The organism is Rhodobacterales bacterium HKCCA1288 (assembly GCA_015693905.1).
In the GTDB taxonomy this organism is placed as follows: Bacteria; Pseudomonadota; Alphaproteobacteria; order Rhodobacterales; family Rhodobacteraceae; genus M30B80.
Genome location: CP065161.1, coordinates 170,952 through 286,294 on the forward strand (window position 1 = coordinate 170,952; position 115,343 = coordinate 286,294).

Here is a 115,343-nt window from a genome sequence, read left to right on the forward strand (position 1 = left end):
GCGTCTTGATCGGGATCAGCGCCTGATCATGATAGGCGCAGATGGCCACATCATACCGCGCGCGCGCCGCAGGGTGGAACATCGTATCTGCGGAGAGCGGCCCCGCGATCTGATAACCTTCGCCGCGCAGCCCCTCCAGACAGGGGATCATCCATGCGATTTCCTCGCGCCCCATGGCGCCATTTTCGCCCGCATGGGGGTTCAGGCCCGCCACGGCAAAACGTGGGGACTGCAGACCGAAATCACGCTGCATTGCGTCCGAGGTCACGCGGATCACATCGCGCAATAGATCGGGGGTATAGGCCGCAGGAACCGCGCTGAGGGGGATGTGGATGGTGGCAGGCACAACGCGTAATTCTGCGCAGGCCAACATCATCACCACCTTCACCCCGCCCGCCAAGGCCGCGAGATATTCGGTATGGCCTGGATAGGCAAAACCCGCGCCTTGTTGCAGGGCGTGTTTATGGATGGGCAGGGTGCAAATTGCGCGCGCCGCACCCGATTGGGCAAGCTCTACCGCCTCCGCGATTGCGTCAATAACCCCTTGCGCATGGGCGGCTTGGGGGTGGCCTGCCACACGGGCGGGGCCAAAGTCGCGATGCAGAACTGGCAACCCATCGCCAAAGGCCGCAAAGGCGGCACTTGCCTGGGATATTTTGACAATAGGTGCGCCATGCCCGTTGAAATGATCCGCATCCCCAATGACAAAAAAAGGAACCGCGCCCCGCAATTCATGCCACGCTTTCGCGGCAATCTCGGGGCCAATCCCCGCAGGCTCCCCACTGCTGAGCGCAATGGGGCCGGTCGTGCCCGCACCCATGGGATCAGTCCAAATCACGGATGATGGCGTCCGCGCGCAATTCCTCAAGATAGCCAGAGGCATAAGTCTCAAGGCGCTGCGAGAACAAGGCTTGGCGAATTTCCTCACGCGCGCCATCTTCAAGCTCGACTGTGCGATTGCAAAGCCAAACCATCAGAAGGTCGGCGCCATTGTTGCGGCGCAGGGCGGTCGAGCTTTCATTCGGGTCAAGCTTAGCAAGCTCTGCCGCAATATCTGCGGGCACTTCGGCGCGCGGGGCGCTGATCCGTTCAAACTGACCTTCTAGAGTGCCGTAAAGATCATCGCAGCGGTCATTTTGCGCGGCGATCTCAGCGGCGCGCGCGGCGGCATCTGGCCCTGAAAGCAGAATGGTCGCGTAATCATAACTGCTCGGCGTTGGGAATTGATATCCCGCCTCTTCAAAGCCCAGCATTTGAAAAATCCCAATCCCAGGCCCCAAAGGGACGGGTTCGGTGACGTCACCAACATCCAAGGTGATCAACATGGCACTCAGGCCTTGGGGCAGAGATGACAGGGGACGCCAATCCAACGCACCACCATCCACCGCGGTGGGGGCGGCTGAACGGGCGCGGGCGGCATCGGCAAAAGCCGTCAGATTTCCATCCACATCTTCGGCAATCGCCAGCAATTCCGCGCGCAGCGTGTCAATATCGTTGCCTTCAATCGGCAGGATCAATTCCGCCAAACGAATTTGCGCCCCGCCCCCGCTGGAGCCGAGCGCAAGTGCGCGGTCAATCTCGGCCTCAGAGACTTGGGCGCGTGCCCCAAACCGACTGCGCAATATCTCGCGCCACAAAAGGCCTGCATTGATAAAATCGCGCAGGGTCTCATAGGTGACCCCCTCGTTCTCAAGCGCATCAATCAACCCTTGGCCGTCCAAATTCGCGCGGGCGGCAAATTCGTCAATTCCGATCATCAACTGGTCTTGGGTGATTGTGATCCCCGCTGCTTGGGCAGCGGCCATTTGCAGGCGTTCCTCCACCAAAACCTCGCGCGCGCGGGCCTGTAGGTCACCTGGTGCATTCAAGATGCCCAAAAATGTGGCGCGTTGATCCACCTCATATTGCGTGATCACGGTATCATTAACCGCAATCACAGGCGTGAAATCGAGCGATTGCGCGCGCATTTGTGCAGGGGTAAGCGCCAAGGCGCATCCCATGATCACACCAAAACACAGGTTGCGCGCGGCGCGCGCGCCCAAGAATTTACCCAAGATTGGGGAAGATACGTGATGTGAACTCATCTTGTCCTTCTTCGGTCACTCTTGCGAGGGGCGGCGTCAGAGCGCCCGTTGATATTTGTGCCAAGCCTACAAGAGGCGAGCAAGCGAAGCGAGGGGAAATTCATGCCCCCCTCATGTCTTGGGCCGATCCATCACTGTCTTAGCCATCTTCCATATGCAAAATCACCCCAAGCGCCAAAAGCGACCCCGCAAGGGGCGGTGTCCATGCAACGATAAAGGCGGAAAGCTGACCATTCTCACCCAAAACTTGGGCAAAGCTGCGCAGAAAATAGAGGCCAAAGCCCAACAAAATCGCGGCGAGCACTAAAGGCCCCGTGCGGCCAAAACGGGTGTGACGCATCGTAAGGCTTGCACCGATCAAGACCATGCTCATCAGCATCAAGGGGTTTGCCAACTGCATCTGGAACCAGACCCGATGCGACAGGCCCGCAAATCCCGCATCCTGCAACTGCGTAATGAAATCGGGAAGGGCGTAGATCGAGATATTGCTCGGATCCCCAAAGGAATCGAGAATTTGTTCCCGCGTCAGCGTTGAAGGAACGGCATAGCTTTCAAAACTTTCTGCACTGGCCTCGGGGTTGGTTTGGGTTAAGTCCCAGATCTTGGCGCGGGTAAGATCCCATGATTGCAGTCCAAGGCGCGCTTCATCGGCGTCAATGCGCTGTTCAATTCGGCCAAATGTATCGAAATTATAGAAGGTGACGTCAAATAACTGCGTGCCATCGCTATTGGCGCGCAGCGCGTTGATGACGGTTTGCTGATCGCGCGTGCCTTGGCGCAGCCAAAGCCCTTCTTGCGTGATGGCCAAGGTGCGTTCCTGTGCGCCACGCACCTGTGCCAACTTACGCTCATGCGCGATCTGTGTGTCGGCCACGATTGGGTTGATCACCAAAAGACCGATGATCCCGATGAGGGCGGCCACGCCAATTGGGGCCATCGTGGCCCGCAAAGCCGAGCGCCCCGATGCCCGCACCACCACCAATTCCGAACTGCGTGCCAGTGACAAGAAAAAGACCAAGGTCGCCAGCATGACAACCAGTGGAAAGAGGGAATAAAGCGCTGACGGCATATTGAGCAGCGCAAGCGTGAGCGCATCGCCCAAATCCCCGCCGTTGAGCGCGATTTTTCGCATCTGTTCGGTCAAATCCACGACCATGTGGATCACCGCAAAGATCGCCAACACGGTGAGGAAGTTTTTGAAATAGCGCTGCGCGAGGTAAAGTTGCAGGATCATGCGCCGCCCTCAACCAGATCAGGCTGCCGCATCGGGCGCCAATGTGCGGTTTTATATACCGCCAACAGCACCGCCCCGAACACCACGGCGCAGAGCAGTGGCTGCACATAGGCCAATGGTGCCAAATGCGGCGCGTTGGTCACCTGAGCGCTCAAAAGGTTCTTGCTCATCTGCAACGGGATCACCAACCCTACGGCCAGCATGATCTGCGCCCATAACCCAAGCCGCGAAAAATTGCGCAGCATCAGGCAACTGGCCGCAATCAAAGGCACAAAAAACGCGAACATCGCCTGCGCGAAACGATAATGCAGTTCCCATTTGATACGATCTAGGGGAATGCCCGCGCGGTTGGCAAGATCTTGATCCGCCGCAATCAGCGCAGGCGTGGACATCGCGCGCTCGTTCTCGGGCAGAACTTCGCCCTCTTCGTCACTGCCTGATGCAGTCGGGCTTTGTGCCTGTGTGATATCATAGTTCAATCGCTCAAAGCTGAGATTGCTCAGGCGGTTTGTGACCCGATCCAAGGTGATACTGCGCCCTGATACCAAGATCATCCGCGCGTTTTCCGCATCGCGCAAAAGATACCCGCGATCCGCGCGATAGGTCACTTCGCGGGTCTCGCTGCGGCGGTCATGAATGAACAGACCCTGCAACTCACCTTCGGGTGAAATATCGCTGATGTAAATCGTGATGCCCGAGATCGGGGATTGGAACACGCCCGCGCGCAGCAACTGCGCGACCAGATCATTGCCCAAGATGTTTGATCTTTCGCGAAATTGTGCTTCGGCCTGCGGGGCCAAACCATTGCTAAGGCCCGCAACCAAAAACGCCATAATCGCCCCGAAATAGAAAACGGGCCGTAACAGGCGCAGCGGCGAGATGCCGGCGGTCTGCAAAATCACCAATTCACTATCGGTGATCAGGCGGTTGAACACATAAAGGGTCGCCACAAACCCCGCCACCGGCAGCACCATCATGATAATCGGCGGCAGCGCCAATGTGGTCAGTTCGAGGAAGGCCAAAATGGTTTGGCCGTCCGAGATCAATTGATCGAACAAATCAACCCCTTGGTTGATCCAATAAACGGACACCAAAACAAGCGCGAAGAAGCCAAAGAAACTGAGGCACATGAGCAAGATATAACGATCATATCGTGTCAAATTGGCAGCCTTTGTAAATTTGGCCCCATATCTTTGGGGTGCAAGCGGGCCTGATTGCCCACAAGGTCTTTTGGTTTTGGGGGTTTTTGGGGCTTAATGCAAGGCTTCCGCGCGAAGGGCACGGGTTCGTGCAATCGCCCATCTGGTCAAGCCGCAGTTTGCGCCCTAGTGTTGCCGTGAAATGACGCTTTCAACCAATGTGAGGATCTTCATGACCCGTCCATCCGCGACACAGTTTTGCGAAATTGATCTTGATGCGCTTAAGGGGCTTTCGGGAAAGATTGCCTGTTTGGCCACGCCAGAGGGTGGTTTGGATGCAGCGGGGCGGCGGTTGAACCGCCTGAGCAAAGGCGCGGTGGATCGGGCCCTTGGCAGCCCTGCATGGGAGGGATTAAACGCGGGCGATGTCATGGTCTTGGCCTATCCTGCGGGCATGGCGGCAGAGGCCGTGTTGCTCCTCAAAACAGAGCGCCGCGTCACCGCACAAGCGGCACGCCGCGCGGGCGCTAAATTGCGGGTCGCGGCGGGCAAATCAGAGTTGCATATCTGTGCGGGCAATTTCGCACGCAGCGCGGATTTGGCGCTTGGGGTGGTCTTGCGGGGCTATGAATTTGGCGATCACAAATCCAAAGCCCCCGAAAGCTATGGCAGCGTCACGCTCTATTGCAGCAAACCTAATGAGATTGCCGCAAAGGCCGCGCCGCTTTTGGCGGTGGCGGAAGGGGTGTTTTTCACCCGTGATCTGGTCAACGCCCCAGCCAATGTTCTGACGACCACCAGTTTTGCCGAACAGCTCAGCGATTTGGCCGCGCTTGGCGTCAAGGTCGAGGTTCTTGATGAACCCGCGCTCGAAAAATTGGGAATGCGCGCCCTTTTGGGGGTTGGGCAAGGCTCGGAAAGCCCGTCCAAGGTTGTGGTGATGGAATGGATGGGCGCAGGTGATGCGCAGCCCTTTGCTCTCGTGGGCAAGGGGGTTGTGTTTGACACAGGCGGCATCAGCCTAAAACCCGCCGCAGGCATGGAAGATATGACCATGGATATGGGCGGCGCAGGTGTTGTTGCAGGGGTGATGAAAGGCCTTGCCTTACGCAAGGCGCGCGCCAACGTGGTTGGTCTGGTTGGCTTGGTTGAAAACATGCCCGATGGTCGCGCGCAGCGTCCTGGCGATGTTGTGGTCTCAATGAAAGGGGACACAATCGAGGTCATCAATACCGATGCCGAAGGGCGCCTCGTTCTGGCGGATGTGCTGTGGTATGCGCAAGAACGCTTTGCCCCACGCGCGATGATAAATTTGGCCACGCTGACAGGCGCAATTATCATTGGTCTGGGCCATGACAATGCAGGCGTTTTTGCAAATGATGATGCGCTTTGCGCAGCCTTCCTAAAGGCCGCGAAAGCCGAAGATGAAGGCGCATGGCCGATGCCATTGGATGACAGCTATGATGACCTGATCAAAAGCCGCATAGCCGATATTAAAAACTCAGGCGGGCGGCCTGCGGGCTCGATCACAGCGGCCAAATTCCTGCAGCGTTTTGTCAAGAAAGACATGCCTTGGATCCACCTTGATATTGCGGGTGTTGCTTCGATTGCAAAGGACAGCAAATACGCCCCCGCAGGGGCAACAGGTTGGGGCGTTTTGGCACTGGATCGGTTGATCCAAGATATGTTTGACGAAGGCTGATGTCCGAACTGTGGTTCTACCATCTGACCCGCTCGCGGCTTGAGCAAGTTTTGCCCATGCTGATTGAGCGCGCTTTGGCGCAAGGGTGGCGCGTGGCCTTGCGCGCGCCCGATGCGCAAAGCGTGGCGCGGATGGATGACCTTTTATGGGCCGCGCATCCGCCCGAGCGTTTTCTGCCCCACGGGGTCGAGGGCGGGGCGGATGCCGAACTTCAACCCATTCTCATTGGCACAGGCGATCTGCGCGCCAATCGCCCCGATTATCTGGTGGCGATTGGCGGGGCCACGATCACACCTGAGGATTGCGCAGGCCTGACCCGCGCTGTTTTGGTTTTTGACGGCCGAGATGAGGCATCCGTCACCCATGCGCGCACCCATTGGCGCAGTTTTGCCGAGGCGGGCCTGCGTCTTCAATATTGGTCGCAGGCCTCAGGCGCGTGGAAAATGGAACGCGAACATCCACAACCTTCGACAAAAGATTGATGTTTCGATGAAAAACCAAATTGCTTTGACGAATTATTAGGATTCCATCCTCTACAACCCTCGTCACCTTGGGCCATGATTGCGCGCCCATCAGTCGTTGAGGAGAGGGTCTGGCCCATGGTTGCCTATGAATTTGATCAACATCTGCCCGAATTCAATTTGGTCGGGGACGACCTAAACCTATTGGCCAATGTGGGCACGCTTATTGTGCCCGAGATTGATGCCGTTCTCTCGGAATTCTACGCCCATGCCTTGAACGATGCCGATTTGGCCAAATATTTCAAAACAGAGGCTTCGGTTGATCATGCGCGCATGGAGCAAAAGGCGCATTGGATCAATCTGTTTTCTGGGCGTTTTGATGCGGATTATTTCGCCTCGGTGCAGCGCGTGGGGGCGATCCATGCCAAGATTGATCTGCCCCTTTTTGCCTATGTTTCCGCCTATTCCAAGGCAACAGGACGGTTGCTTGAGGCGCTGACGCGCAAGGCGCAAGTGCCGCCAAAACGGTTTCGGGGGGTGCGCGAAGCGGATGACCGCTTGGGGCCGATGTTATCGGTTCTCAGTCGCGCCTTTGCCTTTGATATGCAATGCGTGGTGGAGGTGACCATTGGCATATGGCGTGACGAACAGCAGCGCCTTTTTGATCATATGGAGGTCGCAGTTGGCGCCTTGGCCGAAGGAAATCTGGGTCATGTGATCCCTGACCCAGATTATAGCGATTTTCCAAGACGCTATGACCCGATGCGGAGGGATTTCAACGCAACTGTCGCCCGTTTGGCTGCGATTGTGCGCGACATCGGGGCCTCAATGGAAAAGTTGATGTATGAAACCGAATCCGTGACCCGCGCCGCACAGGATTTGTCGGGGCGCACCGCCTCGCAGGCGGCCTCGCTGGAGCAGACCGCAGCCGCGATGGAGGAGTTGACTGTCTCCGTCCAAGGCTCGGCCCAAAACACCCGCGCCGCAGCCGATGTTGCGCGCGAAGCCCGCCAAGAGGTGACCCGCGGGGCAGGGGTTGTGTCCGATGCCGCAAAGGCGATGGAAATGATCAAGCAATCTTCGGATCGCATTTCCCAGATCACTGGTGTGATTAATGATATTTCCTTCCAAACCAATCTTTTGGCTCTGAACGCTGGGGTCGAGGCGGCCCGCGCGGGGGATGCAGGGCGCGGTTTTGCGGTGGTGGCCCAAGAGGTGCGCGCCTTGGCCGCCAAATCCAGCCAAGCGGCGCGTGAGATTGATCAATTGATCAGTGAAAGCGCCGCGCATGTCTCCTCAGGTGTCGGTCTGATGGATGAGGCAGGCAGCACCCTAGAAGGGATCGTGGTCAGTTTCGAAAGGGTATCGGTTTTGGCGGGCGAAATTGCATCGGCGGCGCAAGAACAGTCCCAAGGTTTGGGCGAGGTCAACCTCTCGGTTGGTCAAATGGACGAGATTACACAGAAGAACGCGCAAATGGTGGAGCAGACCAATGACGCGCTTCATAAGCTTAGCCTGCAAGCCAAAGATGTTCAGCGTCTTTTGGGCAGTTTGCAAATCGAACCCAATTCATCCGCCTCAACGGGGACAGGGCGTGGCCCTTCGGCCCGTGGGATTGCGGCATAAAGGATGAAAGCGCGCGGGGTGAGCGGATTGGCCCGCGCGTTAGCGTTCCAAAATCATTTCGCCGTTTTCAATCACGATCCTGCGAAAGCCGTTTAAAAATTCCATCCCAAGTAGGCTGTGATCCATCTCGCCGCCATTGATGACGGCAGCGATGTTTTGCGCAGTGGTTGTGCCCAGGCCAAGCCGCGCTATGCGCACAGGCGCGGTGGAAATGCGCCCGTTGGCCGTATTGGCGCGCCCTGAGAAAACGATGCCTTCAAGATTGAAGCCTGCGCGTGTCGCATCTTGGCGTGATAACACAATTTGGCTTGCGCCCGTATCAATCATGAACAGCACGGGCACATCATTGACCTGCAAGGTCAGATAATAATGCCCATCCATCGCGCGGGACAAAATGATATCCCTGCCAGTGTCGCGCATTTGCGCCAAGCCGCTGGACGCACTGCGAAAATCATTCCAAAGGCCAATGCCTGCGACTGTCCCAATGATAATAAAGAACCACAGCGCGCTATGGCGCAGAAGTCGGCCCAAATTCCGCCGATGTGCTGCAATCGCATAGCCCAGAACCGCGACAAAAATAGCGCCAAGGTAGAAAAGCTGCGGGATATCTTGCAGATCAAAAGCCCCCATCTTGCCCCTCATAACACCTGTAAATCGCGCATCCCATCAATCACGAATTGCACGGAAAGCGCGGCCAAAAGCATGCCCAACAATCGTGTGACCACGTTGATCCCCGTCGGCCCCAAGGCGCGCTCTAACGGGGTGGAGAGCAAAAACAGCGAAAAGACACAGATCAAAACCGCCGCCATCACGCCATGCACCGCCAAAACCCATGTGATGTCGCCGTCCATCTGGCCCGTCAAAAGGATCATGGTCGCCAAGGCACCAGGGCCTGCGATCAGGGGGGTGGCGAGTGGAAAGACGCTTGGGTCGTCCTTATGGGGTTGATCCGCCTGTCCCTGTCGGCGGGCGCTGCGCCGCTCAAACAGCATATCAAGCGCGGTCAAAAACAATAAAATCCCGCCCGCGATGCGAAAGGCTGGCATGGAAATACCAAGGAAGTTCAAAACGGCCTCACCCGCCACGCCAAATAGCGTTAACAGGACAAAGGCGATCAGGGTCGCCCGCAGCGCAATCTTCCGCCTTTCGGCCATGCCCATGCCGCGGGTCAGCGCGACAAAGAGCGGCGCCAAACCGATGGGATCAATAATGACAAAAAGCGCCACAAAAACGGGGATGAGGGTTGCGAATTCCATGCCCTATCCCTGACCTTTGAGGGGGCAAAGGTCAAATGAAATCGGGGGAGGGGGCTATTCTTGCAACGCCGCGTCAAGCCGCGCCTGTGCTGCGACCCAAAGCGCCTCGGCGCGCGCTAATCCTTCTTCGACTTCAGTGAACTTCGCCTGCCATTGCGCCAATTCAGATGCTTTGGCAGCCTCATAGAGCGCAGGATCAGCCAGTTTCACCGAAAGTTTCTCATGCATCTCCATAATCTTTTCGACCCGCGCTTCGGCACGGCGCAATTCGGCGCGTATCTCTTTGATCTCGTCATGGCTTGGGCGGGGCGCAGTTGGTGCGGGCTTGTCTTTGCTGGGTTTGTCTGGCCGCGCCCCCAAGAGGGTGGCGCGATAACTGTCCAAATCGCCCTCATAGGGGGCAACCCGCCCATTTGCGACCAGCCACAACCGATCGGCCACTAGCCCCAAAAGGTGCATATCATGGCTGACCAAGATCACCGCCCCCGAATAGGCCGAAAGTGCCTCGACCAAGGCCTCGCGACTTTCGATATCCAGATGGTTGGTCGGCTCGTCCAAGATGAGCATATGCGGCGCGTCCAAAGTCGCGAGCAACAAGGATAAGCGCGCCTTTTGCCCGCCCGATAATTGGCCAACTTTGGTTTCGGCCTGCGCCGCCGCCAGACCAAACCCCGCAAGTCGTGCGCGGTGGCGTGTTGGCGCCTCCTCGGGGCGCGCGCGGCGCAGGTGGTCAAGCGGGGTTTCGTCCAAATGCAATTCGTCAACCTGATGCTGCGCGAAATACCCGACCCGCAACTTGGAGGAGGCGGTGACACTGCCTGCCATTGCCGCCAATTTGCCTGCAATCAATTTGGACAGGGTCGATTTGCCCTCGCCGTTGCGCCCAAGCAGAGCGATGCGGTCATCTTGGTCAATGCGCAAATCCAGCTTTGACAGCACCGCACGCCCCTCATAGCCAACACTTGCCCCGTCCAGCCGCAAAATAGGCGGCGAGAGCGTCTCGGGTTCGGGGAAGGTGAAGACAGTGCGCGCCGCGTCTTCGGGGGCGCGGATGGGTTCCATCCGTTCCAGCATCTTAAGCCGTGCCTGTGCCTGCTTTGCTTTCGAGGCTTTGGCGCGGAAGCGATCCACGAAACTTTGCAAATGCGCGCGCCGCGCCTCTTGTTTTTTGGCTTCTGCCGATTGCAGCGCCCGCTGCGCCGTGCGGGTTTTGATGAAATCATCATAGCCGCCCGCATAAAGGGTCAATTTTTGATCACTTAAATGCAAGATATGCCCCACCGCGCGATTGAGCAGTCCGCGATCATGGCTGATGACAAGGACAGTGTGCGGATATTTGGCCAGATAAGCCTCAAGCCAGAGCGCCCCCTCAAGGTCGAGATAGTTGGTGGGTTCGTCCAAGAGCAGGAAATCAGGTTGCGAGAAAAGAACGGCGGCCAAGGCCACGCGCATCCGCCACCCGCCCGAAAAATCGGAACAGGGGCGGGCGGTTTCCGCATCTGTAAAGCCCAAACCCCGCAGGATCGTAGCGGCGCGCGCCTCGGCCGACCAAGCATCAATATCGGCAAGCCGTGTTTGCACCTCGGCCATGCGTTCGCCCGTTGCGGTTTCCGCCTCGGCCATGAGGGCGGCGCGCTCTGTATCGGCGGCCAAGACAGTGTCGAGCAGCGACACCGCGCTGCCAGGCACTTCTTGGCTGACGCCGCCGATGCGCGCGCGCGCGGGGATCTCAATCCCCCCCCCATCAAGCGATAATTCCCCCTTGATCAGACGAAACAGCGTGGTCTTGCCCGCGCCATTGCGCCCGACAATGCCCACCTTATGCCCCGTGGGGATGGTCGCGCTGGCCCCATCAAACAGGGGACGACCCGCCATAGAAAAAGAGAGATCAGATATGCGCAACATGCGCGGCTCATGCACGGCTTGGCGCGTGCTGTCAATCGCGGCTTCCCTATTCTGATCCCTCATGTTATGGCCGCGCCAAATTCACCTTCCCATGGAGAGACCAATGGCCGTGCAACGCACATTTTCCATCATTAAACCCGATGCAACCAAGCGCAACTTGACGGGTGCAATCAACGCAAAGATCGAAGCAGCGGGCCTGCGCATCATCGCGCAAAAGCGCATTCACCTGACCCCCGCGCAGGCAGGCGTGTTCTATGCCGTGCATAAAGAGCGCCCTTTCTACGGCGAGCTGTGCGAATTCATGGCGTCTGAGCCTGTTGTTGTGCAGGTTCTGGAAGGCGAAAACGCGATTGCGAAATATCGCGAAGTCATGGGCGCCACTGATCCTGCCGAAGCGGCAGAGGGCACAATCCGCAAAGATTTCGCGCTGTCTAAGGGCGAAAACTCCGTTCACGGGTCAGATGCCCCTGAAACTGCTGCGGAAGAGATTGCCTATTTCTTTGCAGGCCTAGAATTGGTCGGCTAAGCCGATCACCATAGTCCTTGAATGAGGGCCGCATAGCCAATCGGCTGTGCGGCTTTTATTTTGCGCGTAAGCCGAGAATATCCATTTGGCGTTCAAATTCGCTGCGGTCTGGATCGTAGTGGTCATTGCAAATCTGATCAAAACTTGCGCGCAATTGGACTTTTTCAGCCCCTTTGCAATCGTTCCAAGCGCGACCTTGAAGTGCCATATGCAGAACGTAATACATGATAAAATGGGGTGATACCCCTGAGCGTAACAGCGCGATATAGGCCTGATCTGCCCCCAGTTCGCGCAAATCTGAGGCGGTTTTGATCCCAGCCTTACGCAGGCTTTGTGCCATGGCAGGGCCAATATTGCGCAAGGATTGCAGATCATCGGGATCGGATTTTGGCATCTTGATATCCTCGGGGGCGGCCATATGACGTGGCCTATATTATTCATTTCGTGCCACGAAACATGGCGAAACGCGCGAATATCCGCCGATTTTGGCGCGAAAAGTTCCATTTTTGCAAAATGACATGAAAATTTAATATGATTCTTGTATGCGATTCGCGCTGTTGCTGCTATGCGGGGTGCGATTTTGGCCTAGGGGTAGGTCAAACGTCAAAACCCTTGGGGGGCAACTCTGTGGGGAAAACGACCAATTACGATGGTGCCTGCCAGATCGAAAAGGATTGGGCAAACAGATTTGGTGGCATCAAGAGGGGAATAAGATGGGGTTGGATTTTAAAACGACAACAAAACCAAAGAAACGGTTTCGTTTATTGGTCATTTTGGTTGCGATTGCGGCGATCCCAAGCCAATTGGCGGTGGCGGATGTCGGCCATGGTGATCCGCGCGGTGTTGGGTATTCCGCGCAATCGATGTTGTCAGTCGTTGCCGCCCGCTAACGCAGCAGATGTGCGAAGCGCCGTTTGACCTCTCGGGTGCGGCGCCGCGATACAGGAATGTCTTGCCCGTTTACCAAATTCAGCACAATCAAACCATTTTCTGCGCGGGTCATGCCGCGCACTGCGTGATCTGCGATCCAAAATGACCGATGCACTTGCATTCCCTGCAATGGGGCAAGCGTGATCACAGCCTCGGTGAATTTATGCCGCGTCAGAAACGTGTCTGTTTCCGTTACAATCCGCACATAATGTTCCTCGGCCCCAATCATCAGCAGGTGCTGCGCCGCAAGGGTGATCGCGCCGATTTGGATGTCGAGTTCGGCGGTTTGGGAGGGGCCCGTGGTCTGCGGGGCGGTTAGAACTTTGCTCTGCTGCTGAGGTGGCTCATCCAAGGCAGGCAGTGTGGCCCAGATCATTATGTATTCCCCAAGAACCCCGCAGACCATCGCCACGGAAATCTGCCACCAAAGGGGGCTGTCAGTTGGCATGATCAGCGCCCCAAGCGCCGCGCCGATCCCCAGTGATGTCGCAATAATCAGGGTCAGCGGCACGGGGCGTGCAGGGGCAATGCGGGCCAAGCCAAAGCAGATCGCGCAGAGTGCGGGAAAGTAAAGGATCGCCGCCATGCCCCCCAAAAACAGGGTTTGCCCATCTCCCTGTGGCCCAAGATGGAACAGGGTTGCAAGGATCACGTAGCAGGCGATCACCTTTGGTTGTTGCAAGTAGCGCAACAGCGCGGCGGGGGTTGTGCTGATAATCGCGCCTGTAATGAGCCGAAATTGGGCAGGCCTGCGGGCATTTTGAGCCTGATCAAGGACGCGGGATGTCTCGTCCGAGTGCAGCAACCTATCTAAAGAAATCGATTCGGATATTTCGCGCATCTTGATCCCTGGTTTGGAAACAGTTTCCCGAAAATTTAGTAATTATATTCGTATATAAATTATTTATTAAATTGACCTTGAGTGTGCTCACGTCATGAACGGTCATTTTGACGGTCATTTTCGACCATTCACGACAATTTGGGCAAAACTAAGGCAGATGCCTTCTGAAACCGATGCACCCGTTCTGGCGAAACCCGTATCCTGCAAGCGGGGGTTAACTATTTGGGCATATGCCGTGCTGGCACATGTCCAAATGGCTGCGAAGGTGCTGTGATGGACAAGGTGTTTGCGCGGTTTTTTGCGCTTTGCGATGCGGCTGGGGACATGTGCCGCAACAGATCGCGCCGTAAATTGCCCGTCATTGTGGCGGGCGTAGGGCAGGACGCCCTTATTGATGCCCCATTGGTTGGATACGCCTTGGCAACAAAGCATGCCCCGTTGGCTGGTCTTGCGCGCAAGTCCACCAGTCCCGCGGGGCCCGTGCGGGCCGCACAGCCCGTTGTATCTGTAATTCGAGTTGGGAACTGGTGAGATGATGATGGCCCTTAAGACGGATGATTTGAACGCGCATCTGCGCCTTGATTGGCAGGCGGCGCGGTGCGGGGCCGCAATGCGGACCTTGGGGGCCATATCGCCGTCCGTCATTCATGCGGGTTGCGCCGCAGGCATCATCGCAGGCGTAACGCCATGCACCATCCGCCCAAATCGCGCGTCCGAGGAATAAAATTATGGCTCTCCTTAACTTCATCTATGTTGGCAAGTTCCAGGATCTCGATCCGATTGAGGGCGCAGGCAACATTAACGCTGAAAACCAGCAGCTCCTGACGGGTCAGGTTTTCGCGCCGTTGCAGATCACCACATTGGACGCGACCGATCTTGGCACAGGGCAATTGTCGATTGAGGGGCCTGCCACGGGTTTTGGCGCAAGACCACAGCAAACTGTGACCTATGATACAGGCTCGGGCACAGTCACCGAGCGCTTGGACGCTAACGTTGGCGCGGTCGATGTCGAAGTGACGCTCGCGGATGGCTCAACCGTTTTGACCCGCGCTTCCTTTGCGCAGATGACCAATGGCGATTTGTTCGTGGCCGATTGGCAGGGCGATGGCTCGATTTCCAATCTGGGTGAGATCACCTCTATTAGGGTCGTCAATGTCCTCAGCACAGTGCATGACGAGATTTGGTTCTACCAATCTGTCGAAGGGACATCTGTCGCATCCGCCCCGCCGCCACCGCCGCCTTCGGGCAATACGCCGCCTGCCTTTACCAATTTGGTCAACGGACAGGTCATCAACATCACCGAAAACACGAGTTTTGTCGTTGATGCAAATGCCACTGATGTGAATGGCGATGTCCTGACCTATTCGATTTCGGGCGGTGCGGATGCCGCGCGTTTTACAATCGACCCCGCCACAGGCGTTTTGCGCTTCGTCACGCCCCCGGATTTTGAGGGGCAGAACAGCGCCGTTGGGAATGACGACATTTACGATGTCACCATTCGCGTATCCGATGGTCAGGGCGGGTCGCAGGATTTGTCCCTATTGGTCAATGTTCTGGATGTTGCTGAAGGCCCCGTGTTAGGGGATGGCACGGTCAATGGCACATCCGCCCGCGATATCATGACACCAGGATATGTTGACGCGCAGGGCGATGTGATTGATGGCGCCGATGGTCTGGATGACCGCATTTTCGGCGGCGCTGGTCTCGATAGCATCGATGGCGGTGCTGGCGATGACTTCATCGATGGCGGTGACAACACCGGTGCGGACAGGCCATCGCCGGTGGAGGCAGCCTACGAGGTGCTTATTGGCGGTGACGGAAACGACACCATCGTCGTCGGGCCCGAGGACTCGGGCTTTGGCGGTTCCGGCATGGATATGTTCATCGTCGACCGCACGCAGCTTGCCAGTTATGGCGGCCCATTGGGCGGCATCTTCGTTGTCGGTGGTGAAACGGGCGACGATTTCGACACGCTGGATCTGCGCAACGCGGGCAACTGGCGGTTCAGCCAGCTGACCACGAACGGCAACGGGCAGCCTGGCTTCAACGGGGTCATCGACCTATTGGATGAAAATGGCAACGACACGGGCCAGAACATCCAGTTCTTCGAGATCGAGAACTTCCTCGGCACGCCGTTCTCGGGCACGACGCCCCCGCCACCATCCCCCACGGGCGATGGTGTCGTGGATGGCACCGCCGCGCGGGATATCATGAACCCCGGCTTCGTCGATGCCCAAGGGGACCAGATCGACGGCACGGATGGTGTGAACGACACGATCTTTGGCGGTGGCGGCCTTGACAGCATCAATGGCGGTGCGGGCAACGATTTCATTGATGGTGGCGACAACACCGGCGGGGACAGGCCCTCCCCGCTCGAGGCCCCGTACGAGGTGCTGGACGGCGGGTTCGGCGATGACACCTTGGTCGTGGGTGCCGAAGACGCCGCCTATGGCGGTGACGGTGCTGATACATTCATCATCGACCGCGCGCAGTTGGACAGCTTTGGCGGCACAACTGGCGGGATGCTTGTCGTTGGTGGCGAAACGGGCAACGATTTCGACACGCTGGATCTGCGCAACGCAGGGAATTGGCGGATCAGCCAGCTGACCACGAACGGCAATGGTCAACCAGGGTTTAACGGGGTCATCAACCTTTTGGACGAGTTCGGCAACGACACGGGCCAAAACATCCAGTTCTTCGAGATCGAGAACATCCTCGGGACCGAGTTCGGCACCAATGCCGCGCCTGTTTTCACCAATTTGGTCAATGGCCAGACCATCAATGTGGCCGAAAACACGAGTTTTGTCGTGGATGCCGATGCCACCGATCCCGATGGCGATGCCCTGACCTATATGATCGTGGGCGGCGAAGACCAAACACGCTTTATCATTGATGCCAATACGGGCGTGCTGAGCTTTATCTCGCCCCCTGATTTCGAAGGCCAAAACAGTGCCAGCGGCGATGACATTTACCAAGTGACCATCCGCGTCATGGATGGGCGCGGGGGACAACAGGATCTGTCCCTTAACGTCAATGTCACCGATGTGAATGAGGTGACACCTGATGGCACGGTGAACGGCACGGCGGGCAATGATTTCATGCCCATCGGCTTTACCGATGCGCAGGGCGATCAGATTGACGGCGCTGACGGCCTGAACGACCGCATCGAGGCGGGCGCGGGTGATGATACGATCCAATATGGCGCGGGCAATGACACGGTCTTTGGCGGTGACGGCAATGACGTCATCGATGACGCGCCTGGTTTTGGGGCTGATAATGGCAGCAACCTGATCTTCGGCGGCGCGGGCAATGATGTTGTCTTTGACAGCACGGGCAATGACACTGTCTTTGGCGGCGATGGCAATGATTTCATCGGCCTCGAAAGCGGTGGCAACGATTCCGCCGATGGCGGTGCGGGCAATGACCGCATCGAAGGCGGCGCGGGCAATGACACGCTGACCGTTGGGGCGGGGGATTCCATCTTTGGTCAGGATGATGCCGATACCTTTGTCGTGGATCGCACGCAGCTGGATGCGAATGGCCTGACGGCGGCGAATATGACCGCCGATGGTGGCGCGGGTGGTTTGGATGCTGACGTTCTTGATCTGCGCAACGCAGGCAATTGGCGCATCATCAACCAAGTGCCAGATTCAGATGGCAATGGCACCAATGGCACGGTCGAATATCTGGACGGGGCGGGCAATCCCACGGGTCAGGTTCTGAATTTCACCAACATTGAAACCATTTTGGGCTCGCCCTTTACGGCGCCGAACCAAGCGCCAACCTTCACCAATGTTTCGAATAACCAGACGATCAGCATCCCTGAGAACACGAGTTTTGTGGTTGATGCTGATGCCACAGACCCTGATGGCGATGCGCTGACCTATTCGATTGTCGGAGGTGAAGATCAAGCACGGTTTGCGATTGATCCCACGACAGGCGCGCTAAGTTTCACAAGCGCCCCCGATTTCGAGGGTCAGAACAGCGTCAGCGGCGATGATGTGTATCAGGTCACAATCCGCGTTGCAGATGGGCGCGGCGGGGCGCAGGACGTTACGCTGAACGTCAACGTCACCGATGTGCCCGAGGGGCCAGGCCCTGACGGCACGGTGAACGGCACCGCGGGCAATGACAACATGCCTGTGACCTTTGTCGATGCGCAAGGTGACCAGATTGATGGCACCGATGGGCTCAATGATCTGATCGATGCGGGCGCGGGCAATGACACGGTCAATGCGGGCGTAGGCAATGACACGGTCGATGGCGGGATTGGCGATGATCAGCTGACAGGTGGCGATGGCAATGACCGTTTGATCGGCAATGACGGCAATGACACGCTGCTTGGTAATTTCGGCGAAGATACCTTGCTCGGCGGTCAGGGCGATGACTTCATCGGAGGGCTGGGTGGATTTGGCAATGACACGCTGACGGGCGGCGCAGGCAATGACACCTTGTCGGGCGATTTCGGCAATGACACGTTGACAGTGGGTGCAGGCGATAGCGTCTTGGGCGGCGATGATGCCGATACCATTATCGTGGATCGTCTTCAGCCCGATGCCAATGGCCTGACGGCGGCGAATATGACCGCCGATGGTGGTTCGGGCGGTTTGGATGCTGACGTTCTTGATCTGCGCAACGCAGGCAATTGGCGCATCATCAACCAAGTGCCTGACACCGATGGCAATGGCACCAATGGCACGGTTGAATATCTCGATGGTTCAGGCACGCCCACGGGGCAGGTGCTGACCTTCACCAATATCGAAACCATTTTGGGCTCACCCTTTGTGCCCACGAACCAAGCGCCTTTGTTCACCAATGTAGCGAATAACCAGACAATCAGTATCCCTGAGAACACGAGTTTTGTGGTTGATGCTGATGCGTTCGATCCCGATGGCGATGCGCTGACCTATTCGATTGTTGGCGGTGAAGATCAGGCACGATTTGCGATTGACCCTACGACAGGCGTGCTGAGTTTCACAAGCGCCCCCGATTTCGAGGGGCAAAACAGTGCCAGTGGGGATGATATCTATCAGGTGACGATCCGCGTTGCTGATGGCAATGGCGGCCAGCAGGATGTCACGTTGAACGTCAATGTCACTGATGTGGTCGAGGCCAATGGCACGATTGATGGTCTGAACACGGGCGAGGCTATGCCTGTTGGCTATGCGGATGCGGATGGGGATGTGATCACCGAAGGCGCAGATAGCATTTTGGCCAATGGCGGTGATGACACGGTCAGTGCGGGTGGCGGTAACGACACCGTTGATGGCGGCACAGGCAATGATGTGATTGATGGCGGCGCGGGGGATGACAGTCTCTCGGGCGGCGATGGAAATGACACGCTTGGCGGCGGTCTAGGTAATGACAGCCTTGTGGGTGGTCTTGGCAATGACGTTCTTGGCGGTGGTGTGGGCGCGGATACGCTTGAGGGCGGTTTGGGCAATGACCGTCTTGAGGTTGGCGGTCTGGACCAGGCGCTTGGCGGCGATGGGGATGATGTCTTTGCGCTGGACGTGATTGACCTTGCTGGCGATGTCGCAGCCACGGTGACGGGCGGCGAGACGGGCGAGGTTTTGGGCGACACGCTGGATCTCTCGAACAGCTTGGAGCCTGTCTCTGTGACCTTCGGGACGAACCCTGACTCTGGCACGGTGAATGGCATCGATGTTGATGCGGGTGTGGATATCACCTTCTCTGAGATTGAGAAGGTTGTGACCACAGATGGCAATGACACGCTGGACGGGGGTGCCGCGACAGGGCCACTGAACATTGATGCGGGCACGGGGGATGACAGTGTCACAGGCGGCGCAGGCAATGACACGGTTGCGGCGGGCGTTGGCAATGATGTGGTTGCTGCGGGGGGCGGCAATGACAGTGTTGATGGCGGCGCAGGCAATGATGTGCTTGACGGCGGCGCGGGGGATGACACGCTTGATGGCGGTCTAGGCAATGACAGCCTTGCGGGCGGTCTTGGCAATGACGTGCTTGCTGGGGGTGAAGGGTCTGACACGCTTGTGGGTGGCGCAGGGGATGACGCGCTGATCGGCGGCGCGGGGGATGATCTGTTGCTCCTTGGCGCGGGCGATCTGGCGCAGGGCGGTGATGGCGATGACATTTTCCGCATCGACCCAAGCCTGCCTGGCACAGGGCCGATCCTGATTGTGGGCGGCGAGGGGGCCGAGGATCTGAGCGATCCGACAAATGGCGGGTCAGGCGATGTGCTTGATCTGCGCGGCCTTGGCGCTGTGACGATCACCCCCGATGCACCCGGGGCCGAGTCTGGCACCGTGACCTATACCAATGCAGCAGGCGATCCCGTCACGATCTCTTATTCAGAGATCGAGACAATCCTCACCGATGCCAATGGCACGATTGATGGTCTGGACACGGGCGAGGCTATGCCTGTTGGCTATGCAGATGCGGATGGGGATGTGATCACCGAAGACGCAGATAGCATCTTGGCCAATGGTGGCAATGACACGGTCAGCGCGGGTGGCGGTAACGACACCGTTGATGGTGGCACAGGCGATGATGTCATTGACGGCGGCGCGGGCGATGACAGTCTCTCAGGCGGCGATGGCAATGACACGCTTTTCGGGGGAGACGGGTCTGACACGCTGATTGGCGGTTTAGGGGCCGATACGCTTTCTGGCGGAGCAGGCGATGATGCCATCGGGGTCGGTGGTCAGGATGTTGCCCTTGGCGATGCGGGCGATGACCGCTTTTTCTTGGATATTACCGATCTTACGGGCGATGTGTCTCTGACGGTTTCGGGCAGCTCGCTTGGCGAAGATCTGACGGATACGACCAATGGCGGCGCGGGCGATATCCTTGATCTGTCGCTTGCCCCAAATGCTGTGCGCATCACGCTGCAAAGCAACCCAGAAAACGGCAACGTTGATGGGCTTGATGCCGACACCCTGGCCGATATCGGCTTTAGTGATATTGAAAATATCTTCGCCACCGATTTCGCTGATACGATTGACGGCGCGGTTGCGACAGGGGGGATTACAATCGACACCCGCGCAGGCGATGATGTGATCACCACAGGCGGTGGTTCAGATCGGGTGACCGCGGGGGATGGCAATGACATCGTCATTGCAGGCGGCGGCAATGACACAGTCTTTGGTGGCACAGGTAATGACGTTTTGGCCGGTGACGCAGGCCGCGACACGCTAGAGGGCGGTGCAGGCAATGACAGTCTGCAAGGCGGTGACGATGCCGATCAATTGGCAGGTGGCCTTGGCGCAGATACGCTTGAGGGTGGCGCGGGCGATGATCTGGTCTTTGTCGGTGGGTTAGATCAGGCTTTTGGCGGCGCGGGCGATGATATCTTTCACCTTGATGTCATTGATTTGGGCGGCGATGTTGCGGTTACCCTCACGGGGGGGGAAGCGGGCGAAGACCTCAGCGACCCCACCAATGGCGGCAGTGGCGATGTGCTTGACCTCTCGCTCAGCCTTGATCCTGTTGAGGTGATTTTCGGCAGCACCGCCGAAACAGGCACCGTCAACGGGATTGATGTCGATGGCACGCCAGACATCTTCTTTTCCGAGATTGAAAAGGTCATCACCACAGATCTGGACGACACGATTGATGGAAGTGCGGCAACGGCCGCCATCCATGTCGAAACAGGCGCGGGCAATGACACGATCACGGGCGGCGCGGGCAATGACACCCTGATTGCGGGCGCAGGCAATGACCTGTTGAATGTTGGGGCTGGCGATGCGGCTTTTGGCGGCGATGGCGATGATCGCTTCTTTATTGATGCCGCTCTCTCTGGCACGGACAGCTTAACCATCACAGGCGGCGAAGGCGGCGAGATCGGCTTGGGCGATATTCTCGATCTGTCGGGGCTGAACCCCGCCGATGTGAACATCACCTTCAGCGATCCCGCCAGTCAAAGCGGCACGCTGACCTATCTCAATTCCTTTGGCCAAAGCGTGACCGTCACGTTCTCCGAGATTGAGCGCATCATCTGCTTTTGTCCCGATACCCTGATTGATACCCAAGATGGCCCGCGCGCGGTGCAGGATTTGACCATCGGCACCAAGGTTTGGACGCAGGATCATGGCTATCAACCTCTGCGGTGGATTGCACAGCGCCGCATCCCGCAAAAGGTGGCGCTGCAGCATCCCAATCTGTGGCCCATTCGCATCAAGGCAGGCGCGATGGGGCAGGGTTTGCCGACACGCGATTTGATGGTCTCACCCCAGCATCGCGTTTTGCTGCGCTCGCGCGTGGCGCAACGGATGTTTGACTGTGACGAAGTTTTATTGGCCGCCAAGCATTTGACCGCCCATGCGGGCATTGATCAAATTCGCCCCGAGGCAGGCATCGAATATCGGCATTTCATGTTCGACAACCACGAATTGGTCGCATCAAACGGGCTGCTGACCGAGTCGCTCTTTACAGGCCCCGAGGCGGTCAAAGCCATCCCCGCAGAGGCACGGGACGAGCTGTTCACCCTCTTCCCCGATTTGCGTCATATCGAAGACTGCCCCGCAGAGCACAAAGCCCCCGTGCGCCCCGTGCCACGCGGCGCAGCCGGCCGACGCTTGGTCGAACGCCACATCCGCAATCAAAAAGAATTGGTCATGCGCGCATAAACTAGGCCACGCCTTTAGAACGCCGCGCTGCAACGGGTCTGCCAATTTAAATTTCAGGAAAATTGGCTCCGGCGGTAGGGATCGAACCTACGACCAATTGATTAACAGTCAACTGCTCTACCGCTGAGCTACGCCGGAACACGTTGGGCCGTATAGCAAGACGATTTTTGCGCGTCCAGTGCTTTGGGGCGAAAAAATCGTTCTTTGGATCAAATTCTGGAAAAACCTGCCTCGGCGCTGAGGGGGCTATCTGGTTTTGCTTGGTTTTCTTCAATCAATCCAATGAGATGCGCCAAAATGTTGCGCTCAGCCATCGGGTGCAGCAGGGGCTGAAGATCGGGGTAGATTTCCGCACGCAGGCTGCTGAGGCTGCGCGGGTTTGCTGTGAGGGCAGAAAGAATCTGGCCGTGTCGCATCGCGCGATGGGCGCGCAACTCGGCACAGCGCGCGCGGGGGTTCGCAATCGCGGCCCCATGGGCGGGCAAAAGCCGTTTTGGCCCGCGCGCCTCGATCGCGGCGAGCGAGGTCAAATAGGCCCCCAAATGACCATCAGGCGGGGAAATCAAGGTGCTTGACCAATCCATGACGATATCGCCGCAAAATTCGACATCTTGCCATGCGACATTCATATGATTGCCCATATGTCCGGGGCTGTGATGGGCAGTGATGCGCCAGTCTTCTGTCTCGATCACGGCCCCATCGGGCAGGGCAATGTCGGGGATGAAGCCGTGATCCACCCCCTCGCCACCGCCCAGATCAGGCAGCGTGCTGCGCCCCATATCCCATGGGCCTGCCGCCAAAATGGGCGCCTGTGTCGCCGCGGCCAAAGGGCGGGCGAGGGCGCTGTGATCTAAATGGGCATGGGTGACAAAAATATGGGTGATCCGCCCGCCCTGCGGCACGGCCGCGAGGATAGCAGCCAAATGCTGGTCTGATGCAGGCCCGGGGTCAATCACGGCGATAGAGCTTTCCCCCAGCATATAGGTCAATGTGCCTTCTGCCGTCATGGGCGAAGGGTTTGGGGCGCAGATGCTGCGCAAAAGTGAGCCATGCTCGGTCATCATCGGGCGTGTTTTTCCTTTGGCGCTTTGCGCGGGCCGCGGCTATAGATGGCCTATGTTGACGCGATTGATCAAGAAAATGCTGCCACGCGGCCTTTATGGGCGGGCTGCGCTGATCATGCTTGTGCCAATTTTGACGATCCAGCTTGTGGTTTCTGCGGCGTTTTTGCAGCGCCATTTTGACGGGGTGACGCGTCAGATGATGGAGGGGTTGGCGGTTGAGCTGCGCTTTATCATCCAAGAGATTGAGCGCGGCGGGATTTGGGCAGGTCGCAGTGTGGCCGCCCCGCTTGAGATCAGCCTTTTTGAGGGTGGGGACAAGCCATTTGAGGGCGGTGGACTGGAGGCGCGCGCCTTTTATGACCTCTCAGGGCGCAGTGTGATTGAGGTTTTGCGCCGTGCGGTGCCTGAGGTGACATGGATTGATCTGATCACCGATGATCGCAAAGTGATGATCGGGCTGCGTCTTGCCGATGGCACGCGCGTGGATGCCGAGATTGCACGGCGGCGTGTATCGGCCTCGAACCCGCATCAATTGTTGGTCTTGATGGTGTTTACGGGCATTTTGATGACTACTGTGGCGTTTCTCTTTCTACGCAACCAACTGCGCCCCATTCGCCGCTTGGCGCGGGCGGCAGAGGATTTCGGCAAAGGCCGCATCGTGGATTACAGCCCCGCAGGGGCATTGGAGGTGCGCAGTGCGGGCCGCGCCTTCCTCGATATGCGCAATCGTATTGAAAACCAGATCGAGCAGCGCACCATGATGCTCTCAGGTGTCAGTCATGATTTGCGCACCCCGCTGACGCGGATGAAATTGGGTCTCAGTGTCATGGAGGAAAGCGAAGATGTGACGGCCCTGCGCCGTGATGTCGAGGAGATGGAAACCCTGCTCGAGGCGTTTCTTGATTTCGCGCGTGGCGATGCATTGGATGATTTGGCGGAATTGGATATTGATAAATTCCTGCGCGAGATTGTCTCGGATGCCACGCGGTCAGGGGCGCAGATCAACTTTGCCCATTCTTCGAACAGTGGGATGCTTCAGGATTATACGGCCACATTCCGACCTGCGGCGCTGCGCCGTGCGCTTGGCAATTTGATTTCAAATGCGCAGCGATATGGCAGCGAGGCGCGTGTGACCTTGTCGCTTACGCCGCGCCAATGGCGCATTTCTGTGGAAGATGACGGGCCAGGCATCCCCGCAGATCAGCGCGAGGAGGCGATGCGCCCCTTCGTGCGGTTGGATGTGGCGCGAAACCAAAATCGCGGCTCGGGCGTTGGATTGGGTTTGGCGATTGCGCAAGATATTGCACGACGGCATGGCGGGCGGCTGACTTTGGGGAAAAGCGCCGATCTGGGCGGATTGAAAGCAGACATCATTCTACCGCGATAGCCGTGCTGGGGGGAGGATGGTAGGCCCGGCAGGACTTGAACCCGCAACCAAAGCGTTATGAGCGCTCTGCTCTAACCAATTGAGCTACAGGCCCCCGTAGGGCTTGGGTTACTGCGCCAATGCGAGGGGGTCAAGTATTGGATCACTCGCTTATGGACGAAGGCGGCGAAGATCGGTATCAGGGCGGAAAATCACGCCCCCTGATGAAAGGCCCGATCAATGCCCGCAGATGCGCAAGCGCCCAAAAACAGTCTCACCTATGCCCAAGCGGGTGTTGATATTGATGCGGGCAATGCGCTTGTTGATCGGATCAAACCTGCCGCTGCCGCGACTGCGCGAGCGGGGACGATGTCGGGACTGGGCGGTTTTGGGGCTTTGTTTGATCTCAAGGCTGCAGGATATCATGACCCGATTTTGGTCGCCGCCACCGATGGGGTTGGCACCAAGCTGCGCATCGCGATTGATACGGGCGCGGTGGACACCATTGGCATTGATCTGGTGGCGATGTGCGTGAATGATCTGGTCTGCCAAGGGGCGGAGCCTTTGTTCTTCCTTGACTATTTTGCCACGGGCAAATTGGCGGTAGATCAGGCTGCGCGGATCATCGAAGGGATTGCCGAGGGCTGTGCGCAATCGGGCTGTGCCTTGGTTGGGGGGGAAACCGCCGAAATGCCTGGTATGTATGACGCAGGCGATTTCGACCTTGCGGGCTTTGCCGTTGGCGCGATGGAACGTGGCGCAAGCCTGCCTGCCAATGTCACGGCGGGCGATGTGATCCTTGGCTTGGCCTCGGACGGGGTGCATTCAAACGGCTATTCCTTGGTGCGCCGCATTGTTGATGTGTCGGGTTTGGCATGGTCAGACCCCGCGCCCTTCGCCCCTGAGACAAGCCTTGGCGCCGCGCTTTTGGCCCCAACACGGCTTTATGTGAAGCCTATTCTTGAGGCGATCCGCGCAGGCGGGGTGCATGGGTTGGCCCATATCACGGGCGGTGGTTTGACCGAGAACCTGCCCCGTGTCCTGCCTCAGGGGCTTGGCGCGCGGATTGATTTGGGCGCTTGGGGTCTGCCACCCGTGTTCCAGTGGTTGGCCGAAACAGGCGGGATAGAGACGCGCGAGATGCTCAAGACCTTTAACGCAGGGATTGGGATGTGCGTGGTAGTCGATGCGGCTGAGGCCGATGCCATTGCGCGGCTCTTGGTGGCTGCGGGTGAAACCGTGACACGGCTTGGCGTGGTTGAGGCGGGCTCTGGCGTGACCCATGAGGGCGCGCTTTCGTGAAACGGGTCGCCATCCTGATTTCAGGGGGCGGTTCCAATATGGTGGAACTGCTCAAGTCAATGACGGGGGATCACCCCGCGCGGGCCTGTGTGGTTTTGTCGAATATCCCTGATGCGGGCGGTCTGGCCAAGGCAGAGGCCGCAGGCGTGCCAACAGTGGTGGTGGATCACAAACCTTTTGGGGCTGATCGCGCGGCCTTTGAGGCTGAGATGGCCAAGGCGCTTGACCAATATCAGCCTGATATCATTGCGCTTGCGGGTTTTATGCGGGTTTTGACCGCTGAATTTGTGGCCCGCTATCAGGGGCGGATGCTGAATATTCATCCCTCGCTATTGCCCAAATATCGCGGCCTGCATACCCATGCCCGCGCGATTGAGGCAGGGGATGATATCGCAGGCTGCACAGTGCATGAGGTGACCGCGGATTTGGATGATGGCCCGATCTTGGGGCAGGCACGCGTCCCTGTGGTGGCGGGGGATACGCCCGAAACCTTGGCCGCGCGGGTTTTGGTGCAGGAGCATCGCCTTTACCCTGCCGTATTACGCCGCTTTGCTGCGGGGGATCGCAGCCCGCTGATCTTTGAGGATGCTGCGCCCTGATCTAGAGGGGGGCTTTCCTTTTCCTGCGCCTTTTCGTAAACCCGTGTATCGCGGAAAAATTGAAGAAGTAACGCCCTTGCCGAAGACGCTGACAACCACATCCGAATTGGCCGAATTTTGCGAGGCCGCCGCACAGCACCCTTATGTGACCGTTGACACTGAATTCCTGCGCGAGCGCACCTATTATGCGCAGCTGTGTCTTGTTCAATTGGCGATGCCGGGCACGGATGACAGTGGTGCGGTTTTGGTTGACCCGCTGGCCGAAGGCATGTCGCTTGAGCCGCTTTATGAGCTGTTCCGCAATCCTGATGTGGTCAAGGTGTTCCATGCTGCGCGGCAGGATCTCGAGATCTTTCATGTGGAGGGCGGGCTCGTGCCTGCGCCTCTCTTTGATACGCAAGTGGCCGCAATGGTCTGCGGATTTGGCGATCAAGTGGGATATGAAACTTTGGTGCGCAAAATTGCCAAGGCCGCGCTTGATAAATCCTCACGCTTTACCGATTGGTCGCGGCGTCCTCTATCTGATGCGCAAAAAACCTATGCCTTGGCCGATGTCACGCATCTGCGCCAGATTTATGAATATCTGTCCGCGCAACTGGCCCGATCTGGGCGCAGTGCATGGATGGAGGAAGAATTGGCGCAGCTGACCAATGCAGACAGCTATATCGTAAATCCAGATCACGCGTGGATGCGGATCAAAATGCGCTCAAGCTCGGGAAGGCTTTTGGCGGTTGTGCGTGAATTGGCCACATTCCGCGAGGCCTATGCGCAGGAACGTAACATCCCGCGCTCGCGCGTCTTCAAGGATGATGCCTTGATGGAATTGGCCTCGACCAAGCCGCGCTCTTTGGCGGATTTGTCGAAATCGCGCCTATTGCTGCGCGAGGCGCGGCGGGGCGATATTGCGGAAGGCATTATTGCGGCGGTCAATCGCGGCATGGACACGCCGCCCGAAAAATTCCCCAAATTGCCAAATGGGCCAGATCGCAGCGACCTTAACCCTGCCTTGGCGGATTTGCTGCGTGTCTTGCTCAAGGCCAAGGCCGATGAAGCGGGCGTTGCACAAAAGCTGATCGCGTCCAGCGCGGATTTGGACAATATCGCGTCTGGCCATTTGGATGGCCTGTGGCGCAAAGGTTGGCGCGGTAAGGTCTTTGGCGAGGACGCATTGCGCCTTGTTCAAGGCGATGTGGGCCTTGGTGTCAAAGGCAGCAAAGTAGTTTTGTTCGAACTTTAACGCGACACCGTGCGGCGATTATTGGCCCCTTGCACGCTGATCCGTGTGACACCGCGCAGTTCATTCGCGCTGCGGAACGTGCCGACCAGAATTTCGCGAGTGCGCGGCGCACCTTCTGCCGTGTCATCCCGCGGGGGAACCACGCGGAATTCGAACAGCATGAGCCCGTCCTCATTGGAAATCTCGACCAGTTCGGCCTCCCAATAACCTTGACGTTCTGCGCGTCCTACGGCGCGGATGATGGCGCCGCCGTCAACCTGATCCGCCTCAAGCGAGATGACATCTGCGACAAGCGGGCGTGGATCGACAAATTCCTCGACCTGCACAACCTCGATCCGCTGCTCTTGGCGGTCATTTCCGAACCAGTTGAAGGGGTTCAGCCGCGTGGAACAGCCCGCAAGCCCCAAGATCATCGCAGCAAAAATGGCAGTGCGCAGCATATTGGCCCCTCTTGGCAAAGCATTACCCTTTGAGTGCTACCCTATCAGGGCGGTTTTGAAAAGCGCCTCTGGACGAATGGGGGGCTGCGCTTTAGGTCAGGGGGAGGTGACAGAAGAATGAGGGAAGAATGGCCAGCGAACGCTTTGAGGAAATCGCAGAAACATTCGAATTTCTGGACGATTGGGAAGACCGCTATCGCCATGTGATCGAATTGGGCAAAGCGATGGAGCCCTTGCCCGAGGCGATGCGCGTTCCCGCCACCAAGGTGGATGGTTGCGCCTCGCAGGTCTGGATCATGCCGCGGATCGAAGGGCAGGGGCCAGAAGCGCGGTTCGACTTTCAAGGTGAAAGTGACGCGATGATTGTGCGGGGCTTGATTGCGGTCTTGCACGCGCTTTATGCGGGCCTGAGCATTGCCGAGGTTTTGGCGGTTGATCCACGGGCAGAATTGGCGCGGTTGGGGTTGAATGACCACCTCTCTGCGCAGCGCTCAAACGGGTTGCGGGCCATGGTCGAACGCATCCACCTATTGGCGGCAGAAGCGCGGGGTTAATCCGCCCATTTTTTCAGGGCCGTTTCAAGATCACCATAGCCCGTAAAGCGGCGTTCAAAAGCAAGGCCGAGAAAATCGGCACAGGCTTTGGCTTTTTCGGTTAGGGCGGCGTCATCTGTCTGCGCCTGATAAACCAGCTTTTCGTAATTGCCAAAATAGATATCCCGCAATTCGGGGTGTTTATCGAGGCCAAGAGGGCGGGTAACAAAAGCGTCAAATTGACGGGTAAGGAAATCCGTCAGGTAAAAGGCAGTGACCTCGCCCAAGTCTTCAAAGCGGGCATTGCCCTCGAAAAAGCTGTAGCAATGTGGGCCTTCGAGCATGTCAACGCCAAGCGCGGCACAGCGCGCGGCCAAAGCCCCGCCTGTGCCGCAATCGGCATAAAGCACATAGATACTGTCGTAATCCCCACGCGCCCGCGTGACCGCCGCTTCAACCGCGTCAGGGATCAATTCGGGGCGATTGTGTAGAATGGCGGGCAGGCATTGCAGGTCGAGATGGTCAAACCCATTGGCCGCTTTGATCGCCAAAACTTCATGCGCCAAGGCCCCGCAGGCCAAAAGCAAAACCCGCCCCCTGCCAGATGCTGAAACGCCGCTATCGCGTAACGTGTCGTCATCTGGCAGATGCAGGGCGGGCTTTGTCATAATCGCTTAATGCGCGGCCATTTGGTTGTGTTTGCGCAGAACGAACTCCTTGGCGGTTTCCACGGCCACGGCCGCGTCACGGCAATAGGCGTCTGCGCCAATCGCGCGGCCAAATTCTTCGTTCAAGGGCGCGCCGCCGACCAACACGATGTAATCATCGCGGATGCCTTGCTCTTTCATCGTGTCGATCACGACCTTCATATAGGGCATGGTCGTTGTCAAAAGTGCGGACATCCCCAGAATGTCGGGGGTCTCTTTTTCCAAGGCTTCAAGATAGGCTTCGACCGCGTTATTGATACCAAGGTCAACCACTTCAAAACCTGCGCCTTCCATCATCATGGTGACAAGGTTCTTGCCGATATCATGGATATCGCCCTTTACCGTGCCAATCACCATTTTGCCGATACGGGGGGCGCCTGTTTCTGCCAAAAGCGGCTTAAGGATGGCCATGCCACCCTTCATCGCATTGGCCGCCATCAGAACCTCGGGCACGAACAAGATGCCATCACGGAAATCGTGACCCACAATGGTCATACCACCCACCAGGGCCTTGGTCAGGATGTCGTAGGGGGCCCATCCGCGCTCAAGCAGAATGTTAACCGCCTCTTCGATTTCTTCTTTTAGACCATCGTAGAGGTCATCGAACATTTGTTGGACAAGTTCGTCATCGTCCAGTTCTGAGAGGATGATTTCATCATTTTCGTCAGACATCTCAAGCGTCTCCTGAAGCGGCACTCAGCCGATAGCGTTTGAACGATTACCTAAGCTCTTCGCGCCACCAGACGCGCAAATTTACGACATCACGACCGCCGCAGGCGACCTTTGCCCATGCGATTGCATACCAAATTAGCTGCGGCGGCGGCCTGTGCGCTCGCGGCGCTGCGGGCCATTGCCATCCGTGCCATCCGATCCTGAGGAAAAGCCGCCCAACTCTTCGGCGATCTGTTCAAGGCTTGGAACGGCGCCGCGCGGGGTTTCTTCCAGCGCCTTGCGCATTGCCGCAAGATGGACAGGTTGGGTGCCGCAACAGCCCCCGATGATCTTGGCCCCTGCATCGCGGGCTAGAACGGCGTAACGGGCCATCAACTCGGGGGTGCCATCGTAATGGATATGGCCATCAACGTATTTGGGGATGCCTGCATTGCCCTTGGCAATCACGGGGCGCTCGTTGCCCGAGGCGCGAAAGCCCAGAACCGTGCGCATCAAATCCGAGGCCCCAACACCGCAATTTGCACCATAGGCCAAAGGTTTGTGATCCAGTTTCTCAACCAAATCCGACATCGCGGCGGAGGTGACACCCATCATCGTGCGCCCTGCCGTGTCAAAGCTCATGGTGCCGCACCATGGCATACCTGCTAGTTTGCACGCTTCGGCTGCGGCGGCGTATTCTTCGGGGGCTGAGATTGTCTCGACCCAACATACATCCGCACCGCCTGCCTTAAGCCCTTCGGCCTGTTCATGGAACATCTCCACGGCGGCCTCGTGGGTCAAAGGCCCCATTGGCACCATGATCTCACCCGTTGGCCCCATGGACCCTGCAACGACCACCTCGCGGCCAGAGGCATCAGCGACTTCGCGGCCGATCTCTGCGGCAATTCGATTTAGGTCAAAGGCGCGATCTTGGGCATCATGCAATTTCAGCCGTGCGCGCGTGCCACCAAAGGAATTGGTCAAGAAGATATCGGATCCCGCATTGACGGCCCCGCGATAGAGTTCGGCAATGCGATCAGGGTGATCTTCGTTCCACAATTCTGGCGCATCGCCCGATTGCAGCCCCATGTTAAAGAGGGTCGTGCCCGTTGCGCCATCGGCCATCAGCCAATCGCGGGTTTCCAAAAGGGTCTGCAAACGGTTCGACATAATGAAATTCCTTGTGTCACATCAGCTGCGACATGGCCCCTCTGGGGCAATGATGCAAGCCCGAAAATCCACATGATCTTTATGAAAAATCTGCGAGGTCAAAAAAGAAACACCCCGCGCAACAGATGCACGGGGTGCGCAGAATTGGGGCAGGGGTGGTGATTAATTCTCGTTCACCAATTGGGTCTTGGCCTCGATCAAGAGCGCTTCAAATTTTGCGCGCAGCTCATCTTCCGAAACTTTATCGCCCAAATCCGCCTTCAGCTTGCCGATGACATCCTCGTGGCCTGCTTCTTCGAAATCAGCGCGGATCACCTCTTTGGCATAGGCCTCGGCCTCATCGCCCGTTTTGCCCAAGATTTCGGCGGCCCATAGGCCCACCAGTTTATTGCGGCGCGCTTCAAGCTTGAATTTCATTTCTTCATCATGCGCGAATTTTGCTTCGAACGCGTGTTCACGGTCGTCAAATGTGCTCATTAATCTGTCTCCTTGGGCGGTGAGCTTGCGGTTTATCCCTGTGATAGCCTTAGCAGGGTTTTGGCCGCAAGCGGTGATTGGCAATCCAACTTGCGACACAGCGCGCTTTGGTCTATTGCGCGAGCAAGAGAGAACGGGGCGCAGCATTGGTTTGGGCCAGATGCGGCGTTGCAGCACGCCCTCGATCTCAGACCACCACCTGCCTCCCGCAGATCAGGGATTGGAGACATCATGGCACGGCGCAAAAAAATCTACGAAGGCAAGGCGAAAATCCTATATGAAGGCCCCGAGCCAGGCACATTGGTGCAATATTTCAAGGATGACGCGACCGCCTTTAACGCGGAAAAGCGCGCCACGATTGACGGCAAAGGCGTGTTGAACAATCGCCTGTCCGAATTTTTCATGTCGGGTCTGAATGCAATTGGCGTTCCAACCCATTTCATTCGCCGCCTCAATATGCGCGAGCAGTTAATCCGCAGCGTTGAGATCATCCCGCTTGAGGTGGTGATCCGCAATGTCGCCGCGGGTTCGATTTCCAAGCGATTGGGGATTGAGGAGGGCACAGCCCTGCCGCGCCCGATTGTTGAATTTTACTACAAGGATGACGCGCTGGGTGATCCTTTGGTGGCCGAAGAACATGTCATTGCCTTTGGCTGGGCTAGTCAGCAAGATTTGGACGATATGGTCGCCTTGGGCTTGCGGGTGAATGATTTCCTGTCTGGCCTGATGATGGGTGTCGGCATCAAATTGGTGGATTTCAAAATCGAAATTGGCCGCATTTGGGAGGGCGATTATATGCGCCTGATCGTGGCCGATGAAATCAGCCCCGATAGCTGCCGCCTGTGGGATATGAAAACGGGCCAGAAGTTGGACAAAGACGTCTTCCGCCGTGATTTGGGCGATTTAGCAGATGCCTATACCGAGGTGGCCAAGCGCCTTGGCGTTTTGCCTGATCAGGGCACGGTGTCAGGCCCGACATTGGTGAATTAAGCGAAGCCCCGCTTCGCAGATAGAACGTAGACAGAAAGGCAAAAGCAATGCGCGCAACCGTGACCGTGATGTTGAAGCAGGGGGTTCTTGATCCACAAGGCGAGGCGGTGCGCCATGCGCTGGGCGCTTTGGGCTTTGAGGGTGTTTCGGGTGTGCGGCAGGGTAAAGTGATCGAACTTGATCTGGCCGATGGCACCACCGAAGACCAAATCCGCGAGATGTGCGAAAAGCTTTTGGCCAATACTGTGATCGAAAGCTACCAAATCGCGATCAGCTAAAGGGGTCTGTCGATGCGTGCTGCCATCCTGCGTGAATATAACAAAGACCTGTCGATTGAGACTGTGTCAGACCCTGAATGCCCCGAAGACGGGGTGATCCTCAAAGTTCTGGCTTGTGGTGTTTGTCGCTCTGACTGGCATGGTTGGGTGGGGGAACACCCACGCATCAAACCCGGTCAAATCGGCGGGCATGAATATTGCGGCGAAGTGATCGAAGCAGGACCGCGCGCCACCTACAAAAAGGGGGATCGTTTGGTTGCCCCCTTTATTCTCTCCTGCGGCTCTTGCCCGACCTGTCAATCTGGCGCGGGTCATACCTGCCCCAATCAACGCTTGCCGGGCTTTACTGAGCCGGGCGCCTTTGCCGAATATGTCGCCGTTCCTTTTGATCATAATCTTGCGCGCTTGCCCGAAACGCTGTCACCGACTGTTGCGGCGGGGCTAGGGTGTCGTGTGACAACATCATGGCACGCGCTGACGGGGCGCGCGGCCGTGCAGGCGGGGGAATGGGTCGCGGTGCATGGCACGGGCGGCATTGGCCTTTCTGCCGCGATTTTGGCCAAGGCGCTTGGGGCTTTTGTGGTTGTCGTAGATGTCGTGCAGGAAAAGATCGACCATGCCCTGTCTTTGGGTATTGATGCAGGGGTGAACGCCCGTGATGGCGATGTCGCGGCCAAGATCATCGAAATCACCAAGGGCGGCGCACATGTCGGCATCGAGGCCCTCGGGATCGAGGCCACGGTTGCAGGCTCTATTGGATGTTTGCGCCCCTTGGGGCGTCATGTCCAGGTGGGCATGCCCGTAGGGCATACAGCCCAGATGCAGATTGATATGAACACGGTCTATATGCGCAATCTGGCCCTTTACGGCACGCGTGGCATGCCCTCTTGGCGGTATCCAAGTCTCTTGGGTCTGATCGAGGCAGGGCGGGTGGATATGTCCCCCCTGATTGCGCGGGAAATCCCGCTTTCGCAAACAGGGGCCGAGCTTGCCGCATTTAATGGCCCAACACCGCCCGGTGTGGCGGTCATCACTGATTTTACGTCCTGACGAAAGGAACCCCCAAAGATGAAAGCCGCCGTTCTTGTGTTTCCCGGATCGAATTGTGACCGCGATCTGAAGCGCGCCTTTGAACAGGCGGGCTTTTCCGTGGATATGGTCTGGCACAAGGACACCAAACTGCCTGAAGGGGTGGATTTGGTCGGTGTTCCGGGCGGGTTTTCTTATGGCGATTATTTGCGTTGCGGCGCGATTGCCGCGCAATCGCCCATTTCAGGCGCGTTAAAATCCCATGCGGATCGGGGCGGGTATGTGTTTGGGGTTTGCAACGGGTTCCAAATCTTGACGGAGACCAAATTGCTGCCCGGTGCGCTGCTGCAAAATATGTCGACCCGCTATATTTGCGAAACGGTTGGGTTGCGCGTGGAAAACACGCAAAGCGCCTTCACCACCGCCTATGAACAGGGCGCTGTGATCGAGGTGCCAATCGCGCATCATGAGGGAAATTATCAAGCCGATGCAGAGACGCTTGCGCGCTTGAACGGCGAGGGCCAGGTGGCATTTCGCTATATCGAAAACCCCAATGGCGCGGTCGAGGATATTGCAGGCATCTTGTCAGAAAACCGCCGCGTTTTGGGGATGATGCCGCATCCCGAGCGCGCCTGCGAGCCATTGCATGGCGGCACGGATGGTGCAGGCGTTTTTGCTGGTTTGGCACAGGCCTTGGTTGCGGCCTAGCGCGGCTCTGCCATCGGCAAGACATCGCGCAAGCGTGATCTAATCTTCTTGTCTGGCCTGCAGGGCGCGCGTAGGTTTGCGCCATGAGCCTAAACACACGCCCCACTCTTGAACCCCGCCGCTTGCGTGCCTTACCACGCCTCAGTGGCGTTTGGGTTTTACGCCTTTTCTTGGCGCTGTTCTTGGTGGGCTTTATCGTCACCATCTGGGCGGCCAACCTGTTTTTGACCGAGCGCCTGACCGAAAGCACCCGCAACCGCGCAGAAATTCGATTGGCGCTCTATTCTGGCACGATCATGTCAGAGCTACAGCGCAGCTCTGTCGTGCCGCTGTTGTTATCGCGCGACCCTGTCCTCATCACCGCGCTGCGCGAGGGGGAATTTACGGCCACCTCACAACGCCTGATTTCTTATTTGGATGAAATCGGGGCGGCCTCTTTTGTGCTTCTAAACCGCTCGGGCCGTGTTGTTGCTGCGACAGACCGCGCGCGGCTTGGGGAATTGCGCGCAAGCGAGCCCTTTTTTGTGCAAGCGGTGCGCAGCGCAGATACGGTCTTTACCTCAAACGAACCTGCCACTGGGCGGTATGACTTTACCTTTTCGCGCCATATCACTGATAACAATCAGCTTTTAGGCGTGATCATGGTCGAGGTGAACTTGGCCCGTGTGGTCGAACAATGGCGCGGGGCATCCGAGGCTGTGTTCATCACCCAAGGGTCAGGCGAGATCATTTTGGCAACCGAACCCCGTTGGCGTGGCTTGATTGAGGCGGATGCCTTGGCCCGCCAAGATGCCCCATCGGCCATTCGCCGCGCCATTGAGAATGCGGGCGATTGGGCCTTTGGCGAGGAGGGGTATGTGTTTGGCGATGACACGCTGCGCCTTGCCCAAGATATGCCCTTTCGCGGGTGGGAAATCGTGTCCTACACTGCCTATGCCTCGGTGCGTGAGCGGGTGAACGGGGTATTGGCCCTTTTGACAATGGGCTTTGCCCTTGTGCTTGCTGGCGCGTTTTACCTGTTGTCGCGCCGCGCGCGGTTGCAAACGGCCGTGTTTCAACGCGAAAGTGCGGAATTGCGCCGCCTCAATGACCGCCTCAGCCGCGAGATTGCCGAGCGCGAAAAAGCGCAGCGCGATTTGGAGCAGGCCGAATTATCGCTAGCGCAGAGCCAGAAATTGGCCGCTTTGGGGGAAATGTCCGCTGCTGTCAGCCATGAGTTGAACCAACCGCTTGCGGCCATGAAAACCTATCTGGCAGGGGCGAAATTGCTGTTGCAGCGCCGCCGCCCTGATGAGGCGATGTCCTCCTTTCAGCGCATTGACGATCTGATTGAACGCATGGGGGCGATCACGCGGCAGCTCAAATCCTATGCCCGCAAGGGCGGCGACAGTTTTGCCCCCGTTGATCTGCGCGATGCGATCACAGGCGCGATGACCATGATGGAGCCGCAAATGCGGCAGATGAAGGTGGAAATTGCACAAATCATCCCCAATCAGCCTGTGATGATCTTGGGCGATATCGTGCGGTTGGAACAGGTGATAATCAATCTGTTGCGCAACGCCCTTGATGCGATGAAAGGCCAAGAGACGCGGCGCATTGAAATCCTTTTGGCCGAAGGGGATGAGGCGGTTCTCTCGGTGCGTGACAACGGGGCAGGGATCGAAGATTTAGATCAACTCTTCGAGCCGTTTTACACCACCAAGAAGCCTGGTGAAGGGGTGGGGCTTGGCCTTGCGATTTCTTCGGGCATTGTCACTGATTTTGGGGGCCGTTTGCGCGCACGCAACAGCGACACAGGCGGCGCGGTATTTGAAATCAGGCTGCCGCGTCATCAGATAAAGGGGGCCGCAGAATAGGCGGCGAAAGGATCGGGTTGGAATGAAAGTTGTGATTGTCGATGACGAGCAGGATATGCGCCAATCGATCAGCCAATGGTTGGCCCTTTCTGGGTTTGAAACCGAAACCTATGGCAGCGCAGAAGAGGCGCTCAAAGAGATCACATCCGATTTCGCGGGCATTGTTATCAGTGACATTCGTATGCCCGGCATGGATGGGATGGCCTTTCTCAAACGGCTGAATTCTATCGATCACAGCCTGCCAGTGATCATGATCACGGGCCATGGCGATGTGCCAATGGCGGTCGAGGCGATGCGCATCGGCGCTTTTGATTTTCTCGAAAAACCCTTTGATCCCGAAAAGATGAGCAGCCTTGCCAAACGCGCGATCCAAGCGCGGCGTTTGACCCTTGATAATCGCTCGCTCAGGCGGGAACTCAGCGATGGCACAGGGATCATGCGCCGCTTGGTGGGCACAAGCCCCGCGATGGAACGGCTGCGCGAGGATATTCTCGACCTTGGCCAAGCCGATGGTCACGTTCTGATCACAGGCGAGACGGGCACGGGCAAAACCCTTGTCGCCCATGCCCTGCACGCGGTCGGCCCCCGCGCGGGCAAACCCTTTGTCACCGTCACCTGTGGCGCGCAGGACGAGGCGCAGTTGCGCAGCCTGATCTTTGGCGCAGAAGAAAACGATCTGGCCCGTCCCGCCCTAGAGGCCGCACGCGGCGGCACATTGGTGCTTGAGGATGTCGAAACCCTCAGCGATGCGCTGCAGGCGCGGCTGCTCTCGGCCTTGGACGAGGCGCAAAGCGCGGGCCGCGATCTGCGCATCATTGCCATTTGTAACGGGGCCGAAGGGGCCGCGGGCTGCGAGGCGGCGCTCAGGCCCGATCTGTTTTTCCGCTTGGCCGCGATGCGCATCGCGCTGCCCCCCTTGCGGCAGCGCGGCGAGGATGTGCTGACACTGTTCGCACAATTCGCTGAAAATTACGCCGAAGAATACGGCACCGACCCGATCCACCCCAATGCCCAAGAGACCGCGCAGATGTTGCAGGCCCCATGGCCGGGAAACCTGCGTCAATTGCTGAACTTGGCTGAACGCGCCACGCTGCAAGCCCGCCGTGGCGCGGCCTCGATCACGGCGCTGTTGATGAACGACACGACCGAGGTGGTGCCGCAGGATATGGGCGAGGGCAAACCCCTCAAAGAATATGTCGAGGCGTTCGAGCGGATGCTGATCGACAACACCATGCGCCGCCACCGCGGCTCCATCGCTGCCGTGATGGAGGAACTCAGCCTACCACGGCGCACCCTGAACGAGAAAATGGCGAAATACGGGTTGAGCAGGTCGGATTATTTGTGAGGGGGGGGCGATATGGGCGGGAAGTGGAAGTTCGCTGCACAGGCGAAAGTGTTAAGGCCAGTTGGTCAAAGCAGGCATTTGCTTGGAGCTTCACAATACTCTCGGAACCGCGCCCAAGGACGAGTTCCCCCGATCCATAGATGCAGTATTCTAAAGTATTATGATGAATCCATTTTTTAGATTTACCATGGTGGTAACGTGCAAAAAGAACCGAGAACTGAGCGCGAGATATTTGAAGACCTTGTAAAACTTTGCACGCGCCCAGGTTATGTGCATGCCATTGCTTACCTTTGCTTCCGAGACAATGTCATCCGCTACACAAAGGATGTTTCGGGAAAAGACTTTGCAAAAGTGCGACCGTTCGAGCGGCTGATCCGCAACGAAATCAATGCCCTCATCGGCTGCATGGTCAAAGCAGACCTTGATTGGTCACTCCCAGAACCGGCGACAATGAACGAGTTGATCGAGTCATCGGATAGTCTTCTTGCCGAATACCACGACAGAATGAGGGCAGATGCTTATGCGGGCATGTCAGCTGAAGCAGTTCAATCTGGGTTTGACCCAACTTCCACTGGTGAAGCGCTTAGGGAAGCGGTCTTCTATGCAGCGGAGTCTGCATATGTTTTTCAGTTTCGAGACATGGCGTGCTAGCGGTATGGACAAGACAGTGACTGGCTCGTAGAGCAAAAAGGATATTCGCCTATTGACGCGCGCGAAATCTGCCGAGCCCTGTTTACTTCGCAAAATCAGATAATCACCACCACCCTAAACGGATTGAGGAATAAGCCACCTTCGGAGTGGACTGTTTTGGAGGGTTTTCGGCTCGATATTGATGACATTGCTGATCGATGTGGCAAGACAAAGGAGACTGTTTCCAAGTTCCTTTCAGCCTTCACATACCAAATGGAGAATGGTCATAAAGGTTACTCGCAGATTGATGATTTCAATGAGGTGGCTGTAGCACCTATACTGCAAGCTCCGGACGGTGCTCGGTACCTGTTTCAATATTATCCACTTGTGGAGGCTGTCTATGACAGCCCCTTCTATTGGTTCTTGGAGGACGAACAGTATTTTCCTGCCGCCTTGAGGAATCGCGGTGAATTCACTGAGAAATTTCTGACTGAGCGCCTCATTTCGATATTTGGAAAAGAGGCTGTCTTTGCCAACGTAGATGTCTACGATGGGAAGAACCGAGTAGGTGAAATGGATTGTTTGGTCGTGTTTGGCGAGTACGCAATCATCTTTCAGGCGAAATCTCAGCGTCTCACCCATCCAGCCAGAAAGGGAAAGCTTGAAAAGCTGAAAGAAGATTTTGGACGTGCTGTCCAGAATGCGTACGATCAAGCAGTCGCATGTGCGAGGACGATCCCGAAGGAAGGCGTCCGTTACGTATGTCAAGATGGACGGGAACCTGACCTTTCGCAAATTGAGCGCGTCTACCCAGTCTGCGTCTTGGCGGATCATTATCCGGCATTGGCTATGCAGGCGAGATCGTTTCTCAAATCCACGACTGACAGCCTGATTGGAGCGCCACTGGTTTGCGATCTCTTCCTGATCGACGTGGCCACTGAAATGTTGCCGTCCCCACTGCGTTTCCTCAGCTACATCACATTGAGGGCGCAGTTTGGAGAAAAGATCCTGGTTACAAACGAATTGGCTACGTTTGGTTACTATCTGCGACAGAGCCTATGGGTTGATGACGCTTACAACATGTTGTTGCTGGACGACAGTGTAGCAAGTGATCTTGATGCGGCGATGACCGTGCGAAGGGACGGTTTACCAGGCAACGACACGCCCAAAGGCATACTTACGAAACTCCAAAACACCCGCCTTGGCAAAATAGTTGCGGAGGTTGAACATGATCCCAATCAATTCTGTGTCGGTATGGGCTTATCCATATTGGAGATGGGTGAAGATTCCTTTCGAAAAATGAGCTCCGCACTTGATGTCATGATCAGGGATGCTGGCCGTACTGGCAGGCAGCATGACCTGACTATCCCATTAGAGCACCGAGACGCTGGTCTGAGCATACATGTGAATGCTGATCCAGATCAGGGAGCTTCTGATAAGCTGCGTTCTCACATGCTATATCGCAAGTATGCCCAGCGTGCGGGAAAGTGGTTTGGGCTTTTACTTGAACCGACGACGGGGAAACCACGTTTTGGTGCCAAGGTTCGCTCGCTACACACATTCGACTTTGAACTTGAGGCAATCACGTCCAAAGCAGCGCCTCTCCAAAAGTTAGATGAACTGCCTTCCCAATTCGCAAACCGGAATACTGGACGAAACGATCCATGTCCTTGCGGCAGTGGGAAAAAGTTCAAGCGTTGCTGTCTCGAATAGCAACAATTGTGGGTTCTTTAGAACTGGTCTGATGAGTATCCGCTTTGGAGAAGCTGCGCTACGGAATCGTTTATGGCGGCGAATGTCTCCTAAGGGCCGATCGCCGACCAAAATGATTTCATCTTTATACATCGTTGCCCCCCCCCCAAAAAAAAAACCCATTGCCCTCTTCCCCGCTCTGCCTCTATGGTGATTGGGATGATCTGGCGGTTTGAGCCAGCTGGACATCTGCAAAGTTTATCTGCCCCCTTCTTGAAGCGCGTCCGAAAACCCGCGCGGGAGAGAGGGCAGGATGCCAAAGCCTGACCGCCGCCCTTGTGCTGCCCTCAGGCCCATCTAACCCCCCGCGCAAGCGGGACATAATGGGAGAGGCGCGGGCGAGTGCACGCGCAGCTTCGGAGATAAATCGCGATGAAACGCGTGCAGATCAGCCAAGTGAGTGACGGGGCGGCCCATGCCGCGCCCGCCCATCCTGCTGTCCGCGTCATCGCCCTTTCAGGACAATATCCCCCTCTCACGCGACCCTCTGGGGTGCGCGCAGCGCGGGGATGTGCAAGGAACCCATGGCAAAGAAAATGCTTATCGATGCCACCCACGCGGAGGAAACCCGCGTTGTTGTGGCAGATGGAAACAAGGTCGAGGAATTCGATTTCGAGTCGCTGAATAAGCGGCAACTGGCAGGAAATATCTATTTGGCAAAGGTGACGCGGGTTGAGCCCTCGTTGCAGGCGGCCTTTGTGGATTATGGCGGCAATCGTCACGGTTTCTTGGCTTTTTCCGAAATTCACCCCGATTATTATCAAATCCCCAAAGCGGATCGTGAGGCGCTTTTGGCCGAGGAGCGGGAATTGGCCGCCGAGGCCGAAGCCGATGAGGAGGAGAAATCCGCCCCCAAACGCCGCCGCTCGCGCCGCCGCAAATCCTCGGACACCCGTGCAGAGGCCGCCGCAGGTGATGCGATTGCCACAGGCGAGGTCAGCACGCCCTCGGGCATGGATGTGATTGATCTGGACGCGGATGCTGAGACTGAATCTGAGATGGAGGTAGATGAGGCGCTTGATGCGGCCCTGACGGACACGGCCGCCCCTGAGAGCGATGCCGATCCTGAGGTTGAGGCCGATATCGAAGATGGCGCATCTGAGGAGGACGCCACCGCCCCCGCCGAGGCCGAAACCATCGCCGATGATGATGATCATGAAGATATTCGTCCTGTGCGCAAACCGCGCGCGCGCAAATATAAAATCCAAGAAGTGATCAAAGTGCGCCAGATTATTCTGGTGCAGGTCGTCAAAGAGGAACGCGGCAATAAGGGTGCTGCCCTGACCACCTATCTCAGCCTTGCTGGGCGCTATTGTGTTTTGATGCCCAATACCGCGCGCGGTGGCGGGATCAGCCGCAAGATTACCAATATTTCGGATCGCAAAAAGCTAAAGGAAATCGCGCAATCGATGGAGGTGCCGCAGGGCGCGGGTCTGATCATCCGCACCGCGGGCAGCCAACGCACCAAGGCCGAGATCAAGCGCGATTACGAATATTTGCAGCGCCAATGGGAACAGGTGCGCGAATTGACCCTGCGCTCGATAGCGCCTGCGCCAATTTACGAGGAAGGTAATCTGATCCACCGCTCGATCCGCGATCTCTATAATCGCGATATTGACGAGGTGTTGGTTGAAGGCGAGGCGGGCTATCGCCAAGCCAAGGACTTCATGAAAATGATCATGCCGTCCCATGCCAAAAACGTGAAACATTATGCGGACAGTCTGCCGCTTTTCGCGCGCTATCAGGTCGAGGGTTACTTGGCTGATATGTTCAACCCTGTCGTGCAGCTCAAATCGGGCGGCTATATCGTCATCGGCATCACTGAGGCTTTGGTTGCGGTTGATGTGAACTCGGGGCGCGCGACCAAGGAAGGCTCTATTGAGGAAACCGCGCTTAAGACCAATCTTGAGGCTGCCGAAGAGGTGGCGCGTCAAGTGCGCCTGCGCGATTTGGCGGGTCTGATTGTGATCGACTTCATCGATATGGATGATCGGCGCAACAATCTGGCTGTGGAAAAGCGGCTGAAAGATCGCCTCAAAACCGACCGCGCGCGCATTCAGGTTGGGCGTATCTCAGGCTTTGGCCTGTTGGAAATGTCGCGCCAACGTCTGCGTCCTGGGATGTTGGAGGCCACGACACAGCCCTGCCATCACTGCCACGGCACGGGGCTTGTGCGTTCTGATGACAGTCAGGGCCTATCAATTCTGCGTCAGTTGGAAGAGGAAAGCACCCGCCGCCGCTCGCGCGAGTTATTGTTGACTGCGCCTGTGGGCATTGTGAATTTCATCATGAACCAAAAGCGCGAATACCTCGCTGATCTTGAGGCGCGCTATGGGGTTTCGATCCGTGTCGAGGCCGATCCTGCGATGATCACGCCCGATTATCGGATTGAAAAATTCAAAACAGCCACCCGCCGCATCGCCCCTGCAAGCCCTGTTGTTTCGATGGATGCAGGGCTGATGGAGGAAATCGAAGCCGCCGAAGCCGATGCTGCGGATGAGATTGATATCACCGAGGCACCTGAGGCAGACCGCCCCGAGGCACAAGGCGAAGAGGGCGAGGGCAAGAAACGCCGCCGCCGCCGCCGTGGTGGCCGTGGCCGCCGCCGCAATCGGGGCGAGGGGGACGAGGCCCGCACAACCGAAGCGGGCCCTGAGGCCCCAGAGGTTGCAGAACAGAGTGCAGGCGCGTCTGAGGCTGATGCCTCGCCCGCAGTGGAGGCAGAGGCCACGCCCGAGGTTGAGGAAAAGCCAAAGCGCCGCCGCAGTCGCAAGTCAACCAAATCTGACGCATCGGCAGAGACGGTAGCCGCGTCAGAACCATCTGATCCCGCCACAGAAGCACCTGCAGAGGCAACGGTAGAGGCAGCGGTGGAAGAGGCCCCAAAACCAAAGCGCCGTGGTCGCAAAACCAAGGCCGAGAAAGCCGCTGAAGAGGCCGCTGCGGCAACGGTGTCGGTGGCTGAGGCCGAACAGGCCCCAGAGCCCGCGGAAGAGGCGCCAAAGCCCAAGCGGGCCACGCGCAGCCGTAAAACCCCTGCGAAAAAGGCCGAACCTGTGGCCGAGGTGCCATCTGCGCCAGACGCGACTGTCGAGGCGGTGTCTGCGCCACAGGCCGCAGAACCTGCGCCTGAGGGGCCAAAGAAGCGCGGGTGGTGGTCACGCGGCTAACCGACCCGATTAAAATAAAACGGGCAGGGGAAACCCTGCCCGTTTTTCATTTTCACGCTAAGCGTTTGTTCAGTTTGCGCTGCGTTCAGCTGCAATAGCCGCCTCAATCTGGTCGCGCGGCAAGGCCCCGCGCAAGAGCCCCGTTTCCAGCACAAATGTGGGCGTGCCTGAAATATTCAGCGCACGGGCCAATTCGTAATTGAGGCTGATTGTTGCATCGATTTGCGGGTTGTTGATTTCGGCCACGATGGCCGCGTGATCAAGACCCAGCCCTTCGGCGGTGGCCTGCAATGACCCTTCGCTGACCTCGGCCCGCATCACCATCATCGCATCATGAAGCGCGCGATAGGCCTCATCCCCCAATGCGATTTTGGCCGCAATCGCATAGCGTGAGGCCAAGAGCGAGGCATCACCCAAAATCGGAAACTCTTTGACGATAAAGCGGATGTTCCCATCTGCCTCGAGCATGGCTTCGATATCGGGGAAGGCACGTTTACAATAGCCACAGCGATAATCAAGAAACTCGACTAGGGTCACATCACCCTCGGGGTTGCCGCCGACATAATCATAGGGTGAGGCGAAAATCGCGTCAGAATTGGCCGCGATAATCTGGGATTCAGCCTGCGCCTCTGCCGCGGCTTGACGCTCGTCTAGAATGTCGAAGGCCTCCATCAGCACTTCGGGATTATCCAGCAGATAGGCGCGGATTTCCGCACGAAACGCTGCGCGTTCTGTCTCGCTCATGGCATCGATGTCAAATGCGGCAGCGGGATTGAGGGCGCCAAGTGTTAGGCCAAGCGCCAAGATCAGGCTTTTCGGGGAAGGGGTCATCGCGCATCCTGTCAGTCGTTTTTCGTTTCAGCCAGACGTAACACATCTTGCGCCCGAAGCCACCCGCTTGATCCTTGGGGCAAGAGGCCTGTGGCGCGGCGGGCGTGAAGGGCGGCGGTTTCAAAATCTCCCTCCAAGGCCGCGCGTTCTGCGGTGGCCCATGCGGCCATACCATCTTGGCCATCGCGCGCATAGGCCATAGCCAAATCTCGCATAAGCCGCGCGTTGCGCCGTTCGCGGGCAAAGGCGGCCTCTAGCACCTCCAAGGCCTCGGCATTGCGCGCGGGGCTGTCGGGCGCAAGAAGGGCACGACCATATCCCGCTAAAATCAGACCTGCATCAGGGGACATCTGGATGGCCCGTTCATAGGCCACAATCGCCGCGTCATACCGGCGGTTTTCAAATAGAACCTGTGCATATAGCTCTTGGTAATAGGGGTCTGCGGGGTGGTTTAGGATCAACCGCTCTAACTCACGCAAGGCGGCATCGCCTTCGGAATTGCGGTGATAGGCCACTGCGCGGCGCATTGTTGCGATCTCTGAGGGGTCATTTCCCACCTGCGCAAATGTCCAAGAGGGTGGGTTCAGAAAGGCTGCTAATTTCCCCTTGCTGCGATCAAACCAATATTGCGCCTCGCTGTCAGGGGTTGGGGCTGTGCCGCCGTCAAAATTTGCAACCAATCGCAGACGATCACGGGTCAGCGGGTGGGTGCGCACATAGGGGTCTTGGCGGTCAGTTGAGAGTAACTCTTGCCCTGCAAAGCGATCTAGGACGCGCGCCATTGCGGTGGGGTCAACGCCTGCGCGCTCGAGATATCTCAGGGCGGCGGCATCCGCGCTCGCCTCTTCGGCGCGGGTATGTGAGAAAAAGACGCGCTGCGCGCTTGAGGCCATACCTGCCGCAACGCCCGCGCCTGCACCCGCATCCCCCGTGACGCCTGCGGCGAGCAGACCTGCCACCAAACCCAGCCGCGATGCACCGCTCATCGTGTCGGCATTCTCGGGGCGGCGGGCCAAATGCCCGTTGGCAATATGCGCGGCCTCATGGGCCAAGACGGCCTGCAATTCGGCAGGCTCGTCCAAGGCCATCATCAGCCCCGAAGTGATAAAAATCGTGCGTGCATCGCGCACAAAGGCGTTCATCTGCGGATCATTGAGCAAAATCACGCGGATAGATTGCCCCAATCCTGCCGCCTCGAGAATGGGCATAAGCAGGTTGCGTAAACCTGCCTCAATCTCGGCATCGCGGATTATGGATTGCGCCAAGGCCCCTTTGGGCGCAAGGCCAAGGCACAGGCCCAAGATCACGGCAAAAAGAAAGGATCGCATCTGTGATTGACCTTTTCGGGCAGGGCTGTTTCAAACCGATGCATCCAGTCTAGTGAGGAAGCAATGCGTTATTCAAGCCGTGGTCAGGTGGATCCCTTTATTGTGATGGACGTCATGGAGGCCGCCCGCCGTCTTGAGGAGGAGGGGCGCCACATCATCCATATGGAGGTCGGCCAACCCGGCACAGGCGCGCCACGCGCCGCGCGCGAGAGGCTCGCGCGCGCAATGGAAGAAGACACGCTAGGCTATACTGTGGCGCTCGGGCGTCCTGATCTGCGCGCGGGGATCGCAGCCCTTTATGGCGAATGGTATGATATCGACCTTGATCCTGCGCGCGTGGTGATCACCGCGGGGGCATCGGGCGGGTTTTTATTGGCATTTTCCGCGCTTTTTGATGCGGGCCAAAAGGTTGGTATGGGGCTTCCCTGTTATCCGTCTTATCGGCAAATCCTTAAGGCAATGAGTTTGGACGTTGCGGGATTGCGCACCGATGCCAGCAGTGGGTTTCAGCCGCGCCCTGACCAGATCACCGAAGATCTCGCAGGTCTGATCTTGGCAAGCCCTGCAAACCCGACAGGCACGATGATCCAAAAGCCCGCACTTGCGGAACTGGCAGCTGCCTGCGCCGCGCGGGATGTGGCCTTGATCAGTGATGAAATCTATCACGGGCTGCATTACGGGGCGCGCGCCGTCAGCGCGCTTGAGGTGACCGATCAGGCCTATATTATCAACTCCTTTTCCAAGTATTTCTCGATGACAGGATGGCGATTGGGGTGGATGGTCGTGCCCGAAGATCACCTGCGCGTGGTCGAGCGTTTGGCGCAAAATATGTTTATTTGCGCGCCACATGCGGCACAAATCGCGGCCTTAGGGGCCTTGTCGCCTGAAGGGCGTGCGGAACTGGATGAGAACCGCGCGATCTATGCCAAAAACCGCATGATCTTGTTGCAAGGGCTGCGCGCGGCGGGATTTGAGCACCTCGCGCCTGCAGATGGTGCGTTCTATGTCTATGCCGATATCAGCGCCTTTGATTGGCCTGCGCAGGATATGGCGCGCGCAATGTTGGAGGAGGCAGGGGTTGCCGTCACCCCGGGCCTTGATTTTGATCCCGAAGAGGGCACGCGCGCCTTGCGGTTCTCCTATGCCCGCAGCACGGCCGATATCGAAGAAGGGGTTGCACGCATCACGGCCTTTATGGCTGCGCACGCAAAATAGATTGTAAATCTCAATCTAAATTTTGTATCTTTCTGACGCGGATAAGAGCAGAAAGATAACCCCATGCCGCAGGTCGTGTTTCGCAGTATTTTTGCGATACTGTTTTTGTGGATTGGCCCCATGGTTTGGGCCGAAACACCCGTGCGCCTTGATCTAGGCGAAAGCTATGTCACGGATCGAGGCCAAGGGATTGAGGTGCAGCTTCGCCTTAATCGTGCCACCGCCTATGGGCTGCGTCTGCGCGACAATCCGATGCGGTTGATTGTTGATTTGGCGGGGGTAGAGGTGCAAAATCTGCCCAATGGGTTTGATCGAGCGGATCGCGCACAGGCGGTCACGCTTGGCCCCGCACCGCGTGCAGGTTGGGGGCGGTTGAGTCTGCATTTGACCGCGCCCATGGTGATTGAGCGCGCGGTGATGGATACAAGGCATTCTGACGCGGTGCGTCTCACCTTGCGGCTGCGCCCCGCAACGGCGCAAGAATTTGCAACCCATCTCACCCCCGCAAGCGCAGATGAGCCACCTCAAGCGGTGATTGCAGAACCCGCGCCGCCACTGCGCACACGGCCCTTGATTGCCCTTGATCCGGGCCATGGCGGTATTGATCCAGGCGCAGAGCGCGATGGCTATAGCGAAGCGGATTTGGTTTTGCTCTTCGCGTTAGAGTTGCGCGAGATGCTGTTGCGTGATGGACTGGTGGATGTGTTCATGACGCGCGAGCGGGATGAATTTATCCCCTTGCCCTATCGGATGTCGCGCGCGCGCATGGCGGGGGCTGATCTTTTCATTTCAATTCATGCCGATGCCTTGGCCGCAGGCGATGGCATGGCGTCTGGGGCGACAGTTTATACCTTGTCCGAGACAGGCTCTGATGCGGCCTCAGCGGCGCTTGCTGCGCAGCATGACCGCGCCGATCTATTGGCGGGCGTGGATTTGGGCCAATCCGATGATGTTGTCGCAGATTTGCTCATGGATTTGGCGCGCCTTGAAACCGATCCGCGCAGTGATGCCTTGGCCGATGCCTTGGTGACGGGCCTTGAGGGGGCAGGGGTTGAATTGCACAGCCGCCCGCGTCTTGAGGCAAATTTTACAGTGCTGCGCGCGCCTGATTACCCTTCTGTCCTCTTGGAAATCGGATTTATGTCCGAAGGTGGGGATTTGGAAAATATCCTTGACCCTGTTTGGCGGTCGCGGGCGCAAGGCGGGATTGCGCGGGCCATCGAGGCATGGTTGGCCGAAGACAATCTGCGCCGCAGCCTGATGCGGCGATAATCTTGTGTGATCTCACCATGAAGTGAAGGTTTAAGCTTTTGACGCGCGCGCGGCTGCGCCCTATAAGCGGACTCGCGCTTGGGGTAAGGCTTTTTGGGGAAGTGACACGCATGGGCCAGATCATCCGTTTTGTGATGGGTATTTTCGGCGGGCTCTTTGCCTCGGCGATCATGGCGGTTGTGTTTGGTGCCATTATTGTTGGCGGCGTGATTTGGGTTTTTGCGCGCGATTTGCCCAATTACGAAACGCTGTCGCAATATACCCCTGCCACAATTAGCCGCATCTATTCGCGCGAAGGCCGTATCATTGACGAATTCGCGCAAGAGCGCCGTGTTTTCGTGCCAGCCGAAGAAATCCCTGATCTGGTGGCTCATGCCTTTATCAGCGCCGAAGATCGCAATTTCTATCAGCATGCGGGCTATGATCCGCGCGCGATTGCATCGGCCCTTGTGGATGCGGTGCGTTCGCGCGGTCAGGATGTGCGCGGCGCCTCCACCATCACGCAGCAGGTGATGAAGAATTTCCTTCTCGATGGCAGCCGCACGATTGAGCGCAAGGTGCAGGAAATCATTTTGGCCGCACGCATTGAGCGATCCATGAGCAAGGAACGTATCCTTGAGCTGTATCTCAACGAGATTTTCCTTGGTCAGAATTCCTATGGTGTTGCCGCCGCTGCGCAGACCTATTTCAACACGGCGCTGTCCGATTTGACCCCTGCGCAAGCTGCCTATTTGGCCGCTCTGCCGCAACGGCCTGCGCGTCTGCATCCTGTGCGTGATTACGATGATGCGGTTGAGCGGCGCAATTATGTGCTGCGCGAGATGTTCGAGAATGGCTATATCACGCGCGAGGTGATGGAAGATAGCCAAGCCTCTGAACTTGAGACGGTGCAGCGGGGGGATATCGCGCCTTTCCGCTCTAGCCTGCCGCCACGGGGCTATTTTACGGATGAAATTCGCCGTCAATTGTCGACCCAGTTTGGCGAAGAAGAATTCTTCACAGGCGGGTATGCCGTGCGCGCAACGATGGATGAAAATCTTCAAATCGTGGCACAGCGCGCGTTGCGCAGCGCGCTTGAAACCTATGATCGCGGGCGCGGAGTTTGGCGGGGGGCCTTGGCGCAACTGGATGTAGCGGCCCTTGAGGATGCGGCCAGTTTGGCCGAGGCACTCTCAGCTGCGGACATCCCGCGCGATGTGGATCAGTGGCGTGTGGCTGCTGTGACGGGGTTCGAGGGCGGTGATGCCCTGATTGCCTTTGAGGATGGCGAAACGGGCCGCATCTTGGCCGATGATGTCACTTGGGCGCGCCCTTTGCGTGAAGATGGCACAACAGGCAGCGCGGCCAATTCTGCCGATGACCTGCTTGCACGCGGGGATGTGATCCATGTTCTGCCTGTGGAGGATGACACAGGGGCAGGGCATTATTCCTTGCGCCAAATCCCCGAGGTGCAAGGCGCCTTTATGGCGATGGATGTGAACACGGGCCGCGTTTTGGCGATGCAAGGCGGCTTTTCCTATCAATATTCGGTGTTTAATCGCGCCACCCAAGCCACGCGGCAGCCCGGCTCAAGCTTTAAGCCATTTGTGTATGCGGCGGCGTTGGACAGTGGCTATAGCCCCAACACCATTGTGATCGATGCGCCCATTCAGGTGGAAACGCCCGAGGGTCTTTGGCGTCCAACCAATGCTTCGGATCGGTTTTATGGCCCTGCGCCCATCCGCACAGGGATTGAACAATCGCGCAACTTGATGACCATCCGCTTGGCCCAAGATGTGGGGATGGAGACCGTTGCGCGCTATGCCGAACGCTTTGGCGTTTATGATGAGATGCAACCATTTTTGGCCAATTCCTTGGGCGCGCAAGAAAGCACGCTTTACAAAATGGTCGCGGCCTATGCGATGTTTGCCAATGGCGGTGAGCGGGTGGAGCCTACCCTTGTTGACCGTGTCCAAGATCGGTTTGGCCAAACTGTGTATCGCCATGATCAGCGTATTTGCGAAGATTGTTTGAGCGACACATTGCCCGCAGGCTTGGGACCGCGGATCGTATCCAACCGCGCCCGTGTTATGGATCCAATTACCGCCTTTCAACTCACCTCGATGCTTGAGGGGGTTGTCGAGCGCGGAACGGCGGCGCGCGCGGTGAACCTGCCCGTGCCTGCCGCAGGGAAGACGGGCACAACCAATGACGCCCGCGATGTTTGGTTTATTGGCTTTACCTCCAATATCGTGGCGGGCTGCTATATCGGCTATGACCAACCGCGGTCGCTTGGCCGCGCCTCGGGCGGTGGCACTTGTGCGCCCGTGTTCCAAGAATTTATGCAAGAGGCCGTGGCTGAATATGGCGGCGGCCCGTTCCGCGTGCCCGAGGGCGGTGTGTTCGTGCCAATTGATCGCTTCTCTGGCGAACGTCTGGCCGATGGGGAAAGCGGCGAAAACGTGGTTTATGAATATTTCCGCGCCGCCGAAGTGCCCCCTGTTGGTGCGCGTTCGGCCATTGTGGATGGTGGGTTTGCTATGGCCTCGGATTTGCCCGTCTTTGGGCCGGGTGAGGTTGATGGCGCATTGCAGGAAGAGGGCGCAGATGTGCGCACCTCGTCAGGCGAAACAGTGCGGGTTCCCACCGATACGGGCTTTGGCACGATCAGCTCAGGCGGGCTCTATTAAACCCCATCGGGGATTGCAGCCACGCCGCCGCTGGTCTAGATCACCGCGACCAGATGATTTCTTGATGCAATTGGAGCAGGTATCCGATGCGGGCCGAAACCCAATCCAATATCGACAAAATTCGCCGTTCGCTTGATTTGCTCGGGCAGCGAATGGATTTGACCACCGCCAAGCACCGCTTGGAGGAGTTCAACGCCCGTGTCGAGGATCCAGACCTGTGGAACGATCCCGAAAAGGCGCAAAAGCTGATGCGCGATCGTCAGGTTTTGCTTGATAAAATCGGCACCTATGATGCGATCAAATCGGGACTGGACGATAATATTGGACTCATCGAATTGGGCGAGGAAGAAGGTGACAGCGCCATCGTGACAGAGGCGGAAGCCGCCCTGTCTGCCTTGGTCGAGACCGCCGCCGCAAAAGAGCTTGAGGCCCTATTGAACGGCGAGGCGGACGCCAATGACAGCTTCCTTGAGATCAATGCGGGCGCAGGCGGCACAGAAAGCTGTGATTGGGCCTCCATGTTGGCACGCATGTATGTGCGTTGGGCCGAAAAACAGGGATATGAGGTTGACCTTCAATCTGTCTCTTACGGGGAAGAAACGGGGATCAAATCCGCCGTTTACAAAATCTCGGGGCATAATGCCTATGGCTGGTTGAAATCGGAATCGGGCGTGCATCGTTTGGTGCGCATCTCGCCTTATGACAGTTCCGCGCGGCGGCATACGTCCTTTTCTTCGGTTTGGGTCTATCCTGTGGTTGATGATAATATCGAAATCGAAGTGGCCCCAAATGAGATCCGCATCGACACCTATCGCTCGTCAGGGGCGGGGGGGCAGCACGTCAACACCACCGACTCAGCCGTGCGTATCACCCATATTCCCACGGGGATCGTGGTCACGAGTTCGGAAAAATCGCAGCACCAAAACCGCGATATCGCGATGAAGGCACTGAAATCGCGCCTTTATCAGATGGAGCTCGACCGCCGCAATGCCGAGATCAACGCAGCCCACGAAGCCAAAGGTGAGGCGGGTTGGGGCAATCAAATTCGCTCTTATGTTTTGCAGCCCTATCAAATGGTTAAAGACCTGCGCACAGGGTTTGAGACCTCTGACACCCAAGGTGTTTTGGATGGCGAAATTGATGGGCTGATGGCCTCGGTTTTGGCGCTGGATGTCTCTGGCAAAAGCCGTGCCGATGCACAGGCCGAAGATTGACGCCTGAGACGCAAGCACGCAGCGATGCGGCGCATTCGCGTCTTGCACTGCAGCCTTTGGTTGATTACTTCTACTGACATTCTCGGGGCGGGGTGAAATTCCCCACCGGCGGTGACAGCCCGCGAGCGCCTTGGTTTCACGACCAAGGGTCAGCAGATTTGGTGAAATTCCAAAGCCGACGGTTATAGTCCGGATGAAAGAGAATGAGCCGTGTTTCGCGGTTGCGCGGGGGCGTGTCCCTTGTGCAGGTTCGGACGCGCGTTCACGATCGCCTTGGGCACCTTGGTCTTTAGAAAGGATGACCCAAATGACGAAAACACTGAATATCGCTTTTATCAAAGCAAATTGGCACAGCGACATTGTCAACCAAGCCTTGGTTGGCTTTGAAGCGGATATGAAAGCATCAGGTCAGGCGTATAACCTGATGACCTATGATGTGCCCGGCGCGTTTGAAATGCCGCTATTGGCAAAGAAACTGGGCGCGTCTGGTAAGGTTGATGCGATTGTCTGCGCCGCATTGGTGGTGGATGGAGGCATTTACCGCCATGATTTTGTGGCCGCTGCTGTGGTTGATGGTCTGATGCAAGCACAGTTGGACACAGGCATTCCCACCTATTCCGTATCGCTGACCCCGCATCATTTCCACGAGCATGCGGTGCATCACGATTTCTATCATGATCATTTCGTGAAGAAAGGCGCAGAAGCAGCGCAAGCCTTGCGCATGGTCGCAAGTATCGAGGTTTGATCCTGATGGCGCAGGCCCTGAGCTTTGAGTTTCTCACCGCAGGTCAAATTCAATTTGGTCGCGGAAAGGTCGGGGCGGGGCTTGCGCCGCAGATTATGACTTTGGGGGTGCCCGTGATGGTGATCACGGGTGGCTCTGGTCTGCGTCACGCAGGAACGCGTGCTTTGGTTGATGCTCTTGCGCCCGTGCTGCAGGTGGCGATTGCGGCTGAACCCGATTTGAAAACCATTGAGGGTGCCGTCATGCGTGCGCGCGGGGCAGGGGTTGCCTGCGTTGTGGCGATTGGCGGGGGGGCCGTCATTGATGCAGGCAAGGCCATCGCCGCCTTGATCCCCGCACCGCATCCCGCGCTTCGTTATCTTGAGGTTGTCGGTGAGGGGCGCGCACTGGATGCCGCGCCTTTGCCTTTTGTGGCCATTCCCACCACAGCGGGCACAGGGGCCGAGGTCACCAAAAACGCGGTGATTTCTGTGCCCGAACATCAACGCAAAGTATCTTTGCGTGATGCGCGAATGTTGCCAGATTTGGCCATTATTGACCCAAGTTTATGTGACGGGACGGGGCGCGCGCAAACCATGATGAGCGGGCTTGATGCCCTGACCCAAGTGATCGAGCCTTATCTGTGCACCCGCGCCAACCCGTTCACCGATGCGCTGTGCAGGGATGCCATTCCGCGGGCCGTGTCGGGGCTGCGCCGCCTATCTGATGCCTTTGATCGGGGCGGCGATGATCCGATGGCGCGCGATGATATGGCCTTGGCATCGGTGATTGGCGGTCTTGCCTTGGCCAATGCGGGTTTGGGGGCGGTGCATGGCTTGGCGGGGCCTGCAGGCGGCTATCTGGCGCAACATGGCCTGATTTGCGCCCGTTTATTGGTGCCTGTTCTTTTGGCCAATGAGGCCCGCGCCGAAAGCCCCGCATTGCGTGGACGCTTTTCTGATCTGCGCGCTTGGATGGGCGATGCCTTTGGCGTCAGCGCCGAGATGGCCTTTGAGGCCTTGGCGCGATTTATCGAGGGGCAAAACCTGCCGCGATTGGGGCAAGCGGGTCTGCCTGCCGACAAGATCGACCAGATTGCACAAGCGGCGGCAAGCTCGTCTTCGATGAAGGCGAATCCAGTCGATTTGACCGCGTCTGATTTGACCGAAATTCTGCGCGAAGCCTTATAACCCAAGCCCCAAATTACCCGTTGCAATTGCAACAATGGCCTCGGTTTCCGCCAAAGTTCCAAAGATTTTTTCAAGAAATTATCTCATGAAATCAACGTAAAGTTGAGGCCGCTCGCATGTTTTCTGCAATGCGGCGTGTAATCCCTGTTGACGTAATTTTGCCCGAATGCAAGAAATTACAGCAAGTGTAATATTTTTCATTGCGGCGATGTATTGCCGCGCGAGGGGGGATCACGGGTTATGCCGAAGCCAAGGATGATCTTTGGGGATGCTCATGGATTATGAGGCCAGTCTCGCCATTCGGGCTGCGTGGCTGCATTACGCAGGCGGTTTGACGCAGGCGGCTGTGGCCAAGCAGCTTGGCGTGCCATCGGTAAAGGCGCACCGCTTGATCTCACGCGCGGTGCAAGAGGGTGCTGTCAAAGTGTCGATTGATGGCGATATCTCGGAATGTGTGCGCTTGGAGAGCGAGCTAAAAGCGCGCTTCAATTTGGATTTTTGCGAAATTGCCCCCGATATCGGCGAAGAAGGCTTTCCCATTCGGGCCTTGTCGATCGCGGGGGCAAGCTTTCTGCGCCGCGAAATCGAACATGGCGGCCACAGTTGCATCGGGGTTGGGCATGGGCGCACCTTGGCCGCTTCGGTGGCAGAGATGCCGCGTCTCGATGCCAAAGGGGTGCAGTTCGTGTCTCTTCTGGGGGGGCTTACGCGCAATTATTCGGCCACGCCCCATGACGTTATGACCCGCTTGGCCGAAAAAACAGGCGCAACCGCCTATGTGATGCCCGTGCCGTTTTTCGCCAACACTGTTGAGGATCGCGAAGTGCTGCTCAGTCAGCGCGGTGTTTCTAACGTGTTTGAGCTGGCCGCAGGGGCAGAATTGAAACTTGTCGGGGTCGGCACAACCGAACCTGACGCCTCCCTGGTTTCATCGGGCATGATCCAGCTCGATGAAATCCAGGAAGTCATTTCTCAAGGGGGGGTGGCCGAAATCTTGGGTCACTTTTTTGACGAGAAGGGGCAGCCGTTGGAAACAACGCTGACCGCAAGAACGCTGTCGGTCGGGCTGGAGGAGCCTCGCCGCACGCGGATTGTCGCCATCGCTGGTGGCAAGGAAAAGATCGGCGCAATCCGATCTGTTTTGATGAGCGGCTGTCTCAGCGGCCTCATCACTGATGAGCGCACAGCAATGGCGCTTGTGGTCCAAAAATCCTGATTGGTATCGGGATATAACGGGAGGATACCCTATGTACGATAAGGAAAAGCAGCTTGCCGAGGATTTTGTTGCTAAAAAAATCGGCCGCCGCGATCTGATCAAGGGAATGTCGGCTTTGGGCGTGAGCACTGCTCTTGCATCCACTTTGGTGAATGCCGCAGCGACACGCGCATTGGCGCAAAACGGGTTCAACTGGCGTGCGCATGAAGGCACGACCATCAAATTGCTGCTCAATCAGCACCCCTATACCGATGCGATGATCGCCAATATTGAAAACTTCAAATCCCTCACTGGGATGAATGTTGAATATGATGTGTTCCCCGAAGACGTCTATTTCGACAAAGTGACCGCGGCGCTGTCCTCGGGCTCCAGCGAATATGATGCCTTCATGAGCGGCGCATATATGACTTGGACATATGGCCCTGCAGGCTGGATTGACGATCTGAACGAATACATCATGGATCCCTCCAAAACCAACCCAGATTACAACTGGGAAGATGTTTTGGAAGGCGTGCGCAAATCTTGTGCGTGGAATGGTCGCCCAGGTGGTGCATTGGGCTCTGACGATGCGATGCAGTGGTGTATCCCATTGGCCTATGAGCAGAACAACCTGACCTATAACAAGCGCGTTTTTGACGCGAACGGCCTCAGCGTTCCAACCGATCTCGACAGCCTTGTTGATACCGCTGCTGCCGCAAAGGCCGCGATGGGTGATGGCTACGGCATCGGTGTGCGTGGTTCGCGGTCTTGGGCAACGATCCACCCAGGCTTCTTGTCGGGCTATGCAAACTTTGGCCAGTCTGACCTGACTGTTGGTGGCGATGGCACCTTGTCTGCGGCAATGAACACAGATGTGTCGCGCAACTTCCACAGCAAGTGGGTGGAAATGATCCAGAATTCAGGGGCGCCTGACTGGTCAACCCATACATGGTATCAGGTCGGCACAGATGTCGGCGCAGGTAAGTCTGCGATGATGTTTGACGCGGATATCTTGGGCTACTTCATGAATGGTGGCGATAATGCCGAAGCGGGTAACCTTGCCTTCTCCGCATTCAAAGCCAACCCTGCGGCCGCTGCCCCCACACCAAATATCTGGATTTGGGCAATGGCGATGTCGTCCTTCTCGACCAAGAAAGACGCGACATGGTATTTCCTTCAGTGGGTCACCGGCCCTGAGCATCAGCTGTTCGGTGCGCAGGATATGGACCTCGTGAACCCAGCCCGCAGCAGCGTTTGGGCGGATGAAATGTTCCGCAACAAGTTGTCTGCATCCTATTCTGGCTATGTGGAAATGCATGATGTCTCGGCGCCTGGTGCATCGATCAAATTCACCGCACAGCCCTTGTTCTTCGATCTGACCACAGAATGGGCGGCGATGTTGCAGCGCATGGTGGCAGGCGAGGTGCCTGTGGATGAAGGTCTCGATATGTTGGCTGAATCGGTAAACAGCCAGCTTTCTGAGGCTGGTCTGCGCTAAGAGATCACGCAGAGGTCGGGGGTGCGCTTGCATCCCCGACCTCATCCATTTTCACAATTTATTTTCTAATTCAGTGACGCCCCATGAGGTTTGCACCTTGGGGACGCCATAAGAGGGACTGAAATGTCTGACACCAGCTTTAACGCGCCACCGCGGCGCAGGTTCAAAGTCAGCCGCAAGTTTTTGCCTTATCTGCTGAGCTTGCCCGCGCTTTTAACCTGTATCGGCATTTTGATCCCATTCTTTACGGCCGTTTGGTATTCGCTCCAGCGGTATCGTTTGTCTCAACCTTGGAACCGCGGGTTCAATTGGGGTGAGAATTACCTGAATTTCATGACCGATGATGCGTTTTGGAATACCTTGCAGGTGTCCTTGACCTATGCGTTTTTCGCAGTCACAGCGCAGCTGCTCTTGGGGCTTGGGATTGCGCTGCTTTTGCAAAAGCGCAGCATGTTCAACAATTTTGTCTCGATTATGTTGCTGATGCCGCTGATGACGGCCCCTGCATTGGCTGCCCTGATGTGGAAGCTGATGACCAATCCGGGCTTCGGGATCTTAAGCTATCTGGCAAGTTTGATCGGGCTGGAAGATTTCAGATGGGCCTCTGACCCGCAGACCGCCATGCTGACCGTGGTGATTGTCGATATCTGGGTCTACACGCCCTTTATCATGATCTTGCTTTTGGCGGGTTTGCGCTCGCTGCCGCAGCAGCCCTTCGAGGCCGCAGCCCTTGATGGTGTGCCGCGCCTCTTCGTGTTCTGGCGCATCACCCTACCGATGCTGACGCCATTCCTTTTGACCGCGACCCTGTTTCGCGTGATCGAAAGCATTCAGCAATTCGACATTATCTACGCCATGACCCAAGGCGGGCCTGGTAATACGCTGACCGTGTTTCAGGTCGAGGCTTATTTGAATTTCTTCCAATCCACCAATGTGGGGCGGTCTGCAGCGCTTTTGATGATCCTTTGGGCGATCACCTATGTGCTGTCGAACATCTTTATCAAAAACTGGTTGCGCCTGCGTGAAAAGCAGCGCGGCGAAGCCTGACGCGCGGAGGGGGCATCCATGGAAAGCACAAGTTTGATTGAACGCATCCTGCGCGGCATCGCCATCACCGCAGTGATCCTTTTCTTTATGTTTCCGATTTTCTGGATTTTCTTGATGAGTCTCCAGACAAACGAAACGATTTTGCGCGTCCCACCTTCGATGGTGTTTGAGCCGACTTTTCAGAATTACCGCGCGCTCATCACGGGGCAGCTTGAGACACAGACAGGCACATTGGAAATTCGGTTCATGGGGAACCTGTTTAACTCCTTCTTCCTGTCGACCACATCTGTTGCGATTGGTTTGTTGTTGGGCGTGCCTGCGGCCTATGCCTTTGCGCGGCTGAAATTCCGCGGCTCTGAGGACATCGCCTTTACGCTGCTCTCCTTCCGCTTCGCGCCGCCTTTGTTGGTGTTGCTGCCCTTGACCATCTATTTCCAACAATTGGGTCTGGCCAATACCTATGGCGGGTTGATCTGGGTGTATCAATTGATTGTGCTGCCGCTGATCCTATGGATCGTGCGTGGCTATTTCGAGGATATCCCCGCCGATGTCGAATATGCTTATCGCATCGCGGGGCATGATTTCTGGGCGACCTTCCGCAAAATCGCGCTGCCTTTGGCGGGCCCAGGTATCGCGGCGGCAGGTCTGTTGGCCTTTATCTTTGCGTGGAACAATTTCATTTTCGCCTTGGTTTTGGCCTCAGCTGATAAGCAGCCCGTCACGGTGGGGGCCTTGGCCTTTATCACGGCATCGGGCATTCAATATGGCCAAATCGCGGCGGGGATTGTGCTGTCAATCGCACCTACATTTGCCCTCGCGCTTTATGCGCAGCGCTATCTCGTTGAGGGTCTCAGCCTTGGCGCGGTGAAAGGATAAGAACATGAGTTTGGTTCTCAATAATATCGTCAAACGCTTCAAGACTGAGACCGTTCTCGATGATGTCAGTCTCAGCGTGGACACGGGCGAGACGCTTGTGTTGTTCGGGCCATCTGGCGCAGGGAAAACCGTTTTGTTGCGTCTGATTGCGGGGGTGATCGAACCCGATGCAGGGCAGATTTCCATTCATGGCCAAGATATGGACGGGGTCGAACCCGAAGATCGCGGGATCGGGATGGCGTTTCAAAACTTTGCGCTGTTTCCCCATATGGATGCCAGTGCCAATATCGCGGCCCCTTTGACCGCGCGGCGCATGGGGCAGGGCGCAATTTCTGACACGGTCGGAAAAGTCGCTAAGATGTTGAAGATCGACCACGTTTTGCATCACAAGCCCAAGGAATTGTCGAACGGGCAAAAGCAGCGCACGGCCTTGGCCCGCGCACTTGCGGGCGCGCCATCAATCTTGTTGCTCGATGATCCGCTGCGCAATGTGGATGCCAAGTTGCGCTTTGAGATGCGTCTGGAATTGCCGCGCTTGCTGAAAGATCAGCAGGCCACAGTGATCTATGTGACCCAAGATTATAAAGAGGCGATGGCGCTTGGCGATCGCATTGCGGTGATGAGTGGCCGCGGCATTCAACAAATTGGCACGCCGCAGGATATTTATCTCAATCCCGCAAATATTGATATTGCGCGTCTTTTTGGCGACCCTGTGATCAATCTGCTGGATGTGACCCCTGAGGCGGATGGTGCGGGTGTTGTTGTCTCGCTTTCGGGTCAGCCGCTTAGTCTGGATGCGGGCTATGCCGATGCTGTCGGGCAGGACTGTGTGATCGGCATTCGCCCCGAAAGCCTGCGTTTTGTCAGCAAAGGCACCAAGGGCGCAATTCCTGTGACCATTGAAACAGAGGCGCCGTTGAACGAGAAAACAGTGACCTTGGCGCTTACGAAGAATGGCCGTGAGATCATGATCTCGCGTCCTGCAGGTCAAATCGCACCGAGCAGTGGCGAGGCCTATATTGCCGCCGATACATCACAGATTTATTTGTTTGATCGCAAAAGCGGCACGCGCATTGCGCAATCTTCGGCACAAAACAAGAAAAAAGGAGCGGCCTGATGACAGCGCAACTCAAGCTTCAGGGCGTTGATAAATTTTACGGCCCGATTGGCAAAGGCGTTCATGCCGTGCGTGATATCAATATGGATATCGAAAAAGGCGAGATTATCGCCCTTTTGGGTTCGTCTGGCTGCGGTAAAACCTCGACCTTGCGGATGGTTGCAGGGTTTGAAGAAACCAGCCGTGGCAAAATCCTAATCGCGGGGCGTGAGGTGCAAAATCTGCCTCCTGTGCGCCGCAATGTGGCCATGGCCTTTGAGGGGTATTCGCTTTATCCCACAGTGACGGTGCGCGAGAATATTGCTTTTGCCCTAAAGGCGCAGCGTGAAAGCGATGCGCAGGTGGATGCCAAGGTCAATGAAGTGGCCGAGATGTTGGAAATCACATCCATCCTCGACAAATTTCCCGCGTCCATTTCTGGCGGCCAGCAGCAGCGCGCCTCTTTGGCACGCGCCTTGGTGCGCGATGCTGATCTCTATCTTTTGGATGAACCCATGGGCCAGCTTGAGCCGCAATTGCGCACGCTTTTGCGCGGGCGGATCAAATATTACATCAAGGAGCGTGGTCTAACCGCGATCCTTGTGACCCATGACCAGACCGAGGCCAATGCCATGGCAGATCGCATCGCGGTGATGGAAGGGGGCGTTTTGCAGCAATTCGCAAGCCCCGATGAAATCAAACTGGCCCCTGCCAATCTGTTCACGGGCACATTCGTGGGCGAGCCGCCAATGAATGTGTTTCCCGCCCGTGCGTCCGAAGTGTCAGGCGATATTCAATTCCGCCTCGATGCAGGGGTGGAGCTGACCTATAACGCCGATCAATTCGCGCCTGATCTGCGCGCGGCGCTGTTGTCGCGCGGTGATGTGGTCATCGGGGTGCGCCCCTATGCCGTGCGCCGCGCCAAGGGCAAGAGTGGGGCTGCCGCGCAGGTTGTGGCCAATCAATGGTTGGGGGATCAAACCCATATCGCCGCGGCCTTTGCAGGAAGCACGGTGGTCTTGGTCGAACATGATCGCGCCGATATTTCGATGGGTGACACCATTAGCGTTGAACTGAAGCCCGAAGATTTGCATTTCTTCGACCCTGCAAGCGGGGCCGCAATCAGCCACGGGACGCAAATGGCATGAGCGCATCAGGGGCAGACATTCTGATTGGAATTGATGCAGGCACATCGGTGATCAAATCGGTGGCCTTTAGCCTTGGCGGACAGCAGATCGCCATGGCATCGGTTCCGAATGTCTACCACTCTGACGCAAGCGGGGCGGCGAGCCAGTCCTTGGCGGATACATGGGCGGGCTGTGCGCAAACGCTGCGGGATTTGGGCGAAAAAATCGAAAACCTAGGGGCGCGGGTTGCTGCGATTGCCGTCACGGGACAGGGGGACGGCACATGGTTGGTGGGGGCAGGGGGCAAGCCAGTCACTGATGCTTGGCTTTGGCTCGATGCGCGGGCTGCGAAAACCGTGGATCGCCTGCGCGCCAGCGCCGCGGACATATCGCGGTTTGCCAAAACGGGGACGGGTCTCAACACCTGTCAGATGGGCACGCAAATGGCCCATATGGATCAGCACCATCCTGAGTGGTTGGATGCTGCCGAAGTCTCGCTGCATTGTAAGGACTGGCTTTATCTTCAGCTGACAGGCATACGCGCCAGTGATCCGTCCGAGACAAGCTTTACCTTCGGCAGCTATAAATCGCGCGGCTATGAGGCGGATGTGATTGCGGCTTTGGGATTGACCCATCGCGCGCATCTTTTGCCCCCCGTGGTCGATGGGGTGCGGCAGACGCATCCTTTAAGTGCCGATGCCGCAAGCCAAACGGGCCTGCGCGCGGGAACGCCCGTTTCCCTTGGCTATGTCGATGTGGTTTGCACCGCTTTGGGGGCGGGGATTTACACGCCAAACGCCCCATCGGGTTGCACCATCCTTGGCTCAACAGGCATGCATATGCGCGCCACGGCAGAGGCGGATGTTGTCCTGAATGAGGGGCGCACAGGCTATGTCATGGTTTTGCCCGTTTCGGGAATGGTTGCGCAAATCCAATCGAATATGGCCGCGACATTGAATATTGATTGGGCGCTGAAATTGGGCGCGAAACTGATGGCTGAGTTTGGCCATGAGGTGAGCCACAAAGAGATGGTGGCCCGTATCGATGATTGGCTATCGGCCACCCGTGCGGGCCAGATTCTGTATCATCCTTATATTTCCGAAGCAGGTGAGCGCGGCCCCTTTGTTGATGCGCGCGCGCGCGCAGCCTTTACGGGGTTGGCCAGCAATCACAGCTTTGCCGATCTCATCCGCGCGGTGATAGAGGGTTTGGGATATTCGGCGCGCGATTGCTATAGCACCATGGGGGCTGTGCCCGATGAGGTTCGCCTCACGGGGGGGGCGGCGCGCTCGGGTGCGCTGCGCAAAATTATGGCCGCCGCGATTGGCACCAAGCTGCGCAGTTCGACCCGCGAAGAGGCGGGTGCGGCAGGGGCCGCGATGATGGCCGCCTGCGCCATTGGTGTCTATCCTGATATGGATGCCTGTCTGCGCGATTGGGTAGAACCTGCGCTTGGCCCGATTGAGGCCCCAGATGCCGCCCTCACAGCGCGCTATTCGGCACTGTTCCCGTCCTATCGTGCGCTGCGTGAAGCCGCGCCTGTGGCGTGGGCGGCCCTCTCTGAAACTCAATCGCAACAAGGAGAATAATAAAAATGACAACCAAAATTGCGATTATCGGTGACCTGTTCATGTTGCCTTCAGCCTTTGAGGATGCCGTGACATTGGCCTGCGCAGGCAAGGATCTAGAGATCCGCACTCGCCAAGATGCATGGCCCGATGAGCCGATGGAACATGGCTATGCGGTGGCGGGCATGGATGGCCTGAAAGAATATTTTGGCACGGCTGACGATGTGGTTGAATTTGTTGGGGATGCAGAGATTTTGATCACGCAATTAGCGCCCATGTCGCGCGGCATGTTCGAGCGCCTTCCCCATCTCAAGATGATTGCCGTCTCGCGCGGTGGCCCTGTGAATATTGATATGAAGGCGGCCAAGGATCACGGCGTCTTGGTTGTGAACACGCCTGGCCGTAATTCTTCGGCGGTGGCGGAATTCACGCTTGGGGCGATCCTGTCGGAAACCCGCCGCATTCGTGCAGGGCATGAGGCGCTGCGCGCAGGCACTTGGCGCGGGGATCTCTACCGTGCCGATGTGACGGGGCGCGAATTGTCAGAGATGACTGTGGGTGTCATCGGCTATGGGGCGATTGGCACCAAGGTCGTGCGCCTGTTGCGCGCCTTTGGAACCCGCGTTTTGGTGTGCGACCCCTATGTGCAACTCAGCCCCGAGGATGCGCGCGATGAGGGGGTCAGCCATGTCGATTTCGACACGCTTTTGGCGCAGTCGGATGTGGTCACCTTGCACAGCCGCGTCACTGATGAAACGCGGGGGATGATGAACAAGCATGCCTTCACCAAAATGAAGCCTGACGCGATTTTCGTGAACACGGCGCGCGGGCCGATGTGTGATTATGACGACCTTTACGCCGCCCTCACCACGGGCGAGATTGCAGGCGCGATGTTAGAGACCTTTGCGGTTGAACCTGTGCCAGTGGATTGGCCGCTGCTGCAATTGCCCAATGTTACAATCACCCCCCATATTGCGGGCGCGTCTGTGCGCACCGTCACCTATGCCGCCGAACAAGCCGCAGAAGAGGTGCGCCGCTATTTGGCGGGCGAGCCAGCACGGAACCCTTGCGCATGAGTGGCCCTGCATCAGAAAAGCAGCTTCGCGCTGATATTGTCGCCGCTTGTCACAAGCTAGAGGCGATGGGACTAAACCGTGGCGCTTCGGGAAACATTTCGGTGCGCTATGGTGATGCGATGCTGATCACACCTTCGGCCATTCCCTATGATGCGCTGATACCCGATATGATTGCGGTCATGGATTTGGCGGATGAAACAGGCGCATGGCAAGGGCCAAAGGCCCCTTCGTCCGAATGGCGCTTTCACCGCGATATTTTGCGCGCGCGCCCCGATATGGGGGCGGTCGTGCATACCCACGCGCCCTATTGCACGATTTTGGCTGATGCGCGCCGCCCGATCCCTGCCATTCACTATATGATCGCGGCCTTCGGCACTGTGGAAATTCCCGTGGCGGGCTATGCGCGCTATGGCACACAGAAGCTATCTCAACAGATCATCAAGGCGCTTGGCCCAGTGCAGGGCGGCAGCAAGGGCTGCCTTATGGCCAATCACGGCATGATCGTTGGAGGGGCTGACCTGACGCGGGCCTTATGGTTGGCGGGGGAATTAGAAAGCCTTGCGCATCAATATTATCACCTTCTCGCCATTGGCGGGGGGCATGTCTTGAGTGCGGCAGAGATTGAAGACACTGCGCGCGGCTTTGAAAGCTATGGCGTGCAGTCGAAAGGGGACGGTGCATCATGACGCAAACGGTTGATCTGTTTGTCATTGGCGGCGGCATCAACGGCGCAGGCATTGCGCGCGATGCGGCAGGGCGTGGCCTGTCTGTGGTCTTGGCGGAAAAAGATGATCTGGCGCAAGGCACGTCCTCACGTTCTGGCAAGCTTGTTCATGGTGGTTTGCGCTATTTGGAATATTACGAATTCCGCCTTGTGCGCGAGGCATTGATTGAACGCGAAGTTTTGTTGAACTCAGCCGCCCATATCATTTGGCCGATGCGGTTTGTCTTGCCGCATTCGCGCGATGATCGGCCTGCATGGTTGGTGCGGTTGGGTCTGTTTCTTTATGACCATTTGGGTGGGCGCAAGAAATTGCCGCCCACGCGGGTTTTGAACCTTGCCACGGCCCCCGAAGGGCGGGCGCTGAAAGACAGCTATAAAAAAGGCTTTGAATACTCTGATTGCTGGGTCGATGATGCGCGGCTTGTGGTCTTGAATGCCCTTGATGCCGCCGAACATGGGGCCAAGGTTCTCACCCGCAGCGCCTGCACCTCAGCGCGGCGCGTGGATGGGATGTGGCAGATTGAGGTGCAAGATGGGCGCACAGGCGAAAAACGTCAGTTTCGCGCCCGCGCCTTGGTGAATGCAGGCGGGCCGTGGGTGAATGACATCATTGGCCGCGTTGCAGGCAGCAACAGCCGCCGCGCGGTGCGCTTGGTCAAAGGCAGCCATATCATCACCCCAAAATTTTGGGAGGGGTCACAAGCCTATCTGGTGCAAAACCACGACAAACGCGTGATTTTCATCAACCCCTATGAGGGGGATAAGGCGCTGATTGGCACAACGGACATTCCCTATGAGGGTGCGCCTGAACGGGTCGAGGCGGATGAAGATGAAATCACCTATTTGCTCGCTGCAGTGAACCGCTATTTCAAGCGCGCGTTGACCCGTGAGGATGTGATTGAACATTTTTCAGGTGTGCGGCCCCTCTATGATGATGGCAATGGCAACCCTTCTGCGGTGACGCGGGATTATGTGTTTGATCTTGATAAAACCGCCCAAGTTCCGATGCTGAACGTGTTTGGTGGCAAGATCACCACTTTCCGCAAATTATCTGAACATGCGATGCATAATCTGCGCGAGATTTTCCCGCATATGGGCGGCGATTGGACGGCGACAGCGCCGCTGCCTGGGGGGGATATGGCTCGCGCCGATTTTGAGGGCTTTTTGCAAGAGGTCAGCGCGGCTTATCCGTTTTTGCCATTTGAATTGTGCCACCATTGGGCGCGGCTTTACGGCACGCGGATGCATCGCTTTTTGCATGGAACCAACAGCCTCGCCGATCTGGGGCGGAAATTCGGCCCGCGCCTCTATGAGGTTGAGGTGAAATATTTGCGCGACCATGAATGGGCGCTGAGTGCCGAGGATGTGCTGAAGCGGCGCACCAAAGAGCATCTCAATATGACCGATACACAAATGACCGATTTGCAGGCATGGTTTGATGATATGTTGGAGAAATCCGCATGAGCGCGCCTGCGCGCCCCGCTGATCTGGCGGCTTTGGCGGAATATTCTGCCAAAATCGGGGCCGATCCTTTGCTGATACAGGCTGCGGGTGGCAATAGTTCTGTCAAATCAGGCGATGTCATGTGGATCAAGGCCTCGGGCACGGTTTTGGCGGACGCGATGCGGCGCGATATTTTCGTGCCCTGTGATCTACCCAAGATGCGGGCCGCCCTTGCCGCGCAAAGCGCGATTGCCGATCAACCGCAGGAGTTTTTGTTGCAAGAGGGGGGGCTGCGGCCTTCGATTGAAACCTCGCTTCATGCGGTGTTTCCGCAGCCTGTGGTTGTGCATGTGCATTGCGTGCATACGCTGTGCATGGCGATCCAAGCCGACCCTTTGGCGGCTATTGGCACAGCGCTTGACCATTTTTCTTGGGGCTATGTGCCCTATGCAAAGCCTGGCGCGAATTTGGCCGCGCAGGTTGCGGGGCTTGTGGGCAGTGGCGAGGTCGATGTGATTGTCTTGGGCAATCACGGCTTGATCGTGGCCGCAGAAACTGTGGGCGAGGTTGCCTCGCTGTTGGCGGCTGTGCATGAGGCGTTGCGCCCGAAACAGGCCCCGTTGACGGGGCCCACGGAGATGCCTGATCTGCCCAAAGGGTGGCAGCCCGCACCAGACAGTTTGATCCGCCTTGGCAAATCGGCGGAGTTAACGGCAATGGCCAGTGCAGGCAGCCTTTATCCTGACCATGTGATTTTTTGCGGTGTTGCAATTCGTGCGGTTCCCTCTGTCGCGGATTTGCCAGACCCAACTGACCCCGACACGCCCCCCGCGATTTTGATCCAAGGGCAGGGCGCGGCCCTTCGGGCTGATGCAAGCGCAGGCGCGCGCGCCTTGGCGCAATGTTTGGGCGATGTTCTGGGCCGCACCGCCCCTGATGCCCGCCTGCATTATTTGAGTGCGGCGCAGAATATGGAACTATTGGATTGGGATGCCGAAAAATATCGGCAAGCGTTGAATGCCTGATCTTTACCTTGGCCTTGATATCGGCACATCGGGCGCGCGGGCGCTTGTGATGTCCGATAGAGGCACGGTTGTGGCCAGTGCAAAATCCGCCATGTCGGATCATGGGGCCAATCATCGTGACCCGATGGTGTGGTGGGCTGCGGCGCAAACGGCCTTGCAGCGGGCCTTGGCGGACTGCCCTGTGAAAAATATCCGCGCTGTGGCTGTGGATGGCACATCTGGCACAATGCTGGCCTGTGACCGCGCGCTGACGCCTCTGGGGGATGGGGTCATGTATAATGACCCTAGTAGCGATCAAGGTTTGATCGCGCGTATTGCGGCCGCTTCGCCCCCCCAAACCGCGGCGCGGGGCGCAACCAGTGCCTTGGCCCGCGCCGTTGCCTTGTATCATGCGCATCAGGGTGTGACGGGTTTGCACATCCTGCATCAGGCCGATTGGATCGCGGCAAAGCTGACGGGCATTGTCGCCAGTGACGCAAATAACGCCCTGAAAACGGGCTATGATCCTGTGGCGGGCAGTTGGCCTGATTGGGTGGCAGGGTTTTTGCCCCTCGATCTTTTGCCCAACATCCATGATGCAGGCACAGATTTGGGGGCCATTGGCGCGAATGATTTCGGTCTTTCGCCCGACACCCGACTGGTTGCAGGCACGACAGATGGCTGCGCCTCTTATTTGGCAACGGGGGCCGATCAAGCGGGGGATGGGGTCAGTGTTCTTGGCACGACCCTGACCCTTAAAATCCTGTCAGATCAGCCCATTTTTGCGCCTGAATTCGGGATATATAGCCATAAGGTTTTGGGTCTTTGGCTGGCTGGGGGGGCATCGAACACGGGCGGGGCGGTGATTTTGCAAGAATTCCCCGACCAAGATATTGCACAGCTCTCGCAGCAGATTGACCCTGCCGCACCAACAGGTCTGGACTATTACCCCCTGACCCAAAAGGGCGAGCGGTTCCCAATCAATGATCCAGAGCTGCCCCCACGCCTTGGCCCGCGCCCCGCGCAGGATTGGCGGCACCTTCAGGCGATATTCGAAGGGATTGCGGCGATTGAATGCCGTGCCTATCGCCGCTTGGCCGAATTGGGTGCGCCTGCCTTAAGCACCATTCGATCTTTGGGGGGCGGGGCGCAGGATCGGGCCTTTACGGCCATCCGCCTGAATAGATTGGGGGTTCAGCCCCGCAAGCCCCTCTCGGGCGAAGCTGCGATGGGCGCGGCGATTTTAGCGCAAAAGGGGATGCGCGGATGAGGGCCACGCTCACCACATTGCGCGATCTGGCCGATCAATATGATGCCTTTTTGATTGATCAATTTGGCGTTCTTTTGGATGGCGCTGGCGCTTATGAAAATGCCCCTCGGACCCTGTCGGAATTGGCCAAAACGGGCAAGCCCATTGTGATTTTGTCCAATTCTGGCAAACGCGCGGCCCCCAATGAGGCGCGCCTGACGCGTTTGGGCTTCGCGCGGGGGGATTATCAAACCGTGCTCTCCTCGGGCGAGGCGGCCTATCGCCTACTGTCAGAGATGGGCGATGATCGGCGGGGTGGGGCCACGCCCGTGTGGTTGCATGCCCGTGACGGCGATCAAAGCGCGATTGAGGGGCTCAATCTGCGCTCTGTCGCTTCCGCCTCTGAGGCTGATCTCTTGATCCTTGCGGGCAGCCAAGGGGATCAGCGGGCCCTTGAGTGGTATCGTGCCGAACTTACACCTGCGGCGCAGCGCGCTGTGCCCTGTTATTGCACCAATCCCGACCTCGAAATGTTGACCCCGCAAGGCAAGGCCTTTGGGGCTGGGCGGATTGCGGCGCTATACGAAGAATTGGGCGGACGCGTCACCTATATCGGCAAACCCTATCCTCAGATTTACCAAATCGCGGGGCAAATTTTGGGCCAGATCGCGCCGCGTGGGGTCTTGTGTATCGGCGACAGCCCCGCGCATGATGTTTTGGGTGGGGCGGGCGCAGGGTTTTCAACCGCGCTTGTCCGCGATACGGGGCTTCATGCGGGGGCCGATTTTGCCCATCTGCAAGAGATTTGTGAGGGTCTGGGCGCGCGGCTTGACCATGTGATACCCGCCTTCGACTGGGAGAGTTGAGATGCCACTGACCTTGTCATTGAACACCAATCCTTTGGTCAATCGCTTTGCCGAAATGGATGATCTGATCTTCACAGTCGCGCGCGATATCAAAATCCGCGACCTGCAATTGACGCATGAATTCATCAACCCTGCATGGCCTGCCCATGTGACCGCGCGGCTTACGCGCCAGATGCGGCGGGCTTTGCAGCAAACGGGTGTTCGGGTGACCTCGGGCATGACGGGGCCTTATGGGCGGCTCAACCATTTCGGCCATCCCGATGCGGATGTGCGGCGATACTATCTTGATTGGTTCAAACATTTTGCCGCGATCACTGCCGATTTGGGCGGGCGGGCCTTGGGCACGCAATTTGCCATTTTCACCTATCGCGATTTTGATGACCCTGCACGCCGCGCCGCGTTGATTGAGATTGCGCTCGACCATTGGGCGGAATTGGCTGAATATGCCAAGCCCCTTGGGATTGAGCATATTTTTTGGGAACCGATGAGCGTGGGTCGCGAATTTGGCGACACGATCGAGAACGCGATGGCGCTGCAAGATCAGATTGCCGCGCGCAAGATGGCCGTGCCTATGTTCATGATGGCAGATATTGATCACGGGGATGTCACATCGCCAAATCCCGATGATTTTGACCCTTATTCTTGGGCGCGTGCCGTGCCGCCTGTCTCGCCCATCATCCATATCAAGCAATCCTTGATGGATAAGGGGGGGCATCGTCCCTTTACCGCCAAACATAATGCGGTCGGGCGGATACAGCCCGCACCGCTTTTGGCGGCTTTTGCAGAAGGCGGGGCGGTGGATAACGAGATTTGCCTTGAGTTAAGTTTCAAAGAGCGTGAACCAGATGATCGGGCCGTGGTGGCCGATATCGCTGAAAGCGTGGCTTTCTGGGCGCCCCATATCGACACAGGCGCGTCTGATCTGCGGGTATGAAAAAAGCGGCGGGCCTATGGCGCCGCCGCTTTTCAAAATCGGTATGAACCTGCCTTAAAGAATGGTTTGGCCCGTTGCAGCCCAATCTTTTGTGAATTGCTCAAGGCCCTTATCGGTCAAGACGTGCTTGGCCAGACCCTTGATCACTGCGGGTGGAATGGTCGCCACATCTGCACCAACCATCGCGGCATCTTTCACATGGTTTGCCGTCCGAATGGACGCCGCCAGAATTTCAGTCTCAAATCCATAATTGTCGTAAATCTCGCGGATTTCTGCGATCAATTCCATGCCATCAAGGTTGAGGTCATCCAAGCGCCCGATGAAGGGGCTGATATAGGTTGCACCTGCCTTGGCCGCCAAAAGCGCCTGATTGGCCGAGAAGCACAAGGTCACATTGGTCTTAATGCCCTTATTGGTGAAATGGCGGCAGGCCTTTAGGCCATCCAAGGTCAAAGGCAGCTTGATCACGACATTATCGGCGATTTTTGCCAAATGCTCGCCCTCGGCCACCATGCCCGCAAAATCGGTTGCGGCGACTTCGGCGGATACGGGCCCATCGACCAGCGCGCAAATTTCAGCGATGACCTCTTTGAAATCGCGGCCTGATTTTGCGATCAGCGAGGGGTTCGTGGTGACCCCGTCCAACAGACCATAATCGTGCAATTCACGGATTTCATCGACCACGGCAGTATCGACAAAGAATTTCATGGATGGCTCTCCTTGATGCTTATTCGCGCGGGGCAGGCGAGGCCTGATGCGCATGGGTTGCTTGGCGCTTCGATAACCTTGCGCGACAAATTCTGCAAATCGCAATTTGCGCAAGGCCGCTTGTAAACCACCACATCAAACATCACAATTAAAAATCACAAAATCACATTTTTATATTGATTTAACTGCGCCCCCTGATAGCGTGCAGGCGTATCTAAAGGGGATCACATGAAACTTGAGACGCGGCGCGAGCAGATATTGGCATGGCTGGCCGAAGCGGGATTCGTAGGGCTGGATGATCTGGCTGCGCGGTTTGCCGTGTCAAAGATGACGATCCACCGCGATTTAGATGATCTTGAGGCAGCGGGGCTTTTGCGCAAGTTGCGTGGTGGGGCCTCGATAGAGGCGAGCGCGCAGTTTGAGGCAGATTATCGCTATCGCGCCCTGCGCCATGTCGAGGCCAAGCGCCAAATCGCCCGCGCTGCGGCTGATCGGGTCGAGACGGGCATGCGTGTGATGCTGAATGATGGCAGCACCGCCGCGCTTTTGGCCGAAGAGATTGCCCTGCGCGGTCTTGGCGTGACCATTATCACCAATAACCATGCCGCCATCCATGTGCTGCAAGAGGCTGCAAGCGTGACCCTCATCACCCTTGGTGGCCGCTATAGTCGCAAATTTCACTGTGCCACGGGGCCCATGGTGCAAGCCGAAATTGCAATGATGCGGGCTGATCTGGCCTTTATCTCAAGCCCCGCAATTGATGCGCGGGCCTGCTATCACATGGATGAGGGCGTGCGCGCGATAAAGGCTGCGATGATTGCGGCCGCCGCGCGCCCCATTTTGATGGCAGAAGGTGCGAAATTTGGGCGCGATGCGTTGTATCACCTTGCCGATCTAGACGCGTTTTCAGCACTCGTGACTTATGATTTGCCACAGGCCCATAGGGCTGTTTGGGCAGACCTAAACCTGCCTTTCATTGATGCAAAGGAAATATGAAATGTCCGAATTTTGGGTTGGCACCAGTTGGAAGATGAACAAAACCCGCGCCGAGGCACGGGCGTTTGTTGCAGGTCTGAAGGGGGCGCAGACCCCCGCCGACCCGCGCATTCAGCCTTTTGTGATCCCGCCTTTCACAGCCTTGGCTGAGGTTGCGGCTGACCTCGCGGATAGCTCGGTGATGGTGGGGGCGCAGAATATGCACTGGGCCGATCAAGGTGCATGGACGGGGGAAATTTCCCCCGTGATGCTGCGCGACTGCGGCGCGCAGATTGTCGAATTGGGCCATTCTGAGCGGCGCGCCAATTTTGGTGAGACGGATGAGACAGTCGGGCTAAAGGTTGCAGCTGCGCTGCGCCACGGCCTTGTGCCCCTTATTTGCATCGGCGAGACTTGGGCCGAGCGCGAAGCAGGGCGCGCCACCGAAGTTTTGTGCGCTCAAACCGAGGCTGCCTTGGCGCAGATTGCCTCGACTGATCGCGCCCGTGCCATTCTATTTGCCTATGAACCCGTGTGGGCGATTGGCGAGGGGGGCGTGCCTGCCACCGCTGACTATGCTGATGCGCGCCATGCCGAGATCATCGCGGTCACGAAGGCGGTGATGGGGCGCGCTTTGCCCTGTCTTTATGGCGGGTCGGTTAATCCTGAGAATTGCGCAGAATTGATCACCTGTCCGCATATTGACGGGCTGTTTATTGGCCGCTCCGCATGGAACGTGGCGGGCTATCTTGATATTTTGGCGCGGGTGTCGCGCGCTATTCAATCCCTATGATCGCAGGAGGAATGATCATGAAATTGGCAATCGCAGGTGACAGTGCAGGTGACGGTTTGGCGCGGGTTTTGGCAGATCACCTCAAAGCCAGCCATGAGGTGACGCTGATTGATATGGATGCAGCAGGCGCAGAGTTTTACGCCAACCTGTCTGAATTTGTGGCCAATCGGGTTTTGACGGGCGAGTTTGACCGCGCGATTCTGGTCTGCGGCACGGGGATTGGCGTGGCCATGTCCGCGAACAAGGTGCGCGGCATTCGCGCCGCACAGACCCATGACACCTATTCAGCCGAGCGTGCCGCGTTGTCGAATAATGCGCAGATCATCACGATGGGCGCGCGGGTGATCGGGGCAGAATTGGCGAAATCTATTGCCGAGGCCTATTTGGCGCAAAGTTTTGACCCCAATGGCCGCAGCGCCAGCAATGTTGCCGCGATTGATGCGCTAGACGGATAGCGCGGTCTGCCAAATTTCCCTTGGCGGCGCGTGGATCGGGGGCTTAACCTATTCCTGACGGAAGAAGGGAGGGCGCAATATGAACGACCGCGTGCAGCTCGAGGGGCCATCGCCCCTGCCGCCATTGGCCAAGATGGGATTGGGCGATATTTGGGCGGCATTGGGCGCAGGGTGGCGCGATTTTCGCCAAAAGCCGATGATGGGCCTGTTCTTTGCCCATATCTATGTGGTGGGGGGCTGGTTGATCTATGGCAGCCTTTCGATCCTGGATATGGGGTGGTTGGCTATTCCGATTACGGTTGGCTTTCCCCTCATAGGGCCTTTCTTGGCGGTCGGGCTTTATGAGGTTTCCCGCCGTCTTGAAGCGGGGGATCGGGACTTTCGCCGCAATGATATCTTCAGCGTGATCTGGCGGCAAAGATTGCGCCAATTGCCGTCTATGGCATGGGTGATCATCGTTTATTTTCTATTTTGGTCTTTCTTTGCGCATATGTTGTTCGCCCTGTTTATGGGGCCATCTGCGCTGATGAATGTGACCTCAAGCTATGCCTATCTGCTTCAGCCCGAAGGGTTGATTATGCTGTTGGTGGGCTCAGGCTTTGGTGCGGTTTTTGCTTTGGTGTTATTTTGCCTCACGGTGATTTCGCTGCCCCTTTTGTTGGATAAGGAAGTGGATTTTGTCACCGCCATGCTCAAAAGCATTGCGGTGGTCAAAGCCAACCCGAAGGTGATGCTGATCTGGGGGGCGCTGATTGCAAGCCTAACCTTTTTGGCGATGCTGCCTGCGCTGTTGGGGTTGTTTTTGGTCTTGCCCGTTTTGGGTCATGCCTCATGGCATATTTATCGCCGCGCCTTTGTGCATGAGGCAATATGATGACAAAGAAAAACCCCCGCGCGCGGATGCGGGCGGGGGTGCATTGTAAATAAATCGCTTCTGCGCTTATTTCTTTTCGGGCTCTGCGGCGGCTGCGGCAGGTTTTGCGGCTGGGGCAGGGGCCGATTTCGCACCGCTAGACAGCGGGTCTTCTTGACGCTGAACCGTGCCTTCAAAATGCGCACCAGATTCAATCGCGATGGTCTTATGAATGATATCGCCCTCAACTCGCGCGCTTGAGGTGAGGCGCACTTTCAAGCCACGAACGCGGCCTTTGACATAGCCGTTCACGACCACATCATCGGCAAGAACCTCGCCATCAATGCGTGCGCTTTCACCAACAGTCAGCGAATGTGCGCGGATGTCACCCTTGACGGTGCCTTCGATTTGAATGTCGCCCGAGGTTTTCAGATTGCCCGTAATCACCAAATCTGAGCTCAGCAAAGACGCAGGCGGCTTTGGCTTGGCGGGGGCAGCAGATGTGCTGGAGGCCACCGGTGCCGAAGGCGCGCTTGGCGCTGGCGCGGCAGGGGCCGCGCTTGGCGTTGTTGTTTCTTTTGGTCCAGGTTCGTTGATTTTTGATTTAGAAAACATTTCGTCCTGCCGTGATAAAGGTCATCGGGTTGGTTGGGTTGCCATTCTGGCGCACTTCGTAATGCAAATGGGACCCGGTCGAGCGTCCAGTATTTCCCATATCACCAATTCTGTCGCCGCGCGACACTCTTTCGCCCCGTGTCACGCGAATACGCGATAAATGTGCGTAGCGTGTTGTATATCCCATAGCGTGGCGAATTTCTATCATATTGCCATAGGCGCCGCGGCGGCCCGCGAAAACCACAGTGCCATCTGCGGCGGCAACAATTGGGGTTCCAACGGGGCCCGCAAAATCTTGGCCCTCATGCATCCGCCGCCCCCCTTGGATCGGATCATTGCGATAGCCATAGCCCGAGGTGCGCCGCGCAGCGCCCTGCACAGGGTAGCTGAAGGGCAGGCTCTCTGCGGCAATACGATAGAGGTTCACCGCATCGAGATCTTCCAACACCTCATTGGCGCGCAGCGAAACAGGGTCGGGTTGGCCGTTGGAGGTGGAAAAGGTAATTGGCGTCAAAGGCCCGCCTTGGCCTGAATAGCCACGGCGCACCGTCTCAAGAATGCTGTCGGTGGGCAGGCCTGCCGCACGGAACATCGCATCAAGTGGCTCAAGCGACATCGCGACCGCGTCTTCAATTTGAGTAAAGATGCGTTCATTGCGCTCGGCGGAAAGGGCAGCTTGGAATTCCAAGTCTTGAATCTGCGCGCGCGCCTCGGCGATCAAATCATGTGTTTTATCGCGCCCTTCGGCTGTTTCTTGCAGCGCCTCGGTCAATAGCGCCAAAACCTGCTCTAGATCCCGTTGACGGCTTGCGGCGGATTGCAGGCTGCCATTCTCATCGGTCATCTCGGCGGTCAATTGTGCCACCTCTTCAAGCGCGTCATCGCGTTCACTGATGGTGCGGCGCAAGGTGCTTTGGATCACGTTGACCGCGGTTTCCAACTCGCGGCGGCGTTCTTCTGATGCCAGAAGCTGCGATTGCATGGCAGAGACTTGGGCCATCGCAACGCCAAATCGTTCACGGGCGGCTTGTGCCTCAAGGGCGCGGCTGTCGCGTTCACTGGACATTGCATTGAGGCGGTCTTGATAGGCCTGCGAGGCGCGCGCGACCTGATCGCGATTAGAGCCTGCATTGATGGCATCGATGAAAAACACCGCTGAAACAATCGCCGTCCATGTGACCAGAAGCCCTGTCGTGGCAATGATTGCGGCCTGCGTCAGGGGCCTCAGGCGCACAAAGCGCGTGCTTGTATCGGATTTCAGAAACAGCCGTTTTTCAGGCAAATGCCGATCCAATGCGTGGTTTGCGCGCTCAATCAATCGCGATTTCAATGCCAAGTCCCCTGTTTTGTCGTTCGGGCGCTTTGCTCTGCGCCTCTCGTCACCACCCCATCACAGCGTCCCCAAACCAATTGGGGGGCGCGAGGAGTGGATAGGACATTGAGCGGGGCGGCTCAATATTTTTTGCGCCATTTAGACGGGAAATTGAGGTCATCCCCGCAATTTGGGCGAGATTTCGCCGATAGATGGCCTAGCGTTCAGAGAGAGGCCAGTAAAAATCGGGTGGAAGGCCCGCTTCGGCGCGCTTTTCTTCGTTGAAGGGCGGCTTCAATGCGCCGTGGAAATAACGCTGCACCAGTTCATGAAACGCATCCTTTGGATCAAGGTTTTCGCGGCCACAGAGGAAATGAAACCATTTGCTGCCATAGGCCACGTGATGCACCTCTTCGGCATAGATCACGTTTAGCGCATCGACCGCAGCACTGGCGGCAGGGTCATTTTGCGGGCGTTTGAAAATCTCGATCATCGAGGGCGTGACATCAAGGCCGCGTGCCTCGAGAACCATCGGCACCACCGCCAAGCGGCCCATGAAATCGGTGGCCGTATCTTCGGCGGCGCGCCACATCCCCGCATGTGCGGCAAGCGCGCCATAATGACTGCCCATTTGTTCAAGGCAATCTGACAATAGATTGAAATGCTTGGATTCTTCATCGGCCGATTCGACCCAATCATCGTAGAACCCGATGGGCATGGGCGTCTCGGCAAAGCGGGGGATAATGTCCCAATGTAAATCCACCGCATTAAGTTCGATATGCGCCACCGCGTGCAAAATCGCGATCCGACCCTCGGCTGTGCCAGGTTTACGCTTTGGCACCTCGCGCGGATCAAGCAATGCGGGTTGTGCAGGGCGCGCGGGTTGATCGGGCGGTGTGGCGCGGCCAAGGGGCAAGGGCGTCCCTGCTGCCCGCGCAGCGAACCATTTCTTGGCACAAGCGCGCGAAAGTGCGCATTTCTCCTTGGCATTGGCGGTGGTCAAAACCGCCACCGCCATTTCGGCCAATGTCTCGGGTATTTGTAAGTCACTCATGGGGCGGTGAATTAGCCCAAGGATTTCACCGCGTCCAGCACGGCATCAACATGTCCTGGCACCTTTACCTTGCGCCAAATCTGGGAAATTTTCCCATCGCCATCAATAAGATAGGTGCAGCGTTCGATGCCCATGTATTTTTTGCCATACATGGATTTCTCCACCCATGCGCCATAGCGTTCGCAGACATCGCTGGCTTCATCCGAGGCAAGGATCACCCCAAGATCATATTTGGCGATGAATTTATCGTGCTTGGCCACGCTATCTTTGGAGACACCAATCACCACGGCGCCTGCTGCGGCAAAGGCGTCTGCCGCTTCGGTGAAGCCTTGCGCCTCTTTGGTGCAGCCTGATGTGTCATCTTTGGGATAGAAATAGAGAACCACTTTCTTGGGCTTTTGAGCCGATAGCGTCACTTCGCCACCGCCATCGCGGGGAAGGGTGAAATCTGGGGCGGGGCTGCCGATCTCAAGCATGGGCTTCATCCTTTGTTCATTCTTTTGCGCGGAAACTCGCCACATCTTGATCCAGTGCGGCGAATATTTGCGCGGGGCCAGTTGCAGGGTTTTGTTATGTGTGATTGCAAGCTAGGGGATTTACAGCAAAGATAAAGGGCGGCATCCGAAATCGCCCCTCTCTTTGTTCCGCGCCCGACCCGTAAACAGCCCCGTGACCAACCTCGTGACCAGACAGATTATAGATTGACCGCTTCCCGTGACCTCCAAAGAAAACGCCGAGTCCGAAGTTAAACCACAGCCTGCCAAATCGCGCAGAGGGCGGTGGGTCTTGGCTGTGGTTTTGGGCCTGTTTGTGACCATTTCAGCGGTGCTTGGTGGGTTTTACCTGCGACTGTCTCAGGGGCCCGTTTCGCTGCCGACCGCATGGCAGGCGCGTATTATTGCGCAAATGCAAGCGGGTATGGTGCGCGATGAGTTAAGCATTGCAGATATGTCCATTGCCCTTGATGAGACGGGGCGCCAAGCCCTTTTGGTCATCACCGATGTCACGGTGCGCGATGAAACTGGCCTGCGTGCGGCGTTTCCGCAGCTTGGCTTTGCCTTCGATGCAGGCGCCTTGCTGATGGGGCAAATATCCCCCATCCGCGCCGAAATGCGCGGTGCCAGTCTTTTGCTTGAACGGGATGCAACAGGCGGTATTGATTTGGCTTTCACAACCAATCAAGACGCCGCGCGCGCCGATTTGGCCCAAACCATGGCCGCCTTTGACAGAATGTTTGCCGATCCGCGTTTTGCCAATTTTCAAGAGGCGGTTGGCCGCGAGATTACGATTTCTCTGCGCGATGCCACCACAGGACGGGCCTTATCTATTGAAAACGGGCAAATGCGTCTGGCCCGTCAGGGCCAAGATTTGGTTTTGGCGGTGACCGCAGGTCTTGAGGCCCATGCGGAGGGGGCGGCAGATCAGGCGGGGCGTCTTTCCTTTGTGGCGACCCGCACCGATGCCGCGCGTGAGACTGAATTACGCCTCCAATTTCAAGGGATACCTGCAAATAACCTTTCTGTTGCATCGCCTGCCTTGCGGTGGCTTGATCTGATCTCTGCACCATTGTCGGGCAGTCTCAGCACGAAATTGCGCGATGCCGAAGGCGTTGGTGATCTTGAAGCCCGCCTTGATTTGGGGTCAGGGGAATTGGCCCTTGAGGGAGCAGAGCGCCCCCTAAGCTTTAGCGAGATCTCAGCGCGATTTCGGTATGAGGCCGCCACAGGGCGCGCGGCGCTGGATGAGCTGTTGGTTGATGCGCGCGACCTAGATTTTACCGCAACGGGTGATGCGCTGATTTCGCCCGATGGCACGCGAATTGACGCCACGCTTGATCTTAATGATCTATTGGTGAACCCCAATGAGATGTTCGAGGCGCCCTTGCTGTTCTCGCAGGGGCGGTCTGAATTTCGGATCAGTTTGGGGGAGGAGCCGCGCCTCGATCTTGATCGTATTTTGATCCGCACAGATGCGTTTGAGTTGACCCTTTCAGGCTATGGGGTGGCGCGCTCTGATGGCACGGAATTGGCGATTGATGGGAGTATTGCGCAAATGGTTCTGCGCGATGCCCTGATTTATTGGCCAAATGAGTTTGTCTCTAAAACGCGTGACTGGATTGATCGCAATCTGCACGAAGGGCAGGCGCAGAACCTTATGCTGAGCCTGCGTAAGGCCCCGCAAGATGCCCGTGCGCAGGCGGCCTTGGGGTTTGATTTTAGCGCGCTCGCGCTTAGCCCCATTCGCGATATGCCGCCTTTGCGGGATCTGCAGGGCCAACTGCGCCTAGAGGGGGCGCGGCTGACCATTGTGGCGCAAGATGGTTTGATGCGCGCGCCAACGGGCCAAGATATCGTGATGCATCAAGGCAGGTTTACCGTGCCCAATGTGGCAATGCGCGGCCCTGCTGCCACCCTTGATTTGGATGTGTCTGGAGAAATTCCTGATCTTTTGACCCTATTTGCAGGGCCGCCCCTCAACCTATTTCCCGAAGACGGGCGCCTTGACCCTGCCACATTGGCCACAGGTCAGGCAGAGTTGTCGGGTCAGATCGGTCTGAATTTGGTGCAACGCCAACCCATTGGTGAGATGAGCCTCGATATCACGGGCCGTCTGATAGATGTGCGCTCAGATACACTGGTTCCCAATCGCGATCTGCGTGCAGAGGCGCTTGATTTGGCGATTACCTCCGAGGCAGGTGTGATGATTTCTGGCGCTGCCACAATGTCAGGTCGGCCCCTCACAGGCCGTTGGGTTCGGCCTGATCTTAACCGTGATGCCCCGCAATCTTATGTCGAAGGGCGGGCGCGTTTGAGCCCTGAAACCCTTGCGGCCTTTGGTGTCATTTTGCCTGATGGTATGGTGCAGGGCGATGCAGCACTGGATTTGCGGCTTGATCTTGCAGGGCGCGGTGCAGCCCCAGAATTGCGTCTCACATCACCGCTTGAGGGCGTTGCGCTGTCCCTCGCCGCGTTGGGTTGGACGAAACCCGCAGAGGCAGCGGGGGATTTAGACGTCACCCTGATCCTTGGGCCTAACCCAAGCCTGCGCGCATTCCGCCTATCAGGGGCGGGCCTATCTGCACAGGGTTCGGGGGATCTCGGCCCCGAAGGCCGTCTTGAGCTGTTGCGCATAGAAGGCTTTACCATTGATGACTGGCTAGATGTGACGGGCACGCTGACGCCGCGTGGCGAGGGTCTGGCACCTGCACTTGGGATTGCTTCGGGGCGGTTGGATTTGCGGGGCCTGCCGCAGGGCGGCGCACAAGCGCAAACGGCACGCGCCCCCCTGTCGGTCAATTTGGACGAGCTGCGCATTGGCGCCACGATTGCCCTCAGCGATCTGCGCGCGGATCTCAGTTCTGGCGGTGGCGGGTTGGCAGGGGCGTTTCGCGGCAACCTTAACGGCGCCGTTCCGCTAGAGGGCGCGATTGCCCCGCTTGAGGGCGGGGGCATTGATATTCGCCTTCAGGCTGATGATGGCGGGGCCGCCATGCGCAGCGCGGGCATCATGCGCAACCTCTATGGTGGCGCGCTGACACTGCAATTGCAGGGCGCGACTGGCGCGCGCAGCTATGAGGGCCAGTTGCAAATCACCAACCCCAGACTGCGCGATGCGCCCGTTATGGCCGAATTGCTCAACGCCGTCTCCGTGATTGGATTGATTGAACAACTGTCGGGGGACGGGATTAATATGGGCGAGGTAAATGCGCGCTTCACGCTCGATCCGTCAAAGATCACTGTGCATCAAGGCACCGCCATTGGCCCGTCTTTGGGGATCAGCATGGATGGGGTCTATAATACATCTGCGCGGAATTTGGACTTTCGCGGTGTGCTGACGCCGATTTATGCGCTCAACGGCGTTGTCGGGCGGCTGTTTGCACGGCGCGATGAGGGGTTGTTTGGATTTAATTTTACTCTGAACGGCCCGCCCGATACGCCGCAGGTGCGGGTCAATCCGCTCTCCATACTTGTGCCAGGCATTCTGCGCGACTTGATGCGCCCGCAGCTTGACACAAATTCCCAATAATCCGCCCGTTTCTTTGCGATGGCCCGTTTCTGTCAGGTTTACAATGCGTCTTGATGATTTCGATTTTCACCTTCCCGAAACCCTTATTGCGACCCGTCCGGCAAAGCCGCGCTCTTCGGCGCGGCTGCTATATGCGCAAGGTGGGCAGATCACCGATGCGATTGTGCGCGATCTGCCGCAATTTTTGCGCAAGGGGGATCGGTTGATCCTGAACGACACCCGCGTCATTCCGGCCCGTCTGCGTGGCCAAAGGTGGCGCGACAGCGCACAAGGCCGCGTGAGCGCAAAGATTGAGGTGACCCTTCTCGAGCCACAGGCCGATGGCACATGGTCGGCCCTTGCCAAACCGATGCGGAAACTCGCCTTGGGCGAGGTGGTGGAGTTCACCCCCGATTTTCACGCTGAGGTGGCAAGCCTTGAGGGGGGGCTGCACCTGCGCTTCAACCTTGGGGGGGATGATTTTGATGCGGCGTTGAACGCCGCAGGTGCGATGCCCCTGCCGCCCTATATTGAGGCCAAGCGCCCCTCTGATGCCCAAGATCGGGAAGATTACCAAACCATTTGGGCCAAGCGCCAAGGGGCGGTGGCCGCCCCAACCGCAAGCCTGCATTTTGACGAAGGGTTGATGGCAGATTTGCGCGCCCATGGGGTGACGTTCAGTTTTGTCACCTTGCACGTTGGTGCGGGCACGTTTCTGCCCGTGACGGTGGAAGATGTCACCACCCATAAAATGCATGCCGAATGGGGTGAGGTTTCGCAAAGCGCGGCGGATGAAATCAACGCCACCCGCGCCGCAGGCGGGCGGATTATCCCCGTGGGCACAACAGCATTGCGTTTGATTGAAACTGCGGCAAGCGAAACTGGCGAGATGCGCCCCTTTGAGGGGGATACCGATATTTTCATCTACCCCGGGTATCGCTTTAAAATCACCGATGGGTTGATGACCAATTTCCACTTGCCCAAATCGACCCTGATGATGTTGGTGTCGGCCCTGATGGGGGCTGAACAAATTCGGACGATCTATGACCATGCAATCACTCAGAACTATCGTTTTTTCTCCTATGGGGATGCTTCGCTATTAATCGGGTCGCAGACGTGACAGGATAGGGCGTGAACGCGGCATTAGTTTGGTGCCGCGCAGCGTAAGGATCGCGCATGTTATTGGTGTTGCGAAATTCATGGGCCTTGCTTTTGGGTATCATGCTTCTGATGGTCGGGAATGGCCTTCAGGGCACGCTTTTGGGTGTGCGCGGCGAAATTGAGGGTTTTTCAACCTTTGAGATGTCCGTGGTGATGTCTGCCTATTTTGCGGGGTTTCTGATCGGCTCGCGTATGGGGTCAGAAATGATCCGCCGCGTGGGACATATCCGCACCTTCGCTGCGCTGGGCTCGGTCATATCGGCGGTGCTGATCCTTTATCCTGTGCTGACGGATCCTATTGCATGGACAGTGTTGCGCCTGATTATTGGGGCCTGTTTTGCAGCCGTCTATGTCACGGCGGAATCTTGGCTGAACAATGCCGCAACCAATGAAACCCGTGGTCAGACCCTATCGGTCTATCTGGTGGTGCAGATGGTCGGCATTGTTGCCGCGCAAATGCTGCTGAACCTTGGGGATCCGTCCGACTATTTCCTCTTTGTGGTGCTGTCGGTTCTGGTTTCGCTAAGTTTCGCGCCGATTTTGCTGTCGGTCACCCCAACGCCGGCATTTGAAACCGCCAAGCCGATGAGCCTGATGGAGGTTTTGAAAATCTCGCCCCTGGGTGTGATTGGCACATTCCTTATGGGCGGTGTCTATTCGGCCATGTTCGGCATGGCGGCCGTTTTCGCCACGCAGGCAGGGCTGCCAATTGCGCAATTGTCCATTTTTGTATCGGCCTTTTATGTGGGCGGCTTGGTTCTGCAATTCCCCATTGGATGGATTTCTGATCGGATGGATCGCCGTCTGTTGATCATGATCTTGGCGGCCATTTGCGGCGCAGCGGGCCTGTTGGGTGCGCTCAGTTCTGGCATCTTTTCGATCTTGGTGATTTCGGCCTTCTTCATAGGCGGCATGGCCAACCCGCTTTATGCGTTGTTGATTGCCTATGTGAACGACTTTCTTGAGGTTGAACAAATGCCCGCCGCAGGGGGGCGTCTGTTGTTTGTGAACGGGGTCGGGGCGATTTTCGGCCCGATTGTCGTGGGCGGCATGATGCAGGCCATTGGCCCCTTGGGGTATTTCTATTTCATCGGCGGCTTGGTCACGGTTTTGGCGCTTTATGCGGCCTATCGTATGACGGTGCGCCCTGCACCCACAGTGGAAGATACAGGCAGCTATGCGCCTGTTTTGCCCTCAGCCTCGCCCGTTGTGGTGGGCTTGGCGCAAGAGGTTTTCGCGGATGCGGCCTCCGATGATGGCGATGACGCGCAAGGAACGCTTCCTCCTGCTGCGTGATCGTGGCAGTCTCTCTTTGACAATAGTCTAAAGGGGGAAGATCGGATGACAGACCCGCTGGCGCAAGAGATCACAGAGTTCTGGATCGGGGCAGGGCCCGAGGCGTGGTATCGCCGCGATGATGATTTTGACGCTGAAATCCGCGCCCGTTTTGGCACGGCATGGCAGGGGGCGGCAGCAGGCGCGATGGATCATTGGATCAATACCGCCCCGACTGCCTTAGCGCTGATGATCCTGTTGGATCAATTCCCGCGCAATATGTTTCGCGCCGACCCGCGGGCCTTTGCCACCGATGCAAAGGTTTTGGGATTGGCCAAGGACGCGTTAGAAATGGGCCATGATCTGAGCATCCCAGAGCCTGAACGTCAGTTTTTCTACCTGCCCTTCATGCATTCGGAGGATTTGGCAGATCAAACCCGCGCGATTGAGTTGATCGAAACGCGGATGCCGCAGACGGGGCAGGGCAATGTGATCCATGCCCGCGCCCATGCTGAAATTATCCGCCGATTTGGCCGTTTTCCCTATCGAAACGCGGACTTGGGGCGGGATATGACCGCAGAAGAACAGGCGTTTCTAGACGCGGGCGGTTATGGTTCTGTGCTGCGCAGTCTGCAGGAATCTTAGATAGATTGCAGCGCGATCAGAGATGGTTTAGAGATAGTTTAACGTTGAACAATTCCGAATCCCGCCGCCCCTGCGTGGCCCGAATTGCAGGAGAACTGCCATGTCCAACCAAGATTTCGATGTAATCGTCATCGGTGCAGGCCCCGGGGGCTATGTGGCCGCGATCCGCGCCAGCCAATTGGGGCTGAAAGTTGCGACTGTCGAGCGGGAACATATGGGCGGGATTTGTCTCAACTGGGGCTGTATCCCAACCAAGGCCATGCTGCGCTCGTCCGAGGTTTTCCACCTGATGCACCGCGCTAAAGAATTCGGTCTGTCTGCGGATGGCATTTCCTATGATTTGGATGCGGTCGTGAAACGCTCGCGCAATGTGGCCAAACAGCTGAATTCGGGCGTTGGCCATTTGATGAAGAAGAATAAGGTCACAGTCGTGATGGGCGCGGCCACCATTCCCGCGAAAGGCAAGGTCGAGGTGAAGGCCGAGGATGGCGTGAAAACCATGACCGCCAAACATATCATTCTGGCCACAGGCGCCCGGGCCCGCGAACTGCCGGGCCTAGAGGCGGATGGCAAGCGCGTATGGGCCTATAAATCGGCACTGACCCCGCCGCATATGCCTAAGAAATTGCTTGTCATTGGGTCGGGCGCGATTGGGATTGAATTTGCAAGTTTTTATAACACGCTAGGCGCTGAGACGACAGTTGTTGAGGTGATGGATCGCATCCTGCCCGTGGAAGATGCTGAGATTTCCGCCTTTGCCAAAAAGGCCTTTGAAAAGCAGGGGATGAAAATTCTGCAAAAGGCTGTGGTCAAGAAACTGGATCGCGCGGCTGATAAGGTCACAGCGCATATCGAAATGGGCGGCAAGGTTGAGACGCAAGAATTCGACACAGTCATTTCTGCCGTTGGTATTGTCGGCAATGTTGAGGGCTTGGGCCTAGAGGGGCTTGGGGTCAAAATAGACCGCACCCATGTTGTGACGGATGAATATTGCCGCACGGGCGTGGACGGGCTTTACGCGATTGGCGATGTTGCAGGCGCGCCGTGGCTTGCACATAAGGCCAGCCATGAAGGCGTGATGGTCGCCGAGATGATTGCAGGGCGCAAGGTTCACGCGGTGAAACCTGAAAGCATTGCAGGCTGCACCTATTGCCACCCGCAAATCGCCTCGGTCGGTTTGACCGAAGAAAAGGCCAAAGCCGCAGGCTATGCCGTAAAAGTGGGCCGCTTCCCCTTTATTGGCAATGGCAAGGCCATCGCCTTGGGCGAGCCTGAAGGGCTGATCAAAACCGTGTTTGATGCCAAAACGGGCGAGCTTTTGGGCGCGCATATGGTGGGCGCGGAAGTGACCGAACTGATCCAAGGCTATGTGGTGGGGCGCAAGCTGGAAACCACTGAAGAAGACCTGATGGAGACCGTTTTCCCGCATCCAACCTTGTCAGAGATGATGCATGAGGCGGTTCTTGATGCCTATGGGCGGGCGATCCATATCTAGGGGGCATGCGTCTCATGTGTCTGGGGTATTGGGGCAGGGGCAACCTTGCCCCTTTTGCTGTTCTAGCGCCATGCTTGACAGGTTTGCGCGTTTCGGTTTTGTTCTCGCCATCCTGCCCCTTGCTTTGTGGCACTGGCGCAGGCACAGGATCGCCCTAGCTTGTGGCGCATTAATATAGGAACGGGCGGTCAGATGGCGGAATTAAAGAAAATCGAAGTGCGCGGCGCACGCGAGCATAATTTGAAGAATATCGATGTCGATATTCCCCGCGACCAACTGACCGTGATCACGGGCCTATCGGGATCAGGAAAATCGTCACTGGCCTTTGACACGATCTATGCCGAAGGGCAGCGCCGCTATGTTGAAAGCCTCAGCGCCTATGCGCGGCAATTCCTTGACATGATGCAAAAGCCCGACATGGATCACATCTCGGGGCTGTCGCCCGCGATTTCCATTGAGCAGAAAACCACTTCGAAAAACCCGCGCTCGACCGTGGGAACCGTGACCGAAATTTACGACTATATGCGCTTGTTGTTTGCGCGCGTGGGCACGCCCTATAGCCCCGCAACAGGTCTGCCCATTGAGGCGCAGCAGGTTCAGGATATGGTCGACCGCATTATGGGCATGGAGGAGGGAACCCGCGCCTATCTCTTGGCCCCGATTGTGCGCGACCGCAAAGGTGAATATCGCAAAGAAATGCTGGAGCTGCGCAAGCAGGGGTTTCAAAGGGTCAAGGTAGATGGGGCGTTTTACGAATTAGAAACCCCGCCAAGCTTGGACAAGAAATTTCGCCACGATATTGACGTTGTGGTGGATCGCATTGTGGTGCGTGCGGGCAGTGAGACGCGTCTGGCCGATAGTTTGCGCACGGCGCTTGATCTGGCCGATGGGATTGCCATTCTGGAGACTGCACCAAAGGACGGCGATCCCGAGCGGATTACCTTTTCTGAGAATTTCGCCTGTCCTGTTTCGGGCTTTACCATTCCCGAAATTGAGCCGCGCTTGTTCTCTTTTAACGCGCCCTTTGGGGCGTGCCCGTCTTGTGATGGGTTGGGGCATGAGCTGTTTTTTGATGAACGGCTGATGGTGCCTGATGTCACGCTTAGCCTTGCCGATGGGGCCATTGCGCCGTGGCGCAAGGGGAAATCACCCTATTTCCTGCAAACCATCGAAGCAATTGCCCGTCACTACGGCTTTGATCCTAAGGCGCAATGGAAAGACCTGCCTCAGGCGGTGCAAGATGTGTTCTTGCGCGGCTCTGGCGAAGAAGAAATCGCCTTTCGGTATGACGAGGGCGGGCGGGTTTATCAGGTTTCCCGCGTGTTTGAGGGGGTGATCCCCAATATGGAACGCCGCTATCGTGAAACCGATAGCGCGTGGATCCGCGAAGAATTTGAACGCTATCAGAACAATCGCCCCTGTGGTGCTTGTGGCGGGCACCGCCTTCGGGCTGAGGCATTAGCGGTGAAAATCGGCGGCCTTCATGTGGGCGAGGTGGTGCAAATGTCCATCCGTCAGGCCTATGATTGGATCGACACTGTGCCAGCGGCCTTGAGTGCGCAAAAAAATGAAATCGCCCGCGCGATCCTAAAAGAGATCCGCGAACGCCTCGGGTTTTTGAACAATGTGGGGTTGGATTACCTGACGCTGTCACGCAATGCAGGCACCTTGTCAGGTGGTGAAAGCCAACGCATCCGTTTGGCCAGCCAGATCGGCTCGGGCCTCACTGGGGTGCTTTATGTTCTTGATGAACCCTCGATTGGTTTGCATCAGCGCGACAATTCCCGCCTTCTGGATACGCTGAAAAACCTGCGCGATCAGGGCAATACCGTCATCGTTGTTGAGCATGACGAGGAAGCCATTCGCGAGGCGGATTACGTTCTGGATATTGGCCCAGGTGCAGGGGTGCATGGCGGCCAAGTTGTGGCCTCTGGCACGCCGCGTGAGATCATGGAAAACCCTGCCTCAATCACGGGGCAATATCTGTCGGGCAGCCGCGAGATTGCTGTGCCCCAAGAGCGGCGCAAGGGCAAAAAGGGCGGCAAGTCCGTGACCGTGGTCAATGCGACAGGCAACAACCTGCAGGGGGTGACAGTGGATTTCCCGCTTGGGAAATTTGTTTGCGTCACGGGTGTTTCTGGGGGGGGCAAATCCAGCCTGACGATTGAAACCCTGTTCAAAACAGCCTCAGCCCGGCTGAATGGGGCGCGCCAGACACCTGCGCCTTGCGAGACGATCAAAGGGCTAGAGCATCTCGATAAGGTGATTGATATTGACCAACGCCCAATTGGGCGCACGCCCCGCTCGAACCCTGCGACCTATACAGGCGCCTTCACCCCAATCCGTGATTGGTTCGCAGGCCTGCCCGAGGCCAAGGCGCGCGGCTACAAGCCTGGACGGTTCAGCTTTAACGTCAAAGGCGGTCGCTGCGAGGCCTGCCAAGGCGATGGGGTCATCAAGATCGAGATGCATTTCTTGCCCGATGTTTATGTGGAATGTGAAACCTGCAAAGGAAAGCGCTATAACCGCGAAACCCTTGAGGTGACGTTCAAAGGTAAAAGCATTGCCGATGTATTGGACATGACTGTCGAAGACGCGCAGGAGTTTTTCAAAGCGGTGCCATCCATTCGCGAGAAGATGGACGCGCTGATGCGTGTGGGGCTCGGCTATATCAAGGTGGGCCAGCAAGCGACCACCTTGTCGGGTGGCGAGGCGCAGCGTGTGAAACTGTCCAAGGAATTGAGCAAACGCGCCACGGGCCGCACCCTCTATATTCTGGATGAACCCACCACGGGCTTGCATTTCGAAGATGTGCGCAAATTGTTGGAAGTACTGCATGAATTGGTTGATCAGGGCAACTCAGTCGTAGTGATTGAGCATAATCTTGATGTGATCAAAACCGCCGATTGGCTGATCGACATTGGCCCCGAGGGCGGTGATGGCGGGGGGCAGGTCGTGGCGACAGGCACGCCCGAGGATGTCGCGGGCGTTGCCGCATCGCATACGGGACGTTATTTGGCCCCGATGCTGCCCGCGGCCCGTGTTACGGCTGCGCAATAGATTTACCCCTTCACGCAAATTTTTCCCCGTTCGGTGCTGATTGCGTCTAAGCTTGGCGTGACGGATGAAGCATAAATAGGGGTTAACCAATGTCGGCACGTATGTCTTTTGCCTTGTCACTGGGGCTGTTTGCGGCAAGCAGCCCTGCCTTTGCGCAGGATTTTTGTGGGGGAATGGGGGCCATGGGTCTTTGGGCCAATGGCACCGAGGCCGCCTCTGACCTTAGCCAATCAAGCACGGCCTTTGATCTGACGGGTCTTGGCCTGTCTGCGGGCAATCAGGCGGTCGGGCTGTTCACATTATCGCAATCTGCAAATCTGCGCGTTGAGGCGGTGGGGCAGGGTGGGGTTGATCCCGTTTTAGACCTCTATGACGAAACGGGCCGTCTGATCTTGAATGATGACGATAGCGGCGGAAACTTTGCTGCGCGCGGTGAGATCAACTTGGCGGCGGGGCGCTATTGCGTTGCGGTGCGCGATTTTAGTGGAACCGCTGGCGCGGTTGACCTGCGTATTGGCCTCAGTGATCGCGATCCTGCGCTGACGATGGGATTGGATGCAGGCACAGGCAGCTTTGCAGGGGTTACGCCCTGCACGGCGGATACGCCCGCCACGGTTTTGGGAGCGGGGGCCTTGAGCCAAGCGGAGCTGAGCGCAGGTATCAGCCAAACAGGCAGCGTGGCAAGCACACCTTATTATCGCTTTGGCCTTTCGGCCCCAACGGCGGTGACCATTCAAGCCGAAAACAGTGCGGCTGATCCCTATATCTATCTCTTTGGGCCAGATGGGCGGCTCTTGGCGGAAAATGACGACCATGTGGGTCTTGATAGCCAGATTGACATGGCTGACCCGCTGCCCGCAGGCAGCTATTGTATCGCGATGCGCGCCTTGTCGGATCAAAACGCGCCTGTGACAGTGACCTTGCGCGATTATGACCCCATGCGTGCCATGCAGCAGATGTATGAGGCGCTAGAGGCCAGCCCCCCCATCGGTGGCAGCTATCCTATCACGGATTTGGGCGCAATTTCGGGGCAGTTTGTGCGCGATGTCAGCGTGTCAGGCAAGGCGCAATGGTTCCTCGTGTCTATGCCAGAGGATGGGCTTTTGCTGATTGATGCGGTTGGCATGGGCAATTCTGACCCAATTCTGGCCCTTTACGATCCAGTGGGCCGTGAGCTTGCCTATAATGACGATAGCGGGTCTGGATATGACAGCCAAATCGCGCAGCCTCTTGGCGGTGGCAGCTATTTGGTGGGCTTGCGGCAATATGATAACAGCGCAGGCATGGTGCGTCTGGTGATCCAGCGCTTTGTGGCGGCCAATTAAGCGCGTTCAGGCCCCGTCTGATGTGGCCAAGGCCGTGATGATGGGGCCAAAATCCTGCGCCTTCAGAGAGGCCCCCCCCACCAAAGCGCCATCGATATTTTCCAATGCGAAAATCTCGGCGGCATTGGTTGGCTTGACTGACCCGCCATAGAGCAGCGGCACGCTTTTTGCGGCATCCGCGCCGTAGCGGGCAGCCAGATTAGCGCGCATGGCATCATGGATTTCGGCAATATCACCCAGTTCAGGAACAAGCCCTGTGCCAATCGCCCAAATCGGTTCATAGGCTATCACAAACGCGCCTTCATCGGGGAGGGAGGCGTCAAGCTGTGCTTCAACAACCGCGCGGGCATGGCCTGCGCGCCGTTCTGCCTCGCTTTCACCTAAGCAGATAATGGGGGTCAGCCCCGCCGCCAGTGCCGCTTCTGCTTGCGCGCGCACTTGGGCGTTGGTTTCGCCGTGATCAGCGCGCCGCTCGGAATGACCCACAATCACATAATCCGCCCCGGCATCCTTCAGCATGGGTGCGGAAACATCGCCCGTATGCGCCCCTGCCGTTGCGGTATGGCAATATTGCCCCCCAAGCGCGATGGCGCTGTCGCGGCACTGTGCGGCAAGCGCACCCAGCAAGGTCGCGGGCGGACAGATCAAAATATCGACTGGCTGCGGTGCAGGGAATGCCGCAATCAGGCTTTGCACTTCGGCCATATTCGCCAAAAGCCCGTTCATTTTCCAATTTCCTGCGGCAAGTTTTCTGCGCATCGCGCTCTCCTCTTTATCTTTGGATTTATGGGTGGCAAGGATGCAGCCAAGGGTCAAGCCAATATGGGGTAAGAATCGTGATGATACCGCGAATTGATTTTCAGAAAATGATCGCAGGTGATGCCGAGACCCTTGAGACTATCGCCTATGGCGCGCGTGACGTTGGGTTTTTGACGCTTGAGAATACGCCGATTTCGGGCGAGGCTGTTCAAGAATTAATCGCGCTCTATCGCCGTTTTTTCAAAATGGATGATGCGGCCAAAGCGGCCGTGGATATGGCGCGCACAGGGGCCAATCGCGGGTGGGGTGCCTCCAAATCCGAACAGGTCGATCCCATGGCAAACCCTGATTATAAACAAGTGTTCGACTGTGGCTTGCCCGTGCCCGATGGCGATCCAATGGCGCATTTGCCTGTCTATGCGCCAAATCTTTGGCCCGAAGCCCCTGAAGGTTTTCAAGAAACAGTCGAGCAGTATTTTGCGCAAGCGCGCGCTGTGTCCTTGGCCCTGCTTGCGGCGATTGCGCGGGCAATTGGCAAGGACGGGGATTATTTTGCCGATAAATTCGATCGCCCCATGGCGCTGTTGCGGGCAAATTTCTATCCACCCCGTCCAGATTGGGCGGGTGAAAAGGATTTCGGCATCGCGGCCCATACCGATTATGGCTGCCTCACCCTTTTGGCCACGGATGGGCAGGCGGGCCTTGAAGTAGAGATGCGGGATGGGTCATGGCTGCCTGTCGCGGTTGAGCCGGGTGTCTTTGTCATCAATTTTGGCGAAATGCTCGAGATGTGGAGCGAGGGCGGGGTGAAAGCCACATTGCACCGCGTCACAGGCGGTTCGGAAGAGCGCATTTCCATCCCGCTGTTTTTCAATCCTAATTATGATGCCAATGTCGCACCCGCAGGATCAGATCAGGTGATCCGTGCAGGCGATCACCTCAGCCGCCGCTACGCAGAAACCTATCTGCATATGAAAACCGCCTAAGCGGCCATCAGCGCGGCAAGGATTTCTGCGCGGCTTTCCTCAATCTCTTGCGGGGTTTTGGTGGTTGAGTAGCCGCTTGTTGTCGTGCCCCATAACTGTCTGCAAAACGGGTGCTCGGGGCCCTCATAGCGCCATCCGCGAAAATGTTCGGGCACGAACATATAGGCGGGATAGACATAAAGACCGCGCGCCAAATCCCGATGCCGCTTGAAAAACTGCCGCAACCTAAAATTTCCTGAACCTTTCCATGGCTTTGGCAAAGTGGCTGGATCTGATTGTGACAGTTCCTCGATCAAAGTGGCGAGAATTGGATGGCCCTTGGGGCTGCCCAGAATGGGGCAAAGCAGGCCCTTTTTGCGCGGCATACCATGGGTATCGCATACCTCATTTTCCACCTCACGGCAGGTGAACGGGCCTTGATGGTGAAGCAGGTCATGGACGGGGCGCAGGCAGATGGAATCCGTTTCAGGAATGATCCCGCCAAATTCATAGAGAATTTCATAGCGCATCAAATCTGACACGCCGGCATATTCCCCTTGCCGAAAATATTCAGTGATCTGCGCGTGGCATTTGAATTTGCGTCCCGTCAAAAACTGATTGTCATACAGGGTATAGTCCCAGTCAGGGTGCATATCGCGCCACGTTTTCATCCACTGAAGCGGTGGATCAAGCTGGCCAATCCAGATTTGCCCAAGCCGTTTGTCGACCGTTTGCGAAGCAGACATCAGAGGCCTTTCATCTCTCAGTGACCCGTTTTATCGCGTCATGTATTATTGGGGCGCGGCTGTGATTTTATTATCCTTGTGGTGAAACAGATAATCTGTGCGGCCAAACCGATAGGCCAGTTCATATCCGATTTCTTTCAAAGCCTCGGTCGCAGGGGCCACTTCGCCAAAGCGGGGGATCAATTCGATCCACATCGGAGGTTTGAACCTGTCCAAGGTTTTATGCGCCCCCGCAATCACCTCAAGGGCCATGCCTTCGACATCAATTTTGATGAAATCAATCGTCTTGAGTTTGGCTTTGGCGCAATAGGCATCCAGTGACTGCACCTCAAATGTTCCGCCGTCAGACAGTTCAAATCGTGTTGCACCGTAATTATTGGGATCAAACCGCGTGATTTGCATTTTCGCGGCCGCGCGTCCAAGGCCCATCAACTCAAAGCGCACACCGCTGAGATTGTTTTCTTGAACATTGCGTTCGAAAATACGCTGGCAATGGGGTTGAGGATCAAAGGCGATGACCTTTGCGGCCTTCATCACTTTTGCAAAAAATAGGCTGTGATTTCCGATATTGCAGCCAATATCCAGAACCGTGCCACCCGTGGGGATCAGTTTGTCACGATACACACCCGTCAGATGGTTCATTTCGAAAAAGCTGCCTGTGGTGGCGATCAGGCCTTGGATCACATCTTGGGCCACATCAGGCAAATACATTCGGATCGTCTCGCCAAAGGCGTTGAATGTGAAAACGCCCTCTGCATCCAACAGCGCCTTGCGCCCCTGCGCCGCAATTTGCGCATTAAGCGAAATCAAGCTGTCGATTTTTTTCGACAGCGCCTCAAATTCTTCTGATTGCACGGATCAACCCCTTGTGCCCGTCCCAAGTTTAGCGGGTTCACTATAGGGGGCAGAAATCGCGCTTGGCAAGCGATGCGGTGCGTCAGCCCTCGCGTTCTGCGTTGAGTTCTGAGACATCCTTGAACTTGATCGATTCACCACAACCACAGGCATCGGCCACATTGGGGTTGTTGAATTTGAACCCTGCCTCAAGAAGCGAGGTTTGATAATCAATCTCTGTGCCAAAGAGGAACATTTGCGCCATGGGCGCAATCATCACGCGCGCGCCTTCGACCTCGACCACCTCGTCATGGGGGTCAATCTCCGCGGCGTAATCCATCGTATATTCCATGCCCGCGCAGCCGCCCTTTTTCACCCCGATGCGCAGCCCCTGATGCCCGTCACGCGTCATCAGTTTCTTGATCTGCCCAATCGCAGCGGGGGTAAGGGTTACTGCCGCTTTTCCTGGAATGCCGAACATCTTACATGAACCCTAGCTCAAGACGGGCTTCATCGCTCATCATATCCATACCCCATGGGGGTTCCCATGTCAGCTTGACATCGACCTGTTTGATCCCTTCGAGCGGCTCGATTGCATCTGCCACCCACCCAGGCATCTCGCCCGCAACCGGACAGCCCGGTGCGGTTAGGGTCATGATTACCTCGACTGCATTCTCAGCATCGATATTGATCGTGTAGACCAAGCCCAGATCATAAATATTCACTGGAATTTCAGGGTCATAAACAGTGCGGCAGGCCTCGACCACCGTGTCGTAAAGCGGGTGGTCCGTGCTAGAGGGCGCAATCAAAGGCGCCCCTTCAAGCGTTTCTTGCGGCATCGGATCGGGAGTGCTGGTCATCTTGGGCCATATCCTTTGCGGGACGAATTCCTGACTAAACATATAAGGAAAGGGTGGGCCAAGGGCAAGGGTCAGTGACGCTCATCACCGCGGCGGGCGGCGTTTGATGGGGGCAGGGCGCACATGTTTTTCGATGGCGCTATAAAGATGGGCGGCGATGTTTTTGCCCGTGACCTCCTCTATGCCCTCAAAGCCCGGAGAAGAGTTGACCTCAAGCACCTTAGGCCCGTCAGCGCCACGCAGCATATCGACCCCCGCAATCCCAAGGCCAAAGGCGCGCGCGGATCGAATGGCGGTTTCGCGTTCCTCGCGGGTGATACGCACGCTGACCGCCGTGCCGCCACGATGCAAGTTCGAGCGGAAATCATCCGCCGCCCCCACACGTTTCATCGCAGCCACCACTTTGCCGTCAATGACAAGGCAGCGAATATCCTCGCCTGCGGCCTCTTTGACAAAATTTTGCACAAGGAAATTCGCAGATAGGCCGCGAAAGGCATCGATCACCGATTGCGCGGCTTTCTTGGTTTCGGCCAAGACTACGCCCTTGCCTTGGCTCGATTCCAATAATTTGACCACCAACGGGGCATTGCCCACCAAGGTGATGAGGTTGTTGGTGTCCTTTGGGCTTGCCGCAAAGGCCGTTTGGGGCATGCCAATGCGGTGGCGCGACAGAATTTGGTGGGCGTGCAGCTTGTCACGGCTTGCGGTGATGGCGGCGCTGCCATTCAGGCAATAGACGCCAAGCGTTTCAAATTGCCGTAAAATCGCCGCACCATAGGCCGTAATCGAAGGGCCGATGCGGGGAATAACCGCATCATATTTTGGCAATTCTTGCCCGTCATAATAAACCGCAGGCGTTATGGCATTTAGCGCCATGTAACAACGGGTTGTGTTGATCACTTCAACGACATGGCCGCGCGCCTCGCCCTCGGCCTGCAATTTTTGTGTGGTGTAGTTTTGTTCGCGGCTCAGAACGGCAATGCGCAGCGCGCGTTTGGGCGCGGTCTCTTTGACCGCAGCGGTGTGATAGACCTCGTAACTGCGTTGCGGCTGACAGAAACTTTCTGAGGGGGTTATGATCCAATCTGCCCCAATCGCCTGCCGCCCCAGAAGCATCCGATAGCTCATATTCGCGCGATCGGTGAGCGTGATTTCAATTTCTTGCCGCAACGGGCCGATTTCGAGCTGGCTGAGGATCACATAGCGCGCCTCTGTATCACCATTGGAACTGGTCACATCGCGGCGGTCATGGATGGTTGCAGAACAGGCAATCGCCAAATCTGGGCGGGCAGGAATTGGATTGATCAAAAACCGCACTTTCGGCTTAGTAGCGGGGCCAAAGAGTTCGATATCAAAGGCGTGCAGCGCCGAGGTGCGCGCGCCTGTGTCCACCTTAGCCTTTAGTGCAGGCAGCCCCAATTGTGGCAAGCCAACCCATTCTTCCCAACCAAGTTTAAAGACTTGATCCATGCGATACCCCATCTGGTGAAATCATTCTCGGGCCTTGGCATTGGCGCAGAATCGCCTATGAACGGAGGCCCAATCTGAGCGAGGCTTTATCCCGTGCCCAAAGAGTTTGCATTTGAATTATTACACCAAGATGGCAAGGCGCGCCGTGGCGTGATTTCGACCCCGCGTGGGCAAATCCGCACGCCCGCCTTCATGCCTGTAGGCACGGCTGCAACGGTCAAGGCAATGATGCCCGAAAGTGTTGCAGCCACAGGTGCGGATATTCTTTTGGGCAACACCTATCACCTCATGCTGCGCCCGACCGCTGAGCGGGTTGCGCGTTTCGGGGGCCTGCACAAATTCATGAATTGGCAGAAGCCCATCCTGACCGATAGCGGCGGGTTTCAAGTGATGAGCCTGTCAGATCTGCGCAAACTGACCGAGGAAGGGGTTGCGTTCCGCTCGCATGTGGATGGGTCAAAACATATGCTGACGCCCGAGCGCAGTATGGAAATTCAGGCGCTGCTGGGGTCGGATATTGTGATGTGTTTCGATGAATGCCCCGCTTTGCCTGCGGATCGAGATCGCATTGCGGCCTCGATGGAATTGTCCATGCGATGGGCAGCGCGCTCGAAAGCGGCGTTTGGCGAGAGGCCGGGTCATGCGCTTTTTGGGATCATGCAAGGTGGGCTAGAGCGCGATTTGCGACAGGCAAGCGCCGAGGCGCTTTGTGATATTGGCTTTGACGGTTATGCGGTCGGTGGTCTCGCCGTTGGCGAGGGGCAGGCGGCCATGTTTGATTGCCTCGATTACGCCCCTGATTTCTTGCCCCAAGATCGCCCCCGTTATCTGATGGGGGTGGGCAAGCCCGATGATATTGTGGGGGCTGTGGCGCGTGGGATTGATATGATGGATTGCGTGCTGCCTTCGCGCTCGGGGCGCACGGGGCAAGCATGGACGCGGCGGGGGCAGGTGAATATCAAAAATGCCCGCCACCAAGATGATCCGCGCCCCTTGGATGAAAATTGCACCTGTCCCGCCTGTCGCAATTACTCGCGCGGCTATCTGCATCATGTGTTCCGCGCGGGCGAGATTATTTCTTCGATGCTGCTGACATGGCATAATTTGCATTACTACCAAGAACTTATGGAAGGGATGCGCGGGGCCATCGAGGCGGGGCAATTCGCCCAGTTTGAGGCGGGCTTCCACGCCGCCCGCGCAGAGGGCGATATCGAGCCGATCTAACCCTGATTTTCGGCTTGTCACTGCCCGCGCCCTAGTGCAGCATTGCATGAAATGCAGCCGCAAGACGCGTCAAGATTGGCAGGGGCGCAATATGGCACGCAGATTGAAGGCGCGGCCCTGATGCGTAAACCATAGATTAACTTCCCCGCTTGAAATGCGTCTCAAGGCTGCCCAAATGTAGCTGCTCCATGAGGAGAGAGCCAAATGATTGCCAAAGATGGGATCGCGCGCTCTCTTGCCACGAAGAAAAGGAAGGCATGATGCCAGAAATTCACGAAACCTATCCAGTTCTGCCGCTGCGCGACATTGTCGTGTTTCCCCATATGATTGTGCCGCTCTTTGTGGGGCGCGAAAAATCGGTGCGTGCGCTGGAAGAGGTGATGCAGGATGATCGCCAGATCCTGCTGTCCAGTCAAATTGACCCCGCCATTGATGACCCTGAACCAGAAGGAATTTATTCGGTGGGTGTCTTGGCCTCGGTTCTGCAATTGCTGAAATTGCCCGATGGCACAGTCAAAGTATTGGTCGAAGGAAAATCCCGCGTCAAAATCAAGAAATTCACCAAAACGGACGAGTTTTTTGAGGCAGAGGCCGCGCCGCTTGAAGAAAAATTGGGTGATGAGGCGGCAACAACGGCCTTGTTGCGGTCGGTCGCAGACGAGTTTGAGCGCTATGCCAAGATCAAGAAAAACATCCCAGAGGATGCGCTGACCTCGGTTTCTGAAACCCAAGCGCCACAAAAACTGGCCGATCTGGTCGCGGGGCATCTCGGTGTTGATGTCGCGCAAAAGCAAGATTTGCTTGAAACGATTGACGTCTCCGAGCGCCTTGAAAAGGTCTATGGCCTGATGCAGGGCGAAATGTCCGTGCTGCAGGTTGAGAAAAAGATCAAAACCCGCGTGAAGTCACAGATGGAGCGCACGCAGCGCGAATATTATCTGAACGAACAGATGAAGGCCATTCAGCGCGAGTTGGGGGATGGCGAAGACGGCGCCAATGAGGTGGCCGAACTAGAAGAAAAAATCGCCGCCACCAAACTGTCAAAAGAGGCGCGCGACAAGGCCGATGCAGAGCTGAAAAAGCTAAAAAATATGTCGCCCATGTCCGCTGAGGCGACTGTGGTGCGCAATTATCTCGATTGGATCGTCTCGCTGCCTTGGGGCGTGAAAAGCCGTGTGAAAAAGAACCTCACCCGCGCCGAAGAGGTTTTGGATGCGGATCATTACGGGCTTGAGAAGGTCAAAGAGCGCATTGTCGAATATCTCGCGGTGCAGGCACGTTCGGCCAAGGTGAAGGGGCCTATCCTTTGTCTTGTGGGCCCTCCGGGTGTTGGGAAAACCTCGCTTGGGAAATCGGTGGCGAAGGCCACGGGGCGCGAGTTTATTCGCATCAGTCTGGGCGGTGTGCGGGACGAGTCCGAAATTAGGGGCCATCGCCGCACCTATATCGGGTCGATGCCTGGCAAGATCATTCAGGCGATGAAAAAGGCGAAAACCACCAATCCGCTGATCCTGCTCGATGAGATCGACAAGATGGGGCAAGATTTCCGTGGGGATCCTGCCAGTGCGATGTTGGAGGTTCTCGACCCTGAACAAAACGCCACATTTGTGGATCACTATTTGGAGGTTGAATATGATCTCTCGAACGTGATGTTCCTGACCACGGCGAACAGCTATAACATGCCTGCGCCGCTGTTGGATCGCATGGAGATCATTTCGCTTTCGGGCTACACCGAAGATGAAAAACTGGAAATTGCGACACGGCATCTGCTGCCAAAGCAGGTGAAAAACCACAATCTCAAGGCGCGGGAATTCGCGGTCGAGCCTGAGGCGCTGACCGATGTGATCCGCTATTATACCCGCGAGGCGGGCGTGCGGAACCTAGAGCGCGAAGTTGCGAAACTTGCCCGCAAGGCCTTGACCGCGATCCTCAAGGGCGGCGAGAAATCGGTGACAGTGACCCGTGAGCGACTTGAAGAGATGCTTGGAGTGCGCCGCTATCGCTTTGGTCTGGCGGAATCGGATGATCAAATCGGTGTTGTCACAGGGCTGGCTTGGACAAGTGTGGGCGGTGATCTGCTGTCGATTGAGGCGCTGCGTCTGCCGGGCAAGGGGCGTATGAAAACCACGGGCAAGCTTGGCGATGTGATGAAGGAATCCATCGATGCGGCCAGTTCCTATGTGCGTTCTATCGCGCCCAAAATCGGCGTGCAGCCCCCGAAACTGGACGGATGGGATATCCATGTCCACGTTCCAGAAGGGGCGACCCCGAAAGATGGCCCCAGTGCAGGGATCGCGATGGTGACGTCTATCGTGTCGGTTCTGACCCAAACGCCCGTGCGCCGTGATATTGCGATGACGGGCGAGGTGACGCTTCGCGGCAATGTCTTGGCCATCGGTGGCCTGAAGGAGAAGTTGTTGGCCGCGTTGCGAGGGGGGATCAAAACAGTGCTGATCCCGCAGGAAAATGAAAAAGACCTGCCCGAAATCCCTGACAATGTGAAAGAGGGATTGGAAATTATCCCCGTGTCCCATGTCAGCGAGGTTCTCGCCAAGGCCTTGACCCGTCAGCCCGAACCGATTGATTGGGATGAGGAGGCAGAGGCCGCCGCCGCCGCACAGCGCGCGCTTGAGGCCGCAAAAGACAGCAGCGCCACAACCCATTAACGTGGCACATTCCGCGAAATTGCCCCCGTTACATCCGTGGCGGGGGTTTTCTTTTTCGGGTGCCGCAAAATCAAAACATATAGTTTTAATATATAATATGTCCTGATACCATGCGGCGTAGATAGGATTGGCCAAATGGGGGCACACATGGCACCAAAATCACCAAAATCCACGACGGATAAGGCGGCAGCGAAACCAAAACCTGCGGTGGCCTCGGTCGCGGCGGTGATCGCGCCCAAATCAAAAGCAACAGCAAAACCGTCTGACAAGCCCGCGCTCAAGGCCGTGACCGCCGCCAAATCTGACAGCAAACCCAAAACGAAGATTGAGGCGCTGAAGCGCCGCGCCCTGCTTGAGGCGGTTGCGATGCGGGTGGGTGTCAAACGCACGGATGCGCGCGAAGTCATGGATGCGGTTCTGGTCGAGATGGCCGAAGCCCTAGATCAAGGGCGCGACCTGATCCTGCCGCCATTTGGCAAGGTCATGTTGCGCAAAGATAAGGATGGTCAGGATGGGCGCCCGATGGTGGCGCGGATAAAACTGATCGAGGCTGATAAACGCGGTGCAAGCGCGAGGAAACCGACCAAGACTAAACCCTTGCGCAGTGGGGCGCGGCTGACTAGAAGAACTCCGCGCAGAACGGGTGATTAGCTCAGTGGTAGAGCGCTTCGTTCACATCGAAGATGTCGGGGGTTCAAATCCCTCATCACCCACCATCTGGCCTATTGTTGAGGCGGGGCAGGTCTGTGACCCACGGGCGAGGTGATCTTTGTGATGCGGCGAAATTTTCCGATATATTTGCTGCGCCATGGGGAAACCGAATGGAATAACGAGCATCGGTTTCAAGGTTGGCTCGACTCTGCGCTTACCCCCAATGGGGTTGTGCAGGCGCAGACGCAAGGTCGTTTGTTGCAGGAAATGATCAGCCGCCAAGGCTATGACGCAGTGACAGATTTCCGAACCAGTCCGCTTGGGCGCGCGGCACGCAGCGCGCGGTTGATTGCGCGGGCCTATCCCGATTTGCCGACCCTCGTGCAAGACGCGCGTCTGCGCGAGGTGAATATGGGGCAATGGCAGGGGCTTACGCGGGCCGAGGTGCAGGCGAATTGGCCTGTGCGCTTTGACACCGAGGCGCAGGTCTATCGTCATTCTCTCTTGACCCAAGGGGGCGAAACGCGCGCGGCCCTTGAGGCGCGTCTGCAGGATCTGGTGGCTGATTTGAAGGGGCCAAGCCTATTGGTCAGCCATGGCGTTGTGATCCAAACCTTGCGCGGCCTTTTGCGCGGGCTAGACCCTGACCAAACGGCATCTTTGGGCCATGCGCAGGGCGGGGTTTATGTGATTACCGCCAATGGGGGTGAGGTGAAGATTGGGTTTTGAGAAAACTTTGCGCCTTTGGCGCAAAATTCTTTGCAGATCGGGCTTGCATATCCCTGCATCATGCGGCTAATACGCCTTCACGCGATGGCGAGGGTGATTAGCTCAGTTGGTAGAGCGCTTCGTTTACACCGAAGATGTCGGGAGTTCGAGTCTCTCATCACCCACCACGCGCTTCCCTCCCCAATCCTCAGTCTGATTGATGCAAAGGGCGTGCGCGATCATTTTGCACTGTAAAGCAGGGCTGTAATGCGGTCGCGGATATTGCCCGCGTCACCAGTATCCCCAATCCGATGCACATGGATGAAATACAGCTGATTGTTGTAACATTTCATGGTCACAAAAATATTGCCGTTGATTTGATACCACAAATATTCCGCGCCATCGCCGCCCGAAAAATCGACCCAAGAAGCGACTTGGTTCACGGCGCGCTCGGATGCGGTGACGCAGGCATAATTGCTGCTAAAGCTGCGTTCATCCACGGCAAAAGCCACCTCGTCTGCGCGGGCAATAGTGGCAAGGCCGCATAGGGCAAGAGCGGCAAGAATTGTTTTACGGGTCATTGGGCACTCTTCATATTCATCGGTCATATGAATTGGCCGCACAAGCATCACTGTGCGGCCAAATTTGATCAGAAAGTTTCGATTTCCAAACGGGCGTTACAATAGGCCCCATCATAGGTGCCAACCCAAATATCAATCGGCCCGTCTTGCGGGTTGGTTAGGATGATACGGGGGTCAAGATTTCCGTTATCGTCATCATCATAATACCAAGTTGCCGATGCGGTATTGATCAAAAGGGCCGCGTCACATTCGCTGACCACGCGAATATGCAACTCGTAAGCCGCCATACCCGAGACGTTGAATCGGAAATCTGGTCGATCTGGGAAAAATCCCGGGCCGACATCTGTGGCCGGTCGGATATGGCTGCATTTCGAGAGCGAATAATCACCCCCAGCGACAATATTATAATAACGTGGCGTGTAAAAATAGCTTCCGCTGCCGCTATATTGCTCTGCCGCTTGAAAGTTCCAATTTGGACACGCGTCCGCTGATGTGGTGAAGAATGACCCCGCGACAAGCGCCGCTGAAAGCAAGATTTTTCGCATCTGTTTGTCCCTTATTTTCTTTATTTATTGGAATAAAACTAGCTCAAAATATAAATTTGTCTAATGTTTTGCGGATAAAGTGAATATCGACATTGCAGTGGAACGGGCGCGGCATAATCTGGGATGAGCGAAAGGCGGATGAATGACAGGTGATCCAAGTTTAGACGGGTTTCTGGCGACCTATGCGATTGTGATTGTCGCAGCGTTCTTCTTTCCAACCCTCGTGGCCATAAGCGCACCATTGGCGTTTTCATTCTGAACATCGTGGTGGGATGGACGGGATTGGGGTGGATTTTACTGCTGGCCTTCGCGTTATTGAGCGAGGCAAAAGCGCAGCCGAGGTAAGCTCTGAACTTTCCCTGCACGTATGCGGTCAAACGCAAATTTGCTTTTGCGCATTTTTTGCGCCAATCGCGCCAAAGGGGGCCTTGACGGGGCAGGGCGCGCAGCATAGACACCCTGCACGCTACAGGGTTGCCTGTGGCCGATGGTGAGCGGTTGTAGCTCAGTTGGTTAGAGTACCGGCCTGTCACGCCGGGGGTCGCGGGTTCGAGCCCCGTCAACCGCGCCACCACCATCGCGCCCCAAAAGCCCCTGTTCGTCTGCGCGGTTGTAGCTCAGTTGGTTAGAGTACCGGCCTGTCACGCCGGGGGTCGCGGGTTCGAGCCCCGTCAACCGCGCCACTTCTTCCCTAGATTGACGAAAAATGCGCGGGCATTTTACCCTTTGTGGATCCATCCACCGCCAAAGATTCGGCTGCTGTTCTCATCATAAAAGACACAGGCCTGACCGGGGCTGACACCTTCTTCGGCGGTCAGCAATTCCACCATCGCGGTTGTCGGGGATGTCGGATGGATCAGGGCCGCGCGTGGTGGGCGAGTTGAGCGGATTTTGACCGCAACCTCGCGGGTCTTTTCGCTGTCAAAGGGCGTATCACCCAACCAGTTGATTTCGCGCACAGGGATATGGCGGGTCGCCAAGGCCTCCTTGGGGCCGACCACGACATGACGCGCCTCTGGATCAAGTTTGACCACATATAACGGGTCAGCCAGCCCCCCAATGCCAAGGCCGCGGCGTTGGCCGATTGTGTAATGGATCACGCCATTATGTTGGCCCAATACACGGCCTTCCATATCCACGATATCGCCCGGATCCGCCGCGCCGGGGCGCAATTTTTCAATTACACTGGCATAGTCGCCATTTGGCACAAAGCAGATATCTTGGCTGTCTGGCTTATCAGCCACGGGCAGTCCGTATTTATGGGCCAGTTTGCGGGTTTCTTCCTTAGACGCCAGATGACCAAGGGGAAAGCGCAGGAAATCCAATTGCGCTTGCGTGGTCGAAAACAAGAAATAGGACTGATCGCGCGTTGCATCTGCGGCGCAATGAAGCTCTGCTTTCTCAGCCCCCATTTTGCGTTGAATATAGTGCCCCGTGGCCATGCAATCGGCCTCGAGTTCTTGTGCGGTGGCAAGCAGATCTTTGAATTTCACGCGCTCGTTGCAGCGGATGCAGGGCACAGGCGTGGCCCCTGCGAGATAGGCATCGGCGAATTCGTCAATCACCGCATCCTTAAAGATATTCTCGTAATCAAGGACATAATGCGGAAAGCCCATATTTTCGGCCACACGGCGCGCATCGTGAATATCGCGCCCTGCACAGCAGGCGCCTTTTTTTGCCAAGGCCGCACCGTGATCATAAAGTTGCAGGGTGACGCCCACCACATCATAGCCTTCTTCGGCCAATTGGGCCGCCACAACCGAGCTATCCACCCCCCCAGACATAGCCACAACAACCCGCGTCTCCTGCGGGGGTTTGGCAAAGCCAAGCGAGTTGAGCGGCGCATTGGGGCGGTCAAGGGGCATGTCGATCTCCAGATGATAGGGCGGAATATAGGAAAATCTTATCTATTCACAAGGGGCTGAAGGCTTGGACGCTTACCTTGCCTTAAGGCTTGGGGGGTTAGCCCTAGGCCTGCGTTCGTGAATAAGGATAAAGTTATGTATATCCGCAAACCCAAAGGCCCTGTCAGCGTCACGTTGCCTAATGGTCAGCAGATGACCCGCGCTGATTTGCCCCCCGCAGACACCACAAGGTGGGTCGCAAGCCGAAAGGCATGCGTGTTGCGGGCGATTGCGACAGGCCTTATTTCACGGGACGAGGCACTGAGCCGTTGGGATCTGTCGGCGGAGGAATTGGACACTTGGCTTGCCAAGGCCAGCCGCTATGGTGAGGCGGCACTCAAGGCCACAGCAGTGCAAAACTATCCACGCGAGCAGGGCATAAAATCACCCGCCGCTGGCTCTGCCGCGCGCCCGCCATCAGGCGAGCAAAGATTGAGTTGGCCGCAGTCAAAATAAATAATATATGTAATTTATACATATTTTGAATTAAAGCTAAATTAACCTTTTGACGCGATTATCCTCTTTAAGCGAGTATTAGGAGGTTAGAAGATGCGGCTTCTCTTGGTTGAAGATGATCCAACCACCGCGAAAAGCATCGAAATGATGCTGCGGCACGCCAATCTGAATGTCTACTGCACCGATTTGGGTGAGGAAGGCATCGATCTGGCCAAGTTATATGATTACGATCTGATCCTTTTGGATCTGAATCTGCCTGATATGACCGGCCTCGAGGTGCTGCGCCAATTGCGTATGGCGCGGGTTGATACGCCGATCCTGATCCTGACAGGCGCAGATGACACCGATAGCAAACTCAAAGGATTCGGGTTTGGCGCTGATGATTACCTCACCAAACCCTTCCATCGCGAGGAACTGGTGGCGCGCATCCATGCCATTATCCGCCGCTCAAAGGGGCATGCACAATCGGTGATCAAAACCGGTGAGATTTGCGTCAACCTTGATGCCAAAACGGTCGAGGTGGCGGGGCGCGCGGTGCATTTGACGGGCAAAGAATACCAAATGCTTGAGCTGCTATCGCTGCGCAAAGGCACGACATTAACGAAAGAGATGTTCCTCAATCATCTTTACGGCGGCATGGATGAGCCAGAATTGAAGATCATTGACGTTTTCATCTGTAAATTGCGCAAAAAACTGTCCGAGGCTTCGGGCGGTCAGAACCATATTGAAACGGTTTGGGGGCGTGGTTACGTGCTGCGTGATCCGCATCCAAAGGCCGCTTTGGCTGCCACGGCTTGATCTGCGCTAGACCTCTGCCGCTGCTGCCCATATCTATAGGGCAGCAGTCAGGCGAGGCGGTCTATGTCAGAAGAAGATCAAAACACGGGCGCGGGGGTATCCCTCTTAGGGCGCGATCAGGCGGCACAGCGTTTGGCCGAATTGGCCGATATTTTGGCGCGCGCCAATAAGGATTATTTCCAAGAAGACGCGCCCACCCTCAGCGATGCGGAATATGACCGCCTGAAACGCGAAAACGCGGATCTTGAGGCGCGGTTTCCCGATCTGATCCGCGGCGATAGTCCAAGCGCGCAAATCGGCGCCAGCCCTGCCGAGGGCTTTGGCAAAATCACCCATGCCGAACGCATGATGTCCTTGGCCAATGCCTTTGACGAGGCCGATGTCGCGGAATTTATCGCGGGCATTCAGCGCTATTTGGGCCTGTCTGATACCACGCCCTTGGTCTTTACCGCCGAGCCAAAAATCGATGGGCTGTCCCTGTCTTTGCGCTATGAAAACGGCGTTTTGGTGCATGCCGCCACGCGCGGCGATGGGGAGACGGGCGAAAACGTCACCGCCAACGCCCGCACGATTGCCGATATTCCGCAGGCCATCCATCACAGCGATTGTCCCGATATTCTCGAAGTGCGCGGTGAAGTTTACATGAGCCACGCAGATTTCGCCGCGCTCAACGCGCGCGCCGAGCAGGCAGGGGGCAAAACCTTTGCCAATCCACGCAATGCGGCCGCAGGATCGCTGCGCCAATTGGATGCCGAGATCACCCGCGCCCGCCCGCTGCGGTTTTTCGCCTATGCGCTTGGGGTTGTCTCCGCTCCGCTTGCAGACACGCAATTTGGACTGATTGCGAAATTGCGTGATTTTGGATTTCTGACCAATCCCTTAACCATTCGCTGCGAGAGCCTTGAGGCGATTATCGCCCATTATCAGGCAATTGCCCATGATCGCGCGGGTCTTGGCTATGATATTGATGGGGTGGTCTACAAGCTCGATGATCTGGCCTTGCAGCGCCGCTTGGGGTTGCGTGCCACCACCCCGCGTTGGGCCATTGCGCATAAATTCCCCGCTGAACTGGCCTGGACGCGGATCGAGGCGATCGACATCCAAGTGGGGCGCACAGGCGCGTTGTCGCCCGTAGCGCGGCTTGCCCCCGTGACTGTGGGCGGTGTGGTTGTCTCGAATGCAACGCTGCATAACGAGGATTACATCGCAGGCCGCAACAACACAGGCGAGGCGATCCGCGCGGGGCGCGATATTCGCGTGGGTGATTTGGTTCAGGTCTATCGCGCGGGTGATGTGATCCCCAAAATTGCAGATGTGGATGTCACGCAGCGCCCTGCTGATGCGCAGCCCTATATCTTTCCCACCACATGCCCCGAATGCGGATCAGAGGCGCATCGTGAGGAGGGCGATTCCGTGCGCCGCTGCACGGGCGGGCTGATCTGCCCAGCCCAAGCGGTTGAGCGCCTCAAGCATTTCGTCTCGCGCGCGGCCTTTGACATCGAGGGTTTAGGGGCAAAGCAGGTCGAACAATTCAACAAAGACGGATGGATCACCGAGCCTGCCGATATTTTCACCCTTGAGGCACGCTATGGCAGCGGTATCCAGCAGCTAAAAAACCGCGAGGGGTGGGGGGATAAATCTGCGCAAAATCTTTTCGCTGCGATTGCAGAGAAACGTCAAATCCCCCTCGGCCGTCTGATCTTTGCCTTGGGCATCCGCCATGTGGGCGAGGTGGCGGCCAAGGATTTGGCCGAACATTTCCGCAGTTGGGCCGCCTTTGACGCGGCCATTCATGCCGCCCGCCTTGAGCCTGCCGCAACGGCGCCTGACGCCAAATCGCGCAAAAAATTGCTTGAGGACAGTCCCGCATGGGCCGAAATCACTGGTATTGATGGCATCGGGGATACGGTTGCCACGGCGCTCTGCGAGGCATGGGCGCAGCCGCGTGAATATGCGTCAATCGAACGGCTTGTGGCCCATCTTGAGATCCAATCGCCCGCTATTCGTGATGTGTCGGGCAGCCCCGTGATGGGCAAGACAGTGGTGTTCACGGGCAGTCTCGAAAAGATGACCCGCGCAGAGGCCAAATCGCGTGCCGAAAGTTTGGGGGCCAAGGTCGCAGGTTCGGTTTCTGCCAAAACCGACCTTTTGGTTGCAGGGCCTGGGGCAGGATCAAAGGCCAAAAAGGCCGCAGAATTGGGCATTGAAACCATTGATGAAGATGCGTGGTTGGCCCTCATTGGGGATCTTTAACCCATGGCCGCGCAGGGCCGACCAGAGGTTTTGTTCGGGCTCTTCTCGCGCCTTGAGGGCCTATCTGGTATTGGCCCCAAAGCTGCGCAGGCATTGGGGCATCTTCATATCGAAACCCCGAAAGATCTGATTTACACCTTGCCCGTGGGTGTGGTGGATCGCCGCCCCGTAACGCGCCTTGCTGAAATCACCCCACCGCGCATTGCCACGCTAGAGGTTGAGGTGATCCGTCACCGCCCGCCCCCGTCCCGCGGGCGTGGGCCCTATCGGGTTACGGTCACCGACAGTCAAACCGCCTTTGATCTGGTATTTTTTCACGCGCGTGCGCCCTATCTCGAAAAGCTTTTGCCCATAGGCGCGCGGCGTCTGATCTCGGGCAAGGTTGAGCTTTTCGATGGGATTGCGCAAATCGTGCATCCTGATCACATCCTGCCCGTTGAGGAGGCGGAAACCCTCCCCAAATTCGAGGCGATTTATCCGCTTGGGCAAGGGTTGACGCAAAAGATCATGGCGCGCGCGATTGCCGATGCCTTGCAAGCCGTGCCTGACCTGCCCGAATGGATTGATCCCGCCCTAAAGGCGCGCGAGGGGTGGCCCGATTGGGCCACTGCGATGCGGGCACAGCACCATATGCAATCGGCCAGTGAGGCCGCCCCCAATGCCAAGCCGCGGCTGCGTCTGGCCTATGACGAATTGTTTGCTCATCAATTGACCCTTGCCCTTGCGCGGGCGCGGGCCAAGCGGCGCAAAGGGCGGATCAGCCAAGGCGATGGTGCGCTGCGGGCCAAGGTTCTGCAAAGCTTGCCCTACAGCCCCACGGGCGCACAGACCCGCGCCATTGCGGAAATCGTGGCCGATATGGCCGCGCCCGAACGGATGAGCCGCCTGTTGCAGGGCGATGTTGGGGCGGGCAAAACCCTTGTTGCTTTGATGGCGCTTTTGGCGGCGGTCGAGGCGGGTGGGCAGGGGGTGATGATGGCGCCCACCTCGATCCTTGCGCAACAGCACGCCGCCAATCTGCGCCCCTTGGCCGAAGCGGCAGGTGTCGTGCTTGAGGTTCTCACAGGGGCGGATAAGGGGCGCGAGCGGGCCGCAAAACTGGCCGCCCTTGCGCGCGGCGATATCGCGATCTTGGTCGGCACCCATGCCGTGTTTCAAGAGGATGTTGAATTTGCCGATCTGCGTTTGGCGATTGTGGACGAGCAGCACCGCTTTGGCGTGCGCGAACGCCTGCGATTGGGGGAAAAGGGCGCTTTGGCGGATATGTTGGTGATGACGGCCACGCCCATTCCCCGCACGCTGAGCCTTGCGCAATATGGCGATATGGATCAGTCGATCTTGGATGAAAAACCCGCCAATCGTCAAAAGATCACCACGGCTTTGGTGTCCGAGGCGCGGATGGATGAGGTGGTGGCACATCTGCAAAAGGCGGTGGCAGAGGGCCAGCAAGCCTATTGGATTTGCCCATTGGTTGAGGAATCCGAAGTTTACGAGGCCACCGCCGCTGAAGAACGCTTTAAATCCTTGCGCGCACGACTGGGCGAGGGGGTGGTGGGCCTTGTCCATGGGCAGATGAGCGGCCCTGAAAAAGATGCGGCCATGACCGAATTCAATGAAAACCGCACCAAGGTTCTGGTGGCCACCACGGTGGTTGAGGTGGGGGTGGATGTGCCAAATGCCAGCATTATGGTGATTGAACAGGCCGATCTTTTCGGCATGGCGCAGCTGCATCAATTGCGGGGGCGGGTGGGGCGCGGCAGCCGTGCATCGACTTGCGTGCTGCTTTATCGCAATGGCCTGACAGAAACGGCCAAGCGCCGCTTGCATGTCCTGCGCGACACGGATGATGGCTTTGTCATCGCAGAAGAAGATTTGGCCATTCGTGGCGCAGGCGATGTGATTGGCACGGCGCAATCTGGTCTGCCGCGGTTTCGCGTGGCCGATCTGGAACAACATGGCGGCTTGATGGCGATGGCGCAAAGCGATGCGCGGGCGCTTTTGGCGCTTGATCCATCGCTTGAGGGGCCGCGCGGTCAGGCCGCACGCACCCTGTTATGGTTGCTTGAGCAAGATAAGGCTATTCGCCTGATTTCGGCGGGCTGACCCGCTTTGTTCACAAATGTTCTCAAAAAGTTCTTGACGACTCGCGTCAGGGTATGAGAACAATCCGGCAACATTAACGGGAGATGGCCCATGTTGTCAGATGTAAAAACGATTATCACGCGTTCATCCACCACGCTTTTGGCCGATCTTTGCGGGGCGATGTCCCTTGTTGTTTTGGCGATGGGGCTGCTGCATCTGCCGCAATTTTTCTAAGTTTTCTGCCTGCGGTTCAGGTTTCAGGGGTATGCGCCCCCTTGGCATCATGATCCTTGCCTCGGATCTGTCCCCAATGCCGATAGGCCGCGCGATCCCCCAATCGCACGGTTGAAACGATACACCGCATCACTGTGACCGCCCCTTTGCATTGCCCTGCAGGGGCGGTTTTTTTTAGGGGTCTTCGGCGCGCTCCATCGCCTCAAGGGTCGCTTCGAGTGACAGCATGATAGAGGCGTGGCGATTGCGATAATCGCGGGCGGGGGTCAGCACCTCATAACCCTCAAATGGGGCCTCTGGCCCGTTCCCCTCACCTTTGAGCATGGCGGCAAGCGCGTCTCGGGCGGCGGCAATTTCGGCACGGTTGCGGCCCAGAATATGGGCACCCATCAATGCGGCGGAGGCCTGACCGAGTGCGCAGGCCTTTACATCTTGGGCAAAGCGGCTGATCCGCCCCTCGGCGATATCCAAATCCACTGTAACGGTTGATCCGCAAAGCGGGGCCCGCCGCTTGACACTGGCCTGTGGCGCCTCAAGCCGCCCGTGATGCGGAATATCCGCCGCCAATGCCAGAATTCGCTGCGAATATAGCTGCACCAAATCGGATTTTGTGTCGCTCATCTCAGCCATGCGCGTCTCGGCCCCTTCCATGATCTCCCCCCAAGAGCTAGTGTGAATATGACCATTTGGAAAGGGTGAGATGTGGAAATGACGGGTGCTGTGGAATTTGACCCAGATAGCCTGCGCTATAATGAGGCGGGTCTGATCCCTGCGATTGCGCAATGCGCCGAGACGGGCGATGTGCTGATGATGGCATGGATGAACCGCGCCTCTCTCGTAAAAACCCTAGAAACAGGCAAAGTCACCTATTGGAGCCGCTCGCGCGCGGCTTTTTGGGTTAAGGGTGAAAGCTCGGGCCATGTGCAGGATTTGGTTGATCTGCGAGTGGATTGTGACCGCGATTGTCTTTTGCTCGTGGTTCGGCAAACGGGGCCTGCCTGCCACACCAATCGCCGCAGCTGCTTTTACACCGCGATCCGCGAGGGGGGCGAGGTCGAATTGATGCAACCCGAGGGCTAAAGCCCGACCATTGCACGAATATCCGCAGGGGTTTTTCCTGTATCCCGATAAAGGGCAATAGCGCGCGCATCATCGCGCTTGGCCAGACGTTTGCCCTGCTCATCACGGATCAAGGCGTGATGATGATATTGCGGCACGGGGTAGGCCAACAGATTTTGCAAAATCACATGGATTGCGGTTGCCTCAAATAAATCTTCGCCGCGAATGACATGGGTCACGCCTTGTGCCGCGTCATCAACCACCACGCTGAGATGGTAAGAGCTGCCCATGTCTGGCCGCGCCAATACAGGGTCGCCAATATGGGCCAGCGCGGCATCGCGCGTGATCTCATGCCGCCCCTGATGGCGTGGCCCTGTTTCTGTGAAACGCATTTGCGCAAGGCGCTCAAAGGCGCGCGCCAGATCAAGGCGTAAGGCGGCCCCTTCGGCCTCGGCGGCACTGGTCACAGTCTGGCCGCGACAAGTGCCAGGATAGATGCGCCCATCTGGCCCGAATGTGGGGGCCCCTTCCTGCGGGGCGGCACTGGCCGCCTCGATATCCCGCCTGCGGCAGGTGCAGCGATAAATCAGGCCCTGTTGCGCCAATTGATCCAAAGCGGCGCGATAGCGGGCCATCTGCTCGGATTGCCGCATCACGGGCAGGGGCCAAGACAGCCCCAACCATGTCAGATCATCATAAATTTGCGCCTCCCATTGCGGGCGGGCGCGGGATTGGTCGATATCCTCAATCCTGAGCAAAAATTGCCCCTGCGTCATTCGCGCCATGTCATGAGCCAGACACGCACTATAGGCATGGCCCAAATGCAAAGGCCCTGTGGGGGACGGGGCAAATCGGGTGACACAGCCCTTAGGCAGGGAAGGCATCAAGCCATGCGCGCCAATCGGTCTTGGCGCGGTCCGTATAGGCCTTATAGCGGTCTTTGCGTCCACGCCGCCCCGATTTCGGGCCTTCGACCGGGGGAAAAAGACCGAAATTCACATTCATCGGCTGAAAGGTTTTCGCCTCCGCCCCGCCTGTGATGTGATGGATCAAGGCCCCCATCGCGGTGGTATTGGGCAAATCGGGCGGGGTGAGGCCGCGCAATTCTGCCACCGCGTAGCGCCCCGCTAGCAGACCCATTGCCGCCGATTCAACATAGCCCTCAACCCCCGTGATTTGGCCCGCAAAGCGGATATGCGGCATGGATTTCAACCGCATTTGCGCATCGAGAAGCGTGGGGGAATTGATGAAGGTGTTGCGATGAATGCCGCCAAGACGGGCAAATCGTGCCTCCTCCAAACCGGGGATCATGCGCAACACCTCGGTCTGTGCGCCGTATTTCATTTTGGTTTGAAAGCCCACGATATTGTAAAGCGTGCCCAGTTTATTGTCGCGGCGCAGCTGCACCACAGCCCAAGGTTTCACATCGGGCTGATGCGGGTTGGTTAAGCCCACAGGTTTCATAGGCCCGTGGCGCAGGGTTTCGCGGCCCCGTTCTGCCATGACCTCAATCGGCAGGCATCCATCGAAATAGCCCGCCGTTTCGCCTTCGTGAAACTCGGTTTTTTCGGCAGCCAGCAGGGCATCGATAAAGGCCTCATACTGGTCGCGCGTCATGGGGCAGTTGAGATAAGCGCGCTGCTCTTCCTCGGTTTCGCCCTTGTCGTAGCGCGACTGCATCCACGCCCGCGACATGTCGATACTCTCGGCATAAACGATGGGGGCGATGGCATCGAAAAAGGCAAGGCTGTCTTGACCTGCCTCTTTGGCAATGGCCTGTGCCAGCGCGCCTGATGTCAACGGGCCTGTTGCTATGATCCAATGGCCTGTTTCGGGCAGGGTGCTGATTTCGCCTTCCTCAATCGTAATATTGGGATGCGCGTGCAGCCGCGCTGTGACGGCTTGGGCGAAAGCATCACGATCCACCGCCAATGCGCCCCCTGCAGGCAGGCGGTGGTGATAGGCCATTTCCATAATGAGGCCACCTGCCGCGCGCATTTCCCAATGCAAAAGGCCGACCGCGTTTTGTTCGTGATCATCCGAGCGGAAGGAATTGGAACATACCATTTCCGCCAAATGCCCAGTTTGATGGGCAAATGTGCCAATCTTTGGGCGCATCTCATGGATGACGACCTGTTGACCAAGCTCTGCGGCCTGCCAAGCGGCCTCAGAGCCCGCCATGCCGCCGCCAATGATATGAAGCGCGTTATCTGACATGGGCGCTTCTTAGATCAAAAGCGGGGCAGGGTGAAACGGGTTTTTTGGGGGGCGTTACAGGCCGCGCGCCACCACAGGCAGGAATGGGTCTGCAAAGGGCAGGGGCGTGTAAACAGGGCGGTTCCCCAAGGCGATCTCGACCCCAAGACGGAACTGGCCTCTATCGCGCAAGGCGGGGTTGGAGAATTCTTCAAAACCATAGCTTGCCGTCACCGCAACTGCACCGCTGTGATCCAGCCATTGCACACCAATTTCGCCAGTGACCTGCGTTGTGGACAGGCGCAATTCGTCAAATTCTGCAAGTCCGATTTGCGCAAAGGCCTGCCATGCGGGGCCCAGATCAAGACGGATCTCACCACCTGCAAAAAGCACATCTGCATCCCCAAGGGGGCGTGTCGCCATGGCGCTGTCGCGCAGGCCAAGCCCGCCATAAGCCCCCAACGTAAGCCCTGCAATTTCACGGCGCCCTTGAATGCCAAGCCCACCCCAGCGGCTGCTTTCATTGTTGAGATCGGCCAAATAGGCAAAAAGACCATAGCGCCGATCAGCGGCAGGGCTGAGGTGTAGGCCTGCCCGAACGGCGCCAATGGTGCCGATTTCGGTATCGGCCAGATCAAAATTCACCTCAAACCCGTGATGCGCGGTAATCGCGTAATCAAGATTGAGATGCGCCCCATTTTGGTCAGCACCAGTGCTGTTAAGCCCAAGCGTTGCGGCACGCAGGCCCAAATTATCGGCGTGCGCCATATCCGCAGCCAAAGAGGCCAGACCGAGGCAAAGGCAAAATTGCGAGATTGGTGCAGCCATCAGAACGCGCTTTCAACAAAGGTTCTTTTGCAAATGGCGCATGGTGAAGAAAAAATATATATGAATTATATCATATGGTTAATGGCCGCAATTTATCTTAAATCGTAAGGGCCGCACGCGCCTTGGCGGTGCGGCCCTTGATGTGGGTCGTAAATTTTTGGTTTGAGCGGGCCTGAGCTTCAGCTCTCTGCGCTGGCCTCGGCCGCATCCGCATCCGCCGTGGCGGTGTCCTCGTCATCACCTTCAACGATGCGCGCGACTGACACAACGGTTTCGCCTGCCTTGGTGTTAAACACCTTCACCCCACCTGCCGAGCGTGAACGGAATGAGATGCCCTCAACAGGCACGCGAATAGATTGACCCGTTGATGAGGCGAGCATGATCTGATCGGTCATCTCGACAGGGAAGGCTGCCACCAGTGGCCCGCCGCGCATCGCCTTGTCGATGGCCATAACCCCCATGCCGCCACGGCCCCTGACAGGGTAATCATGGCTTGAAGATAACTTTCCAGACCCGCTTTCTGTAATGGTCAGGATCAAATCCTCTGAGGCGCGCATTTCGGCAAAGCGTTCAGGGCTAAGGGTGCCTTCGGCCACCACGCCCTCATCCTCGTCCGTTTCGACCTCATCTTCGGGCGCACCTGCCAAGGCGCGGCGCTGTTTGAGATAGGCGGCGCGCTCAGCAGGGTCAGCGGTGAAATGGCGGATCACGGCCATGGAAACCACAGATTCCCCATCACCCAAACGGATGCCGCGCACGCCTGTGCTGTCGCGGCCCTTAAAGACGCGGACATCGGTGCAAGAGAAGCGGATCGCGCGCCCCCCTTCGGTGACCAACATCACATCGTCTTCCTCGGTGCAGATGCGCGCATTCACAAGGCTGACTGTCCCATCTTCGGGCAATTTCATTGCAATCTTGCCGTTTGATTTCACATTGGTGAAATCCGACAATTGGTTGCGGCGCACATCGCCTGCGGATGTGGCAAAGATAATTTGCAGATCGCCCCAATCTTCCTCGGGGCGATCAACCGGCATGATCGCCGCAATCGTAACCCCCACAGGAATGGGCAGGATATTCACAATGGCCTTGCCTTTTGATGTGCGGCTGCCAAGCGGCAAGCGCCATGTCTTGAGCTTGTAGACCATCCCATCGGTGGTGAAGAACAAAAGCTGGGTGTGGGTATTGGCCACAAAGAGCGATGTTACGACATCGTCTTCCTTGAGGCTGCCGCCCGATAGCCCTTTGCCGCCGCGTTTTTGTGCGCGGAATTCAGCCAAGGCCGTGCGCTTGATATAGCCACCTGCGGTGACGGTCACGACCATGTCTTCGCGTTCGATCAGGTCTTCGTCATCCATGTCGCCAGACCAATCGACAATCTCGGTGCGGCGCGGCACGGCGAAGGCCGTTTTCACCTCGGCCAATTCTTCCGAGATGATCGCCATGATCCGATCACGGCTGGCGAGGATGGCAAGATATTCTTTGATCTTACCTGCGAGTTCCTCCAACTCATCCGTCACTTCCTTGACGCCAATCTGGGTCAGGCGTTGCAGGCGCAGTTCCAAAATCGCGCGCGCCTGCGCCTCGGAGAGGTTATAGGTGCCGTCATCGTTCATGGTATGGGTCGGGTCGTCAATCAGACGGATATAGGCGGCAATATCCGCTGCTGGCCAGCGCCGTGTCATCAAGGCTTCGCGCGCCGCTGCCGCATCTGCGGAGGCGCGGATCGTGGCCACAACCTCATCGACATTGGAGACGGCAACCGCCAAACCACACAGAATGTGACTGCGTTCGCGTGCTTTGTTCAACTCAAACGCGGTGCGGCGTGCCACGACCTCCTCGCGGAAAGCGATAAAGGCGGTCAAAAAGCCCCGCAAATCCAACTGCTCGGGCCGCCCGCCATTCAGCGCCAACATATTGCAGCCAAAGGAGGTCTGCATCTGGCTAAAGCGGAACAATTGGTTCAGCACTACATCAGGGGTGGCATCGCGTTTCAACTCGATCACAACGCGCACGCCGTTGCGATCAGATTC

At 57.1% G+C, this 115,343-nt stretch carries 100 protein-coding genes, 6 tRNA genes and 1 riboswitch (2 of these 107 cut by a window edge); of the genes, 68 read left to right on the plus strand and 38 right to left on the minus strand.

Annotation, left to right across the window (positions count from 1 at the left end; all coding sequences use genetic code 11):
* From pdxA to lptF, 4 genes are all read right to left on the minus strand, one after another.
* Nucleotides 1-820: the 5' portion of a 4-hydroxythreonine-4-phosphate dehydrogenase PdxA gene (gene pdxA, locus I3V23_00870; GenBank protein ID QPI85602.1), read on the minus strand. The gene continues 167 nt to the left of window position 1, outside the view; the window shows 820 of its 987 coding nt (coding positions 1-820); its start codon is at nucleotides 818-820; the stop codon falls past the left edge of the window.
* Nucleotides 821-824: 4 nt separating this feature from the next.
* The gene (locus I3V23_00875; GenBank protein QPI85603.1) at nucleotides 825-2,084 is read right to left on the minus strand and encodes a peptidylprolyl isomerase; all 1,260 of its coding nucleotides are present in this window, start codon (nucleotides 2,082-2,084) and stop codon (nucleotides 825-827) included.
* Between the two features lie 139 nt (nucleotides 2,085-2,223).
* Nucleotides 2,224-3,318: an LPS export ABC transporter permease LptG gene (gene lptG / locus I3V23_00880; GenBank protein ID QPI85604.1), complete on the minus strand. Its 1,095-nt coding sequence runs from the start codon at nucleotides 3,316-3,318 to the stop codon at nucleotides 2,224-2,226.
* Nucleotides 3,315-4,478: an LPS export ABC transporter permease LptF gene (lptF, locus tag I3V23_00885; GenBank protein QPI85605.1), complete on the minus strand. Its 1,164-nt coding sequence runs from the start codon at nucleotides 4,476-4,478 to the stop codon at nucleotides 3,315-3,317. The genes lptG and lptF overlap by 4 nt, the downstream gene beginning before the upstream one ends.
* 211 nt (nucleotides 4,479-4,689) lie before the next feature.
* On the opposite strand from lptF, the gene I3V23_00890 reads away from it, so the two are divergent.
* The 3 genes from I3V23_00890 (at nucleotide 4,690) to I3V23_00900 (ending at nucleotide 8,246) form a co-directional block, all read left to right on the plus strand.
* Nucleotides 4,690-6,159: a leucyl aminopeptidase gene (locus I3V23_00890; protein ID QPI85606.1), complete on the plus strand. Its 1,470-nt coding sequence runs from the start codon at nucleotides 4,690-4,692 to the stop codon at nucleotides 6,157-6,159.
* Nucleotides 6,159-6,641 (plus strand): DNA polymerase III subunit chi, encoded by a 483-nt coding sequence (locus I3V23_00895; GenBank protein ID QPI85607.1) that lies wholly within the window; start codon nucleotides 6,159-6,161, stop codon nucleotides 6,639-6,641. Before I3V23_00890 ends, I3V23_00895 begins: the two co-directional genes overlap by 1 nt.
* A 117-nt stretch (nucleotides 6,642-6,758) precedes the next feature.
* On the plus strand, nucleotides 6,759-8,246 hold the full coding sequence (locus I3V23_00900; GenBank protein ID QPI85608.1) for a globin-coupled sensor protein: 1,488 nt from the start codon (nucleotides 6,759-6,761) through the stop codon (nucleotides 8,244-8,246).
* Nucleotides 8,247-8,285: 39 nt separating this feature from the next.
* Here the strand turns inward: I3V23_00900 and I3V23_00905 are convergent, their stop codons facing one another.
* From I3V23_00905 to I3V23_00915, 3 genes are read right to left on the minus strand one after another with little or no spacing between them, the layout of a single operon-like run.
* Entirely contained in the window at nucleotides 8,286-8,876 is a 591-nt protein-coding gene (locus tag I3V23_00905) for a TIGR02281 family clan AA aspartic protease (GenBank protein QPI85609.1), read from the minus strand.
* Nucleotides 8,877-8,884: 8 nt separating this feature from the next.
* Nucleotides 8,885-9,502 (minus strand): MarC family protein, encoded by a 618-nt coding sequence (locus I3V23_00910; protein QPI85610.1) that lies wholly within the window; start codon nucleotides 9,500-9,502, stop codon nucleotides 8,885-8,887.
* A gap of 54 nt (nucleotides 9,503-9,556) precedes the next feature.
* Nucleotides 9,557-11,407: an ABC-F family ATP-binding cassette domain-containing protein gene (locus tag I3V23_00915; protein ID QPI86617.1), complete on the minus strand. Its 1,851-nt coding sequence runs from the start codon at nucleotides 11,405-11,407 to the stop codon at nucleotides 9,557-9,559.
* Nucleotides 11,408-11,510: 103 nt separating this feature from the next.
* On the opposite strand from I3V23_00915, the gene ndk reads away from it, so the two are divergent.
* Nucleotides 11,511-11,933: a nucleoside-diphosphate kinase gene (gene ndk / locus I3V23_00920; protein QPI85611.1), complete on the plus strand. Its 423-nt coding sequence runs from the start codon at nucleotides 11,511-11,513 to the stop codon at nucleotides 11,931-11,933.
* A 55-nt stretch (nucleotides 11,934-11,988) separates the two neighbouring features.
* On the opposite strand, the gene I3V23_00925 is transcribed toward ndk, so the two are convergent.
* Nucleotides 11,989-12,327, minus strand: a complete 339-nt coding sequence (locus I3V23_00925; GenBank protein ID QPI85612.1) for a TfoX/Sxy family protein — start codon at nucleotides 12,325-12,327, stop codon at nucleotides 11,989-11,991.
* Between the two features lie 319 nt (nucleotides 12,328-12,646).
* Between I3V23_00925 and I3V23_00930 the strand changes: the two genes are divergently transcribed.
* Nucleotides 12,647-12,823: a hypothetical protein gene (locus I3V23_00930; protein ID QPI85613.1), complete on the plus strand. Its 177-nt coding sequence runs from the start codon at nucleotides 12,647-12,649 to the stop codon at nucleotides 12,821-12,823.
* On the opposite strand, the gene I3V23_00935 is transcribed toward I3V23_00930, so the two are convergent.
* A complete protein-coding gene (locus I3V23_00935; GenBank protein ID QPI85614.1) occupies nucleotides 12,820-13,704 on the minus strand; it encodes a LytTR family transcriptional regulator in 885 nt (294 codons plus the stop codon). The two genes, I3V23_00930 and I3V23_00935, sit on opposite strands and share 4 nt — an antisense overlap.
* Before the next feature lie 273 nt (nucleotides 13,705-13,977).
* On the opposite strand from I3V23_00935, the gene I3V23_00940 reads away from it, so the two are divergent.
* The 3 genes from I3V23_00940 to I3V23_00950 are packed head-to-tail and all read left to right on the plus strand — an operon-like array spanning nucleotide 13,978 to nucleotide 22,313.
* On the plus strand, nucleotides 13,978-14,235 hold the full coding sequence (locus tag I3V23_00940; GenBank protein QPI85615.1) for a hypothetical protein: 258 nt from the start codon (nucleotides 13,978-13,980) through the stop codon (nucleotides 14,233-14,235).
* 1 nt (nucleotide 14,236) lies between these two features.
* Nucleotides 14,237-14,428, plus strand: coding sequence for a hypothetical protein (locus I3V23_00945; protein QPI85616.1), 192 nt, complete (start codon nucleotides 14,237-14,239; stop codon nucleotides 14,426-14,428).
* Between the two features lie 4 nt (nucleotides 14,429-14,432).
* The gene (locus tag I3V23_00950) at nucleotides 14,433-22,313 is read left to right on the plus strand and encodes a Hint domain-containing protein (protein QPI85617.1); all 7,881 of its coding nucleotides are present in this window, start codon (nucleotides 14,433-14,435) and stop codon (nucleotides 22,311-22,313) included.
* A gap of 63 nt (nucleotides 22,314-22,376) precedes the next feature.
* On the opposite strand, the gene I3V23_00955 is transcribed toward I3V23_00950, so the two are convergent.
* Together I3V23_00955 and I3V23_00960 are read right to left on the minus strand one after the other, a co-directional pair.
* Nucleotides 22,377-22,451 (minus strand) — tRNA-Asn (locus tag I3V23_00955).
* A 71-nt stretch (nucleotides 22,452-22,522) separates the two neighbouring features.
* On the minus strand, nucleotides 22,523-23,374 hold the full coding sequence (locus tag I3V23_00960; GenBank protein QPI86618.1) for an MBL fold metallo-hydrolase: 852 nt from the start codon (nucleotides 23,372-23,374) through the stop codon (nucleotides 22,523-22,525).
* 58 nt (nucleotides 23,375-23,432) lie between these two features.
* Between I3V23_00960 and I3V23_00965 the strand changes: the two genes are divergently transcribed.
* Nucleotides 23,433-24,764, plus strand: coding sequence for a HAMP domain-containing protein (locus I3V23_00965; protein QPI86619.1), 1,332 nt, complete (start codon nucleotides 23,433-23,435; stop codon nucleotides 24,762-24,764).
* Between the two features lie 17 nt (nucleotides 24,765-24,781).
* Here the strand turns inward: I3V23_00965 and I3V23_00970 are convergent.
* Nucleotides 24,782-24,858 (minus strand) — tRNA-Ile (locus I3V23_00970).
* Between the two features lie 125 nt (nucleotides 24,859-24,983).
* On the opposite strand from I3V23_00970, the gene I3V23_00975 reads away from it, so the two are divergent.
* The 3 genes from I3V23_00975 to rnd are packed head-to-tail and all read left to right on the plus strand — an operon-like array spanning nucleotide 24,984 to nucleotide 27,881.
* Nucleotides 24,984-26,045, plus strand: a complete 1,062-nt coding sequence (locus tag I3V23_00975) for a phosphoribosylformylglycinamidine cyclo-ligase (protein ID QPI85618.1) — start codon at nucleotides 24,984-24,986, stop codon at nucleotides 26,043-26,045.
* Nucleotides 26,042-26,644 (plus strand): phosphoribosylglycinamide formyltransferase, encoded by a 603-nt coding sequence (locus I3V23_00980; GenBank protein ID QPI85619.1) that lies wholly within the window; start codon nucleotides 26,042-26,044, stop codon nucleotides 26,642-26,644. The genes I3V23_00975 and I3V23_00980 overlap by 4 nt, the downstream gene beginning before the upstream one ends.
* Entirely contained in the window at nucleotides 26,631-27,881 is a 1,251-nt protein-coding gene (gene rnd / locus I3V23_00985; protein QPI85620.1) for a ribonuclease D, read from the plus strand. The genes I3V23_00980 and rnd overlap by 14 nt, the downstream gene beginning before the upstream one ends.
* Here rnd and I3V23_00990 read toward each other — a convergent pair.
* Nucleotides 27,878-28,321, minus strand: coding sequence for a hypothetical protein (locus I3V23_00990; GenBank protein ID QPI85621.1), 444 nt, complete (start codon nucleotides 28,319-28,321; stop codon nucleotides 27,878-27,880). The two genes, rnd and I3V23_00990, sit on opposite strands and share 4 nt — an antisense overlap.
* 128 nt (nucleotides 28,322-28,449) lie before the next feature.
* On the opposite strand from I3V23_00990, the gene I3V23_00995 reads away from it, so the two are divergent.
* Nucleotides 28,450-28,875 (plus strand): SufE family protein, encoded by a 426-nt coding sequence (locus tag I3V23_00995; GenBank protein QPI85622.1) that lies wholly within the window; start codon nucleotides 28,450-28,452, stop codon nucleotides 28,873-28,875.
* On the opposite strand, the gene I3V23_01000 is transcribed toward I3V23_00995, so the two are convergent.
* The 4 genes from I3V23_01000 to I3V23_01015 all read right to left on the minus strand — a co-directional run bounded on the left by I3V23_01000 (nucleotide 28,872) and on the right by I3V23_01015 (nucleotide 31,859).
* Entirely contained in the window at nucleotides 28,872-29,522 is a 651-nt protein-coding gene (locus I3V23_01000) for a DUF1638 domain-containing protein (GenBank protein ID QPI85623.1), read from the minus strand. The two genes, I3V23_00995 and I3V23_01000, sit on opposite strands and share 4 nt — an antisense overlap.
* A 6-nt stretch (nucleotides 29,523-29,528) precedes the next feature.
* Nucleotides 29,529-30,233, minus strand: a complete 705-nt coding sequence (locus I3V23_01005) for a B12-binding domain-containing protein (protein QPI85624.1) — start codon at nucleotides 30,231-30,233, stop codon at nucleotides 29,529-29,531.
* A gap of 135 nt (nucleotides 30,234-30,368) precedes the next feature.
* On the minus strand, nucleotides 30,369-31,382 hold the full coding sequence (gene bmt / locus I3V23_01010; protein ID QPI85625.1) for a betaine--homocysteine S-methyltransferase: 1,014 nt from the start codon (nucleotides 31,380-31,382) through the stop codon (nucleotides 30,369-30,371).
* A 162-nt stretch (nucleotides 31,383-31,544) separates the two neighbouring features.
* Nucleotides 31,545-31,859: a DUF1476 domain-containing protein gene (locus I3V23_01015; GenBank protein QPI85626.1), complete on the minus strand. Its 315-nt coding sequence runs from the start codon at nucleotides 31,857-31,859 to the stop codon at nucleotides 31,545-31,547.
* A 231-nt stretch (nucleotides 31,860-32,090) separates the two neighbouring features.
* Here I3V23_01015 and I3V23_01020 point away from each other — a divergent pair, with 231 nt between their 5' ends.
* The 9 genes from I3V23_01020 to I3V23_01060 all read left to right on the plus strand — a co-directional run bounded on the left by I3V23_01020 (nucleotide 32,091) and on the right by I3V23_01060 (nucleotide 43,617).
* The gene (locus tag I3V23_01020; protein ID QPI85627.1) at nucleotides 32,091-32,849 is read left to right on the plus strand and encodes a phosphoribosylaminoimidazolesuccinocarboxamide synthase; all 759 of its coding nucleotides are present in this window, start codon (nucleotides 32,091-32,093) and stop codon (nucleotides 32,847-32,849) included.
* Nucleotides 32,850-32,896: 47 nt separating this feature from the next.
* The gene (purS, locus tag I3V23_01025) at nucleotides 32,897-33,127 is read left to right on the plus strand and encodes a phosphoribosylformylglycinamidine synthase subunit PurS (protein ID QPI85628.1); all 231 of its coding nucleotides are present in this window, start codon (nucleotides 32,897-32,899) and stop codon (nucleotides 33,125-33,127) included.
* Nucleotides 33,128-33,139: 12 nt separating this feature from the next.
* A complete protein-coding gene (locus tag I3V23_01030) occupies nucleotides 33,140-34,177 on the plus strand; it encodes an alcohol dehydrogenase catalytic domain-containing protein (protein ID QPI85629.1) in 1,038 nt (345 codons plus the stop codon).
* A gap of 18 nt (nucleotides 34,178-34,195) precedes the next feature.
* A complete protein-coding gene (purQ, locus tag I3V23_01035) occupies nucleotides 34,196-34,864 on the plus strand; it encodes a phosphoribosylformylglycinamidine synthase subunit PurQ (GenBank protein ID QPI85630.1) in 669 nt (222 codons plus the stop codon).
* A gap of 83 nt (nucleotides 34,865-34,947) precedes the next feature.
* The gene (locus tag I3V23_01040) at nucleotides 34,948-36,720 is read left to right on the plus strand and encodes a sensor histidine kinase (GenBank protein ID QPI85631.1); all 1,773 of its coding nucleotides are present in this window, start codon (nucleotides 34,948-34,950) and stop codon (nucleotides 36,718-36,720) included.
* Nucleotides 36,721-36,742: 22 nt separating this feature from the next.
* Nucleotides 36,743-38,065: a sigma-54-dependent Fis family transcriptional regulator gene (locus I3V23_01045; protein ID QPI85632.1), complete on the plus strand. Its 1,323-nt coding sequence runs from the start codon at nucleotides 36,743-36,745 to the stop codon at nucleotides 38,063-38,065.
* A 198-nt stretch (nucleotides 38,066-38,263) separates the two neighbouring features.
* Nucleotides 38,264-38,716: a hypothetical protein gene (locus I3V23_01050; GenBank protein ID QPI85633.1), complete on the plus strand. Its 453-nt coding sequence runs from the start codon at nucleotides 38,264-38,266 to the stop codon at nucleotides 38,714-38,716.
* 156 nt (nucleotides 38,717-38,872) lie between these two features.
* Nucleotides 38,873-40,408: an SEC-C domain-containing protein gene (locus tag I3V23_01055; protein ID QPI85634.1), complete on the plus strand. Its 1,536-nt coding sequence runs from the start codon at nucleotides 38,873-38,875 to the stop codon at nucleotides 40,406-40,408.
* 563 nt (nucleotides 40,409-40,971) lie between these two features.
* Complete coding sequence (locus I3V23_01060) at nucleotides 40,972-43,617, plus strand: Rne/Rng family ribonuclease (GenBank protein ID QPI85635.1); 2,646 nt, start codon at nucleotides 40,972-40,974, stop codon at nucleotides 43,615-43,617.
* 69 nt (nucleotides 43,618-43,686) lie between these two features.
* On the opposite strand, the gene I3V23_01065 is transcribed toward I3V23_01060, so the two are convergent.
* Both I3V23_01065 and I3V23_01070 read right to left on the minus strand, forming a co-directional pair.
* Nucleotides 43,687-44,448: a DsbA family protein gene (locus I3V23_01065; GenBank protein ID QPI85636.1), complete on the minus strand. Its 762-nt coding sequence runs from the start codon at nucleotides 44,446-44,448 to the stop codon at nucleotides 43,687-43,689.
* 11 nt (nucleotides 44,449-44,459) lie between these two features.
* Nucleotides 44,460-45,776, minus strand: coding sequence for a M48 family metalloprotease (locus I3V23_01070; GenBank protein ID QPI85637.1), 1,317 nt, complete (start codon nucleotides 45,774-45,776; stop codon nucleotides 44,460-44,462).
* Between the two features lie 63 nt (nucleotides 45,777-45,839).
* Between I3V23_01070 and I3V23_01075 the strand changes: the two genes are divergently transcribed.
* From I3V23_01075 to I3V23_01170, 20 genes are all read left to right on the plus strand, one after another.
* On the plus strand, nucleotides 45,840-46,991 hold the full coding sequence (locus tag I3V23_01075) for an aminotransferase class I/II-fold pyridoxal phosphate-dependent enzyme (GenBank protein ID QPI85638.1): 1,152 nt from the start codon (nucleotides 45,840-45,842) through the stop codon (nucleotides 46,989-46,991).
* A gap of 63 nt (nucleotides 46,992-47,054) precedes the next feature.
* Nucleotides 47,055-48,263 (plus strand): N-acetylmuramoyl-L-alanine amidase, encoded by a 1,209-nt coding sequence (locus I3V23_01080; GenBank protein QPI85639.1) that lies wholly within the window; start codon nucleotides 47,055-47,057, stop codon nucleotides 48,261-48,263.
* Between the two features lie 119 nt (nucleotides 48,264-48,382).
* Nucleotides 48,383-50,932, plus strand: a complete 2,550-nt coding sequence (locus I3V23_01085; GenBank protein QPI86620.1) for a PBP1A family penicillin-binding protein — start codon at nucleotides 48,383-48,385, stop codon at nucleotides 50,930-50,932.
* A gap of 86 nt (nucleotides 50,933-51,018) precedes the next feature.
* On the plus strand, nucleotides 51,019-52,146 hold the full coding sequence (prfB, locus tag I3V23_01090; GenBank protein QPI85640.1) for a peptide chain release factor 2: 1,128 nt from the start codon (nucleotides 51,019-51,021) through the stop codon (nucleotides 52,144-52,146).
* A 74-nt stretch (nucleotides 52,147-52,220) separates the two neighbouring features.
* Nucleotides 52,221-52,355: riboswitch (FMN riboswitch) on the plus strand.
* A gap of 98 nt (nucleotides 52,356-52,453) precedes the next feature.
* On the plus strand, nucleotides 52,454-52,891 hold the full coding sequence (locus I3V23_01095; GenBank protein QPI85641.1) for a 6,7-dimethyl-8-ribityllumazine synthase: 438 nt from the start codon (nucleotides 52,454-52,456) through the stop codon (nucleotides 52,889-52,891).
* Nucleotides 52,892-52,896: 5 nt separating this feature from the next.
* The gene (locus I3V23_01100) at nucleotides 52,897-54,060 is read left to right on the plus strand and encodes an iron-containing alcohol dehydrogenase (GenBank protein ID QPI85642.1); all 1,164 of its coding nucleotides are present in this window, start codon (nucleotides 52,897-52,899) and stop codon (nucleotides 54,058-54,060) included.
* A gap of 268 nt (nucleotides 54,061-54,328) precedes the next feature.
* Nucleotides 54,329-55,276, plus strand: a complete 948-nt coding sequence (locus tag I3V23_01105) for a sugar-binding transcriptional regulator (protein ID QPI85643.1) — start codon at nucleotides 54,329-54,331, stop codon at nucleotides 55,274-55,276.
* Nucleotides 55,277-55,307: 31 nt separating this feature from the next.
* Nucleotides 55,308-56,753, plus strand: coding sequence for an extracellular solute-binding protein (locus I3V23_01110; protein ID QPI85644.1), 1,446 nt, complete (start codon nucleotides 55,308-55,310; stop codon nucleotides 56,751-56,753).
* A gap of 123 nt (nucleotides 56,754-56,876) precedes the next feature.
* Nucleotides 56,877-57,800: a sugar ABC transporter permease gene (locus tag I3V23_01115; protein QPI85645.1), complete on the plus strand. Its 924-nt coding sequence runs from the start codon at nucleotides 56,877-56,879 to the stop codon at nucleotides 57,798-57,800.
* An 18-nt stretch (nucleotides 57,801-57,818) separates the two neighbouring features.
* On the plus strand, nucleotides 57,819-58,676 hold the full coding sequence (locus tag I3V23_01120; GenBank protein ID QPI85646.1) for a carbohydrate ABC transporter permease: 858 nt from the start codon (nucleotides 57,819-57,821) through the stop codon (nucleotides 58,674-58,676).
* 4 nt (nucleotides 58,677-58,680) lie between these two features.
* The gene (locus tag I3V23_01125) at nucleotides 58,681-59,793 is read left to right on the plus strand and encodes an ABC transporter ATP-binding protein (GenBank protein QPI85647.1); all 1,113 of its coding nucleotides are present in this window, start codon (nucleotides 58,681-58,683) and stop codon (nucleotides 59,791-59,793) included.
* On the plus strand, nucleotides 59,793-60,920 hold the full coding sequence (locus I3V23_01130; protein ID QPI85648.1) for an ABC transporter ATP-binding protein: 1,128 nt from the start codon (nucleotides 59,793-59,795) through the stop codon (nucleotides 60,918-60,920). The genes I3V23_01125 and I3V23_01130 overlap by 1 nt, the downstream gene beginning before the upstream one ends.
* Nucleotides 60,917-62,488 carry a carbohydrate kinase gene (locus I3V23_01135; protein QPI85649.1) on the plus strand — a complete coding sequence of 524 codons (1,572 nt, stop codon included), beginning with the start codon at nucleotides 60,917-60,919 and terminating at the stop codon, nucleotides 62,486-62,488. The genes I3V23_01130 and I3V23_01135 overlap by 4 nt, the downstream gene beginning before the upstream one ends.
* A 5-nt stretch (nucleotides 62,489-62,493) precedes the next feature.
* On the plus strand, nucleotides 62,494-63,543 hold the full coding sequence (locus I3V23_01140) for a 2-hydroxyacid dehydrogenase (protein QPI85650.1): 1,050 nt from the start codon (nucleotides 62,494-62,496) through the stop codon (nucleotides 63,541-63,543).
* On the plus strand, nucleotides 63,540-64,229 hold the full coding sequence (locus I3V23_01145) for a class II aldolase/adducin family protein (GenBank protein ID QPI85651.1): 690 nt from the start codon (nucleotides 63,540-63,542) through the stop codon (nucleotides 64,227-64,229). Before I3V23_01140 ends, I3V23_01145 begins: the two co-directional genes overlap by 4 nt.
* Nucleotides 64,226-65,731: a glycerol-3-phosphate dehydrogenase gene (locus I3V23_01150; protein QPI85652.1), complete on the plus strand. Its 1,506-nt coding sequence runs from the start codon at nucleotides 64,226-64,228 to the stop codon at nucleotides 65,729-65,731. The genes I3V23_01145 and I3V23_01150 overlap by 4 nt, the downstream gene beginning before the upstream one ends.
* Complete coding sequence (locus I3V23_01155) at nucleotides 65,728-66,735, plus strand: class II aldolase (protein QPI85653.1); 1,008 nt, start codon at nucleotides 65,728-65,730, stop codon at nucleotides 66,733-66,735. The genes I3V23_01150 and I3V23_01155 overlap by 4 nt, the downstream gene beginning before the upstream one ends.
* Complete coding sequence (locus tag I3V23_01160) at nucleotides 66,728-67,984, plus strand: FGGY-family carbohydrate kinase (protein QPI85654.1); 1,257 nt, start codon at nucleotides 66,728-66,730, stop codon at nucleotides 67,982-67,984. Before I3V23_01155 ends, I3V23_01160 begins: the two co-directional genes overlap by 8 nt.
* Nucleotides 67,981-68,829 (plus strand): TIGR01459 family HAD-type hydrolase, encoded by an 849-nt coding sequence (locus tag I3V23_01165; protein ID QPI85655.1) that lies wholly within the window; start codon nucleotides 67,981-67,983, stop codon nucleotides 68,827-68,829. Before I3V23_01160 ends, I3V23_01165 begins: the two co-directional genes overlap by 4 nt.
* Before the next feature lies 1 nt (nucleotide 68,830).
* Nucleotides 68,831-69,763: a TIM barrel protein gene (locus I3V23_01170; GenBank protein ID QPI85656.1), complete on the plus strand. Its 933-nt coding sequence runs from the start codon at nucleotides 68,831-68,833 to the stop codon at nucleotides 69,761-69,763.
* A 54-nt stretch (nucleotides 69,764-69,817) separates the two neighbouring features.
* On the opposite strand, the gene fsa is transcribed toward I3V23_01170, so the two are convergent.
* On the minus strand, nucleotides 69,818-70,471 hold the full coding sequence (gene fsa, locus I3V23_01175; GenBank protein ID QPI85657.1) for a fructose-6-phosphate aldolase: 654 nt from the start codon (nucleotides 70,469-70,471) through the stop codon (nucleotides 69,818-69,820).
* Between the two features lie 228 nt (nucleotides 70,472-70,699).
* Here fsa and I3V23_01180 point away from each other — a divergent pair, with 228 nt between their 5' ends.
* From I3V23_01180 to I3V23_01195, 4 genes are all read left to right on the plus strand, one after another.
* Complete coding sequence (locus I3V23_01180; GenBank protein ID QPI85658.1) at nucleotides 70,700-71,467, plus strand: DeoR/GlpR transcriptional regulator; 768 nt, start codon at nucleotides 70,700-70,702, stop codon at nucleotides 71,465-71,467.
* A gap of 1 nt (nucleotide 71,468) precedes the next feature.
* Nucleotides 71,469-72,239 carry a triose-phosphate isomerase gene (locus tag I3V23_01185; GenBank protein ID QPI85659.1) on the plus strand — a complete coding sequence of 257 codons (771 nt, stop codon included), beginning with the start codon at nucleotides 71,469-71,471 and terminating at the stop codon, nucleotides 72,237-72,239.
* A gap of 17 nt (nucleotides 72,240-72,256) precedes the next feature.
* Complete coding sequence (locus I3V23_01190) at nucleotides 72,257-72,694, plus strand: RpiB/LacA/LacB family sugar-phosphate isomerase (GenBank protein QPI85660.1); 438 nt, start codon at nucleotides 72,257-72,259, stop codon at nucleotides 72,692-72,694.
* Nucleotides 72,695-72,773: 79 nt separating this feature from the next.
* Nucleotides 72,774-73,568 carry a DUF2189 domain-containing protein gene (locus I3V23_01195; protein QPI85661.1) on the plus strand — a complete coding sequence of 265 codons (795 nt, stop codon included), beginning with the start codon at nucleotides 72,774-72,776 and terminating at the stop codon, nucleotides 73,566-73,568.
* 66 nt (nucleotides 73,569-73,634) lie between these two features.
* On the opposite strand, the gene I3V23_01200 is transcribed toward I3V23_01195, so the two are convergent.
* The 4 genes from I3V23_01200 to I3V23_01215 all read right to left on the minus strand — a co-directional run bounded on the left by I3V23_01200 (nucleotide 73,635) and on the right by I3V23_01215 (nucleotide 77,004).
* A complete protein-coding gene (locus I3V23_01200; protein ID QPI85662.1) occupies nucleotides 73,635-74,162 on the minus strand; it encodes a polymer-forming cytoskeletal protein in 528 nt (175 codons plus the stop codon).
* On the minus strand, nucleotides 74,152-75,492 hold the full coding sequence (locus tag I3V23_01205) for a peptidoglycan DD-metalloendopeptidase family protein (protein QPI85663.1): 1,341 nt from the start codon (nucleotides 75,490-75,492) through the stop codon (nucleotides 74,152-74,154). The genes I3V23_01200 and I3V23_01205 overlap by 11 nt, the downstream gene beginning before the upstream one ends.
* A 199-nt stretch (nucleotides 75,493-75,691) precedes the next feature.
* Nucleotides 75,692-76,492 (minus strand): ferritin-like domain-containing protein, encoded by an 801-nt coding sequence (locus I3V23_01210; GenBank protein ID QPI86621.1) that lies wholly within the window; start codon nucleotides 76,490-76,492, stop codon nucleotides 75,692-75,694.
* Nucleotides 76,493-76,539: 47 nt separating this feature from the next.
* Nucleotides 76,540-77,004 carry a peroxiredoxin gene (locus I3V23_01215; protein QPI85664.1) on the minus strand — a complete coding sequence of 155 codons (465 nt, stop codon included), beginning with the start codon at nucleotides 77,002-77,004 and terminating at the stop codon, nucleotides 76,540-76,542.
* Nucleotides 77,005-77,242: 238 nt separating this feature from the next.
* Here I3V23_01215 and I3V23_01220 point away from each other — a divergent pair, with 238 nt between their 5' ends.
* From I3V23_01220 to I3V23_01250, 7 genes are all read left to right on the plus strand, one after another.
* On the plus strand, nucleotides 77,243-80,554 hold the full coding sequence (locus I3V23_01220; protein QPI85665.1) for a hypothetical protein: 3,312 nt from the start codon (nucleotides 77,243-77,245) through the stop codon (nucleotides 80,552-80,554).
* Nucleotides 80,555-80,597: 43 nt separating this feature from the next.
* Entirely contained in the window at nucleotides 80,598-81,653 is a 1,056-nt protein-coding gene (gene queA, locus I3V23_01225; GenBank protein QPI85666.1) for a tRNA preQ1(34) S-adenosylmethionine ribosyltransferase-isomerase QueA, read from the plus strand.
* A gap of 56 nt (nucleotides 81,654-81,709) precedes the next feature.
* On the plus strand, nucleotides 81,710-82,990 hold the full coding sequence (locus I3V23_01230) for an MFS transporter (GenBank protein QPI85667.1): 1,281 nt from the start codon (nucleotides 81,710-81,712) through the stop codon (nucleotides 82,988-82,990).
* A 45-nt stretch (nucleotides 82,991-83,035) separates the two neighbouring features.
* Nucleotides 83,036-83,614, plus strand: a complete 579-nt coding sequence (locus I3V23_01235; GenBank protein QPI85668.1) for a DUF924 domain-containing protein — start codon at nucleotides 83,036-83,038, stop codon at nucleotides 83,612-83,614.
* 100 nt (nucleotides 83,615-83,714) lie between these two features.
* Complete coding sequence (gene lpdA / locus I3V23_01240) at nucleotides 83,715-85,109, plus strand: dihydrolipoyl dehydrogenase (protein ID QPI85669.1); 1,395 nt, start codon at nucleotides 83,715-83,717, stop codon at nucleotides 85,107-85,109.
* 192 nt (nucleotides 85,110-85,301) lie between these two features.
* Entirely contained in the window at nucleotides 85,302-88,169 is a 2,868-nt protein-coding gene (gene uvrA, locus I3V23_01245; protein QPI85670.1) for an excinuclease ABC subunit UvrA, read from the plus strand.
* 89 nt (nucleotides 88,170-88,258) lie between these two features.
* Entirely contained in the window at nucleotides 88,259-89,494 is a 1,236-nt protein-coding gene (locus I3V23_01250) for a DVUA0089 family protein (GenBank protein QPI85671.1), read from the plus strand.
* A 6-nt stretch (nucleotides 89,495-89,500) separates the two neighbouring features.
* On the opposite strand, the gene I3V23_01255 is transcribed toward I3V23_01250, so the two are convergent.
* On the minus strand, nucleotides 89,501-90,253 hold the full coding sequence (locus I3V23_01255; protein ID QPI85672.1) for a triose-phosphate isomerase: 753 nt from the start codon (nucleotides 90,251-90,253) through the stop codon (nucleotides 89,501-89,503).
* Between the two features lie 80 nt (nucleotides 90,254-90,333).
* Here I3V23_01255 and I3V23_01260 point away from each other — a divergent pair, with 80 nt between their 5' ends.
* Nucleotides 90,334-91,239, plus strand: a complete 906-nt coding sequence (locus I3V23_01260; GenBank protein QPI86622.1) for an isopenicillin N synthase family oxygenase — start codon at nucleotides 90,334-90,336, stop codon at nucleotides 91,237-91,239.
* Here the strand turns inward: I3V23_01260 and I3V23_01265 are convergent.
* The 5 genes from I3V23_01265 to rimK form a co-directional block, all read right to left on the minus strand.
* The gene (locus I3V23_01265) at nucleotides 91,236-91,964 is read right to left on the minus strand and encodes a hypothetical protein (protein ID QPI85673.1); all 729 of its coding nucleotides are present in this window, start codon (nucleotides 91,962-91,964) and stop codon (nucleotides 91,236-91,238) included. The genes I3V23_01260 and I3V23_01265 overlap by 4 nt on opposite strands.
* Before the next feature lie 45 nt (nucleotides 91,965-92,009).
* Nucleotides 92,010-92,819 (minus strand): FkbM family methyltransferase, encoded by an 810-nt coding sequence (locus I3V23_01270; GenBank protein ID QPI85674.1) that lies wholly within the window; start codon nucleotides 92,817-92,819, stop codon nucleotides 92,010-92,012.
* An 82-nt stretch (nucleotides 92,820-92,901) separates the two neighbouring features.
* Nucleotides 92,902-93,279, minus strand: coding sequence for an iron-sulfur cluster assembly accessory protein (locus I3V23_01275; protein ID QPI85675.1), 378 nt, complete (start codon nucleotides 93,277-93,279; stop codon nucleotides 92,902-92,904).
* 1 nt (nucleotide 93,280) lies between these two features.
* Nucleotides 93,281-93,658, minus strand: a complete 378-nt coding sequence (locus I3V23_01280; protein QPI85676.1) for an SUF system Fe-S cluster assembly protein — start codon at nucleotides 93,656-93,658, stop codon at nucleotides 93,281-93,283.
* Nucleotides 93,659-93,742: 84 nt separating this feature from the next.
* Nucleotides 93,743-95,128 (minus strand): 30S ribosomal protein S6--L-glutamate ligase, encoded by a 1,386-nt coding sequence (gene rimK, locus I3V23_01285; GenBank protein ID QPI85677.1) that lies wholly within the window; start codon nucleotides 95,126-95,128, stop codon nucleotides 93,743-93,745.
* Nucleotides 95,129-95,221: 93 nt separating this feature from the next.
* Here rimK and tgt point away from each other — a divergent pair, with 93 nt between their 5' ends.
* The 6 genes from tgt to I3V23_01315 all read left to right on the plus strand — a co-directional run bounded on the left by tgt (nucleotide 95,222) and on the right by I3V23_01315 (nucleotide 100,565).
* Nucleotides 95,222-96,352: a tRNA guanosine(34) transglycosylase Tgt gene (gene tgt / locus I3V23_01290; GenBank protein ID QPI85678.1), complete on the plus strand. Its 1,131-nt coding sequence runs from the start codon at nucleotides 95,222-95,224 to the stop codon at nucleotides 96,350-96,352.
* Nucleotides 96,353-96,609: 257 nt separating this feature from the next.
* Nucleotides 96,610-99,018, plus strand: coding sequence for an endopeptidase La (gene lon / locus I3V23_01295; GenBank protein ID QPI86623.1), 2,409 nt, complete (start codon nucleotides 96,610-96,612; stop codon nucleotides 99,016-99,018).
* A gap of 147 nt (nucleotides 99,019-99,165) precedes the next feature.
* A complete protein-coding gene (locus tag I3V23_01300) occupies nucleotides 99,166-99,669 on the plus strand; it encodes an HU family DNA-binding protein (GenBank protein ID QPI85679.1) in 504 nt (167 codons plus the stop codon).
* Nucleotides 99,660-99,734, plus strand: a tRNA-Val gene (locus I3V23_01305). The genes I3V23_01300 and I3V23_01305 overlap by 10 nt, the downstream gene beginning before the upstream one ends.
* Nucleotides 99,735-99,792: 58 nt before the next feature.
* Nucleotides 99,793-100,398 carry a histidine phosphatase family protein gene (locus I3V23_01310; GenBank protein ID QPI85680.1) on the plus strand — a complete coding sequence of 202 codons (606 nt, stop codon included), beginning with the start codon at nucleotides 99,793-99,795 and terminating at the stop codon, nucleotides 100,396-100,398.
* A gap of 91 nt (nucleotides 100,399-100,489) precedes the next feature.
* Nucleotides 100,490-100,565: transfer RNA gene (locus I3V23_01315), tRNA-Val, on the plus strand.
* A gap of 51 nt (nucleotides 100,566-100,616) precedes the next feature.
* On the opposite strand, the gene I3V23_01320 is transcribed toward I3V23_01315, so the two are convergent.
* Both I3V23_01320 and I3V23_01325 read right to left on the minus strand, forming a co-directional pair.
* Nucleotides 100,617-100,958 carry a hypothetical protein gene (locus I3V23_01320; protein QPI85681.1) on the minus strand — a complete coding sequence of 114 codons (342 nt, stop codon included), beginning with the start codon at nucleotides 100,956-100,958 and terminating at the stop codon, nucleotides 100,617-100,619.
* A 68-nt stretch (nucleotides 100,959-101,026) separates the two neighbouring features.
* Nucleotides 101,027-101,503: a hypothetical protein gene (locus I3V23_01325; GenBank protein ID QPI85682.1), complete on the minus strand. Its 477-nt coding sequence runs from the start codon at nucleotides 101,501-101,503 to the stop codon at nucleotides 101,027-101,029.
* A 240-nt stretch (nucleotides 101,504-101,743) separates the two neighbouring features.
* Here I3V23_01325 and I3V23_01330 point away from each other — a divergent pair, with 240 nt between their 5' ends.
* From I3V23_01330 to I3V23_01340, 3 genes are all read left to right on the plus strand, one after another.
* Nucleotides 101,744-101,848 (plus strand): hypothetical protein, encoded by a 105-nt coding sequence (locus tag I3V23_01330; protein QPI86624.1) that lies wholly within the window; start codon nucleotides 101,744-101,746, stop codon nucleotides 101,846-101,848.
* A gap of 149 nt (nucleotides 101,849-101,997) precedes the next feature.
* Nucleotides 101,998-102,074: transfer RNA gene (locus I3V23_01335), tRNA-Asp, on the plus strand.
* Nucleotides 102,075-102,109: 35 nt separating this feature from the next.
* Nucleotides 102,110-102,186 (plus strand) — tRNA-Asp (locus tag I3V23_01340).
* Between the two features lie 36 nt (nucleotides 102,187-102,222).
* On the opposite strand, the gene mnmA is transcribed toward I3V23_01340, so the two are convergent.
* Entirely contained in the window at nucleotides 102,223-103,368 is a 1,146-nt protein-coding gene (mnmA, locus tag I3V23_01345) for a tRNA 2-thiouridine(34) synthase MnmA (GenBank protein QPI85683.1), read from the minus strand.
* 135 nt (nucleotides 103,369-103,503) lie between these two features.
* Here mnmA and I3V23_01350 point away from each other — a divergent pair, with 135 nt between their 5' ends.
* The 4 genes from I3V23_01350 to recG all read left to right on the plus strand — a co-directional run bounded on the left by I3V23_01350 (nucleotide 103,504) and on the right by recG (nucleotide 109,017).
* A complete protein-coding gene (locus I3V23_01350; GenBank protein QPI85684.1) occupies nucleotides 103,504-103,863 on the plus strand; it encodes a DUF1153 domain-containing protein in 360 nt (119 codons plus the stop codon).
* 93 nt (nucleotides 103,864-103,956) lie between these two features.
* Nucleotides 103,957-104,661 (plus strand): response regulator transcription factor, encoded by a 705-nt coding sequence (locus I3V23_01355; GenBank protein ID QPI85685.1) that lies wholly within the window; start codon nucleotides 103,957-103,959, stop codon nucleotides 104,659-104,661.
* A 63-nt stretch (nucleotides 104,662-104,724) separates the two neighbouring features.
* Nucleotides 104,725-106,914 carry an NAD-dependent DNA ligase LigA gene (gene ligA / locus I3V23_01360; GenBank protein QPI85686.1) on the plus strand — a complete coding sequence of 730 codons (2,190 nt, stop codon included), beginning with the start codon at nucleotides 104,725-104,727 and terminating at the stop codon, nucleotides 106,912-106,914.
* Nucleotides 106,915-106,917: 3 nt separating this feature from the next.
* The gene (recG, locus tag I3V23_01365) at nucleotides 106,918-109,017 is read left to right on the plus strand and encodes an ATP-dependent DNA helicase RecG (GenBank protein QPI85687.1); all 2,100 of its coding nucleotides are present in this window, start codon (nucleotides 106,918-106,920) and stop codon (nucleotides 109,015-109,017) included.
* 387 nt (nucleotides 109,018-109,404) lie between these two features.
* On the opposite strand, the gene I3V23_01370 is transcribed toward recG, so the two are convergent.
* Nucleotides 109,405-109,851, minus strand: coding sequence for an iron-sulfur cluster assembly scaffold protein (locus tag I3V23_01370; protein ID QPI86625.1), 447 nt, complete (start codon nucleotides 109,849-109,851; stop codon nucleotides 109,405-109,407).
* A 99-nt stretch (nucleotides 109,852-109,950) separates the two neighbouring features.
* On the opposite strand from I3V23_01370, the gene hisI reads away from it, so the two are divergent.
* Nucleotides 109,951-110,310, plus strand: coding sequence for a phosphoribosyl-AMP cyclohydrolase (gene hisI / locus I3V23_01375; protein QPI86626.1), 360 nt, complete (start codon nucleotides 109,951-109,953; stop codon nucleotides 110,308-110,310).
* Here hisI and gluQRS read toward each other — a convergent pair.
* From gluQRS to gyrA, 4 genes are all read right to left on the minus strand, one after another.
* A complete protein-coding gene (gene gluQRS / locus I3V23_01380; GenBank protein ID QPI85688.1) occupies nucleotides 110,307-111,173 on the minus strand; it encodes a tRNA glutamyl-Q(34) synthetase GluQRS in 867 nt (288 codons plus the stop codon). The genes hisI and gluQRS overlap by 4 nt on opposite strands.
* The gene (gene trmFO / locus I3V23_01385; GenBank protein QPI85689.1) at nucleotides 111,157-112,506 is read right to left on the minus strand and encodes a methylenetetrahydrofolate--tRNA-(uracil(54)-C(5))-methyltransferase (FADH(2)-oxidizing) TrmFO; all 1,350 of its coding nucleotides are present in this window, start codon (nucleotides 112,504-112,506) and stop codon (nucleotides 111,157-111,159) included. Before trmFO ends, gluQRS begins: the two co-directional genes overlap by 17 nt.
* A gap of 54 nt (nucleotides 112,507-112,560) precedes the next feature.
* Nucleotides 112,561-113,313 (minus strand): hypothetical protein, encoded by a 753-nt coding sequence (locus tag I3V23_01390; protein QPI85690.1) that lies wholly within the window; start codon nucleotides 113,311-113,313, stop codon nucleotides 112,561-112,563.
* Between the two features lie 179 nt (nucleotides 113,314-113,492).
* Nucleotides 113,493-115,343, minus strand: the 3' portion of a protein-coding gene (gyrA, locus tag I3V23_01395; protein ID QPI85691.1) for a DNA gyrase subunit A. Its footprint extends 924 nt past the window's final position; only the last 1,851 of its 2,775 coding nucleotides appear in the window; its start codon lies off the right edge, out of view; its stop codon occupies nucleotides 113,493-113,495.

Excerpts from the sequence above, each read along its gene's own strand:
- I3V23_00875 (QPI85603.1), bottom strand. The coding sequence starts at position 2,084 with ATGAGTTCACATCACGTATCTTCCCCAATCTTGGGTAAATTCTTGGGC.
- lptG (QPI85604.1), bottom strand. The coding sequence starts at position 3,318 with ATGATCCTGCAACTTTACCTCGCGCAGCGCTATTTCAAAAACTTCCTC.
- I3V23_00890 (QPI85606.1), top strand. The coding sequence starts at position 4,690 with ATGACCCGTCCATCCGCGACACAGTTTTGCGAAATTGATCTTGATGCG.
- I3V23_00895 (QPI85607.1), top strand. The coding sequence starts at position 6,159 with ATGTCCGAACTGTGGTTCTACCATCTGACCCGCTCGCGGCTTGAGCAA.
- I3V23_00900 (QPI85608.1), top strand. The coding sequence starts at position 6,759 with ATGGTTGCCTATGAATTTGATCAACATCTGCCCGAATTCAATTTGGTC.
- I3V23_00905 (QPI85609.1), bottom strand. The coding sequence starts at position 8,876 with ATGGGGGCTTTTGATCTGCAAGATATCCCGCAGCTTTTCTACCTTGGC.
- I3V23_00910 (QPI85610.1), bottom strand. The coding sequence starts at position 9,502 with ATGGAATTCGCAACCCTCATCCCCGTTTTTGTGGCGCTTTTTGTCATT.
- I3V23_00915 (QPI86617.1), bottom strand. The coding sequence starts at position 11,407 with ATGTTGCGCATATCTGATCTCTCTTTTTCTATGGCGGGTCGTCCCCTG.
- ndk (QPI85611.1), top strand. The coding sequence starts at position 11,511 with ATGGCCGTGCAACGCACATTTTCCATCATTAAACCCGATGCAACCAAG.
- I3V23_00925 (QPI85612.1), bottom strand. The coding sequence starts at position 12,327 with ATGCCAAAATCCGATCCCGATGATCTGCAATCCTTGCGCAATATTGGC.
- I3V23_00930 (QPI85613.1), top strand. The coding sequence starts at position 12,647 with ATGGGGTTGGATTTTAAAACGACAACAAAACCAAAGAAACGGTTTCGT.
- I3V23_00935 (QPI85614.1), bottom strand. The coding sequence starts at position 13,704 with ATGCGCGAAATATCCGAATCGATTTCTTTAGATAGGTTGCTGCACTCG.
- I3V23_00940 (QPI85615.1), top strand. The coding sequence starts at position 13,978 with ATGGACAAGGTGTTTGCGCGGTTTTTTGCGCTTTGCGATGCGGCTGGG.
- I3V23_00945 (QPI85616.1), top strand. The coding sequence starts at position 14,237 with ATGATGATGGCCCTTAAGACGGATGATTTGAACGCGCATCTGCGCCTT.
- I3V23_00950 (QPI85617.1), top strand. The coding sequence starts at position 14,433 with ATGGCTCTCCTTAACTTCATCTATGTTGGCAAGTTCCAGGATCTCGAT.
- I3V23_00960 (QPI86618.1), bottom strand. The coding sequence starts at position 23,374 with ATGACCGAGCATGGCTCACTTTTGCGCAGCATCTGCGCCCCAAACCCT.
- I3V23_00975 (QPI85618.1), top strand. The coding sequence starts at position 24,984 with ATGCCCGCAGATGCGCAAGCGCCCAAAAACAGTCTCACCTATGCCCAA.
- rnd (QPI85620.1), top strand. The coding sequence starts at position 26,631 with ATGCTGCGCCCTGATCTAGAGGGGGGCTTTCCTTTTCCTGCGCCTTTT.
- I3V23_00990 (QPI85621.1), bottom strand. The coding sequence starts at position 28,321 with ATGCTGCGCACTGCCATTTTTGCTGCGATGATCTTGGGGCTTGCGGGC.
- I3V23_00995 (QPI85622.1), top strand. The coding sequence starts at position 28,450 with ATGGCCAGCGAACGCTTTGAGGAAATCGCAGAAACATTCGAATTTCTG.
- I3V23_01000 (QPI85623.1), bottom strand. The coding sequence starts at position 29,522 with ATGACAAAGCCCGCCCTGCATCTGCCAGATGACGACACGTTACGCGAT.
- I3V23_01005 (QPI85624.1), bottom strand. The coding sequence starts at position 30,233 with ATGTCTGACGAAAATGATGAAATCATCCTCTCAGAACTGGACGATGAC.
- bmt (QPI85625.1), bottom strand. The coding sequence starts at position 31,382 with ATGTCGAACCGTTTGCAGACCCTTTTGGAAACCCGCGATTGGCTGATG.
- I3V23_01015 (QPI85626.1), bottom strand. The coding sequence starts at position 31,859 with ATGAGCACATTTGACGACCGTGAACACGCGTTCGAAGCAAAATTCGCG.
- I3V23_01020 (QPI85627.1), top strand. The coding sequence starts at position 32,091 with ATGGCACGGCGCAAAAAAATCTACGAAGGCAAGGCGAAAATCCTATAT.
- purS (QPI85628.1), top strand. The coding sequence starts at position 32,897 with ATGCGCGCAACCGTGACCGTGATGTTGAAGCAGGGGGTTCTTGATCCA.
- I3V23_01030 (QPI85629.1), top strand. The coding sequence starts at position 33,140 with ATGCGTGCTGCCATCCTGCGTGAATATAACAAAGACCTGTCGATTGAG.
- purQ (QPI85630.1), top strand. The coding sequence starts at position 34,196 with ATGAAAGCCGCCGTTCTTGTGTTTCCCGGATCGAATTGTGACCGCGAT.
- I3V23_01040 (QPI85631.1), top strand. The coding sequence starts at position 34,948 with ATGAGCCTAAACACACGCCCCACTCTTGAACCCCGCCGCTTGCGTGCC.
- I3V23_01045 (QPI85632.1), top strand. The coding sequence starts at position 36,743 with ATGAAAGTTGTGATTGTCGATGACGAGCAGGATATGCGCCAATCGATC.
- I3V23_01060 (QPI85635.1), top strand. The coding sequence starts at position 40,972 with ATGGCAAAGAAAATGCTTATCGATGCCACCCACGCGGAGGAAACCCGC.
- I3V23_01065 (QPI85636.1), bottom strand. The coding sequence starts at position 44,448 with ATGACCCCTTCCCCGAAAAGCCTGATCTTGGCGCTTGGCCTAACACTT.
- I3V23_01070 (QPI85637.1), bottom strand. The coding sequence starts at position 45,776 with ATGCGATCCTTTCTTTTTGCCGTGATCTTGGGCCTGTGCCTTGGCCTT.
- I3V23_01075 (QPI85638.1), top strand. The coding sequence starts at position 45,840 with ATGCGTTATTCAAGCCGTGGTCAGGTGGATCCCTTTATTGTGATGGAC.
- I3V23_01080 (QPI85639.1), top strand. The coding sequence starts at position 47,055 with ATGCCGCAGGTCGTGTTTCGCAGTATTTTTGCGATACTGTTTTTGTGG.
- prfB (QPI85640.1), top strand. The coding sequence starts at position 51,019 with ATGCGGGCCGAAACCCAATCCAATATCGACAAAATTCGCCGTTCGCTT.
- I3V23_01095 (QPI85641.1), top strand. The coding sequence starts at position 52,454 with ATGACGAAAACACTGAATATCGCTTTTATCAAAGCAAATTGGCACAGC.
- I3V23_01100 (QPI85642.1), top strand. The coding sequence starts at position 52,897 with ATGGCGCAGGCCCTGAGCTTTGAGTTTCTCACCGCAGGTCAAATTCAA.
- I3V23_01105 (QPI85643.1), top strand. The coding sequence starts at position 54,329 with ATGCTCATGGATTATGAGGCCAGTCTCGCCATTCGGGCTGCGTGGCTG.
- I3V23_01110 (QPI85644.1), top strand. The coding sequence starts at position 55,308 with ATGTACGATAAGGAAAAGCAGCTTGCCGAGGATTTTGTTGCTAAAAAA.
- I3V23_01115 (QPI85645.1), top strand. The coding sequence starts at position 56,877 with ATGTCTGACACCAGCTTTAACGCGCCACCGCGGCGCAGGTTCAAAGTC.
- I3V23_01120 (QPI85646.1), top strand. The coding sequence starts at position 57,819 with ATGGAAAGCACAAGTTTGATTGAACGCATCCTGCGCGGCATCGCCATC.
- I3V23_01125 (QPI85647.1), top strand. The coding sequence starts at position 58,681 with ATGAGTTTGGTTCTCAATAATATCGTCAAACGCTTCAAGACTGAGACC.
- I3V23_01130 (QPI85648.1), top strand. The coding sequence starts at position 59,793 with ATGACAGCGCAACTCAAGCTTCAGGGCGTTGATAAATTTTACGGCCCG.
- I3V23_01135 (QPI85649.1), top strand. The coding sequence starts at position 60,917 with ATGAGCGCATCAGGGGCAGACATTCTGATTGGAATTGATGCAGGCACA.
- I3V23_01140 (QPI85650.1), top strand. The coding sequence starts at position 62,494 with ATGACAACCAAAATTGCGATTATCGGTGACCTGTTCATGTTGCCTTCA.
- I3V23_01145 (QPI85651.1), top strand. The coding sequence starts at position 63,540 with ATGAGTGGCCCTGCATCAGAAAAGCAGCTTCGCGCTGATATTGTCGCC.
- I3V23_01150 (QPI85652.1), top strand. The coding sequence starts at position 64,226 with ATGACGCAAACGGTTGATCTGTTTGTCATTGGCGGCGGCATCAACGGC.
- I3V23_01155 (QPI85653.1), top strand. The coding sequence starts at position 65,728 with ATGAGCGCGCCTGCGCGCCCCGCTGATCTGGCGGCTTTGGCGGAATAT.
- I3V23_01160 (QPI85654.1), top strand. The coding sequence starts at position 66,728 with ATGCCTGATCTTTACCTTGGCCTTGATATCGGCACATCGGGCGCGCGG.
- I3V23_01165 (QPI85655.1), top strand. The coding sequence starts at position 67,981 with ATGAGGGCCACGCTCACCACATTGCGCGATCTGGCCGATCAATATGAT.
- I3V23_01170 (QPI85656.1), top strand. The coding sequence starts at position 68,831 with ATGCCACTGACCTTGTCATTGAACACCAATCCTTTGGTCAATCGCTTT.
- fsa (QPI85657.1), bottom strand. The coding sequence starts at position 70,471 with ATGAAATTCTTTGTCGATACTGCCGTGGTCGATGAAATCCGTGAATTG.
- I3V23_01180 (QPI85658.1), top strand. The coding sequence starts at position 70,700 with ATGAAACTTGAGACGCGGCGCGAGCAGATATTGGCATGGCTGGCCGAA.
- I3V23_01185 (QPI85659.1), top strand. The coding sequence starts at position 71,469 with ATGTCCGAATTTTGGGTTGGCACCAGTTGGAAGATGAACAAAACCCGC.
- I3V23_01190 (QPI85660.1), top strand. The coding sequence starts at position 72,257 with ATGAAATTGGCAATCGCAGGTGACAGTGCAGGTGACGGTTTGGCGCGG.
- I3V23_01195 (QPI85661.1), top strand. The coding sequence starts at position 72,774 with ATGAACGACCGCGTGCAGCTCGAGGGGCCATCGCCCCTGCCGCCATTG.
- I3V23_01200 (QPI85662.1), bottom strand. The coding sequence starts at position 74,162 with ATGTTTTCTAAATCAAAAATCAACGAACCTGGACCAAAAGAAACAACA.
- I3V23_01210 (QPI86621.1), bottom strand. The coding sequence starts at position 76,492 with ATGGCGGTGGCGGTTTTGACCACCGCCAATGCCAAGGAGAAATGCGCA.
- I3V23_01215 (QPI85664.1), bottom strand. The coding sequence starts at position 77,004 with ATGCTTGAGATCGGCAGCCCCGCCCCAGATTTCACCCTTCCCCGCGAT.
- queA (QPI85666.1), top strand. The coding sequence starts at position 80,598 with ATGCGTCTTGATGATTTCGATTTTCACCTTCCCGAAACCCTTATTGCG.
- I3V23_01230 (QPI85667.1), top strand. The coding sequence starts at position 81,710 with ATGTTATTGGTGTTGCGAAATTCATGGGCCTTGCTTTTGGGTATCATG.
- I3V23_01235 (QPI85668.1), top strand. The coding sequence starts at position 83,036 with ATGACAGACCCGCTGGCGCAAGAGATCACAGAGTTCTGGATCGGGGCA.
- lpdA (QPI85669.1), top strand. The coding sequence starts at position 83,715 with ATGTCCAACCAAGATTTCGATGTAATCGTCATCGGTGCAGGCCCCGGG.
- uvrA (QPI85670.1), top strand. The coding sequence starts at position 85,302 with ATGGCGGAATTAAAGAAAATCGAAGTGCGCGGCGCACGCGAGCATAAT.
- I3V23_01250 (QPI85671.1), top strand. The coding sequence starts at position 88,259 with ATGTCGGCACGTATGTCTTTTGCCTTGTCACTGGGGCTGTTTGCGGCA.
- I3V23_01255 (QPI85672.1), bottom strand. The coding sequence starts at position 90,253 with ATGCGCAGAAAACTTGCCGCAGGAAATTGGAAAATGAACGGGCTTTTG.
- I3V23_01260 (QPI86622.1), top strand. The coding sequence starts at position 90,334 with ATGATACCGCGAATTGATTTTCAGAAAATGATCGCAGGTGATGCCGAG.
- I3V23_01265 (QPI85673.1), bottom strand. The coding sequence starts at position 91,964 with ATGTCTGCTTCGCAAACGGTCGACAAACGGCTTGGGCAAATCTGGATT.
- I3V23_01275 (QPI85675.1), bottom strand. The coding sequence starts at position 93,279 with ATGTTCGGCATTCCAGGAAAAGCGGCAGTAACCCTTACCCCCGCTGCG.
- I3V23_01280 (QPI85676.1), bottom strand. The coding sequence starts at position 93,658 with ATGACCAGCACTCCCGATCCGATGCCGCAAGAAACGCTTGAAGGGGCG.
- rimK (QPI85677.1), bottom strand. The coding sequence starts at position 95,128 with ATGGATCAAGTCTTTAAACTTGGTTGGGAAGAATGGGTTGGCTTGCCA.
- lon (QPI86623.1), top strand. The coding sequence starts at position 96,610 with ATGATGCCAGAAATTCACGAAACCTATCCAGTTCTGCCGCTGCGCGAC.
- I3V23_01300 (QPI85679.1), top strand. The coding sequence starts at position 99,166 with ATGGCACCAAAATCACCAAAATCCACGACGGATAAGGCGGCAGCGAAA.
- I3V23_01310 (QPI85680.1), top strand. The coding sequence starts at position 99,793 with ATGCGGCGAAATTTTCCGATATATTTGCTGCGCCATGGGGAAACCGAA.
- I3V23_01320 (QPI85681.1), bottom strand. The coding sequence starts at position 100,958 with ATGACCCGTAAAACAATTCTTGCCGCTCTTGCCCTATGCGGCCTTGCC.
- I3V23_01325 (QPI85682.1), bottom strand. The coding sequence starts at position 101,503 with ATGCGAAAAATCTTGCTTTCAGCGGCGCTTGTCGCGGGGTCATTCTTC.
- mnmA (QPI85683.1), bottom strand. The coding sequence starts at position 103,368 with ATGCCCCTTGACCGCCCCAATGCGCCGCTCAACTCGCTTGGCTTTGCC.
- I3V23_01350 (QPI85684.1), top strand. The coding sequence starts at position 103,504 with ATGTATATCCGCAAACCCAAAGGCCCTGTCAGCGTCACGTTGCCTAAT.
- I3V23_01355 (QPI85685.1), top strand. The coding sequence starts at position 103,957 with ATGCGGCTTCTCTTGGTTGAAGATGATCCAACCACCGCGAAAAGCATC.
- ligA (QPI85686.1), top strand. The coding sequence starts at position 104,725 with ATGTCAGAAGAAGATCAAAACACGGGCGCGGGGGTATCCCTCTTAGGG.
- recG (QPI85687.1), top strand. The coding sequence starts at position 106,918 with ATGGCCGCGCAGGGCCGACCAGAGGTTTTGTTCGGGCTCTTCTCGCGC.
- I3V23_01370 (QPI86625.1), bottom strand. The coding sequence starts at position 109,851 with ATGAGCGACACAAAATCCGATTTGGTGCAGCTATATTCGCAGCGAATT.
- gluQRS (QPI85688.1), bottom strand. The coding sequence starts at position 111,173 with ATGCCTTCCCTGCCTAAGGGCTGTGTCACCCGATTTGCCCCGTCCCCC.
- trmFO (QPI85689.1), bottom strand. The coding sequence starts at position 112,506 with ATGTCAGATAACGCGCTTCATATCATTGGCGGCGGCATGGCGGGCTCT.
- I3V23_01390 (QPI85690.1), bottom strand. The coding sequence starts at position 113,313 with ATGGCTGCACCAATCTCGCAATTTTGCCTTTGCCTCGGTCTGGCCTCT.